General features: G+C 73.2%; 100 protein-coding genes and 1 pseudogene (1 of these 101 only partly in view). 58 read left to right on the forward strand and 43 right to left on the reverse strand.

Annotated features, from left to right (window positions below; all coding sequences use genetic code 11):
• From guaB to ABZ793_RS11260, 4 genes are all read left to right on the forward strand, one after another.
• Positions 1-290, forward strand: the end of a protein-coding gene (gene guaB, locus ABZ793_RS11245; RefSeq protein WP_357455389.1) for an IMP dehydrogenase. The gene continues 1,273 nt to the left of window position 1, outside the view; 290 of the gene's 1,563 nt are visible here — the last part of the coding sequence; the start codon falls outside the window, past its left edge; the stop codon is at positions 288-290.
• Between the two features lie 33 nt (positions 291-323).
• Positions 324-1,442: a GuaB3 family IMP dehydrogenase-related protein gene (locus ABZ793_RS11250; protein ID WP_350704039.1), complete on the forward strand. Its 1,119-nt coding sequence runs from the start codon at positions 324-326 to the stop codon at positions 1,440-1,442.
• A gap of 49 nt (positions 1,443-1,491) precedes the next feature.
• Entirely contained in the window at positions 1,492-2,916 is a 1,425-nt protein-coding gene (locus tag ABZ793_RS11255) for a M1 family metallopeptidase (protein ID WP_357455393.1), read from the forward strand.
• A 107-nt stretch (positions 2,917-3,023) separates the two neighbouring features.
• Complete coding sequence (locus ABZ793_RS11260) at positions 3,024-4,493, forward strand: M1 family metallopeptidase (protein ID WP_357455396.1); 1,470 nt, start codon at positions 3,024-3,026, stop codon at positions 4,491-4,493.
• A gap of 6 nt (positions 4,494-4,499) precedes the next feature.
• Here ABZ793_RS11260 and ABZ793_RS11265 read toward each other — a convergent pair whose 3' ends face one another.
• Positions 4,500-5,609 (reverse strand): LCP family protein, encoded by a 1,110-nt coding sequence (locus ABZ793_RS11265; RefSeq protein WP_357455399.1) that lies wholly within the window; start codon positions 5,607-5,609, stop codon positions 4,500-4,502.
• 135 nt (positions 5,610-5,744) lie between these two features.
• On the opposite strand from ABZ793_RS11265, the gene ABZ793_RS11270 reads away from it, so the two are divergent.
• Both ABZ793_RS11270 and guaA read left to right on the forward strand, forming a co-directional pair.
• The gene (locus ABZ793_RS11270) at positions 5,745-7,442 is read left to right on the forward strand and encodes a GMC family oxidoreductase (RefSeq protein WP_357455402.1); all 1,698 of its coding nucleotides are present in this window, start codon (positions 5,745-5,747) and stop codon (positions 7,440-7,442) included.
• Positions 7,443-7,586: 144 nt separating this feature from the next.
• Positions 7,587-9,140 (forward strand): glutamine-hydrolyzing GMP synthase, encoded by a 1,554-nt coding sequence (gene guaA, locus ABZ793_RS11275; RefSeq protein WP_357455405.1) that lies wholly within the window; start codon positions 7,587-7,589, stop codon positions 9,138-9,140.
• 7 nt (positions 9,141-9,147) lie between these two features.
• Here guaA and ABZ793_RS11280 read toward each other — a convergent pair whose 3' ends face one another.
• Entirely contained in the window at positions 9,148-9,465 is a 318-nt protein-coding gene (locus ABZ793_RS11280; RefSeq protein ID WP_350704027.1) for a PspC domain-containing protein, read from the reverse strand.
• A gap of 144 nt (positions 9,466-9,609) precedes the next feature.
• On the opposite strand from ABZ793_RS11280, the gene ABZ793_RS11285 reads away from it, so the two are divergent.
• The 3 genes from ABZ793_RS11285 (at position 9,610) to ABZ793_RS11295 (ending at position 12,935) form a co-directional block, all read left to right on the forward strand.
• Positions 9,610-10,557, forward strand: coding sequence for an NUDIX domain-containing protein (locus tag ABZ793_RS11285; RefSeq protein WP_357455409.1), 948 nt, complete (start codon positions 9,610-9,612; stop codon positions 10,555-10,557).
• 127 nt (positions 10,558-10,684) lie between these two features.
• Complete coding sequence (locus tag ABZ793_RS11290; RefSeq protein ID WP_357455412.1) at positions 10,685-11,593, forward strand: NUDIX domain-containing protein; 909 nt, start codon at positions 10,685-10,687, stop codon at positions 11,591-11,593.
• A gap of 424 nt (positions 11,594-12,017) precedes the next feature.
• Entirely contained in the window at positions 12,018-12,935 is a 918-nt protein-coding gene (locus tag ABZ793_RS11295) for a CDP-alcohol phosphatidyltransferase family protein (protein WP_357455415.1), read from the forward strand.
• Positions 12,936-13,004: 69 nt separating this feature from the next.
• Here the strand turns inward: ABZ793_RS11295 and ABZ793_RS11300 are convergent, their stop codons facing one another.
• From ABZ793_RS11300 to ABZ793_RS11310, 3 genes and pseudogenes are all read right to left on the reverse strand, one after another.
• Entirely contained in the window at positions 13,005-14,258 is a 1,254-nt protein-coding gene (locus tag ABZ793_RS11300; RefSeq protein ID WP_357455418.1) for a phosphatidylserine decarboxylase, read from the reverse strand.
• Positions 14,259-14,835: 577 nt separating this feature from the next.
• Positions 14,836-15,021, reverse strand: a pseudogene (locus tag ABZ793_RS11305) (hypothetical protein); the annotation flags it as partial.
• Positions 15,018-16,688 (reverse strand): PspC domain-containing protein, encoded by a 1,671-nt coding sequence (locus ABZ793_RS11310; RefSeq protein ID WP_357455421.1) that lies wholly within the window; start codon positions 16,686-16,688, stop codon positions 15,018-15,020. The gene ABZ793_RS11310 and the pseudogene ABZ793_RS11305, both read right to left, overlap by 4 nt.
• Before the next feature lie 172 nt (positions 16,689-16,860).
• Here ABZ793_RS11310 and ABZ793_RS11315 point away from each other — a divergent pair, with 172 nt between their 5' ends.
• The 3 genes from ABZ793_RS11315 (at position 16,861) to ABZ793_RS11325 (ending at position 20,158) form a co-directional block, all read left to right on the forward strand.
• Positions 16,861-18,126 (forward strand): PspC domain-containing protein, encoded by a 1,266-nt coding sequence (locus ABZ793_RS11315; protein ID WP_357455423.1) that lies wholly within the window; start codon positions 16,861-16,863, stop codon positions 18,124-18,126.
• Positions 18,126-18,812 (forward strand): response regulator transcription factor, encoded by a 687-nt coding sequence (locus tag ABZ793_RS11320; protein ID WP_350704013.1) that lies wholly within the window; start codon positions 18,126-18,128, stop codon positions 18,810-18,812. The genes ABZ793_RS11315 and ABZ793_RS11320 overlap by 1 nt, the downstream gene beginning before the upstream one ends.
• A gap of 188 nt (positions 18,813-19,000) precedes the next feature.
• The gene (locus ABZ793_RS11325; RefSeq protein ID WP_357455426.1) at positions 19,001-20,158 is read left to right on the forward strand and encodes a Cys-Gln thioester bond-forming surface protein; all 1,158 of its coding nucleotides are present in this window, start codon (positions 19,001-19,003) and stop codon (positions 20,156-20,158) included.
• A 76-nt stretch (positions 20,159-20,234) separates the two neighbouring features.
• Here the strand turns inward: ABZ793_RS11325 and ABZ793_RS11330 are convergent, their stop codons facing one another.
• Entirely contained in the window at positions 20,235-20,969 is a 735-nt protein-coding gene (locus tag ABZ793_RS11330; protein WP_357455429.1) for a PIG-L deacetylase family protein, read from the reverse strand.
• Between the two features lie 430 nt (positions 20,970-21,399).
• Here ABZ793_RS11330 and ABZ793_RS11335 point away from each other — a divergent pair, with 430 nt between their 5' ends.
• The 5 genes from ABZ793_RS11335 (at position 21,400) to ABZ793_RS11355 (ending at position 27,224) form a co-directional block, all read left to right on the forward strand.
• Positions 21,400-23,043 carry an ABC transporter substrate-binding protein gene (locus ABZ793_RS11335; RefSeq protein WP_357455432.1) on the forward strand — a complete coding sequence of 548 codons (1,644 nt, stop codon included), beginning with the start codon at positions 21,400-21,402 and terminating at the stop codon, positions 23,041-23,043.
• A 146-nt stretch (positions 23,044-23,189) separates the two neighbouring features.
• Complete coding sequence (locus ABZ793_RS11340; protein ID WP_357455435.1) at positions 23,190-24,116, forward strand: ABC transporter permease; 927 nt, start codon at positions 23,190-23,192, stop codon at positions 24,114-24,116.
• A 75-nt stretch (positions 24,117-24,191) separates the two neighbouring features.
• On the forward strand, positions 24,192-25,169 hold the full coding sequence (locus tag ABZ793_RS11345) for an ABC transporter permease (protein WP_350704004.1): 978 nt from the start codon (positions 24,192-24,194) through the stop codon (positions 25,167-25,169).
• A 26-nt stretch (positions 25,170-25,195) separates the two neighbouring features.
• Positions 25,196-26,218, forward strand: a complete 1,023-nt coding sequence (locus ABZ793_RS11350; RefSeq protein WP_350684244.1) for an ABC transporter ATP-binding protein — start codon at positions 25,196-25,198, stop codon at positions 26,216-26,218.
• Positions 26,211-27,224: a dipeptide ABC transporter ATP-binding protein gene (locus tag ABZ793_RS11355; protein ID WP_357455439.1), complete on the forward strand. Its 1,014-nt coding sequence runs from the start codon at positions 26,211-26,213 to the stop codon at positions 27,222-27,224. Before ABZ793_RS11350 ends, ABZ793_RS11355 begins: the two co-directional genes overlap by 8 nt.
• Positions 27,225-27,417: 193 nt before the next feature.
• Here the strand turns inward: ABZ793_RS11355 and ABZ793_RS11360 are convergent, their stop codons facing one another.
• Positions 27,418-27,807: a chorismate mutase gene (locus tag ABZ793_RS11360; RefSeq protein WP_350704000.1), complete on the reverse strand. Its 390-nt coding sequence runs from the start codon at positions 27,805-27,807 to the stop codon at positions 27,418-27,420.
• Positions 27,808-28,073: 266 nt separating this feature from the next.
• Positions 28,074-29,924, reverse strand: a complete 1,851-nt coding sequence (locus tag ABZ793_RS11365) for a bifunctional metallophosphatase/5'-nucleotidase (protein ID WP_357455443.1) — start codon at positions 29,922-29,924, stop codon at positions 28,074-28,076.
• 313 nt (positions 29,925-30,237) lie between these two features.
• On the opposite strand from ABZ793_RS11365, the gene pcrA reads away from it, so the two are divergent.
• Positions 30,238-32,643: a DNA helicase PcrA gene (gene pcrA, locus ABZ793_RS11370; protein WP_357455446.1), complete on the forward strand. Its 2,406-nt coding sequence runs from the start codon at positions 30,238-30,240 to the stop codon at positions 32,641-32,643.
• Positions 32,644-32,700: 57 nt separating this feature from the next.
• Here the strand turns inward: pcrA and ABZ793_RS11375 are convergent, their stop codons facing one another.
• Positions 32,701-33,462, reverse strand: a complete 762-nt coding sequence (locus tag ABZ793_RS11375; RefSeq protein ID WP_357455449.1) for a peptidoglycan DD-metalloendopeptidase family protein — start codon at positions 33,460-33,462, stop codon at positions 32,701-32,703.
• A gap of 274 nt (positions 33,463-33,736) precedes the next feature.
• Positions 33,737-34,456 carry a M23 family metallopeptidase gene (locus ABZ793_RS11380; protein ID WP_350703993.1) on the reverse strand — a complete coding sequence of 240 codons (720 nt, stop codon included), beginning with the start codon at positions 34,454-34,456 and terminating at the stop codon, positions 33,737-33,739.
• Positions 34,457-34,897: 441 nt separating this feature from the next.
• Between ABZ793_RS11380 and ABZ793_RS11385 the strand changes: the two genes are divergently transcribed.
• The 3 genes from ABZ793_RS11385 (at position 34,898) to sucD (ending at position 37,871) form a co-directional block, all read left to right on the forward strand.
• Positions 34,898-35,302, forward strand: coding sequence for a cobalamin B12-binding domain-containing protein (locus ABZ793_RS11385; protein ID WP_350684229.1), 405 nt, complete (start codon positions 34,898-34,900; stop codon positions 35,300-35,302).
• A 500-nt stretch (positions 35,303-35,802) separates the two neighbouring features.
• Complete coding sequence (gene sucC, locus ABZ793_RS11390) at positions 35,803-36,981, forward strand: ADP-forming succinate--CoA ligase subunit beta (protein ID WP_350703991.1); 1,179 nt, start codon at positions 35,803-35,805, stop codon at positions 36,979-36,981.
• A 2-nt stretch (positions 36,982-36,983) separates the two neighbouring features.
• On the forward strand, positions 36,984-37,871 hold the full coding sequence (sucD, locus tag ABZ793_RS11395) for a succinate--CoA ligase subunit alpha (protein ID WP_350684227.1): 888 nt from the start codon (positions 36,984-36,986) through the stop codon (positions 37,869-37,871).
• A 46-nt stretch (positions 37,872-37,917) separates the two neighbouring features.
• Here sucD and ABZ793_RS11400 read toward each other — a convergent pair whose 3' ends face one another.
• Positions 37,918-38,184 (reverse strand): hypothetical protein, encoded by a 267-nt coding sequence (locus ABZ793_RS11400; protein WP_357455454.1) that lies wholly within the window; start codon positions 38,182-38,184, stop codon positions 37,918-37,920.
• Between the two features lie 156 nt (positions 38,185-38,340).
• On the opposite strand from ABZ793_RS11400, the gene ABZ793_RS11405 reads away from it, so the two are divergent.
• Positions 38,341-39,645: a DUF6350 family protein gene (locus ABZ793_RS11405; RefSeq protein ID WP_357455457.1), complete on the forward strand. Its 1,305-nt coding sequence runs from the start codon at positions 38,341-38,343 to the stop codon at positions 39,643-39,645.
• 64 nt (positions 39,646-39,709) lie between these two features.
• Here ABZ793_RS11405 and ABZ793_RS11410 read toward each other — a convergent pair whose 3' ends face one another.
• Both ABZ793_RS11410 and ABZ793_RS11415 read right to left on the reverse strand, forming a co-directional pair.
• Positions 39,710-40,438, reverse strand: coding sequence for a DUF4190 domain-containing protein (locus tag ABZ793_RS11410; protein ID WP_357455460.1), 729 nt, complete (start codon positions 40,436-40,438; stop codon positions 39,710-39,712).
• A gap of 20 nt (positions 40,439-40,458) precedes the next feature.
• A complete protein-coding gene (locus ABZ793_RS11415) occupies positions 40,459-40,761 on the reverse strand; it encodes a CD225/dispanin family protein (protein ID WP_357455463.1) in 303 nt (100 codons plus the stop codon).
• A 182-nt stretch (positions 40,762-40,943) separates the two neighbouring features.
• Between ABZ793_RS11415 and purN the strand changes: the two genes are divergently transcribed.
• Together purN and purH are read left to right on the forward strand one after the other, a co-directional pair.
• Positions 40,944-41,564 (forward strand): phosphoribosylglycinamide formyltransferase, encoded by a 621-nt coding sequence (gene purN / locus ABZ793_RS11420; protein WP_357455466.1) that lies wholly within the window; start codon positions 40,944-40,946, stop codon positions 41,562-41,564.
• Positions 41,561-43,132 (forward strand): bifunctional phosphoribosylaminoimidazolecarboxamide formyltransferase/IMP cyclohydrolase, encoded by a 1,572-nt coding sequence (gene purH, locus ABZ793_RS11425; RefSeq protein ID WP_357455469.1) that lies wholly within the window; start codon positions 41,561-41,563, stop codon positions 43,130-43,132. Before purN ends, purH begins: the two co-directional genes overlap by 4 nt.
• 133 nt (positions 43,133-43,265) lie before the next feature.
• Here purH and ABZ793_RS11430 read toward each other — a convergent pair whose 3' ends face one another.
• From ABZ793_RS11430 to ABZ793_RS11450, 5 genes are all read right to left on the reverse strand, one after another.
• Positions 43,266-44,294 (reverse strand): dipeptide ABC transporter ATP-binding protein, encoded by a 1,029-nt coding sequence (locus ABZ793_RS11430; protein WP_357455472.1) that lies wholly within the window; start codon positions 44,292-44,294, stop codon positions 43,266-43,268.
• The gene (locus ABZ793_RS11435) at positions 44,278-45,315 is read right to left on the reverse strand and encodes an ABC transporter ATP-binding protein (protein WP_357455474.1); all 1,038 of its coding nucleotides are present in this window, start codon (positions 45,313-45,315) and stop codon (positions 44,278-44,280) included. The genes ABZ793_RS11430 and ABZ793_RS11435 overlap by 17 nt, the downstream gene beginning before the upstream one ends.
• A 53-nt stretch (positions 45,316-45,368) precedes the next feature.
• Positions 45,369-46,325 (reverse strand): ABC transporter permease, encoded by a 957-nt coding sequence (locus ABZ793_RS11440; protein ID WP_357455477.1) that lies wholly within the window; start codon positions 46,323-46,325, stop codon positions 45,369-45,371.
• A 63-nt stretch (positions 46,326-46,388) separates the two neighbouring features.
• Positions 46,389-47,327, reverse strand: a complete 939-nt coding sequence (locus ABZ793_RS11445; protein WP_350703973.1) for an ABC transporter permease — start codon at positions 47,325-47,327, stop codon at positions 46,389-46,391.
• 85 nt (positions 47,328-47,412) lie between these two features.
• Complete coding sequence (locus tag ABZ793_RS11450; protein WP_357455481.1) at positions 47,413-49,017, reverse strand: ABC transporter substrate-binding protein; 1,605 nt, start codon at positions 49,015-49,017, stop codon at positions 47,413-47,415.
• A 429-nt stretch (positions 49,018-49,446) separates the two neighbouring features.
• Between ABZ793_RS11450 and ABZ793_RS11455 the strand changes: the two genes are divergently transcribed.
• Complete coding sequence (locus ABZ793_RS11455; RefSeq protein WP_350703969.1) at positions 49,447-50,307, forward strand: bifunctional methylenetetrahydrofolate dehydrogenase/methenyltetrahydrofolate cyclohydrolase; 861 nt, start codon at positions 49,447-49,449, stop codon at positions 50,305-50,307.
• 182 nt (positions 50,308-50,489) lie between these two features.
• Complete coding sequence (gene mdh, locus ABZ793_RS11460) at positions 50,490-51,440, forward strand: malate dehydrogenase (RefSeq protein ID WP_350703967.1); 951 nt, start codon at positions 50,490-50,492, stop codon at positions 51,438-51,440.
• Positions 51,441-51,499: 59 nt separating this feature from the next.
• Here mdh and ABZ793_RS11465 read toward each other — a convergent pair whose 3' ends face one another.
• Positions 51,500-52,306: an MBL fold metallo-hydrolase gene (locus tag ABZ793_RS11465; protein ID WP_357455485.1), complete on the reverse strand. Its 807-nt coding sequence runs from the start codon at positions 52,304-52,306 to the stop codon at positions 51,500-51,502.
• A gap of 136 nt (positions 52,307-52,442) precedes the next feature.
• On the opposite strand from ABZ793_RS11465, the gene ABZ793_RS11470 reads away from it, so the two are divergent.
• The 3 genes from ABZ793_RS11470 (at position 52,443) to ABZ793_RS11480 (ending at position 55,502) form a co-directional block, all read left to right on the forward strand.
• Complete coding sequence (locus ABZ793_RS11470; RefSeq protein ID WP_350703963.1) at positions 52,443-53,660, forward strand: NADP-dependent isocitrate dehydrogenase; 1,218 nt, start codon at positions 52,443-52,445, stop codon at positions 53,658-53,660.
• 231 nt (positions 53,661-53,891) lie between these two features.
• Positions 53,892-54,878, forward strand: a complete 987-nt coding sequence (locus tag ABZ793_RS11475; protein ID WP_357455490.1) for a LysR family transcriptional regulator — start codon at positions 53,892-53,894, stop codon at positions 54,876-54,878.
• 81 nt (positions 54,879-54,959) lie between these two features.
• Complete coding sequence (locus ABZ793_RS11480) at positions 54,960-55,502, forward strand: DapH/DapD/GlmU-related protein (protein ID WP_357455492.1); 543 nt, start codon at positions 54,960-54,962, stop codon at positions 55,500-55,502.
• 412 nt (positions 55,503-55,914) lie between these two features.
• Here the strand turns inward: ABZ793_RS11480 and galT are convergent, their stop codons facing one another.
• The 4 genes from galT to ABZ793_RS11500 form a co-directional block, all read right to left on the reverse strand.
• The gene (gene galT, locus ABZ793_RS11485; protein WP_357455495.1) at positions 55,915-56,991 is read right to left on the reverse strand and encodes a galactose-1-phosphate uridylyltransferase; all 1,077 of its coding nucleotides are present in this window, start codon (positions 56,989-56,991) and stop codon (positions 55,915-55,917) included.
• Positions 56,988-57,809 (reverse strand): DeoR/GlpR family DNA-binding transcription regulator, encoded by an 822-nt coding sequence (locus ABZ793_RS11490; RefSeq protein WP_357455499.1) that lies wholly within the window; start codon positions 57,807-57,809, stop codon positions 56,988-56,990. The genes galT and ABZ793_RS11490 overlap by 4 nt, the downstream gene beginning before the upstream one ends.
• A gap of 107 nt (positions 57,810-57,916) precedes the next feature.
• Entirely contained in the window at positions 57,917-59,446 is a 1,530-nt protein-coding gene (cysC, locus tag ABZ793_RS11495) for an adenylyl-sulfate kinase (protein WP_357455502.1), read from the reverse strand.
• 139 nt (positions 59,447-59,585) lie between these two features.
• Positions 59,586-61,088, reverse strand: coding sequence for a glycosyltransferase family A protein (locus ABZ793_RS11500; RefSeq protein WP_357455505.1), 1,503 nt, complete (start codon positions 61,086-61,088; stop codon positions 59,586-59,588).
• A 224-nt stretch (positions 61,089-61,312) separates the two neighbouring features.
• Between ABZ793_RS11500 and ABZ793_RS11505 the strand changes: the two genes are divergently transcribed.
• From ABZ793_RS11505 to ABZ793_RS11525, 5 genes are all read left to right on the forward strand, one after another.
• A complete protein-coding gene (locus tag ABZ793_RS11505; protein WP_357455508.1) occupies positions 61,313-62,227 on the forward strand; it encodes an ABC transporter ATP-binding protein in 915 nt (304 codons plus the stop codon).
• A complete protein-coding gene (locus ABZ793_RS11510; protein WP_357455511.1) occupies positions 62,220-63,098 on the forward strand; it encodes an ABC transporter permease in 879 nt (292 codons plus the stop codon). The genes ABZ793_RS11505 and ABZ793_RS11510 overlap by 8 nt, the downstream gene beginning before the upstream one ends.
• Complete coding sequence (locus tag ABZ793_RS11515; RefSeq protein ID WP_357455514.1) at positions 63,095-64,051, forward strand: ABC transporter ATP-binding protein; 957 nt, start codon at positions 63,095-63,097, stop codon at positions 64,049-64,051. The genes ABZ793_RS11510 and ABZ793_RS11515 overlap by 4 nt, the downstream gene beginning before the upstream one ends.
• Positions 64,052-64,053: 2 nt before the next feature.
• Positions 64,054-64,764 carry an ABC transporter permease gene (locus tag ABZ793_RS11520; protein ID WP_357455517.1) on the forward strand — a complete coding sequence of 237 codons (711 nt, stop codon included), beginning with the start codon at positions 64,054-64,056 and terminating at the stop codon, positions 64,762-64,764.
• 114 nt (positions 64,765-64,878) lie between these two features.
• Positions 64,879-65,505, forward strand: coding sequence for a hypothetical protein (locus ABZ793_RS11525; protein ID WP_357455520.1), 627 nt, complete (start codon positions 64,879-64,881; stop codon positions 65,503-65,505).
• Between the two features lie 36 nt (positions 65,506-65,541).
• Here ABZ793_RS11525 and valS read toward each other — a convergent pair whose 3' ends face one another.
• Positions 65,542-68,106: a valine--tRNA ligase gene (gene valS, locus ABZ793_RS11530; protein WP_357455523.1), complete on the reverse strand. Its 2,565-nt coding sequence runs from the start codon at positions 68,104-68,106 to the stop codon at positions 65,542-65,544.
• A 65-nt stretch (positions 68,107-68,171) separates the two neighbouring features.
• Here valS and ABZ793_RS11535 point away from each other — a divergent pair, with 65 nt between their 5' ends.
• Entirely contained in the window at positions 68,172-68,822 is a 651-nt protein-coding gene (locus ABZ793_RS11535; protein ID WP_357455526.1) for a nitroreductase family protein, read from the forward strand.
• Positions 68,823-68,906: 84 nt separating this feature from the next.
• On the opposite strand, the gene ABZ793_RS11540 is transcribed toward ABZ793_RS11535, so the two are convergent.
• The 5 genes from ABZ793_RS11540 to ABZ793_RS11560 all read right to left on the reverse strand — a co-directional run bounded on the left by ABZ793_RS11540 (position 68,907) and on the right by ABZ793_RS11560 (position 76,309).
• Entirely contained in the window at positions 68,907-70,484 is a 1,578-nt protein-coding gene (locus ABZ793_RS11540) for a trypsin-like serine protease (protein WP_357455529.1), read from the reverse strand.
• Positions 70,485-70,617: 133 nt separating this feature from the next.
• Positions 70,618-72,486, reverse strand: a complete 1,869-nt coding sequence (locus ABZ793_RS11545) for an ABC transporter ATP-binding protein (RefSeq protein WP_357455533.1) — start codon at positions 72,484-72,486, stop codon at positions 70,618-70,620.
• Positions 72,483-74,303: an ABC transporter ATP-binding protein gene (locus tag ABZ793_RS11550; RefSeq protein ID WP_357455536.1), complete on the reverse strand. Its 1,821-nt coding sequence runs from the start codon at positions 74,301-74,303 to the stop codon at positions 72,483-72,485. The genes ABZ793_RS11545 and ABZ793_RS11550 overlap by 4 nt, the downstream gene beginning before the upstream one ends.
• Before the next feature lie 48 nt (positions 74,304-74,351).
• Positions 74,352-74,852 carry a methylated-DNA--[protein]-cysteine S-methyltransferase gene (locus ABZ793_RS11555; protein WP_357455540.1) on the reverse strand — a complete coding sequence of 167 codons (501 nt, stop codon included), beginning with the start codon at positions 74,850-74,852 and terminating at the stop codon, positions 74,352-74,354.
• Positions 74,849-76,309, reverse strand: a complete 1,461-nt coding sequence (locus tag ABZ793_RS11560; protein ID WP_357455543.1) for an AlkA N-terminal domain-containing protein — start codon at positions 76,307-76,309, stop codon at positions 74,849-74,851. Before ABZ793_RS11560 ends, ABZ793_RS11555 begins: the two co-directional genes overlap by 4 nt.
• Before the next feature lie 141 nt (positions 76,310-76,450).
• On the opposite strand from ABZ793_RS11560, the gene ABZ793_RS11565 reads away from it, so the two are divergent.
• Complete coding sequence (locus ABZ793_RS11565; protein ID WP_350703931.1) at positions 76,451-76,933, forward strand: hypothetical protein; 483 nt, start codon at positions 76,451-76,453, stop codon at positions 76,931-76,933.
• Between the two features lie 50 nt (positions 76,934-76,983).
• Positions 76,984-77,718 (forward strand): peptidase E, encoded by a 735-nt coding sequence (locus ABZ793_RS11570; RefSeq protein ID WP_357455547.1) that lies wholly within the window; start codon positions 76,984-76,986, stop codon positions 77,716-77,718.
• A 3-nt stretch (positions 77,719-77,721) separates the two neighbouring features.
• Here the strand turns inward: ABZ793_RS11570 and ABZ793_RS11575 are convergent, their stop codons facing one another.
• Entirely contained in the window at positions 77,722-78,282 is a 561-nt protein-coding gene (locus ABZ793_RS11575) for an exonuclease (protein ID WP_357455550.1), read from the reverse strand.
• 133 nt (positions 78,283-78,415) lie between these two features.
• Here ABZ793_RS11575 and ychF point away from each other — a divergent pair, with 133 nt between their 5' ends.
• On the forward strand, positions 78,416-79,501 hold the full coding sequence (ychF, locus tag ABZ793_RS11580; RefSeq protein ID WP_350703927.1) for a redox-regulated ATPase YchF: 1,086 nt from the start codon (positions 78,416-78,418) through the stop codon (positions 79,499-79,501).
• A gap of 316 nt (positions 79,502-79,817) precedes the next feature.
• On the opposite strand, the gene ABZ793_RS11585 is transcribed toward ychF, so the two are convergent.
• Complete coding sequence (locus ABZ793_RS11585) at positions 79,818-80,030, reverse strand: hypothetical protein (RefSeq protein ID WP_357455554.1); 213 nt, start codon at positions 80,028-80,030, stop codon at positions 79,818-79,820.
• Positions 80,031-80,236: 206 nt separating this feature from the next.
• On the opposite strand from ABZ793_RS11585, the gene ABZ793_RS11590 reads away from it, so the two are divergent.
• Genes ABZ793_RS11590 through ABZ793_RS11600 form a run of 3 tightly spaced genes read left to right on the forward strand, consistent with a single transcriptional unit; the run spans position 80,237 to position 82,246 of the window.
• Complete coding sequence (locus ABZ793_RS11590; protein WP_357455557.1) at positions 80,237-80,698, forward strand: hypothetical protein; 462 nt, start codon at positions 80,237-80,239, stop codon at positions 80,696-80,698.
• Positions 80,685-81,245 carry a DUF3995 domain-containing protein gene (locus ABZ793_RS11595; RefSeq protein WP_357455560.1) on the forward strand — a complete coding sequence of 187 codons (561 nt, stop codon included), beginning with the start codon at positions 80,685-80,687 and terminating at the stop codon, positions 81,243-81,245. The genes ABZ793_RS11590 and ABZ793_RS11595 overlap by 14 nt, the downstream gene beginning before the upstream one ends.
• Positions 81,242-82,246, forward strand: a complete 1,005-nt coding sequence (locus tag ABZ793_RS11600; RefSeq protein ID WP_357455563.1) for a hypothetical protein — start codon at positions 81,242-81,244, stop codon at positions 82,244-82,246. Before ABZ793_RS11595 ends, ABZ793_RS11600 begins: the two co-directional genes overlap by 4 nt.
• A 488-nt stretch (positions 82,247-82,734) precedes the next feature.
• Here the strand turns inward: ABZ793_RS11600 and ABZ793_RS11605 are convergent, their stop codons facing one another.
• Both ABZ793_RS11605 and ABZ793_RS11610 read right to left on the reverse strand, forming a co-directional pair.
• Entirely contained in the window at positions 82,735-83,097 is a 363-nt protein-coding gene (locus ABZ793_RS11605; RefSeq protein ID WP_350679409.1) for a PH domain-containing protein, read from the reverse strand.
• 164 nt (positions 83,098-83,261) lie between these two features.
• Positions 83,262-84,146: a LysR family transcriptional regulator gene (locus ABZ793_RS11610; RefSeq protein ID WP_357455680.1), complete on the reverse strand. Its 885-nt coding sequence runs from the start codon at positions 84,144-84,146 to the stop codon at positions 83,262-83,264.
• 86 nt (positions 84,147-84,232) lie between these two features.
• Between ABZ793_RS11610 and ABZ793_RS11615 the strand changes: the two genes are divergently transcribed.
• Together ABZ793_RS11615 and ABZ793_RS11620 are read left to right on the forward strand one after the other, a co-directional pair.
• A complete protein-coding gene (locus tag ABZ793_RS11615; RefSeq protein WP_357455566.1) occupies positions 84,233-84,595 on the forward strand; it encodes a DUF1801 domain-containing protein in 363 nt (120 codons plus the stop codon).
• Positions 84,592-84,984, forward strand: a complete 393-nt coding sequence (locus ABZ793_RS11620) for a VOC family protein (RefSeq protein ID WP_357455569.1) — start codon at positions 84,592-84,594, stop codon at positions 84,982-84,984. Before ABZ793_RS11615 ends, ABZ793_RS11620 begins: the two co-directional genes overlap by 4 nt.
• Positions 84,985-84,996: 12 nt before the next feature.
• Here ABZ793_RS11620 and ABZ793_RS11625 read toward each other — a convergent pair whose 3' ends face one another.
• Positions 84,997-85,302 carry a 4a-hydroxytetrahydrobiopterin dehydratase gene (locus ABZ793_RS11625; protein ID WP_357455572.1) on the reverse strand — a complete coding sequence of 102 codons (306 nt, stop codon included), beginning with the start codon at positions 85,300-85,302 and terminating at the stop codon, positions 84,997-84,999.
• Between the two features lie 183 nt (positions 85,303-85,485).
• Here ABZ793_RS11625 and ABZ793_RS11630 point away from each other — a divergent pair, with 183 nt between their 5' ends.
• Positions 85,486-85,926, forward strand: coding sequence for a (deoxy)nucleoside triphosphate pyrophosphohydrolase (locus ABZ793_RS11630; protein WP_357455575.1), 441 nt, complete (start codon positions 85,486-85,488; stop codon positions 85,924-85,926).
• Positions 85,927-86,002: 76 nt separating this feature from the next.
• Here ABZ793_RS11630 and ABZ793_RS11635 read toward each other — a convergent pair whose 3' ends face one another.
• From ABZ793_RS11635 to ABZ793_RS11655, 5 genes are all read right to left on the reverse strand, one after another.
• Positions 86,003-87,100: a succinate dehydrogenase/fumarate reductase iron-sulfur subunit gene (locus ABZ793_RS11635; protein WP_357455578.1), complete on the reverse strand. Its 1,098-nt coding sequence runs from the start codon at positions 87,098-87,100 to the stop codon at positions 86,003-86,005.
• A complete protein-coding gene (locus tag ABZ793_RS11640; RefSeq protein ID WP_357455581.1) occupies positions 87,100-89,049 on the reverse strand; it encodes a fumarate reductase/succinate dehydrogenase flavoprotein subunit in 1,950 nt (649 codons plus the stop codon). Before ABZ793_RS11640 ends, ABZ793_RS11635 begins: the two co-directional genes overlap by 1 nt.
• 13 nt (positions 89,050-89,062) lie before the next feature.
• The gene (locus tag ABZ793_RS11645; RefSeq protein WP_350703904.1) at positions 89,063-89,869 is read right to left on the reverse strand and encodes a hypothetical protein; all 807 of its coding nucleotides are present in this window, start codon (positions 89,867-89,869) and stop codon (positions 89,063-89,065) included.
• Between the two features lie 384 nt (positions 89,870-90,253).
• The gene (locus ABZ793_RS11650; protein ID WP_357455585.1) at positions 90,254-91,708 is read right to left on the reverse strand and encodes a metallopeptidase TldD-related protein; all 1,455 of its coding nucleotides are present in this window, start codon (positions 91,706-91,708) and stop codon (positions 90,254-90,256) included.
• Positions 91,709-91,828: 120 nt separating this feature from the next.
• Positions 91,829-93,265, reverse strand: coding sequence for a TldD/PmbA family protein (locus tag ABZ793_RS11655; protein WP_357455588.1), 1,437 nt, complete (start codon positions 93,263-93,265; stop codon positions 91,829-91,831).
• 388 nt (positions 93,266-93,653) lie between these two features.
• Between ABZ793_RS11655 and ABZ793_RS11660 the strand changes: the two genes are divergently transcribed.
• The 5 genes from ABZ793_RS11660 to ABZ793_RS11680 all read left to right on the forward strand — a co-directional run bounded on the left by ABZ793_RS11660 (position 93,654) and on the right by ABZ793_RS11680 (position 99,818).
• Positions 93,654-94,709 (forward strand): ABC transporter ATP-binding protein, encoded by a 1,056-nt coding sequence (locus ABZ793_RS11660; RefSeq protein ID WP_357455683.1) that lies wholly within the window; start codon positions 93,654-93,656, stop codon positions 94,707-94,709.
• A 112-nt stretch (positions 94,710-94,821) separates the two neighbouring features.
• A complete protein-coding gene (locus ABZ793_RS11665; protein ID WP_357455591.1) occupies positions 94,822-95,916 on the forward strand; it encodes a dipeptide ABC transporter ATP-binding protein in 1,095 nt (364 codons plus the stop codon).
• Complete coding sequence (locus ABZ793_RS11670) at positions 95,913-96,920, forward strand: ABC transporter permease (protein WP_357455594.1); 1,008 nt, start codon at positions 95,913-95,915, stop codon at positions 96,918-96,920. The genes ABZ793_RS11665 and ABZ793_RS11670 overlap by 4 nt, the downstream gene beginning before the upstream one ends.
• Positions 96,921-96,930: 10 nt before the next feature.
• Positions 96,931-97,917: an ABC transporter permease gene (locus tag ABZ793_RS11675; protein WP_357455597.1), complete on the forward strand. Its 987-nt coding sequence runs from the start codon at positions 96,931-96,933 to the stop codon at positions 97,915-97,917.
• 158 nt (positions 97,918-98,075) lie between these two features.
• On the forward strand, positions 98,076-99,818 hold the full coding sequence (locus ABZ793_RS11680) for an ABC transporter substrate-binding protein (RefSeq protein WP_357455600.1): 1,743 nt from the start codon (positions 98,076-98,078) through the stop codon (positions 99,816-99,818).
• A 136-nt stretch (positions 99,819-99,954) separates the two neighbouring features.
• On the opposite strand, the gene ABZ793_RS11685 is transcribed toward ABZ793_RS11680, so the two are convergent.
• Positions 99,955-102,096, reverse strand: coding sequence for a prolyl oligopeptidase family serine peptidase (locus ABZ793_RS11685; protein ID WP_357455603.1), 2,142 nt, complete (start codon positions 102,094-102,096; stop codon positions 99,955-99,957).
• Positions 102,097-102,182: 86 nt separating this feature from the next.
• Between ABZ793_RS11685 and mshB the strand changes: the two genes are divergently transcribed.
• From mshB to ABZ793_RS11700, 3 genes are all read left to right on the forward strand, one after another.
• A complete protein-coding gene (gene mshB / locus ABZ793_RS11690) occupies positions 102,183-103,109 on the forward strand; it encodes an N-acetyl-1-D-myo-inositol-2-amino-2-deoxy-alpha-D-glucopyranoside deacetylase (RefSeq protein WP_357455606.1) in 927 nt (308 codons plus the stop codon).
• 17 nt (positions 103,110-103,126) lie between these two features.
• The gene (locus ABZ793_RS11695; protein WP_357455686.1) at positions 103,127-103,567 is read left to right on the forward strand and encodes a hypothetical protein; all 441 of its coding nucleotides are present in this window, start codon (positions 103,127-103,129) and stop codon (positions 103,565-103,567) included.
• Positions 103,568-103,645: 78 nt separating this feature from the next.
• Positions 103,646-104,113, forward strand: coding sequence for a hypothetical protein (locus ABZ793_RS11700; RefSeq protein ID WP_350703886.1), 468 nt, complete (start codon positions 103,646-103,648; stop codon positions 104,111-104,113).
• Between the two features lie 160 nt (positions 104,114-104,273).
• Here the strand turns inward: ABZ793_RS11700 and ABZ793_RS11705 are convergent, their stop codons facing one another.
• Positions 104,274-105,224 (reverse strand): GNAT family N-acetyltransferase, encoded by a 951-nt coding sequence (locus tag ABZ793_RS11705; protein WP_357455610.1) that lies wholly within the window; start codon positions 105,222-105,224, stop codon positions 104,274-104,276.
• Between the two features lie 79 nt (positions 105,225-105,303).
• On the opposite strand from ABZ793_RS11705, the gene fdxA reads away from it, so the two are divergent.
• The 6 genes from fdxA (at position 105,304) to ABZ793_RS11735 (ending at position 110,074) form a co-directional block, all read left to right on the forward strand.
• Entirely contained in the window at positions 105,304-105,630 is a 327-nt protein-coding gene (fdxA, locus tag ABZ793_RS11710) for a ferredoxin (protein WP_089005361.1), read from the forward strand.
• Entirely contained in the window at positions 105,627-106,733 is a 1,107-nt protein-coding gene (dapC, locus tag ABZ793_RS11715) for a succinyldiaminopimelate transaminase (RefSeq protein ID WP_357455689.1), read from the forward strand. Before fdxA ends, dapC begins: the two co-directional genes overlap by 4 nt.
• Positions 106,734-107,001: 268 nt before the next feature.
• Positions 107,002-107,613, forward strand: a complete 612-nt coding sequence (locus ABZ793_RS11720) for a hypothetical protein (RefSeq protein ID WP_357455614.1) — start codon at positions 107,002-107,004, stop codon at positions 107,611-107,613.
• A complete protein-coding gene (locus ABZ793_RS11725) occupies positions 107,613-108,638 on the forward strand; it encodes a prephenate dehydrogenase/arogenate dehydrogenase family protein (protein WP_357455617.1) in 1,026 nt (341 codons plus the stop codon). Before ABZ793_RS11720 ends, ABZ793_RS11725 begins: the two co-directional genes overlap by 1 nt.
• Positions 108,639-108,779: 141 nt before the next feature.
• Positions 108,780-109,427: an SIMPL domain-containing protein gene (locus ABZ793_RS11730; protein WP_357455620.1), complete on the forward strand. Its 648-nt coding sequence runs from the start codon at positions 108,780-108,782 to the stop codon at positions 109,425-109,427.
• Positions 109,427-110,074 carry a nucleoside/nucleotide kinase family protein gene (locus ABZ793_RS11735; RefSeq protein ID WP_350703877.1) on the forward strand — a complete coding sequence of 216 codons (648 nt, stop codon included), beginning with the start codon at positions 109,427-109,429 and terminating at the stop codon, positions 110,072-110,074. Before ABZ793_RS11730 ends, ABZ793_RS11735 begins: the two co-directional genes overlap by 1 nt.
• A gap of 93 nt (positions 110,075-110,167) precedes the next feature.
• Here the strand turns inward: ABZ793_RS11735 and ABZ793_RS11740 are convergent, their stop codons facing one another.
• Both ABZ793_RS11740 and ABZ793_RS11745 read right to left on the reverse strand, forming a co-directional pair.
• On the reverse strand, positions 110,168-112,780 hold the full coding sequence (locus ABZ793_RS11740; RefSeq protein ID WP_357455628.1) for a hypothetical protein: 2,613 nt from the start codon (positions 112,778-112,780) through the stop codon (positions 110,168-110,170).
• Between the two features lie 102 nt (positions 112,781-112,882).
• Positions 112,883-113,440 (reverse strand): sugar O-acetyltransferase, encoded by a 558-nt coding sequence (locus ABZ793_RS11745; RefSeq protein ID WP_357455631.1) that lies wholly within the window; start codon positions 113,438-113,440, stop codon positions 112,883-112,885.
• Between the last annotated feature and the right edge of the window lie 37 nt (positions 113,441-113,477).

The raw sequence follows: 113,477 nt of genomic DNA on the forward strand, positions 1-113,477 counted from the left end.
AGGCCAAGTCCTACTCGAAGGACCGCTACTTCCAGCAGGACGTGCTCGCCGAGGACAAGCTGGTCCCCGAGGGCGTCGAGGGCCAGGTGCCCTACCGCGGCCCGCTGTCCGCCGTCGCCCACCAGCTCATCGGCGGGCTGCGCGCCGCGATGGGGTACGTCGGCGCGGAGAGCATCCCCGAGCTGCACCGCCGCGGTCAGCTCATCCGGATCACGGCGGCCGGGCTCAAGGAGAGCCACCCGCACGACATCCAGATGACGGTCGAGGCGCCCAACTACCACTCCCGCTGACCATCCCCCCCCCTGTGACAACTGGAGTCCCCCATGCGTGACGTGGTCGAGATCGGGCTGGGCAAGACCGCGCAGCGCGGCTACCACCTGGACGACATCGCCATCGTGCCGAGCCGCCGGACGCGGGACGTCGACGACGTCTCCACCGCCTGGCAGCTCGACGCGTACCAGTTCGGCATCCCCTGCGTCGGGCACCCCTCCGACGCGACGATGAGCCCGGCGTCCGCCGTCCGGCTCGGCCAGCTCGGCGGCCTCGGCGTGCTCAACGTCGAGGGCCTGTGGACCCGCTACGAGAACCCGACGAAGGTCCTGGAGGAGCTGTCCGCGCTCGGCGAGGACGCCCGCGCCACCAAGCGGCTCCAGGAGGTGTACGCGGAGCCGATCCGCCCCGACCTGATCGCCGAGCGGGTCCGTGAGCTGCGCGCCGGCGGCGGGACGGTGGCCGTGCGGGTCAGCCCGCAGCACACCCTGGCGCTGGCCCCGGTGATCCTCGACGCCGGCGTCGACATCCTGGTCATCCAGGGCACCATCGTCTCGGCCGAGCACGTCTCCACCACCGAGGAGCCGCTGAACCTCAAGGAGTTCATCGCCGACCTGGACCTCCCGGTCATCGTCGGCGGCTGCACCGACTACAAGACGGCGCTGCACCTGATGCGCACCGGCGCGGCCGGTGTGATCGTCGGCATCGGCGGCGACGACTGGTCGACCACGGACTCCGTGCTCGGCATCCGGGTGCCGATGGCGACCGCGATCGCCGACGCCGCCGCGGCCCGCCGCGACTACCTCGACGAGACCGGCGGCCGGTACGTGCACCTGATCGCCGACGGCGACATCCAGACCTCGGGCGACATCGCGAAGGCCCTCGGCTGCGGCGCGGACGCGGTGATGCTCGGCGAGCCGCTGTCGCTCTGCGCGGAGGCGCCGGCCGGTGGCGCCTGGTGGCACTCCGCCGCCAGCCACCCGTCCCTGCCCCGGGGCGCGTTCGAGGTGGCCGGCGAGCCGCTGGGGTCGATGGAGCAGCTGCTCTTCGGCCCGGCCGACGAGCCGGACGGCCAGCTCAACCTCTTCGGCGGGCTGCGCCGGGCGATGGCCAAGTGCGGCTACCGCGACCTCAAGGAGTTCCAGAAGGTCGGCCTGGTCCTCGACCGCTGACCGCACCAAGAAGCACCGCACGCACCGGTCGCGCCGATAGGCTCGGCCGGTGCGTCGTACTCGTGACCGGATCCGCCCGACGCTCGTCGCCGTGGCGGCGGCGCTCGCGCTGCTGGTCGCCTGCACCACCGACGCCCCCGACCGGCGGGGCGGGCGCGACGGTCTGCGCCCGGGCAACGTCGACCTCGCCGACCCGTACGTGCCGGGCGCCGGCAACGGCGGGTACGACGTCTCGCACTACCGCCTGACGGTCCGCTACGACCCGGCGACCGACCGGTTGACCGGGCGGGCGAAGGTCGTGGCGACTGCGGTGCACGGGCTGTCCCGGTTCACCCTCGACCTCGCCGGCCTCGACGTCACCGCGGTCACGACGGACGGCGCCCGCGCCGAGCACCGGCGGGACGGCGACGAGCTGGTGGTCACCCCGCGCCACGGGCTGCCGCGGGGACGGCAGTTCGCGGTCGAGGTGGACTACTCGGGCGTGCCGACCGCGAAGGCCGACGGGCAGCTCGGCAGCGGCGGGTTCCTGCACACCGCCGACGGCGCGATCGCGCTCGGGCAGCCCTGGTCGGCGGCCACCTGGTTCCCGGTCAACGACCACCCGTCGGACAAGGCCACGTACGACATCGAGGTGACCGTTCCGGATGGGCTGGCCGCGCTGAGCAACGGGGTGCCGGGGGAGAGGACGAGCGCCGACGGCTGGACCACCTGGCGGTGGGCCGAGCGGGCACCGATGGCCAGCTACCTCACCACCCTCGTGATCGGCGCCTACCGGGTGGAGACCGGCACGCACGCCGGCAAGCCGATGGTCACCGCCGTGCCGGCGCGCCTGCCGGCCACCGGCCCGGAGGCCGCCTCGCTCGCCCGCACCGGCGAGATCGCCGACTTCCTGGCCAGCCGGTTCGGGCCGTACCCGTTCGACGCCTACGGCGGGGTCGTGGTCACCGACGACCGGGTCGGCTACGCGCTCGAGACCCAGTCCCGGCCGGTCTACGGGCCCGGCTTCTTCCGCAACGGCCGCCCCAACCCCGGGGTGGTCGCACACGAGCTGGCCCACCAGTGGTTCGGCAACAGCGTGACGCTGACCCGGTGGGGCGACATCTGGCTCAACGAGGGCTTCGCCAGCTACGCGGAGTGGCTGTGGGAGGAGCACGACGGCGGTCGCACCGCGCAGCGCACCTTCGAAAGGGAGTACGCCGCCACCGACTGGTCCCGCCCGGTCGTCGACCCCGGACGGTCGGGGCTGTTCGGCACGGCCGTCTACAAGCGCGGGGCGCTCACCGTGCACGCGCTGCGCCGCACGGTCGGCGACGACGCGTTCTTCCGCATCCTGCACACCTGGACGGCCGAGCGGCGGGGCGGCAACGCCACCACCGAGGACCTGGTCGCCCTGGCCGAACGGGTCTCCGGGAAGTCCCTGCGCCAGCTCTTCGACGCCTGGCTCGTCGGCGCCTCCGCCCCCGCCCTGCCCTGACGCGGCTTTCAGGGCCGCTCGGTAGGCTGCCGCCGGACCGGCCGGGCGCGGGTCCGGCACCGGGTCGCCGGCGGGGCAGCCGGCGGCACAGGGGAAGGGACGAGGCGATGACGCTGTCGCGGCGGGTTCTGCGCGCGGGCACCGGCCTGCTGCTGACCGGGGCGCTCGGGTTGACCGGGTGCGGGTCGGCCGACGATCCGGCCCCGGCCCCGGCCCTGGCCACGGACAACGCGTCGCCGAGCGCGGCCCGCCAGTTCAAGCCCGGTGCGGCCGGCGTCGGCGACGAGTACTTTCCGACCTACGGCAACGGCGGGTACGACGTCAGCCGCTACACGGTCAAGGTCCGCTACCACCCGGAGCAGGACCGGCTCACCGGCACCACCACGCTCCAGGCGGCGGCGACGAAGGACCTGTCGGCGTTCAACCTGGACCTGGCCGGGCTGACCGTGCGGTCGGTGACGGTGGACGGCGCCCCGGCGAAGCACAGCCGCAAGGACGACGAGCTGGTGGTCACGCCGGCCAGCGGCCTGATCGCGGGCAACGGCTTCGTCGCCGAGATCACGTACGAGGGCGAGCCGGAGCCGCTGCGCAACGAGATCCTCGGCGTCGCGGGCTTCCTGCACACCGGCGACGGCGCCATCGCGCTCGGCCAGCCCGAGTCGGCGAGCACCTGGTTCCCGGTCAACGACCACCCCTCGGACAAGGCCACGTACGACTTCGAGATCACCGTTCCGAAGGGACTGACGGCGGTCAGCAACGGCGTGCCGGCGGGGAAGAGCACGGCCGGCGACTGGATTACCTGGAAGTGGGCCGAGCGCAGCCCGATGGCGAGCTACCTCAGCACCGTCGTGATCGGAAAGTTCCGGATCACGGAGGGCGAGCACAAGGGACGGCCGGTGTTCCACGCGGTCACCACCGACCTGCCGGAGGGTGCGGCGGACCGGTCGATCGCCGACACGGTTGAGGTGGCCGACTACCTGGAGAGCGTCTTCGGGCCGTACCCGTTCGGGGCGTACGGCGGCGTGGTGATCTCCGACGCCCGGATCCGGTACGCCCTGGAGACGCAGAGCCGCCCGGTCTACTCGGCGGGCTTCTTCCGCAGCGGCGAGAACACCGGGGTGGTCGCGCACGAGCTGGCCCACCAGTGGTTCGGCAACAGCGTGTCGCTGGCGAGGTGGCAGGACATCTGGCTCAACGAGGGGCTCGCCACGTACGCCGAGTGGCTCTGGGCCGAGCACGACGGCGGGCGCACCGCCCAGCAGGCGTTCGACGACCGGTACGCCGGCTCGTCCGGCCAGGTATGGCGGACGCCGCCCGGCGATCCGGGGGTGGCGAACCTGTTCAGCGAGTCGGTCTACCAGCGCGGCGGGATGACCGTGCACGCGCTGCGGGTGGCTGTCGGCGACAAGGCGTTCTTCGAGATCCTGCGGACGTGGGCGGCGCAGAAGCGGGACGCCAACGCCACCACGGCCGAGTTCGTCGCGCTGGCCGAGCGGGTCTCGGGCAAGAAGCTCGACGACCTCTTCGACGACTGGCTGCGCGGCACCGAGCGCCCCGCCCGGCCCGAGCCGCTGTGACGGCGGTCAGCCCTTGACGCGCAGCTCCGGGTGGGCGGCGAGGTACGCGTCCGCCCGGCCGGCGCGCAGCTCGGTGAGGAACGTCCGGCCGGTCGGCTCGAGCTGCTCGCCCCGGTAGGCGCTGCCCTGGCCCACCCCCTCGCCGGGCAGGCCGACCAGCACGAACCGGTCCGGCGACAGCCCGCCGAGGGCGTACGCGACGTCCACGATCCGCGGCCCGCCCACGTAGACCAGCATGTCGCCGAGCGCGTCCACCACCTGCTGGACGCGCTCCGGCTGCCGCGCCAGGTCCTCGTCGAGGATCTTGGTCACCAGCGCCTTGACCAGCTGCTGCTGGTGGCGCTGCCGGGCGTAGTCGCCGCCGGTGATGTAGCGCTGCCGGGCGTAGTCCAGCGCCTGCCAGCCGGTGAGGTGCCGCTCGCCCTTCTCGTAGACCATCTGCGGCCCGACGTAGCCGCCGCCGCCCGGGGCGGGCTCCCGGTGCCGGCCGTCGGGGCGGCGGTGCAGCGAGACCACCCGCTGGTCGACGTAGAGGTCCACCCCGCCCAGCTCGTCCACCAGCTTGTCGAAGCCGTTGAAGGTGAGCACCGCGCCGGCGTCGAAGCGCAGCCCGGTGTAGCCGCTGACCGTGCTGCGCAGCAGCTCGTAGCCCTGCTCGGTGCTCGGCTCCTTGGGCTTGCCCGGCACCCGGCTGCCGTAACTCATCGCGTGGGTGAGCTTGGTCTTCCCGCCGCCGTAGTCGGCCTTCGGAAAGGCCGGGATGTCGACCAGCAGGTCGCGGGGGAGGGAGAAGAGGTACGCCCGGTCGAGCCCCTTCGGCACGTGGACCACCAGCACGGCGTCGCCGTGCGGCTCCCAGCCGGGCACGCTGACCCGGGTGTCCACCCCGACCAGTAGAAGGTTGAGCGGGCCGGTGATGCCGGCGCCCGGCGGAGCCGTGGGGCTCGGGGTGGGATCCGCGGTCGGCGTGGCGGCGGTCGGGCCGATCCGCCGCGACCCGTCGTCGCCGACGAGGCGGGTGACCACCAGCACGCCGGCGGCCACCAGCACCGCCGCCGCGAGGGCGGCGAGCCCCAGCACCCACCTCGGGCGCTGTGCCCCTGTCCCCTGAGCCATGCGACACCCCCGTGTGAGACAACGTTCGGACTTCGGGCCCGGGTTCGGGTGGGCGTCCCCGGATCGACGGACCGGAGCATGATCGCGCGGAAACCCGTGCTGGCGCGATGGCTACCCAGCGGTAATGATGCGTTCATGCGGTACGACGTGGTCGTCATCGGGTCCGGCTTCGGCGGCAGCGTCACCGCGCTCCGGCTGGCCGAGAAAGGCTATGCGGTCGGTGTGCTGGAGGCCGGGCGCCGCTTCGCCGACGACGAGTTCCCGCAGACCTCCTGGCGGCTGCGCCGCTTCCTCTGGGCGCCCCGCCTCGGCTGCTACGGCCTCCAGCGGATCACCCTGCTGCGGGCGGCCGACCGGAAGGCCGGCGGCGGGGTGCTGGTGCTCTCCGGGGCCGGGGTGGGCGGCGGCTCGCTGGTCTACGCGAACACCCTCTACGAGCCGCTGGACGCCTTCTACGCCGACCCGCAGTGGCGGGGCATCACCGACTGGCGCGACGAGCTGGCCCGCCACTACGACCAGGCGAAGCGGATGCTCGGCGTCACCGCGTACCCCGTCGTCACTCCCGCGGACCGGGCGATGCGGGCGGTGGCCGAGCGGATGGGGGTCGGGCACACCTTCCACGCCACCCCGGTCGGCGTGCACATCGGTCGGCCCGGTCAGCGGGTCGCCGACCCCTACTTCGGCGGCGCCGGCCCGGAGCGCACCGGCTGCACGCACTGCGGCGCGTGCATGACGGGCTGCCGGTACGGCGCGAAGAACACCCTGGTCAAGAACTACCTGTGGCTGGCCGAGCGGCTCGGCGCCCGGGTGCACCCGCTGACCACGGTGACCGCCGTGCGCCCGGCCGACGGCGGCGGGTACGCGGTGCACACCGTGCGCACCGGGGCCTGGCCGCGCGCCCGGCGGCAGGTGGTCCACGCCGACCAGGTCGTCTTCGCGGCCGGCGCCCTCGGCACGCAGCGGCTGCTGCACGCGATGCGGGCCGAGGGGGCGCTGCCCGCGCTCTCGCCCCGCCTCGGCGAGCTGACCCGGACCAACTCGGAGGCGATCCTCGGCGCCTCGGTGCCCCGCCGGCGGGCCCGCGCCGACGGGCTCGACTTCACCGAGGGGGTGGCGATCACCAGCTCGTTCCACCCCGACCCGCAGACCCACATCGAGCCGGTCCGCTACGGGCGGGGCTCCAACGCGATGGGGCTGCTCCAGTCGCTGCTGGTCGACGGAGGCCCGCACCGGGTGCGCCGCTGGCTGGGCGCGCTGCTGCGCCGGCCCGGCCCGGCGGCCCGGCTGCTGTCGGTGCGCGGCTGGTCGGAGCGGACGGTGATCGCCCTGGTCATGCAGTCGGCGGACAACTCGCTGACCACCCGGTTGCGGCGCGGCCCGTGGGGGCGGCGCCTGGTCTCCGGGCCGGGGCACGGCGTGCCCAACCCGACGTGGATCCCCGCGGGCAACCGGGCGGCCCGGCTGCTCGCCGAGGAGATCGGCGGTACGCCCGGCGGGGCGCTGACCGAGCCGTTCGACATCCCGATGACCGCGCACATCCTCGGCGGGGCGGTGATCGGCGCCACCCCGGCCGACGGCGTGGTCGACCCGTGGCACCGGGTCTTCGGCCACCCGGGGCTGCACGTGGTCGACGGCGCGGCGGTCTCGGCGAACCTCGGGGTGAACCCGTCGCTGACCATCACCGCCCAGGCGGAACGCGCCATGTCCTTCTGGCCCAACAAGGGCGAGGAGGACCCCCGCCCGCCCCTGGGCTCTCCGTACGCCCGGATGGACCCGGTCCCCCCACGCCACCCGGCGGTGCCCCCGCACGCCCCCGGCGCCCTCCGCCCCTGATCTCCCGCGATCTTGCACGTTCGGCCCCCGTTGTGCGGCTTTCGGGCCGCATGTCCGGGCGAAAAGTGCAAGATCGCGCGCGGCGGGGTGACGTGTGCCGGGGTGTCGTGGGCGCGGGCGTGACGGTGGGTAGGCTTTCTGCACATGAGCACGCCTCGCCCCGTCCTCGTGGTGGACTTCGGAGCCCAGTACGCCCAGCTCATCGCGCGCCGGGTGCGCGAGGCCAACGTCTACTCCGAGATCGTGCCCCACTCGATGCCCGTCGCCGAGATGCTGGCGAAGGACCCGGCCGCGATCATCCTCTCCGGTGGTCCGTCCAGCGTCTACGCGCCGGACGCCCCGCAGATCGACGCCGGCATGTTCGACTCCGGGGTGCCGGTTTTCGGCATCTGCTACGGCTTCCAGGCGATGGCCCAGGCCCTCGGCGGCACGGTGGCCCGCACCGGCAACCGCGAGTACGGCGGCACCCCGCTGCGCGCCCGCCCGGAGGCCGGCGTGCTGCTCCGCGAGCTGCCGGACGACCTGCCGGTGTGGATGAGCCACGGCGACTGCGTCACCGAGGCCCCGGCGGGCTTCGCGGTGACCGCCGAGTCGGCAGGCGCGCCGGTCGCCGCGTTCGAGGACGTGGCCGGCCGTCGGGCCGGCGTGCAGTTCCACCCGGAGGTCGGGCACACCGCGCACGGCCAGGAGATGCTGCGCCGCTTCCTCTACGACATCGCCGGCATCGCGCCGACCTGGACGCCCGAGAACATCATCGACGAGCAGGTCGCCCGGATCCGCGAGCAGGTCGGCGACAAGGAGGTCATCTGCGGCCTGAGTGGCGGGGTCGACTCGGCCGTCGCCGCCGCGCTGGTGCACCGGGCCGTCGGTGACCAGCTCACCTGCGTCTTCGTCGACCACGGCCTGCTGCGCGCCGGCGAGGCCGAGCAGGTGGAGAAGGACTACGTCGCCGCCACCGGGATCAAGCTGAAGGTGGTCGACGCCGCCGACCGGTTCCTGGGCGCGCTGGCCGGGGTGACCGACCCGGAGCAGAAGCGCAAGATCATCGGCCGGGAGTTCATCCGGGTCTTCGAGGCCGCCGCGCGGGAGATCGCTGCCCACGGCGATGTCGAGTTCCTCGTCCAGGGCACCCTCTACCCGGACGTGGTCGAGTCCGGCGGCGGCACCGGCACCGCCAACATCAAGAGCCACCACAACGTCGGCGGCCTGCCGGAGGACCTGAAGTTCAGCCTGGTCGAGCCGCTGCGCACGCTGTTCAAGGACGAGGTCCGGGCGCTCGGTCTCCAGCTCGGCCTGCCGGAGGCGATGGTCTGGCGGCACCCGTTCCCGGGTCCCGGCCTGGCGATCCGGATCATCGGCGCGGTCGACCGGGAGCGTCTCGACCTGCTCCGCCAGGCCGACCTGATCGCCCGCGAGGAGCTGACCGCCGCCGGGCTGGACCGGGGCGTCTGGCAGTTCCCGGTGGTGCTCCTGGCCGACGTGCGCAGCGTCGGGGTGCAGGGCGACGGCCGCAGCTACGGGCATCCCGTGGTGCTGCGGCCGGTCTCCAGCGAGGACGCGATGACCGCCGACTGGTCCCGGCTGCCGTACGAGGTGATCGCCCGGATCTCCACCCGGATCACCAACGAGGTCGCCGAGGTCAACCGGGTGGTGCTCGACGTCACCAGCAAGCCGCCGGGCACCATCGAGTGGGAGTGACCCGGCCTCACGCCGCCGGCGGGTAGGTCGGCGGCGTGGGCTGCGCTACGGTCGGCTGCGCCACCGTGGGCGGCGCGGCCTGCGCCGGGTGCGGCCAGGCGGGGGCGTCGGCCGGCTCCTCGGGCATCAGGAACCACATGATCGGGTACGCGAGCAGCGCGAGCCCGCCGGTGAGCAGGCCGGTGACCGCGAAGACCACCCGGACGAGCGTGGGGTCGACGGCGAAGTAGCGGCCGAGGCCGCTGGCCACCCCGGCGACCATCCGGTCCGTGACGGGGCGGCGTAGCTGCTTGTACGGGGGCTGGGATGAGGCGGTGGAAGTCATGCCTCCACCATCCGCACCGCCGACCCGGCCGACCTCGGTGACCGCCCGGAGCCTTACCCTGACCTGCCCCTGAGGCGCGAGCCTTGAGTCAGGAATCTGACTCTTTTCGATGCAGGTAACCCGGGCGGGGGAGAATTTGGCCCCGTGACCACCATGCTGGAGCCGCTCCGCAAAATCGCGGCATACGCAGTTTGTGCTGATTCGGTCGGCCGAGTGTTGCTGGTCCGCGCATCGGAGCGCTCCGGCACTCCCGGCACGTGGTCGCTGCCCGGCGGGGCGGTCGATCACGGTGAGGACCCGAACCACACCGTCGTCCGCGAGACCGCCGCCGAGACCGGCCTCTCCGTCACCGTCGACGGCCTGCACGACGTGCTGGCCGACATGCGGGCGCTGCCGGACCGGGGCATCACCATCCACACCGACCGCCTGATCTACCACGTCTCCGTCCGGGGCGGGACCCTCACCGACCGGGTCGACCGGCCGACCGACCTGGCCCGCTGGTTCACCCCGGAGGAGGCCCGCGAGCTGCCGCTGCGGTCGTTCACGGCGCGTGCCCTCGGGGCGCCCGCCTCGTCCGCCGACATCGTCCCGGACGAGCCGCCCGAGTTCCCCTCGTTCTACGCCGTACCCGGTCCGGACGGGCTGCACCGGGCCCAGCGCTTCGCCGCGTACGCCGTGGTGACCGACCCGGCCGGGCGGGTGCTGCTCACCCGGGTCTCCGACGGCTACCCGGGCGCGGGCTGCTGGCACCTGCCCGGCGGCGGCACGGACTACGGCGAGCAGCCCGGCGCGGCCCTGATCCGGGAACTGGTCGAGGAGACCGGGCAGACCGGCCGCCTCGTCGAGCTGCTCGGCGTGGCCAGCCACCGGGACGCCGCGTCCCTGGGCCCGGAGGGTTACCCGATCGACTGGCACGGCGTCCGCGCGTTCTACCGGGTCGTGGTCGACAAGCCGGCCCCGCCCACCGTCGCCGACGTGGGCGGCTCCACCTGCGAGGCCCGCTGGTTCGCCCGCGAGGAGCTGGGCGCCCTCCCCACCGACCGACTGACCGAGGTCACCGCCGAGGCCGTCCAGGCCGCCCGCCTGGCCTGACCGGCCCCCGCGCCCCTTCTCCCACCCGTCCGTCGATCATGAGGTTGACCGGGCGGCACGCCGACTCCGGTGCCGCTAACCTCATGATCGACGGAGCGGGTCGGCGCGGGCGGGGGAGTGCGGGCGGGTGGAGGAACGGCGGCGGGTCGGGGCGTACGGGGTGTGTCGGGGCGCCGATGGTCGGGTGCTGCTGGCCCGGGGCTCGGCCTCGTGCCCGTTCCCCGGGGTGTGGCAGCTCCCCGGCGGCGGGCTGGAGCACGCGGAGGATCCCGCGCACGCCGTGGTCCGTGAGTTCGCCGAGGAGACCGGCCTCGCCGTGGAGGTGACCGGGCTCCGGGCCGTGCTCGCCGACGTGGCCACGTTCCGTGACCCCGGGGTCGCGGTGCACACCGACCGCCTCGTCTTCGACGTCGTCGTGCGTGGCGGCGAACCGCGGCCGGAGCCGGCCGGCGGCAGCGACGAGCTGGCCTGGTTCGCCCCCGACGAGGCGGCGGCGGTGCCGCTGATGCCGTTCACCGCCGACGTGCTCGGCCTCCCCGTCACGCCCCTGCCGGCGGGCCTGCCCCGGGCGCTGCCCCGCGAGGGCGCGCCGTCGGCCGACCGGCGGCAGCGCTTCGGGGCGTACGGGCTGGTGACCGACCCGGCCGGGCGGGTGCTGCTCGCCATGATCGCCGACGGCTACCCGGGGGCCGGCCGGTGGCACCTGCCCGGCGGTGGCACCGACCACGGGGAGCAGCCCGTCGCCGCCCTGCTGCGCGAGCTGGTCGAGGAGTCCGGTCAGCTCGGCCGGGTGGTCGAGCTGGTCGGCGTCGACAACCTGCACAACCCGGCCGCGCTGGGCCCGGAGGGGCGCCCGCTGGACTGGCACGGCATCCGGGTGGTCTACCGGGTGGCGGTCGACGCGCCGACCGAGCCGCAGGTGACGGAGCTGGCCGGGGGCTCGACCGCCCGGGCCGCCTGGTTCACCCCGGACCAGCTCGCCGGGCTGCGGCTCACCGAGATCGCCGCCCTGGCGCTGGGCCACCCGTCCCGCTGAGGACGGTCGCCGGCCCGCGCCCGGTGCGCCCGGCCGGCTGTGACATTGATGACGGTCCGTAATCGGACATCGGGGTAGGCGGCGGTCGCTCGCCGAGCCGGTGGCGAGGGCGTCCGGTACATTCGATGTGGGGTTGGTGGAGGAAACGGGCGATGGAGCCCGGGTTGGGAATAAGAGGCGGTTCGCGCGGTTTAAGGGAGATATAAGTACCGCCGCCAGCTATCGCCAATCCCCGTTCCCCTATGCGATGGTGTACTCCGCAAAATGGCTGCCGGGCCGGAAAGGTCCGGCACGAGACAGCCGGACACCCGCCCCCGTGGCGGTCAGTCGATCCGGTGATGGAGGAAACGTGCCGAGAGCCCCATGGCGCCGGCGTCGTACCACTGACAGTCCGCGTCCCGCTGGGCGTCGCTGGGCGGGCTCATTGCGCCGCAGCAGCACGTTCGCCCGGCAGGTGCTGCTGGTCCGGGTGGGCCGCCGCGACGGCGACCTGCGCGGCGCCACCGACCTGTCGCTGCCCGAGCACCGGTACGCCGACCGGCCGCGCCGCCGCTACGGTCTGAACCGGTTCGAGCGCGGCGAGGTCGCGTCGATCGCCCCGGTCAGCCCCGCTCTCCCGCCGGCGACCCCGGTCGACGAGCCGGCGATGGCGATCCCCCTGCTCCCCGGCGAGCGGACAATCGCCCGCCGGATGAAGTTCGCGGTGGTCAACGCCTGCACGCTCAGCAGCCTGATGCTCGGCATGCTGGCGATCTTCCTCGCCATGCAGGGCGAGGTACGGGTCGCCGCGCTGTGCCTGATCGCCTGCGTGGTGTTCGACGGCCTCGACGGCGCGCTCGCCCGCAAGTTCGGCGTGGCCAGCCCGTTCGGCGCGCAGATGGACTCGCTGGCCGACATGTGCTCGTTCGGCCTGGCCGCCCCCGTGGTGGTCTACGCCTCGCTGGCCGGGTCGGTGTCCACCGCGGCGGCGGCGGTGGCGTGCGCCCTCGTCGCGGCGTGCGCGGCCATCCGGCTCGCCCGGTTCAACGTCTCGCCGAAGGACGGCCGGTTCTTCTGCGGCGTGCCCACCACGATGGCGGCCGCCGTCCTCGCCCTCACCGTCGCCATCGGGCTGCCGGTGCCGGGCACGGTCCAGGTCGCCGGCGTGGCGCTGCTCGCCTTCGCCATGGTCTCCAGCTTCCCGTACGCGAAGCTGGCCCGCCTGGTCAAGCTGCCGCCGTGGGTGTGGCTGGCCCCGGTGATCGGCGCGCTGGTCGACATCCGGCTCACCTTCGCCCTGATCGTGGTCGGTTACCTGGTCAGCGGCCCGGTGCTCTGGCTTCGCCAGCGTCGCACCGCCTGACCCCACGTACGCCGAAAGGGGCGCCGCGATCCCGCGGCGCCCCTTTCGTGTCTGCCCGTGCCCGCCGCGTCAGCGCCAGCGGGCGATGACGGTGGAGCCGCCGACCACCTTGTCGCCGGGCCCGACGAGCGGCTCGGCGGCGTCGGCCGGCAGGTAGACGTCGGTGCGCGAGCCGAACCGGATCAGCCCGAACCGCTCGCCCCTGGCCAGCAGCGCGCCGATCGGCGCCCGCTGCACGATCCGCCGGGCGATCAGGCCGGTGCGCTGCGCCACGACCACCGTGCCGTGCGCGGTGTCCAGCACCGTGTACGCGGCGACGTTGTGCTCCGCCGCCGGCTTCATCGCGTTGGCGAAGCCGCCGTCGGCGACGAAGTAGTCGACCACCTTGCCGGCGACCGGGGCGCGGTTGACGTGCACGTCCAGCACCGAGAGGAAGACCGCGACCCGCAGCCACTCGCCCTCGCCGAAGCGCTCGTCGTGCAGCCGCTGGACCGACAGCACCTGGCCGTCGGCCGCGGCGACCACCGCCGACGGGTCCTCCGGCACGTCGCGCTCCGGGTCCCGGAAGAAGGCGGCCACCGGCGCGGCGGCCAGGGCGGGGAGCAGCCAGAGCTTCGACTTCGGCCGGGCGAGCCGGGCCAGCGCGGCCAGGCCGAGCGTGATGCCGGCGGCAGCCACCCCGTTGGAGTCGATGTGCATGCCCCGGGTCAGCGGCACGCTCGACGGGCGGTGCGCCGGGGCGAGCGACGCCGCCGAGGCGGCGTCGGCCGGGGTGAAGCGGAGCCGGTACACCCGCAGCGGCGGGTTGTTGCGCAGCACCAGGTCGGTGCCGACGCCGTACAGCGCGCCCTGCCGGTCCAGCTCCGCCGCCGCGCCCGCCGTGCGTCCCGGCGTGGCGGTCGTCGCCACGCTCAGCACCGCGCCGTCGGTGAGGTACTTCGTCAGGCCCTCGACGGCGCCGCGGGTCTCGTCGGCCGTGCCGGTGAACGGCTCCCCGGCGATGACCACCGCGGCGGGCTCGGCCTCGGTGAGCGTGTCGACCACGCGGACCCGGTCGGCGACCCAGCGACCCTGGGCGGTGACGTGCTCCCGCAGCGCACCGGGGCTGGTCGACCCGGCGGGCACCAGCGTGAGGGTGTCGCCGGGCAGCAGCGCGTCGATCGCCGCGGCCAGCACCGCGGACTCCGGCGTCGCGCCGACCAGCAGGGCGGCCTTCGGGTCGTTCATCCGGGCCAGCTCGGCGACGAGGGTACGGGCGGCTCGCTCGCCGATGCGGACCGGACCGGAGCGGCCGGCGGGGCGCACGGCGGGGGACTGCGTCATGTCGGACGGGCTCCTGACGGGGTAGAGACGGGAATCGCGGCGGGACCGCCACGGCGGCGCGGTCCGGCCGCCTCGGCGGCCACGTCGGCGCGGTCCGGCCGGCGGAGGCGAGATCTCCACCGGCCAGCATAGGCGGCTGCGGAGGCGGGCCGCACCGCTGTGGTCAGCCGCGCGGGCGCTCCTCGCCGGACGGCGCGCCGCCGACCGGGCCGGGCCGGCTGTCCTCGTCGGCGGGCCGGTCCTCGACCGCGTCGGGGCGGACGTCGGTGACCGCCTCGGTGGGCGACTCGTCGGCGTCGTCCCCGGTCCGTGGGCCGGCCGTCGGCGTGCCCGACATCGGCGCGGACACCTCCCACTCGGACGGCCCGCCCCAGTCGGACCGCTGGCCCCAGTCGGACCGCCCGGTGCCCCATGCCGCCGGCTCGTCGGCCGGGGCCGGCCGGTCGAGGTCCCACCGGGTCGGGTCGACGTCGGCGGTGTGCCGGTCCGGCTCGTCACCGGCGGTTTCGGCGGCCGGCTGGGCGGAGGTGGGCCCGACGCCGTTCGGGGTGGGGGCCGCGTCCTTGCCGGTCGCGGCGGAGCGCCCGGAGCGCAGCGCGCCCACCAGGCCCAGGAGGCCGATCACGATCAGCGCGCCGGCCAGGAACCAGCCGACGGGTGGCAGGGCGAGCCCGAGCAACTTGGCGAGCAGCCACCACGCGGCGAGCCCGACGAAGATCAGCCCGAAGGCGAACGACACGATGTCGGTGCGGTGGGCCTTCACCGGATCACCTCCAGGTTGCCGGCGTTCACGTGGACGTAGAGGCGCAGCGTGCCGCCACCGGCGCCGTCGGCGCCCAGGTCGGTGGTCTCCCGGAGCGGGCCGTCCAGCCCGCCGGAGCGCTTGCCAAAGACGACCGCGTCACCGGCGTTGACGTCGGTCACCGTGGTGACGTCGACATTCGGCGGCACCACCACGGTGCACTCGCCGAAGTTGACGGAGACCGTGATCTCGGTGTTCTTCTTGTCGAAGTCGACCGCCCGCAGGTCGAGGGTCGCGTCGCCGAAGCTGTTCTCGTACCGGACGGCGAGGTCGCGGTAGTCGGTGGGGGCCCAGGTGACGTTGCCGTCGACGCCCCGGACCCGGTCGTAGGACTCGGCCACGGTGGCCATCCCGAGGGCGGCGGCGGCAACCACGCCGAGCGCGATCAGCCACCGGGCCCGCCCGAACCAGGTGCCGACCAGCAGGCCGAGCCCGATGGTGGCCAGGGTGGCGGCGAAGTACGCCGACGCCCCGACGTCGAAGACGTCCAGCAGGTCGACGACGGCGACCACGCCGAGGGCGAGGAAGATCAGCGAGAAGGTCACCGCGCCGAGCGGGGAGCGCTCACGTGGGCGCTTCGGCGGCTTCGGCGGTCGCGGCGGCAGTGGCGGCAGCGGCGGGATGCCCGCCTGGCCGGCGTACGGGCCGTGCGGGGCGAACGGGGGCCGGTAGCCCGGCGGCAGGGGCGCGGGGCGGGCCGGTGCGCCCCCCGAGGTCGCGGCGGGCCAGCCGGACGTGGGCGCGGCCGGCGGCCAGCCGGCGCTCGGCGTACCCCCGGGGACGGGGGCCGGCGCGGGCGGGGCGGCCGGCGGCCAGGCGGGCAGCTCGGCGGTCGGCTCGGCCGGCTGGCCGGTGACCGGGACGCCATCCGCGGGCGCGGCCGGCGCCGGGGCTCCGCCGGGGGCCACGGCGACGCTCGGCGGGGCCTGGTACGCGACCGGCGCGGGATAGCTGACCGGCGGCACCGGGCCGGGCGGGGCGGCCGGTGCGGGCGGGACCGGGCCGGCCGGCGTGGCCCCGGTGCCCCGGTTGTCCCGGTTGTCCCGGTTGAGCATCAGCGCCCCGCCGATCAGGATCGTGGCGCCGAGCAGCACCGCCCGGAACGCGTCGGTGACGATGTAGCCGAAGCTGATCGCGACCAGGATGCTGAGCACGATCACGGTGACCGGGGACATGCTGGACCGGCCCCGACCGAGCATCGACTCGACGGGGGAGGCGCTGTCCCCTTCGCCCGGGATGATCAGCCAGGCGGTGACATAGACCAGGATGCCGATGCCGCCGAAGAAGCCGAGCACGGCGAGGAGCACCCGCCAGAGCACCGGGTCGGTGTTGGTCGCCCGGCCGATCGCCGCGCAGACGCCGGCCAGGTAGCGGCCGTCGCGGGGGCGGACCAGCCCGTACCGGGAGGTGAAGCCGACGCCGCCGGACGGCGGCTGCGGCCCGGCGCCCGGATCAACGCCCGGCCCGGCGCCGGGCGGCGGCGTCCACCCGGCGGCGCCCGGCGCGGCCACCGGCGGCGGCGCCCCGGAGGCGGTGGACGCGGTCCCGTCGGCGGGCGTCGCGGCGGGCGGCGGTCCACCCGGCTGTGCCGCCCCGGGACGGGGGGACTGGGCAGCTTCCTCGGTCATGCCCTCGATCCTGCTGCCCCGACCGCCCGGACGACCTCAGGACCCGACCCTGACCCCACCCTGAGATCCCGGCGGTCGGAATGTCGGGGGCGTCCCCGTGGCCGGGTGGCGGCGCAGCGTGTGACGATCGAACCGGCGCCGGCAGCGGACGGTCGCCCGCCCCGTGCCCGTCGTGACCAGGGAGCCTCCGATCGACGCCGTGACCCAGCCACCTCGCCTCTACCGCGCCCCCGAGCACCGGATGGCCGCCGGGGTGGCCGCCGGCATCGCCGACCACCTCGGCATCTCCGTGCTGCGGGTGCGGGTCGCCTTCATGGTGCTGCTCGGGCTGAGCGGTCTCGGCCTGCTGCTCTACGCGGCCTTCTGGGCGGTCGTGCCGCTGCGGCCCGGCGACACCGCCGTACCGCCCCGCCGGGACGTCGCCCAGCTGCTGCCGTTCGTGGCGATCGGCCTCGGCGTGCTGCTGGTGCAGATGATGGTCTTCGACTCGGTCGGCGCGGCCGGCACCGCCGGGTGGCTGGTCGCGATCATCGCGGTCGGCGCCGGGGTGATCTGGCACCAGTCGGCCCCGGAGCGGCGGCGGCAGTGGGGCGACTCCATGCCGGTGCCGTGGCTGGGCGCGGTGGTGGAGGAGAGCGACCGGCGGGCCTTCGTGCTCCGGTTCATCGGCGGCGGGGTGCTCGTCGCGGTCGGCATCATCGGCGTCGCCGCGGTCTACTCCCCGGCGCAGAACTTCGACGCGGTGCTCAACGGCGTGATCTTCGCCATGGTCGGGCTCGCCGGGGTCGGGGTGGTGGCCGCGCCGGTGCTGTGGCGGACGTTCAACCAGCTCCGCTCGGAGCGCGAGGGGCGCATCCGCGAGCAGGAGCGGGCCGAGCTGGCCGCGATGGTGCACGACCAGGTGCTGCACACCCTGGCCCTGATCCAGCGCAACGCGGCCGACGTGAAGACGGTCCAGCGCCTCGCCCGGGGGCAGGAACGCTCCCTGCGCAACTGGCTCTACAAGCCCACCGGGTCGCCGACCGAGCGCTTCGCCGCCGCGCTGGAGCAGGCCGCCGCCGAGGTCGAGGACACCTTCGCGATCACCGTCGAGGCGGTGGTGGTCGGCGACCGGGAGACCGACGAGCGGGTCGGCGCGCTGGTCGCGGCCGGGCGCGAGGCGCTGGTGAACGCCGCCCGGCACGCCGGGGTGCAGACGGTCTCGCTGTACGCCGAGGTCGAGCCGGACCAGGTCAGTGTCTTCGTCCGGGACCGGGGGAAGGGCTTCGACCCGGATACGGTGGAGGATCACCGGCACGGCGTCCGGGGCTCGATCATCGGGCGGATGAAGCGGCACGGCGGCCGGGCGGAGATCCGGTCCGAGCCGGGGGAGGGGACCGAGGTCCGGTTGATCCTTCCGATCTCCCGGGACTCGTCCACGGCGGAAAGGGACAAGTGATGACCGAGCAGTCGATGGAACCGGTCGAGGGAGCGGGTGCCGGCGCGGAGCGGCTGCGGGTCTTCCTCGTTGACGACCACGCCATGTTCCGCGCGGGGGTCCGCGCCGAGCTGGGTGCGCACGTCGAGGTGGTGGGGGAGGCGAGCACGGTCGGCGAGGCGGTCACCCGGATCGCCGCCACGCTGCCCGACGTGGTGCTGCTCGACGTGCACATGCCGGACGGCGGCGGTCGCGCGGTGCTGGAGGCGATGCGGCGTACCCATCCGCAGGTCAAGTTCCTGGCGTTGAGCGTCTCGGACGCGGCGGAGGACGTGATCGGGCTGATCCGGGCCGGCGCGCGGGGCTACGTCACCAAGACGATCTCCCCGGAGGAGTTGGCCGCCGCGATCCGCCGGGTGGCCGACGGCGACGCCGTGTTCAGCCCCCGGCTGGCGGGGTTCGTGCTGGACGCGTTCGCGGCCCGTCCGGACGCGCCGGTGGCCGATCCGGAGCTGGACCAGCTCACCAACCGCGAGCGCGAGGTACTGCGGCTGCTCGCCCGGGGGTACGCCTACAAGGAGATCGCCAAGGAGCTCTACATCTCGATCAAGACGGTCGAGACGCACGTGTCGAACGTGCTGCGCAAGCTCCAGATGTCCAACAGGTACGAGTTGTCCCGCTGGGCGGCCGACCGTCGGCTCGTGTGATCCACCTCTTTTCCCCACCATTTCGGGCGGAAGCGACGAACCTGGCCCTCAGGGGCTGACAAACGATCAATTCCCGCCCCATAATGCCCCGTCGCGTTCTCGCGTGCGGGTGGTGCGAACCCGCGGGAACGCGGCTTCGCTCACCCGCCGTTCGGCAAGTCACCCCTGGGGAGAGGCACGCGAATCTGATGTTCGGACAACGAGGACGGCGCTGGGCGCGGATCGCCCTGGCGACCGTCGCCGGTGGTGCGCTGGCGCTCGGCTTCGCCGCGCCGGCCGCCGCCGCCGAGACGACCGGCGTGGCCAAGTCGGCGGGCGGCAGCGTCAAGCTGCTGCTCGACGGAAAGCCGAAGAGCGCCGGCGCGCTGGCGCTGAAGATCGACGGGAAGCTCGTCCCGGCCTTCTGCATCGACTACCACACCAACGTGGCGATCGACGGCAAGTACAAGGAGGGCACCTGGGACGAGTCCCAGGTGAAGAACCTCGGCAAGGTGCAGTGGGTGCTCACCCACGGCTACCCGAACGCCGACTCGGCGACGCTGCTGGCCGCCGCCGGCGCTGCCGTCCCCGAGAAGGCCGACGCCAAGAAGCTGCTCTACTTCGGCACCCAGACCGCCATCTGGCACTTCAGTGACGGGATCACCCTCGGTGACTGGGTCAAGGACAAGGGCCTGCTCGGCAAGCAGCAGTACGACGTGGTCAAGCGGGTCCACGACTACCTCGTCGCCAACGCCACCGACCAGCCCGAGCCGAAGGCCGAGCTGAGCGTCGACCCGGCCAGCGCCAAGGCCACGGTCGGCGAGAAGGCCGGCCCGTTCACGGTCAAGGGCCCGGCCGGCGACATCGCCGTCGCGGTCAGCGGCGGCTCGGCGGTCGACGCCGAGGGCAAGCCGGTCACCACGACCACCAACGGTGGGCAGTTCTGGCTGACCGCGGACGGCGCCGGCGAGGTCGAGGCGACCGTCTCCGCCAAGGGCTCGGTCTCCTTCGGCCGGGTCTTCCTCTTCACCGGCGAGAAGGCCGCGCAGAAGCTGATCCTCGGTGGCAGCACCGGTGAGACCGTGAGCGCCAAGGCCGAGGCCACCTTCGCCGCGGCCCCGACCGAGTCGCCGTCGCCGAGCGCGCCGGCCGAGTCGCCCTCGCCGAGCGCCCCGGCGGAGTCGCCGTCGCCGAGCGCCCCGGCCGAGAGCCCCGCACCGTCGACCTCCCCCGCCAGTAACGGCGGGGACCTGCCGCTGACCGGCTCCCCGACCGCCGCCGCGATCGCGGCCGGTGTGGCGCTGCTGGCCGCGGGCGCGGTCACCGTGCTGGTGGTCCGCCGTCGCAAGCTGCGCTTCACGGCCTGACCGACGTCCGTTCCGCGGCTCCGGCCCCGGCACCCGCTCCGCGCGGTGCCGGGGCCGGAGCCGTCCGGCGGTCAGGTCATCCGGTACGCAGCACGGTGAACGCCTCGGCCAGCCGGCCGGCCGGCAGCCCGGCCGCGTCGGCCGCCGTGGTGAGCTGGTCCCGAACCCAGGTCTCCACGTCCATCCGCGCGGTCTGCGAGCGGTGCGCGCGCATCGCGGCGACCTTGCGCGCGTACTGCCCGGTGACGTCGACGCTGTGGTCCGGCGCCGGGCCGCCGGCGTACCAGATCTCCCGGACCACCCACGGCTGGAGCCCCTCGGCCAGCAGCTCGGGGTGGGCGCACGGGTTGCGCGCGTCCGGGTAGACCGCGCAGGTCGTGGCCTCGCCCACGGCGAGGTGGTCGGGGTGGCCCGGCCCGGCGAGGTGTTCCCATCGGCGCAGCGGCGAGCTGGTCAGCACCCGGTCGGGCCGGTGCCGGCGGATCGCCGCGGTGACGTCCCGGCGCAGGTCGAGCGTCGGGGCGAGGGCGCCGTCGACATACCCGTCGAGGAATTCCACCTGCCGTACGCCGACCGCGGCGGCGGCCGCCCGCTGCTCCTCCTCCCGCAGCCGGGTCACCGACCCGCGCCCGGGGCCGTCGCAGCCGCCCGCCTCGCCCCGGGTGACGATCAGGTACGCGACGTCGATACCCTCCTCCACCCAGTTGGCCATTGTGCCCGCACAGCCGAAGTCGATATCGTCCGGATGGGCAAAAACTGCCAGCGCCCGGACGACGTCCGAAAGTGCGGGAGCGGACGCGGGAAAGCTCACAAGCGTCGAGCGTACGCCCGGGGTGTTGATCCCGCAGAACCGTGTCTTTCCTGCTCAGAGCAGTACGACCGGCACCGATCATGATCTTTTTTCAAGTATCGGCAACGTGGCGACCAACTAACGGCTTGATAACGGCACCTTCACGGAACGGGCCGGTAAGTGTCACAGTGGCAGCACCTCACCCCTCGAGTGAGGCACTCCGTACGGCCTGACGACCACGGCCGCCGTCTGTGAGCGGTGTTCCGTGGTGGTCTCGCGTGCGCGGTGCCGAGCCCGGCGGGCGGGGCGGCCCGGCGGATCGGTACAACATCTTGTCCCGTTTCACTGCGGTGAAACCGGCGTCCCGCGCTGCGGGCCGGCGGACGCGTCACCCCCCTTGCGTGCGTGAAACCCACGACGGAACCAGGTTAGAAAGAGGAGGCCCCTCGGAATGAGAGTCTCGAAGCGGGCAAGCAGCGCGGTCGCGCTGGGCGCGGCGTTCGCGCTCGTCGCGTCCGGTTGCTCGAGCAGCGACAGCGACGGCGGCGACGCCGGCGCCAGCGCCGACGGCGCGATCACCATCGAGGGCACCCAGCCGGAGAACGGCCTGGTCCCGTCGAACACCACCGAGACCGGTGGCGGCAAGATCATCGACTGGATGTGGACCGGTCTGGTCGAGTACCCGAACGACGGCAGCGCTCCGCGCAACGCTCTCGCCGAGTCGATCGAGACGACCGACTCCAAGGTCTACACCATCAAGATCAAGAAGGACACGAAGTTCCACGACGGCACCGTCGTCAAGGCCAAGAACTTCGTGGACGCCTGGAACTGGGGCGCCTACTCGCCGAACGGCGCGCAGAACGGCAGCTTCTTCGCCGACATCCAGGGCTTCGGGGACGTCAACACCGAGGACCCGGACGGCGCCGAGGGCCCGCAGAAGGCCCCCGAGCCCAAGGCCAAGGAGATGTCCGGCCTGAAGGTCGTCGACGACTGGACCTTCGAGGTCACCCTCGCCGCGCCGACCGCCGTGTTCCCGACCAAGCTCGGCTACAGCACCTTCATGCCGCTGCCGGACGCGTTCTTCACCCAGGGCGCCGAGGCGTTCGGCAAGAAGCCGATCGGTAACGGCCCGGTCAAGTTCGTGTCGTGGGAAGACGACGTCCAGATCAAGCTGACGCGCTTCGACGACTACACGCTGCGCGACAAGATGAAGATCAAGGACGTCACCCTCAAGATCTACCAGGATGACACGGCGGCCTACAACGACCTGCTCGCCGGCAACATCGACTTCATGCAGCAGGTCCCGGTCTCCTCGCTCGCGGGCGACAAGTGGAAGCAGGACCTGACCGACCGGGCGATCTCCTCGACCACCCCGTCGACCGGCATCATCGCCTTCCCGATCTACGACAAGCGCTTCCAGAACGCCAAGCTGCGCAAGGCGATCTCGATGTCGATCAACCGCCAGGAGATCAGCGACAAGATCTTCTTCGGCAACCGGAAGCCGGCCGACAGCTGGGCCAACCCGCTGACCCCGGGCGCCAAGCCGGGTAACTGCACCGCCTGCCAGTTCAACGTCGACGAGGCCAAGAAGCTCCTGGCCGAGGCCGGCGGCTTCACCGGCGAGCTGGTCATGTACTACAACGCCGACGCCAGCCACAAGGAGTGGATGGAGGCCGTCGCGCAGCAGGTCAAGACCAACCTGGGCATCAACGCCCGCGCCGAGGGCATGCCGACCTTCGCGGTGTTCCGTCAGAACATCAACGCCCACAAGATGAAGGGCATGTACCGCGCCGGCTGGCAGCAGGACTACCCGGACGTCGAGAACTGGGTCAACCCGCTCTACGTCAAGGGTGGCTCCTCGAACGACGGTCTGTACAGCAACCCGCAGGTCGACGCCCTGGCCAAGGAGGCCAGCTCCGCGCCGAGCCTGGAGGCCGCGCACGAGAAGTTCGCTCAGGCGGTCGCCCTCATCGACCAGGACGTTCCCACGGTTCCGATCTACTTCGGCGGCCAGCAGTCCGGCCACTCGGAGAAGGTCAAGAAGCTCGAGCTGACCAACGTCGGCGAGCTGGACCTCACCTCGGTCGAGCTCTGATCCGAACGGTCTGACCCCGGGTCGGGCTCACCTACCGGTGGGCCCGACCCGGGCCGTTCCGTGAGGGAGTGTTACAACAGTCCCTCGCCACGTCCGTCATCCCCGTGTCGGCCGTCCGACGCGCCCCCTGTCTGGAGGACCACCCCATGGGCCGTTATCTGTTGAGACGGCTGCTCCAACTCATCCCGGTCTTCATCGGAACGACGTTCCTGATCTACTGGCTGGTCTGGTCGGTGCCCGGCGACCCGTTCGCCGGCAAGTGCGGCGAACGCGCCTGCCCGGACGCCTACGTCAACATGATGACCGAGAAGTTCAAGCTGGATCAGTCCATCTGGGTGCAGTACGGCAACTACATGCAGAACCTGTTCCGGGGCGACTTCGGGCAGACGTTCGGCGGCCGGGAGATCGGCGACATCATCGCCACGTCGTACCCGAACACTTTGAAGCTGGCCCTGGTGGCTCTCGTCATCGAGGCGGTCATCGGCCTCACCGCGGGTGTGCTGACCGGCCTGCGCCGTAACGGCTTCCTGGACAACCTGGTCCTGGTCTCCAGCCTCTTCCTGATCGCGCTGCCGATCTTCGTCATCGGTTTCGTGCTCCAGTGGGTGCTCGGCGTGCAGTGGGGCGTCATCAAGCCCACCGTCTCCAGCGAGATGCGCATCTCGGAGCTGATCGTGCCCGGCTTCGTGCTGGGTAGCGCCTCGATGGCGTACATCGCCCGGGTCGCCCGGACGAGCATCGCGGAGAACCGGCGCGCCGACTACGTCCGCACCGCGATCGCCAAGGGCCTGCCGATGCGGCGGGTGGTCGGGGTGCACCTGCTGCGCAACTCCCTCATCCCGGTGGTCACCCTGCTCGGCACCGACCTCGGTGCCCTGATGGGCGGCGCGATCGTGACCGAGGGCATCTTCCAGATCAACGGGATCGGCCGCCAGGTCTTCCGCGCGATCGTCACCAAGGAGAGCGCTACGGTTGTCTCCATCGTGGTGGTCCTGGTGCTGGTCTACCTGGTCATGAACCTCGTGGTGGACCTGCTCTACGCCGCCCTGGACCCGAGGATCCGCTATGAGTGAGCGCAGCGAACGAAACTTGGTCATTGCAGCGTGCCCGGGCACCCACGCCCGGGTCGAGCGGAGCGAGGTGCCGGCATGAGCGACCCCAGTGCCGCGTCGATCGTCAGTACGCCCCCGGCCACCGCGCCGACCGAGCTGGGCGCGCCCACCAACGCGGGCCAGCCGGAGAACGCCCGCAAGGAGAAGCCGCGCGGCCTGCTCGGCGACGCCTGGCTCATCCTGCGTCGCAAGCCGCTGTTCTGGATCTCCGCGACGTTCATTGTCATCTTCCTGGTGATGACCGCCTTCCCGTCGCTGTTCAGCTCCGGCGACCCGGCGAACGGCGACCTGAAGAACAGCCTCGTCGGCCCGTCGTCGGAAGCCTGGTTCGGCTACGACTTCCAGGGGCGCGACGTCTACGCCCGGGTGATCTACGGCGCCCGCGCCTCCATCGTGGTCTCCGTGCTCTCGGTGCTCGGCGTGCTGCTGATCGGCGGCGCGATGGGCATCATGGCCGGCTACCGGGGCGGCTGGGTGGACGCACTGCTCTCCCGCGTCGCCGACGTCTTCTTCGGCCTGCCCTTCGTGCTGGGCGCCATCGTCATCCTGACCACCTTCAACGGGTCGGGCACGAGCAACAGCAAGGCCGAGATCATGGCCCTGGTGAGCATGTCCCTGGTCGTGCTGGGCTGGCCGGTCGTGATGCGGCTGATGCGCTCCTCGGTGCTGGCCACCAAGGAGGCCGACTACATCGTCGCCGCCCGGGCGCTGGGTGCCGGCACCGGCCGGATCATCCTCAAGCACCTGCTGCCGAACAGTCTCGCGCCGCTGCTGGTCTACGGGACGATCCTGGTCGGCTCGTTCATCGGCGCCGAGGCGACGCTGTCCTTCCTGGGCGTCGGCCTGAAGAGCCCGGTGGTCTCCTGGGGCATCATGATCAACGAGGCCCAGTCCCTCATCCGGGTCGCGCCGTACCTGCTCTTCTTCCCGGCCGCCTTCCTCGTCACCGCCGTGCTGAGCTTCGTGGTGCTCGGTGAGACGGTCCGCGAGGCCCTCGATCCGAAACTCCGCTAGGGGCGATTCAGTTGTCCGACATTCTCGTGTCCGAGCAGTCCGCGGCGGGTACCTCCGGTCGCCCCTCCGGCCGTCTGCTCGAGGTCGACGACCTCCGCGTGGAGTTCCGCACCCGGGACGGCGTCGCGAAGGTCATCAACGGGGTCACGTACCACGTCGACGCGGGGGAGACCCTCGCCGTGCTCGGCGAGTCCGGCTCCGGCAAGAGCGTCACCGCGCAGACCATCATGGGCATCCTGGACACGCCGCCCGGTTTCGTCACCGGCGGTCAGGTCCGCTTCCACGGCAAGGACATGCTGAAGATGTCCTTCGAGGAGCGTCGCCGCATCCGCGGTGAGGGGATCGCCATGATCTTCCAGGACGCGCTCTCCGCGCTCAACCCGGTTTTCACCGTCGGCTTCCAGATCGCCGAGCAGTTCCGGGTGCGGCGCGGCATGAGCCGTGCCGACGCCAAGAAGCGCGCGATCGAGATGCTCGACCAGGTCAAGATCCCGAACGCCAAGGGCCGGTTCAGCAACTACCCGCACCAGTTCTCGGGTGGTATGCGGCAGCGCGCCATGATCGCGATGTCGCTGGCACTGGACCCGGAGGTGCTGATCGCGGACGAGCCGACCACCGCGCTGGACGTGACGGTGCAGGCCCAGATCATGGACCTGCTCGCCGAGCTCCAGCGGGAGCGGCAGATGGGCATGATCCTGATCACCCACGACCTCGGCGTGGTCGCCGACGTCGCGGACCGGATCGCGGTCATGTACGCGGGTCGCATCGTCGAGGAAGCCAACGTGTACGACCTGTACGCCAAGCCGGCGCACCCGTACACGATCGGTCTGATCAACTCGATTCCCCGGCTGGACGAGAAGGGGCAGCAGCTCCGGACCATCAAGGGCCTTCCGCCGAACCTGATGAACATCCCGCCGGGCTGCCCGTTCAACCCGCGCTGCCCCATGGCGCAGCCGGTCTGCCGGGAGAAGGTCCCGCCGCTGCTGCAGGTGGGTGCCGGCCGGGCCAGCGCCTGCCACTTCGCCGAGGAGCTGGTGAACCGTGACTGAGAACATCCTCGAGGTCCGTGACCTGGTCAAGCACTACCCGGTGACCCGGGGTGTGGTTTTCAAGAAGACCATCGGCCAGGTCAAGGCGGTGGACGGGGTCTCCTTCGACCTCAAGGCCGGCGAGACCCTGGGTGTGGTCGGCGAGTCCGGCTGCGGCAAGTCGACCCTGGCCCGGGTCCTGATGAACCTGGAGCGGCCGACCTCCGGCAGCGTGCTCTACAAGGGCCAGGACATCTCCAAGCTCTCCGGCGGGGCGCTGCGGCGGCTGCGCCGGCAGATCCAGCTGGTGATGCAGGACCCGTACACCTCGCTGAACCCCCGGATGACGGTCGGCGACCTGATCGGCGAGCCGTTCGAGATCCACCCGGAGGTGGCGCCGAAGGGCAGCCGCCGGGGCAAGGTGAAGGAACTGCTCGACCTGGTGGGTCTGAACCCGGAGCACATCAACCGGTACCCGCACCAGTTCTCCGGCGGTCAGCGGCAGCGCATCGGCATCGCCCGGGCGCTCGCCCTGCGGCCCGAGATCATCGTCTGCGACGAGCCGGTGTCGGCCCTGGACGTATCCATCCAGGCGCAGGTGATGAACCTGCTGGAGCAGCTCCAGGGCGAGTTCGGGCTGTCCTACGTGTTCATCGCGCACGACCTGTCGGTGGTCCGGCACCTGTCGGACCGGGTCGCGGTGATGTACCTCGGCAAGATCGCGGAGATCGGCACCGAGGACGAGATCTACGAGCGGCCGACCCACCCGTACACGCAGGCACTGCTGTCGGCGGTGCCGGTGCCGGACCCGACCGTCCGCGAGAACAAGGCGATCATCCGCCTCACCGGTGACGTGCCGTCGCCGGTCAGCCCGCCCTCGGGCTGCCGGTTCCGGACCCGCTGCTGGAAGGCGCAGGACGTCTGCGCCGAGCAGGTCCCGCTGCTGGAGATCCGGCCGGGCTCGGACCACCCGAGCGCCTGCCACTTCGCCGAGAAGCGGGAGATCGTGCAGACGCACGAGGTGTGACACCCACGGAGCCGCCTGCCGACGTCACCGCGACGACGGCAGGCGGTTCCGTCGTTTCCGGGCAGGCGCGGCGGCCGGCGGCCGGGACGCGACCACCGCGCCGCACGGCCCGCAGCGGCGGCGAGAACCGGGGCCGGTAGTCGGACAAGCCCCCCGGCCGCGCCGCCCGCCCGTCGCGCCGTCCCGGTACGCCTCATAGGGGGCCGCGGCCGGCGCGGAGCAGCAGCAGCGCGAGCTGCGTGCCGTCGGCGCCGAGGGCGACCCGGAAACGCTCCAGGATCTCCCGCTCCCGGGAGAGCACGAGCCGGGTGCCGCCGGAGGCCATCCGGGTCGCCCCAACCTCCTGGGAGAGGCGGGCCCGCTCCTGCCACAGCTCGATGAGCGCCCGGTCGATCTCGTCGATCCGTTCCCGGATCTCCACGATCCGGGCGGCCGCGCCCGGCTCCGCGGTGCCGGTGCGCGCCTCCGGCTTCGCGTCGTCGGCGCCGCCAGGCGCGTCGACCTGGCCGGATGCCCCCGGGTCGGGCCGGCCCGCGCCGGGCCGCGTCAGGCTGCCGTTGGACTCCACCACGTCTGTCATCATCGGGTACCCCTCGCCGTCAGGTGCCCGGTGCCCGGATCCCGGGACGGAGAAAGCCCCGGGCTCCAGGAGCCCGGGGCTTCTCGTAGGTCTGTTGATCAGGCGCGACCCACGGCTGCCGGACTCCCGGTGCCGTAGTAAAAGTAGAAGCGCTGACCGAACACGCCGTCGAGTATGCCGACCCAGGGGCGGCGCGCGCAAGGATTCGGCCGGACACGTGGCCGGCGGCACGGTCCCGGCGCCGTCGGCGACGCCGGGACCGTGCCCGGTCAGCCGAGGCGGGTGATGCGGTCGGCCGGCCCGGGGGCGACCGGCTCGCCGGCGCCCAGGTACGCGATCAGCGCGTCGACGTCGAAGCCGGGGGCCGTGCTGCGGCCGGTGCCGGCGCGCAGCTCGGTGAAGCCGTCCCCGCCGTTGGCCAGGAAGTCGTTCGTGGTGACCCGGTAGCTGGCCGCCGGGTCGACCGGCACGCCGTCGAGCGCCAGGGTGCTCACCCGCGAGCCCGCCGGGGCGGTGGTGTCGTAGGAGTAGGTCAGCCCGACGGAGACCTGGAGGATGCGCTGGGTGGTCTGCCCGTTGAAGCCGACGAACTGCTGCTCCAGCACGTTGCGTAGCTGGGCGCCGGTGAGGGTCTGGGTGACCACCAGGTTGTTGAACGGCTGGACGGTGAACGCCTCGCCGTACGTGATCTCGCCCGGCGCCTCGCCGCCGGCGGAGGCGGCGTACGGCAGCGACGCCCGGATGCCGCCCGGGTTCATCAGCGCGATCTGCGCCCCGGCCGACCGGGTGTACGCGAGCTGCGCGTCGGCGATCACGTCACCGAGCGGGCTCTCGCCGTTGGGGCGGGCGTCGCGGACGATGTCGGCCGACACCCGGCCCACCACCCGGTTGGCGATGGGCGCCACGGCTGCCCGGTACTTGTCGGCCAGCGCCTTGGCGGCCGGGTCCACCAGGTCGGGGTTGCGCACGTACGTGCCGGGCGCGCTCTGCTGCCAGGTGCCGTCCGGGTTGCGGACGCCGTTCTCGACGACCACGTTGCGGGCGGAGATGCCGGTGAACCGGCCGGTGCGCCGGTCCAGTGAGTAGTCCACGTCGGTGATCAGCTGGCCGTTGTTGCCGGCGCTGGTGACGACGCTCTGCGCGCCGGAGGAGTTCGGCAGGGAGCAGGAGTAGAAGCGGTGCGTGTGGCCGGAGACGACCAGCCCGAACTCCGGCCGCAGGCCGCGGACGATGTCCACGATCGGGCCGGAGAAGTTCGCGCAGTCCGAGACGCCCGGGGTGGCCGGCGGCGGCGACTGCGCGCCGCCCTCGTGCACCAGCAGCACCATCGCCTTCACGCCGAAGAGCTTGAGCAGCCCGCCCCACTTGTTGGCGGTCGCCACCTCGTCGGTGAACCGCACCGAGGCGATGCCGGCCGGGTTGACGATGTCCGGGGTGCCTTCCAGGGTCACGCCGACGAAGCCGACCGGCACGCCGCCGACGAACTTCACGTCGACCGGGGGCAGGATCGGCAGCCCGGTCTTCCTGCTGACGGTGTTGGCGGCGAGGTACGTGAACTTCGCGCCGGCGAAGCCGTCCCCGTCCTGGCAGCCGTCGACCGGGTGGCAGCCGCCCTTGTTGATGCGGATCAGCTCGTCGACGCCCTCGTCGAACTCGTGGTTGCCGACCGAGCTGATCTCCAGCCCGATCTCGTCCATCAGCTCGATGGTCGGCTCGTCGTGGAAGGCGGCGCTGACCAGCGGGGTGGCGCCGATCAGGTCACCGGCCCCGACGGTGGTGGTGACCCGCCCCTCGGCGGCGGCCTCGGCGCGCAGCCGCTTCAGCCAGGTGGCGAGGTACTCCACCCCGCCGGCCGGGGTGCCGTTGACCACCGCGCCGCTGCCGCCGGGCGGGTCGATGGCGCCGTGGAAGTCGTTGTAGCTGAGGAAGTTGCCCTTGACCTCCCCGCCCGTGGGGGTGGCGTAGGAGACCGAGACGGGGGCGAGGGCGGCCCACGGGTCGTCGGCGGGGGCCGGGGCGGGCCGGGACGCGGTGGGCAGCGTGGCGACGACGGCCAACGCGAGGGCGGGCGCGGCGAGGTGACGCAGCGCCGCCCGACCGCGCGAACGCGGCTGAGTCATGGTCGTTCTCCCAGTCGTGTACGGGGGAAGGAGCCGGATTTTCACCGTCATCGTTCTTTACCCGGGCCGGCGGCACCAGACGGGACAGGGTGACATCTTCGTCTCAACCTGGCACGCCCTGCCGGGCCCGCCCGGCACGCCGCGCCGGATCGGCCCGCGCCCGGGCACCCGTCCGGTCGCTCCGGCGGTCGCTCCGGCGGTCGCTCGGGCAGGTCCGGGCCCTCGGCTCGGCCGGTCCACCGATGACGGCCCGGTCGCGCCGGGGTCCACGCGGCGGGGAAGTGTCCGCCCGGCGGCATAGACTCGCCGTGCGATGCATCCTCTCTTCGACATCCCCGTGTCCCCGCCCGCGCCGGCGCCTGCCCCGACCCCGCCGCACCGGCCGGGGTCCGCCGCCGTCCGCCTCGACCCGCAGGCCCTGGTCGAGGGCCTCAACGGGCCGCAGCGCGACGCCGTCACCCACGCCGGCTCGCCGCTGCTGATCGTGGCCGGTGCCGGTTCGGGCAAGACCCGGGTGCTCACCCACCGGATCGCCTACCTGTTGGCCGCCCGGGACGTGCACCCCGGCGAGATCATCGCGATCACCTTCACCAACAAGGCCGCCGGCGAGATGAAGGAGCGCGTCGCGCACCTCGTCGGCCCGCGTGCCCGGCTGATGTGGGTGTCGACGTTCCACTCCGCGTGCGTGCGCATCCTGCGCGCCGAGCACGAGCACGCCGGGCTGAAGTCGACCTTCTCGATCTACGACGCGGACGACTCCCGCCGGCTGATGCAGATGGTCGCCCGGGAGCTCGACCTCGACCCGAAGCGCTACCCGGCGCGCGGGCTCGCCGCCCAGGTCTCCAACCTGAAGAACGAGCTGGTCGACCCGGAGGAGTTCGCGGGTCGCGCCAAGGGCCCCAACGAGCGGGCGCTGGCGGAGGCCTACACGCTCTACCAGCGGCGGCTGCGCGAGGCGCACGCGCTCGACTTCGACGACCTGATCATGACGACGGTGCACCTGCTCCAGTCCCACCCGCACGTCGCGGAGAGCTACCGCCGGCGGTTCCGGCACGTGCTGGTCGACGAATACCAGGACACCAACCACGCCCAGTACGTGCTGATCAAGGAGCTGGTCTCGGGCACGGAGGGGGTCGAGCCGGCGGAGCTGTGCGTGGTCGGCGACGCCGACCAGTCCATCTACGCGTTCCGCGGCGCGACGATCCGCAACATCCTGGAGTTCGAGCGCGACTTCAGCGACGCCCGCACGATCCTGCTGGAGCAGAACTACCGCTCGACCCAGACGATTCTCAACGCCGCCAACGCGGTGATCGACCGCAACACCTCGCGCAAGCCGAAGCGGCTGTGGAGCGAGGCGGGCGCCGGCGAGCGGATCGTCGGCTACGTGGCGGACACCGAGCACGCCGAGGCCGACTGGGTGGCCCGGGAGATCGACCGGCTGGTCGACGCCGACGAGGCCCGCCCCGGTGACGTGGCCGTCTTCTACCGCACCAACGCCCAGTCCCGGGTCTTCGAGGAGGTGTTCATCCGGGTCGGCCTGCCCTACAAGGTGGTCGGCGGGGTGCGCTTCTACGAGCGCAAGGAGGTCCGCGACGCGTTGGCCTACCTGCGCGCGGTGGTCAACGACGACGACACGGTCAGCCTGCGCCGGATCCTCAACACCCCCCGACGGGGCATCGGCGACCGCGCCGAGGCGTGCGTGGAGGCCCTGTCCAGCCGGGACCGGATCTCCTTCGGCGCGGCGCTGCGGCGGGCGAAGGACGCGCCGGGCATCTCCACCCGGGCGGCCAACGGCATCGCGGATTTCGTCGACCTGCTCGACGGCGCCCGCGAGCTGGCCGAGACCGGCACGCCGGAGGAGGTGCTGGAGGCGCTGCTGACCCGCTCGGGATACCTCACCGAGCTGGAGGAGAGCCTCGACCCGCAGGACGCCGGTCGGGTCGACAACCTCCAGGAGCTGGTCAGCGTCGCCCGGGAGTACACGGAGCGGATCGAGGCGACCGGCGAGGAGGGGGAGCGGGCCACCGTGGCGGGCTTCCTGGAGCAGGTCGCGCTGGTCGCCGACGCCGACCAGGTGCCGACCGACGACCCGGACCACCAGGGCGTGGTCACCCTGATGACGCTGCACACCGCCAAGGGGCTGGAGTTCCCGGTCGTCTTCCTGACCGGCCTGGAGGACGGCGTCTTCCCGCACCTGCGCTCGCTCGGCGACACCCGGGAGCTGGAGGAGGAGCGCCGGCTGGCGTACGTGGGCATCACCCGGGCCCGCCAGCGCCTCTACCTCTCCCGGGCGGTGACCCGCTCGGCGTGGGGGCAGCCGTCCTACAACCCGCCGTCCCGGTTCCTGGAGGAGCTGCCGCCGGAGCTGGTCCGCTGGGAGCGCACCGAGGGGTCGTACACCTCGTGGGCCGGCGGGGGTGGCGGCGTCGGGGGCCGCGCGGACCGTGTGCCCGGCGGGCGCGGCGGCTTCAACGGCGGCACCCCCAAGGCCGCCCAGTTGGCGAAGCGGCTCGGCGTCGACGCCAGCCGGCTGACCACGGCGAGCGAGCTGCCGCAGGGGCCGAAGGTGTCCGCCGGCGACCGGGTCAACCACCAGCGCTACGGCCTGGGGCGGGTGCTCGCGGTGGAGGGGCACGGCCCGGGCGCCCGGGCACAGATCGACTTCGGTGACCAGACGATGTGGCTGGTGCTGCGGCACGCGCCGATCGACAAGCTCTGAGACGGCCACGGCCCGGCCCGGCGGTACGCCGGACCGGGCCGTCCCGGTCGGTACGGGTCAGCAGGCCACGTCGATGCCCCGGGCGCGCAGGAACGGCGCGGGGTCGATCTGGTTCCACATCTGGCCCTGGTGGACCTCGAAGTGCAGGTGCGGCCCGGTGGAGTCACCGGTGGAGCCCTCCAGGCCGATGGTCTCGCCGGCGCCCACCTTGTCGCCCACGCCCACCTTGGCGGTGCTGAGGTGGGCGTAGTGGGTCAGGTAGCCGTTGCCGTGGTCGACGACGACGGAGATGCCGTACCCGTCGCCGACGTCGCCCGCCTTGGTGACCGTGCCGCCGAAGGCGGCGCGGACCGGGGTGCCGGCGGGCAGCGCGAAGTCGATGCCGGCGTGCAGGGTGCCCCAGCGCGGGCCGTAGCAGGAGGTAATCGCGGCGCCCTTCATCGGGACGACCCAGCTCGGCTTCGGCTTGCTGGTCTTCTTCGGCGTCGGCTTGGCGGTGGTCGCCTTCGGGCTGGGCTTCGCCGACGGGCTGGCCGTCATGGGGCTCGGCGTCGGGCTGGCCGAGGGGGTGGCCGGGACGGCCGACTCGCGGGCGGACCGGTCGGCGCGGTCGGCGGCCTCGGCGCGGGCCTGCGCGTCGAGGGAGACGGCGGCCGGGACGGAGGGCTCGTCGTTGCCGGTGGCCGCGAAGGCGGCGCCGCCGAGACCGAGGCCGACCAGGGCGACCGCGGCGACGATCACTCGGGTGCGGCCGCCGGCCCGCCTCCGGTGCCGGGCGGGGGCGTCGGGGGTGTTCTCGTTCTGAATGTCTTCCTGCACGGCGGACCTTCACTGATCGAGGGGGCACTTGACCTCGAAATACTGGTGTCGGCGGCGTCGGCAGCGGGCAGGGGGATCGGGTCGGGACGGAGCGACGGTGGCCGGTTCCGTCCGTTAACTCCCTAGTTGGGGCTTTGGTAGCGATAAGTGATCATGGGTGGCCGTGGCACCGGTCACACTCGCGGCTGTGACCCAGCAGACTTTTGCCTGCCGCCGGCCGACGAAAAACCGCCCGGATCGACAGATCCGGGCGGTCAACGGTCGGTACGCAGCGTCAGGACGCGGCTGCGTCGTTGTAATATGCCTCGGTTTGTAGCTTGATGTCCACTCCGCGCTCCTGGAGCCACGGCACCGGGTCGCGCGGCTCGCCCTTGACATGGACCTCCAGGTGGAGGTGGGAGCCGTAGGAGTGGCCGGTGTTGCCGACGAGCCCGAGCTGGTCGCCCGCCTTGACCTGCTGCCCCTGCTGCACGCTCAGCGCGGAGGAGTGGCCGTAGATCGCCTCGCTGCCGTCGGCGTGCTGGACGATCACCGTGTAGCCGTAACCGCCGAACCAGCCGGCCTTGGTGACGGTGCCGGCGTGGATGGCGACGTAGGGCGTGCCCTCGGGGGCGACCAGGTCGACGCCGGTGTGCAGCTTGCCCCAGCGCATGCCGTAGGGCGTGTTGAACTCGAAGCTCTCCAGGGGGAGCCGCCAGACCTCGCGCTCGGCGGCGTCCTCGGCTCCGGCGGCGCGGGTGCTGTCGCGGGAGGCGCGGTCGGCGGCGTCGGCGCGGGCCGCGGCGTCCTGACTCAGGGTCGAGGCGGCCTTCAGCTCGTCGAGGACCGACGGGTCGACGCTCTTCGCGTCCGGCATGGCGCTCGCGCCGAGCGCGACGACACCGGCCCCGACGAGGGCGGTGGTGACGACGGCGGCGTAGCGGCTACGCGGGGGGGTGGGTACGCGGCGGCGGCCGCGATATCGATCGGGCTCAGACGACAGGCGCTGGCGCACGCACACCCTCCGTTGTCGGGGATCCGATGCGGCTTCCTCGACGTCGTGAAGCTCCGATGAACGTCGGCTGGCCGCGTCGTCACCCGTCCGTGGACCTGATGACAACCGTGGACACGGTAGCCAACCACCAGGCCCGTCACAAGCCGAAGCGCCGAATTGCTCCTGCGTTCTGTCCCTTTGCGTCCATGATTGCCCTGCCTCGTTCCCGTCGAACGGCGCCCCCGTAACTGCCCGTTCGTCGCGCAGCGTGACCGAACGGCGGAGTCGTCCGGCTTGACGGCGGTGATCATCTACGGCATGCGTACCGTCTACGGCGGCAACCTCCCCCGGGTGTCGCCGGCCGGTGTGCCGTGCGCTTCGCCGCCCGGATTTCCCGGGCCGGGCCGGGCGGGTTACCGTTCGTTCAGGTGAAGCCGCGGAGCCGGTGAAAGGGATGCGCAGATGAGCTCTCGTGTTCGGGTCGTCGTCGCCAAGCCGGGCCTGGACGGCCACGACCGTGGCGCCAAGGTCGTCGCGCGTGCCCTCCGGGACGCCGGTATGGAGGTCATCTACACCGGCCTGCACCAGACCCCGGAGCAGATCGTGGAGACCGCGATCCAGGAGGACGCCGACGCGGTCGGGCTCTCCGTGCTGTCCGGGGCGCACATGACGCTCTTCCGGCGCGTGGTGGAGCTGCTCGGTGAGCGGGACGCCCGCGACATCGTCGTCTTCGGCGGCGGCATCATCCCCGACGCGGACATCCCCGAGTTGCAGAAGCTGGGCGTCGCCAAGATCTTCACGCCGGGCGCCACCACCGCCTCGATCGTGGAGTGGGTCCGGGAGAACGTCGCGCAGCCGGTCGCCTGACCGTCGGTCAGCATCCCGGCCGAGGGCGAGGACGTGCTGTTCGCGGACCAGGGAGGTCGACGGGTCGCAGGCGACTCAGGCCGGTCGACGGGCTGACGTCGGACAGGGGGAGGGGCCGGACGCACCCCTCACACGTCCGGCCCCTCTATGCACGATGCCCCGCCGCCACCCCTCGACCGACAGGGCATCGGCCGTCTCCCGTCGCCGCGCTGCATCAGCGCTCCGACACCTGACTCAACGACGCCCCTGCGGAGGGGTTACGCAGCTCGGACAACATCGTCCGGACGGCTGACGTCGGGGCCGGAAGTCGCGGAAAGGCCGCGCGACGCCGCTGGTTGTGCATTACCGCACACCGCGCACCCGCTCGGTTGCGGCCGGTGTCCACCTCGCTAGGCTGCGCCCAATGGCCTGTTTCAACTGATGACAGGCGTCAAACTGTTTTCCATAACGCTGGTGGCGGCGCGACGGCGCGCCGCGGAGACGGGACGGGACGCGCAAACGTGGACCTGTACGAGTACCAGGGGCGGGACCTGTTCGAGCGGCACGGCTTGCCCGTGCTCGCCGGCGGCGTCGCCACGACCCCGGAGGAGGCCCGCGCGATCGCCGAACGCCTCGGCGGTCGGGTGGTCGTCAAGGCGCAGGTGAAGGTCGGCGGCCGGGGCAAGGCCGGCGGCGTGAAGCTGGCCGAGGGCGCGGATGAGACGGTGGCCCGGGCCACCGACATCCTCGGCATGGACATCAAGGGTCACACGGTCCACAAGGTCATGATCACCGTGACCGCGGACGTGGCCGAGGAGTACTACTTCTCCTACCTGCTCGACCGGGCGAACCGCACCTTCCTCTGCATCGCCAGCGTCGCGGGCGGCATGGACATCGAGCAGGTCGCCGCCGACACCCCGGAGAAGGTCGTCAAGGCCCCGATCGACGCCAACACCGGCGTCGACGAGGCGAAGGCGCGCGAGATCGTCGCCGCCGCCGGCTTCCCGGCCGAGGTCGCCGACCAGGTCGTCGAGGTCGCCGTGGGCCTGTGGAAGGCCTTCGTCGCCGAGGACGCCACGCTGGTCGAGGTGAACCCGCTGGCCAAGACCGGCGAGGGCAAGCTGCTGCTGCTCGACGCCAAGGTCACCCTGGACGAGAACGCCGGTTTCCGGCACCCGGACCACGAGGCGCTCGTCGACCAGGCCGCGGTGGACCCGCTGGAGCAGGCCGCCAAGGAGAAGGACCTCAACTACGTCAAGCTCGACGGCGAGGTCGGCATCATCGGCAACGGCGCGGGCCTGGTCATGTCGACCCTCGACGTGGTCGCGTACGCCGGCGAGCGGCACGGCGGCGTCAAGCCGGCCAACTTCCTCGACATCGGCGGCGGCGCGAGCGCCGCGGTGATGGCGAACGGGCTGGAGATCGTCCTGTCCGACCCGTCGGTGAAGAGCGTCTTCGTCAACGTCTTCGGCGGCATCACCGCCTGTGACGAGGTCGCCAACGGCATCGTGCAGGCGCTGGCCCTGCTCGAGCAGCGCGGCGAGAAGGTCACCAAGCCGCTGGTCGTCCGCCTTGACGGCAACAACGCCGAGGCCGGCCGGGCGATCCTCGACGGCGCGAACAACCCGCTGGTCCAGCGGGTGGACACGATGGATGGCGCGGCCGAGCGGGCCGCCGAGCTGGCGGCTGCGGGGGTCTGACAATGGCTATCTGGCTGACCAAGGACTCGAAGGTCATCGTCCAGGGGATGACCGGTTCCGAGGGTTCCAAGCACACCCGGCGGATGCTCGCCGCGGGCACCAACGTCGTTGGCGGCGTCAACCCGCGCAAGGCGGGCCAGACCGTCGACTTCGACGGCACCGAGCTGCCGGTCTTCGCCAGCGTCGCGGACGCGATGGCGCAGACCGGTGCCGACGTGACCGTGATCTTCGTGCCGCCGCAGTTCACCAAGGGCGCGGTCGTCGAGGCGATCGACGCCGGGATCGACCTGGCCGTGGTGATCACCGAGGGCGTGCCGGTGCACGACACCGCCGCGTTCTGGGCGTACAACGTGGCCAAGGGCGAGCGGACCCGGATCATCGGGCCGAACTGCCCGGGCATCGCCTCGCCGGGCGCCTCCAACGCCGGGATCATCCCGGCCGACATCACCGGCACCGGCCGCATCGGCCTGGTCAGCAAGAGCGGCACGCTGACCTACCAGATGATGTACGAGCTGCGCGACATCGGCTTCTCGACCTGCGTCGGCATCGGCGGTGACCCGATCATCGGCACCACCCACATCGACGCGCTGGCCGCGTTCGAGGCCGACCCGGACACCGACGCGATCGTCATGATCGGTGAGATCGGCGGCGACGCCGAGGAGCGGGCCGCCGAGTTCATCAAGGCGAACGTGACCAAGCCGGTGGTCGGCTACATCGCCGGCTTCACCGCGCCTCCCGGCAAGACCATGGGGCACGCCGGCGCGATCATCTCCGGCTCCGCCGGCACGGCCGAGGCCAAGAAGAGCGCGCTGGAGGCCGTCGGCGTCAAGGTCGGCAAGACGCCGACCGAGACCGCCAAGCTGATGCGGGAGATCATGTCCGCCGGCTGATCCAGGCTGGTGTACGACCAGGGGGCCGACCGTTCGCGGTCGGCCCTCAGTCGTTGTAGAGCGGGTAGTTGCCGCCGGCCCAGAGGATGCCGCTGCCGATGATGTTGAGCACGCCGAACGCGATCGCCAACCAGCCGAGCACCGGCGACTGGCCGAAGCGCTTGGCGTCCCGGATCGACAGGTAGCCGAGGACGATCCCCAGGATGCCGCAGCAGAGCAGGCCGAGGATGATGCCGAGCACGCCCCAGAGCGTGGTGCGGTCCTGGCCGGCCGCGGGCGGTGGCGGCGGGGGCGGCGGGTACGGAGCGTTCACGGCTTCCCTCCGGACGTCGGTGCCGCGACTTCGGTCGCGTCCCTGGGCCGAGGCTAGACCGGATCGGGGGCGGGAGACGGTGGATCACGGAACTCGCCGCCGCTCGGGGGCGGTATCGGACTGCCACCGCGCGCGCGGCATGCCAGAGTAGACCCGATGTCCTCCGTCACCCCTGATCAGCCGAGCCGCCCCGGCGTCGAGGCCGGCACCGACGCCCGGCCGGCCACGCCCGGCGGGCGCGGCCGGCGGGTGCCCGCGCCGCGGAGCGGCGAGCCCCCTCGTAACCGCGCCCCGCTGGCCGTCGCCGCGGCGGTCGCCGCCGGATGGGCGGCGCTCACCTCGTGGCTGCCGGTGGTGGTCGTGCTCTGGTTGTTCCAGCTCAGTGAGGACGCCGCCTCCGTGCCGGACGCGCTCCGCGCCGGGCTGGCCGGCTGGCTGCTCGGGCACGGCGTCCCGCTCGACACCGGCGCCGGCCCGCTCGGGCTGGCCCCGCTGGCGCTGACCGCGTTGGTGGTCTGGCGACTGACCCGGGCCGGCGTGCACGCCAGCCGGGCGATCGGCGCGCGCGGTGGGGGGTCGCCCCGGCAGGCGCTCGTCGCGGCCGGCGCGGTCGGCATCGCGTACGCGCTGATCGGCGTGCTCGCGGCGGTGCTGGCCGGCGCGGGCGGCCCTGAGGCGTCACCGGTCCGCGCCGGGGCCACCCTCGCGGTGCTGGGCACGCTCGCCGCCCTGGTCGGCTCGGCCCGGACGACCCGCGTCGCCGGCCTGCTGGCCGCGCGGTCCCCGGAGCCGCTGCGGGACGGGATCCGCACGGGGCTGGTCGCCGGGCTGCTGCTGCTCGCCGCGGGCGGCGGGGCGGCGGGGCTCGCCGTGGCCACCGGGGGCGGTGACGCCGCCGACCTCATCGGGGCCTATCGCACCGGGGTCGCCGGGCAGGCCGGGATCACCCTGGTCAGCCTCGCCTACGCGCCCAACGCCACCATCTGGTCGGTCAGCTACCTGCTCGGACCGGGTTTCGCCGTCGGCACGGACACGGCGGTCCGCACCAGCGAGGTGTCCCTCGGCGCGCTGCCGGCCGTCCCGCTGCTGGCGGGGCTGCCGCGCGGCCCGGTCGACGGCATCGGGGCGGCCCTGCTCGCGGTGCCGGTCCTCGCCGGGATGGCGGCGGGCTGGCTGCTGGCCCGCCGGCTGCTCCGGCTCGCCGCCGACGACCGGACGCCGCTGCGCTGGGGCCCGCTGCTCGGGCCGGCGGCGCTCGCCGGGCCGGTGGCCGGTGTGCTGCTGGGCGCCGCCGCGGCGGCCTCCGCCGGATCGCTGGGCGGCGGCCGGCTGGCCGAGGTGGGACCCGTCGCCTGGCACGTGGCCGGCGTGGCGACCGCGGTCATCGCGGTGGGCGCGCTGCTGGGCGCCGCCGCGACCCGGGCGCTCTCCCGCCCCGCCGACCCGCCCCGCGCCCGCTGAGACCCGCCGGTACGCCGAAGGGGCGCCCCGGACGAGCCAGGACGCCCCTTTCGTGCCGTGCCGGTCAGGGCTGGTAGGCGTCCATGCTGAATCCGACGAACAGCAGGAAGACCTGGAGCAGGCCCAGCACGGCGCCGATGGCGCCGCAGATCAGGCCGGCGAGGGCCTGACCCTGGTTGTCGGCCAGGCCCTGGGCGGCCTTCTGCTTGCCCATCCAGCCGGTCACCACGGCGGCGATGCCCAGCGGGATGCCGAGGTAGCAGCAGACCAGCGGGATCGACGCGATGCCGAGGATCATCGACACCAGGCCGAGGGTGTTCTGCTGCTGCCCCGGCCCCTTGCCGGCGAACCCGGCGTTCGGGTACATGGGCGGCGGCGGGTACGCCTGCTGGGCGTACGGATCCTGGTACGGCTGCTGCCCGTACGGCTGGCCCGAGGTCGGCGGCTGGCCATACGGCTGGCCGGAGGTCGGCGGCTGGGCGTACGGATCCTGGTACGGCGGCTGCCCGTACGGCTGGCCGGAGGTCGGCGGCTGCCCGTAGGGCTGGCCCGAGGTCGGCGGCTGGCCGTACGGCTGGCCGGAGGTCGGTGGCTGGCCGTAGGGCTGACCGGAGGTCGGCGGCTGGCCGTAGGGGTTCTGCGGTGCGGCGTACGGGTCGTTCGGCTGCCCGGAAGTGGGCTGCTGACCGTACGGCGCCGCCGGCGGCGGGGCGTACGGGTCGTGGTGCGGCGCGGTCGGGTCCTGGTGCGGCTGCTGACCGTAGGGATCCTGACCGGGGTAACCGGGCTGCATGCGAACTCCTCGCAGTTCTGTCAGTAGGTGCTGGCCGAGCTGCTGCCGCCAGCCAGTCCGGCGAGGCCACCGAGCAGGCAGCACACCAGAACGATCACGTACCAGCTGATGCCGACGATCAGCGCCCACTTGGACCACTTCTTCGACTCGGCGGCCGCGGCCTGGGCCCCGGCGTAGTCGCCCTGCTGCAGCAGGGTGTTCACCTTCGAGGCGTTGATGATGGCCGGGATGGCCAGCGGCCAGAAGAGGAAGATGGCGACGATCGACATCGCCATGTTGTTGTTGACCGGCGGTTGCTGCTGCGGCTGGTATCCGGGCTGCATTTCGGCGTACTCCTCATTCCACTCGACACCTCTGGGGTGCCGGATCACTGACGGGTGCGGGCCGGACGCGTGCGCCGGTCCCGAGCGACCGGCAGCGTACCCGGTTCTGCCCAACCACGTCGTCGGTGAATGTCGCGCTGCCCAGCGGATGGAACCGTCGGCCTGCCCGATAGGCTGGTCAGGTGACCGAGCCCGCGTCCGCCGCCCGCATCGTCGTCCTCGTCTCCGGCTCCGGATCCAACCTGCAGGCACTGCTCGACGCCTGTGCCGATCCGGCGTACGGAGCCCGGGTGGTCGCCGTCGGGGCCGACCGCGACGGCATCGCCGGGCTGGACCGGGCCGCCGCCGCGGGTGTGCCGACGTTCGTCGAGCGGGTCGCCGACCACCCCACCCGCGAGGACTGGGACGCCGCGTTGACCGCCCGCGTCGCCGAGCACCGGCCCGACCTGGTCATCTCCGCCGGTTTCCTCAAGCTGGTCGGCCCGCGCTTCCTGGCCGCCTTCGGCGACCGCTACCTGAACACGCACAACACGCTGCTGCCGGCGTTCCCCGGCATCCACGGTCCGCGCGACGCCCTCGCCTACGGCGTGAAGGTCACCGGGGCGACGTTGTTCTTCGTCGACGCCGGCATGGACACCGGCCCGATCGTCGCGCAGGTCGCCGTGCCGGTGCGCGACGACGACGACGTGGAGACGCTCACCGAGCGCATCAAGGACGCCGAGCGGCACCAGCTCGTCGAGCAGGTGGGCCGCCTGGTCCGCGAAGGTTGGACGATCACCGGAAGAAAGGTCACGGTTCCGTGAGTTCCACTCAGGACGAACGCCGCCCGATCAGGCGGGCGCTGGTCAGCGTCTACGACAAGACCGGCCTGGTCGAGCTGGCCCGGGCGCTGCACGCGGCCGGGGTGGAGATCGTCTCGACCGGCAGCACGGCCTCGACCATCGCCGAAGCGGGAGTGCCGGTGACCCCGGTGGAGGCGGTGACCGGCTTCCCGGAGATCCTCGACGGCCGGGTCAAGACGCTGCACCCGAAGGTGCACGGCGGGCTCCTCGCCGACCTGCGCAAGGACTCGCACGCCGCCCAGCTCGACGAGCACGGCATCGCGGGGATCGACCTGCTGGTCTCCAACCTCTACCCGTTCCAGGCCACGGTCGCCTCCGGCGCGGGCGTCGAGGAGTGCGTCGAGCAGATCGACATCGGCGGGCCGGCGATGGTCCGGGCGGCCGCCAAGAACCACGCCTCGGTCGCCGTGGTGACCGATCCGGCCGCGTACCCGGCCCTGCTCGCCGCGCTCGACGAGGGCGGCTTCACCCTGGCCCAGCGCCGCGTGCTGGCCGCCCAGGCGTTCGCGGTCATCGCCGAGTACGACGTGGCGGTGGCCGAGTGGTGCGCCGCCGTGCTGGCGCCCGAACAGGACGGCTGGCCGGGCTTCGCCGGGCTGGCGCTGCGCCGCTCGGCGGTGCTGCGCTACGGCGAGAACCCGCACCAGGCGGCGGCCCTCTACGTCGACCCGTCCAGCCCCGCCGGGCTCGCCCAGGCGGAGCAGCTGCACGGCAAGGAGATGTCGTACAACAACTACGTCGACGCGGACGCCGCGTGGCGGGCGGCCAACGACTTCGCCGACCAGCCGGCGGTGGCGATCATCAAGCACGCCAACCCGTGCGGCATCGCCGTCGGCGCCGACGTGGCCGACGCGCACCGCAAGGCGCACGCCTGCGACCCGGTGTCCGCGTACGGCGGGGTGATCGCGGTCAACCGGCCGGTCTCGGTCGAGCTGGCCCGGCAGGTCTCGGAGATCTTCACCGAGGTGCTGGTGGCGCCCGGTTTCGACGAGGGCGCCGTGGAGGTGCTCCAGGGCAAGAAGAACATCCGGCTGCTGCGCGCGCCGGCCTTCGACCCGCTGCCGGCCGAGTGGCGGCAGGTCACCGGGGGCGTGCTGGTGCAGATGGCGGACCGGATCGACGCCGACGGTGACGACCCGGCCAACTGGCGGCTGGCCGCGGGCGAGGCGGCCGACGAGGCGACCCTGCGTGACCTGGCCTTCGCCTGGCGGGCGGTGCGCGCGGTGAAGAGCAACGCGATCCTGCTGGCGAAGGACGGGGCGACCGTCGGCGTCGGGATGGGCCAGGTCAACCGGGTCGACTCGGCGCAGCTCGCGGTCAGCCGGGCCGGGGCGGAACGCGCCCGCGGCGCGGTCTGCGCCTCCGACGCGTTCTTCCCGTTCGCCGACGGTCCGAAGATCCTCATCGACGCGGGCGTCCGCGCGATCGTCCAGCCGGGCGGCTCGATCCGCGACGAGGAGGTGATCGCCGCCGCCAAGCAGGCCGGCGTCACCATGTACTTCACCGCCACCCGCCACTTCTTCCACTGACCCGCCAAGCCCCCGCCCCTCGCTTCCCGGCGATCTTGCACTTTGTGCCCCGGCATACGGGACGAAGCACCCGATTCGCGGGCACAAAGTGCAAGATCGCGGGTCCGAGGGCGAGGGCGAGGGTGCGGGTGGGTCAGGGGGTGGGGCGGAGTTCGGCGAAGTGGCACGCCGAGGGGTGCGGGTCTGCCGCGCGGAGCACCGTGTGCGGCTCCTCGCGGGCGCAGACCTCCTGGGCCTTCCAGCAGCGGGTGCGGAAGTGGCAGCCGCTCGGCGGGTCGGCCGGGCTCGGCACGTCCCCGGTGAGCCGGATCATGGTGCGCTGGTCGCGGGCGTCCGGGTCCGGCACCGGCACCGCCGACAGCAGCGCCTGGGTGTACGGGTGGGTGGCCCGCTCGTAGATCTCGTCCTCCGTGCCGATCTCCACGATCTTTCCGAGGTACATCACCGCGACCCGGTCGGAGATGTGCCGGACCACCGACAGGTCGTGGGCGATGAAGATGTACGACAGGCCGAACTCGTCCTGAAGCTGCTCCAGCAGGTTGATCACCTGCGCCTGGATCGACACGTCGAGCGCGGAGACGGGCTCGTCGCAGACGATGATCTCGGGCCGCAGGGCGAGCGCCCGGGCGATGCCGATGCGCTGCCGCTGACCGCCGGAGAACTGGTGCGGGTACCGGTTGATGTGCTCCGGGTTGAGGCCGACCACGTCGAGCAGTTCCTGCACCCGCTGTCGCCGGCTGCCCTTCGGCGCCGCGTCCGGGTGGATCTCGAACGGCTCGCCGATGATGTCGCCGACCGTCATCCGCGGATTCAGCGAGGTGTACGGGTCCTGCATGACCATCTGCATGTTGCGTCGCAGCCGGCGCAGCTCGGCGCCGGAGGCCCTGAACAGGTCCCGGCCCTCCAGGGTGGCCCGGCCCGCGGTCGGCGTCTCCAACCGCATCAGCAGCCGGGCCAGGGTGGACTTGCCGCAGCCGGACTCGCCGACCACCCCGAGGGTCTCGCCGCGGCGCAGCTCGAAGCTGACCCCGTCGACGGCCTTGACCGCGCCGACCTGCTTCTGGAACAACACGCCCTGACGGATCGGGAAGTGCTTGACGAGATTGTCGACGGCGAGGATCGTCTCGCCCCGGACCTTGGTCGGGCTAGCGGGCGCTGTCATCACGGACCTCCTGCGCGAAGTGGCACGCGCTGGTCCGGCCGTCGCCGAGGACCAGGTCGTGCGGCACCACGTCCACGCAGACCTGCTGCACGTACGGGCACCGGGGGTGGAAGGGGCAGCCGGACGGGATCCGCATCAGGTTGGGCGGCAGCCCCTTGATGGTGGAGAGCTGCTGGCCCCGCACGTCCATCCGCGGAATCGACTCCAGCAGCCCCTTCGTGTACGGGTGGGCCGGCGCCCGGTACAGCGAGCGGACGTTGGCGTGCTCGACGATCCGGCCGGCGTACATGACGGCGATCCGGTCCGCGACGCCGGCGACCACGCCGAGGTCGTGGGTGATCAGGATCATCGCCATGTCGAGATCGCGGCGCAGGTCGGCCAGCAGGTCCATGATCTGGGCCTGCACGGTGACGTCCAGCGCCGTGGTCGGCTCGTCGGCGATCAGCACCTTCGGGTTCATGGCCAGCGCCATCGCGATCATGACGCGCTGGCGCATGCCGCCGGAGAACTGGTGCGGGTAGTCCCCGAGCCGGTTGGCGGCGGCCGGGATCTTCACCAGATCCATCAGCTCGACGGCCCGCCGGCGGGCGTCCGCCTTGGACATGCCCTCGCGCTGGCGCAGCGTCTCGCCGATCTGCCAGCCCACCGGGAAAACGGGGTTCAGCGCGGAGAGGGCGTCCTGGAAGATCATCGCGATCTCCTTGCCCCGCACCTGCCGGCGCTGCTCCTCCGACAGCTTCAGCAGGTCCCGACCCTGGTAGAGGATCTGACCGGAGCGGATCAGCGCCGGGGGAGTGTCGAGGATGCCCATGATCGCCTGCGCGGTGACCGACTTGCCGGAGCCGGACTCGCCGAGCACGGCGAGCGTCTCGCCGGGGTCGAGGTGGTACGAGACCCCGTTGATCACCTTGGCCACGCCCTCGCCGGTGCGGAACTCGACGTGCAGGTCCCGTACGTCCAACAGGTGCCCGCCCTCGGGCGTCGGGGAGGCCGGCGTCGGCCGGACGGCGGACTGGTTCACGGTTCCTGCCTTTCGCCCGCGACTGCGGGGCTCGCTGCGCTCGTTCGCATCCGTCACCGCAGCTTCGGGTCGAACGCGTCGCGGATCGCGTCGCCGAGCATGATGAACGCCAGCACGGTCAGCGCGAGGAACGTCGAGGGGACGACCAGCGGGGTGGCCGACTCGCGCATGTGCACCCGGCCGGCGTCGATGTCGATGCCCCACGAGATCGTCGGCGCCTTCAGGCCGATGCCGAGGAAGGAGAGCGTCGCCTCGGCGGCGATGAACGAGCCGAGCGCGATGGTCAGCACCACGATCGCCGGGGCGAGCGCGTTCGGCAGGATGTGCCGCAGCATGATCCTGCCGTCGCCGGCGCCGAGCATCCGGGCCGCCGCCACGTAGTCCTGCTCCTTCGCGGTGATCACCGAGGAGCGGACGACGCGGGCGGCAGTCGTCCAGCCGAGGATCGCCAGCACGAAGATCACCGCGCCGATCCGGACCGCGGAGCTGTCGCTGTTCACCCGCTTCAGCAGCACGATCGCGGCGAGCAGCAGCGGGATGCCGAGCACGATGTCGATCACCCGGGAGAGCACCGCGTCGACCCAGCGGCCGAAGTAGCCGGCGACCATCCCGACGACGAGCGCGATCAGGCCGGTGAGCAGCGCGGAGAGGGCGCCGACCAGCAGCGACGCGCGGGCGCCGTACACCGCCCGGGAGTACGTGTCGCAGCCCTGGAAGTCGTACCCGAAGATCGCCCCGCCGGACGGGCCGGCGTGCTGGCGGGCCAACACGCAGTCGCGGGGGTCGTTCGTGGTGAACAGGCCGGGGACGGCGGCCATGGCGGCGACCAGCACCACCAGGGCGAGGCTGACCCAGAAGATCGGGTTGCGGCGCAGGTCGCGCCAGGCGTCGCCGGCCAGGCTGCGCGGCTTCTGCGGTACGCCCGCCTGACCCGGCGCGCCCGGCTCGCCCGACGGCCCCCGCCGCGCGGCCTGGTTCTCCGAAGCGGCGACAGTCTCGAAGTCACTCATGCCAGCACCTCGCTGCGCTCGGCGCCGGCACGGAACGCCGCGTTGATGATTCGTTCGCTGCGCTCACTCATAGCGGATCCTCGGGTCGAGTACGGCGTACAGGACGTCCACCACCAGGTTGGAGACGAGGTAGACCACGACAAGCACGCTGACGATGCCCACCACCAGTGGGCCGTCCTCGGTGCGGATGCCGCGGAAGAGGTTGAAGCCGACACCGGGGATGTTGAACACGCCCTCGGTGATGATCGCGCCGCTCATCAGGTTGCCCAGTTCGACGCCGAGGAAGGTGACCACCGGGATGAGCGAGTTGCGCAGCACGTGGACGCTGACGATGCGCCGCTTGGCCAGTCCCTTGGAGCGGGCGGTCCGGACGTAGTCGGCGCGCAGGTTCTCCGCCACCGAGGTCCGGGTCAGCCGCAGCGCGGTGGCCAGCGAGAGGGAGCCGAGCACGATGCCGGGCAGCAGCAGCGCGTACAGGTCGGGGTCGGCGCCGGCGGTGGGCGGGAAGAGCTGCCACTTGACGCCGAGGAGGTACTGGGCGAGGGGGGCGAGCACGATCGTGGGGATGCCGAGCACCAGCAGGGTCAGCAGCAGCGTCGAGTTGTCGAAGATGCTGGCCCGCCGGATGCCGGCGAGGACGCCCGCGGTGACCCCGAAGACGATGGTGACGGCCATGGCGATCAGCGCCAGCTTGACCGTGACGGGCCAGGCGGCGGCGAGGATGTCGCCGATCGAGCGCCCGGTCAGCGACTGCCCGAGGTCGCCCTGGAGGAGGTTCTTGATGTAGTCGAAGTAGCGGTAGAAGAAGCCGCCGACCCCGGTCTGGTCGAGGTGGAACTTCTCCGTCAGGTATGCCCGCTGCGCGGCCGTGACCGGGCGCTCCCCGGCTAGCGCCTGGATGGGGTCGCCCTGGCCGGCGAACATCAGCGCGTAGACGATCAGCGTGGTTCCGAAGAACGCGAGGACCATCTGGAGCAGACGCCTCAGGATGAAGCGGAACATACTTGGCAGTCTCTCTGAAAAGGGGTGAAGAGGATGGCGGGTCGGGCCACCGTCCGCCGGTGACCCGACCCGTCGTGCCGCGCTGTTACTTGACGGCCTCGATCTTCAGCAGGTCGATCCGGTCAAAGAGGTCCATCTCCACGTTCTTGACCTTGGTCGAGTGGCCGAAGTTGTTCTGGCCGTACCGCAGCGGGATGACCGGCAGGTCCTTGGCCAGCAGGTCCTCCGCCGCCTGGTACTTCTTGACCGCCTCGTCCTCGTTCGCGGCGCTGGCGCCCTCGGCGAGCAGCTTGTCGAACGCCGGGTTGCTGTAGCCGTAGTAGTTCGACGAGCCGTTGCTGCTGTACAGCGGGCCCAGGTAGTTCTCCATGGACGGGTAGTCCATGACCCAGCCCATCCGGAACAGGCCGACCGGCTGCTTGGCCTTGAGCTTGGTCAGCAGGTCCGCGAACTTCGGCTCGGCGTTGCCCACACAGTCCACGCCCAGGTTGGCCTTGAGCTGGTTGCAGGTCGCGTCGATCCAGTCCTTGTGGCCGCCGTCGCCGTTGTAGGACAGCTCGATCTTCGCCGGGCCGCCCGCGGCCTGGTACAGCGCCTTGGCCTTGGCCGGGTCGAACTCGCCAGCCTCACCGATGGTGTTGTCGCGGTAGCCCGCGACAACCGGCGAGACGAACGAGCGGGCGGGCTGCTGCGAGTCCTTGAAGATCGACTTGGTGATCTCGTCCCGGTCGATCGCCATCGAGATGGCCTTGCGCACGTCCGGGTTGCTGAATTCCTTCTGGAACGTCGGGAACGCCAGCACCTGGAGCGACGAGGCCGGGCTCTGCTTGAACCGGTCACCGAGGTCGGTGCCGGCCGTCGACAGGTTCTCGGTTGGGATGGTCTTGATGACGTCCAGGTTGTCCGACAGCACGTCCGCGTACGCGGCGGTCGGCTGCTGGTAGATCCGGAACTCGACGCCGGCCACCTTCGGCTTCTCGCCGGGGAAGGCTTCGTACTTCTCGACCTCGACCTTGGCGTCGTGCTGCCAGGTCCCCTTCATCTTGAACGGGCCCTGGCCCACCGGCGCCTGCTCGTACCCCTCGGCCAGCACGCCGGGCGCGGAGAACGCGGCCTTCGGCATCGGGTAGAAGGCGGTGTAGCCGAGCATGGTCTTGAACTCGCTGTACGGCTCGGAGAGCGTGACGGTGAAGGTCAGGTCGTCGACCTTCTTCAGGCCGGTCAGCGTCTTGGCCTTCGGCGTCTCGCCCTGCAGGTCCTCGTAGCCGGCGATCTTCTCGAAGAAGTAGCTCGAGTTCTGCCCGTTCGGCGCGTAGGCGCCGTAGTTCCAGGCGTCGAGGTAGTTGTCGGCGGTGACCTTCTCGCCGTTGTGGAAGGTGTAGCCGTCCTTGAGCTTGACCGTCCAGGTCGTGTTGTCCTCGGACGTCACCGACTCGGCCGCCACCTCGTACGGCTTGTTGGCCTCGTCGTAGTCGACCAGCGGGCTGAACAGGGCGCTGAGCACCTGCGAGCCGCTCGTCTCGTTGGTGTTGGTCGGCACCAGGTGCTGCGGCTCGGCGATCTCGATCCGCACGGCCGCGTCGGGGTTGCTCTCGCCGGATCCGCCGTCGCCGCCCGAGCCGCAGGCCACCAGGCCCAGGGTCACCGCGAGCGGGAGGGCGGTCCAGGTAGCGAGCCTGCGCACGCGCATGTAGCCTCCTCGTCTCCTCACGCTGCGCAGTCAGACCCGGCGCTGGGTTTACGCTGCGCAACGTTGGGCAACGGTAGGTCGCGGGTTGGCGTTCGGCAACGAGCGCGTTGCGAAGCGATAACGTGGCCGGCCCGAGGGTCTTGCGGCGGCCGAGCTCTCCTGCTATAGCCGTCGGGTCGACAAATGCCGCCCCACCTGCGGGCCGTCGTGAGGGGCGTGGCCGTCGCCGCCGCCTCTCGACCCTCCCGCGCCGTCCCGTCCCTGCCGTCCGACACCGTCCCCGCTGCGGGCGCGTCGTCCGGATCCGGCTGTGACCGAACCCATACGTGTTAACTCACAGTGATGAAATGCACGTCACTCTTCGTGATCGGACGGCTGGCTGACGCAGGTCGTCGGATCACCGGGCGTCGACCGTGAGACGATCTGGGCGTGACGGCGACGCTTCTGGACGGCAAGGCGACCGCGGCCGAGATCAAGGACGAGCTGCGGACGCGGGTCAAGGCACTGGCGGAACGCGGCATCACCCCCGGGCTGGGCACCGTCCTGGTCGGCGCCGACCCCGGGTCCCAGGCGTACGTCAACGGCAAGCACCGCGACTGCGCCGAGGTGGGCATCGCCTCGATCCGCCGGGAGCTGCCGGCCGACGCCACCCAGGAGCAGGTCGACGCGGTGCTCGCCGAGCTCAACGCCGACCCGGCCTGCCACGGCTACATCGTCCAGCTGCCGCTGCCGGGTCACCTCGACACCCAGCGGGTGCTGGAGCTGATCGACCCCGACAAGGACGCCGACGGCCTGCACCCGGTCAACCTCGGCCGGCTCGTCCTCGGCTACGAGGGCCCGCTGCCCTGCACCCCGCGCGGCATCGTCGAGCTGCTCCGCCGGCACGACGTGGCGCTGCGCGGGGCGAAGGTCGCCGTGGTCGGTCGGGGCAACACGGTCGGCCGCCCGCTCGGCCTGCTGCTGACCCGGCGCAGCGAGAACGCCACCGTGACGCTGTGCCACACCGGCACCCTCGACCTCGCCGCGCACACCCGCGCCGCCGACATCGTCATCGTGGCCGCCGGGGTGCCGGGCCTGCTCACCGCCGACATGGTCACGCCGGGCGCGGTGGTGGTCGACGTGGGCATCACCCGGGTGATCGGCCCGGACGGCAAGGGCCGCTACACCGGCGACGTCGCCCCGGAGACGGCCGAGGTGGCCGGCAAGCTGGTGCCGATGCCGGGCGGCGTCGGCCCGATGACCCGCGCGATGCTGCTGACCAACGTCGTCGAGCGCGCCGAACGCGACTGAGGTGCGGGGCAGGGCACCCTCCCGACGTCTCGGTGGAGGAAGGCCCTTCCGGACACCTCGGGGTGTGCCGTGGCCCGCTTGCATCGCCCATCGCGGTCATAACCGTCCGCCCCTGACCGGATCGGTGCCAGGATGACTGATACGGTCCGGAAAACCGACTGGTAGCAGGGAGTGGGACGACCATGGGTAAGAAGGTCACTGTCGTCGGGGCCGGCTTCTACGGCTCCACCACCGCGCAGCGCCTGGCCGAGTACGACGTCTTCGACACCGTCGTGATCACCGACATCGTGGAGGGCAAGCCCGCGGGTCTCGCCCTGGACCTCAACCAGTCGCGCGCGGTCGAGGGCTTCGAGACCAAGGTCGTCGGCGTGACCACGGGCCCGAACGGCGAGGGCTACGAGGCGATCGAGGGCTCGGACGTCGTGGTGATCACCGCCGGCCTGCCGCGCAAGCCGGGCATGAGCCGGATGGACCTGCTGGAGACGAACGCGAAGATCGTCCGCCAGGTCTCCGAGAACGTCGCCAAGTACGCCCCGAACGCCGTCGTCATCGTCGTGTCCAACCCGCTGGACGAGATGACCGCGCTGGCCCAGCTCGCCACCCAGTTCCCGAAGAACCGGGTGCTCGGCCAGGCCGGCATGCTGGACACCGCCCGGTTCACCAACTTCGTCGCCGAGGCGCTGAGCGTACCGGTGAAGTCGGTGAAGACCCTGACCCTCGGCTCGCACGGCGACACGATGGTGCCGGTGCCGTCGAAGAGCACGGTGAACGGCAAGCCGCTGCGCGACGCGATGCCGGCCGAGCAGATCGAGGAGCTGGTCGTCAAGACCCGCAACGGCGGCGCCGAGGTGGTCGCGCTGCTCAAGACCGGCTCGGCGTACTACGCCCCGTCCGCCGCCGCCGCCCGGATGGCCAAGGCCGTCGCGGAGGACTCCGGCGAGGTCATGCCGGTCTGCGCCTGGGTCGACGGCGAGTACGGCATCTCCGGCGTCTACCTGGGCGTCGAGGCGGAGATCGGGGCCGAGGGCGTCAAGCGGGTTGTTGAGACCGACCTGGACGCCGACGAGCTGGCCAGCCTGAAGGAGGCCGCCGAGGCCGTCCGCGCCAAGCAGGCCGACGTCGCCAACATGTGATCTGTCACCCGACGAGGGGGCACGCCGGTCCGCCGGCGTGCCCCCTCGTCGTCGCGCCCCTACAACGCCACGAACGCCTCGCCGAGGTGCGGGGTGGCGAGCACCGCGGGGCCGCGCGCGGCCAGGTCGCGCAGCAGCGCCATCCGCGACGCGCGGGCCGCCGCGGCGTCCTCCTCGTGGGCGTACGCCAGCTCCGGGGCGACCAGTTGCACGGCGTGCACCAGCAGGTCGCCGGTGACCAGCAGCCGCTCGTCGCCGACCTCCAGCAGCACCGACTGATGCCCGGGCGTGTGCCCCGGCGTCGGCAGCAGTCGTACCGTCGGATCGAGCCGCACCTCGCCGTCGACCACCCTGAGCTGGCCGGCGGCGCGCAACGGCGCGACCAGCCCGGCCGGCAGCCCGGGGTTGATGCTCTCCACGGCGGCCAGCTCGGCCCGTTGGAGCACGTAGTCGGCGTTCGGGAAGTACGGCGTGCCCGGCGTGCCCGTGACCGCCCAGCCGACGTGGTCGGTGTGCAGGTGGGTGAGCACCACCGTGCGCACGTCGGACGGGTCGATGCCGGCGGCGGCGAGCTCGGCCGGCAGCCGCCCGGGCACCGGCGCCCAACTCGACGCGGGGGCGCCGGCCGGGCCGATCCCGGCGTCGACCAGGGTCACCGGGCCGTCCCCGGCGCGGATCGCGAAGCTGCGGAACGGCAGCCACCACCGCCCGTCGGCGGTCACCGTGGCCGGGTCCCGCCGGTCGGCCGCGCGCCAGTGTTCCGGCGTGGCGTCCGGGAACGCCTCGGCGCGGGGCTGGAAGAACGGGCCCTCGCCGTCGGTGAGCGCGGTGACCGTGATAGACCCGAGGGTGCGGCGCGGTGGCATCGGGCGATGGTGCCAGCGCGGTCCCGTGCCGTGCTACCCCGTTTGCCGGCCGACCGAGGCCGGCTGGGGACTGCCGGCCAGTTTCCAGTACGCTCGTACTGCTTGAGCACGAGTCCCCCGAGAGGAGCGCCGGCCGATGGCGAAGATCAAGGTAAACAACCCGGTCGTGGAGCTCGACGGCGACGAGATGACCCGGATCATCTGGAAGCAGATCCGGGAGCAGCTGATCCTGCCCTACCTCGACGTCGACCTGCACTACTACGACCTGTCGATTCAGTACCGCGACGAGACCGACGACCAGGTCACCGTGGACGCCGCCAACGCCATCAAGCAGCACGGCGTCGGCGTCAAGTGCGCGACCATCACCCCCGACGAGGCCCGGGTCGAGGAGTTCGGCCTGAAGAAGATGTGGCGGTCGCCGAACGGCACCATCCGCAACATCCTCGGCGGCGTCGTCTTCCGCGAGCCGATCATCATGTCCAACGTGCCGCGGCTGGTCCCCGGCTGGACCAAGCCGATCATCATCGGCCGGCACGCCCACGGCGACCAGTACAAGGCCACCGACTTCGTCGTCCCCGGCCCGGGCACGGTGACCATCACCTACACCCCGACCGACGGCTCCGCGCCCGTGGAGATGGAGGTCGCCAACTTCCCCGGCGGCGGCGTCGCCATGGGCATGTACAACTTCGACGAGTCGATCCGCGACTTCGCCCGCGCCTCGATGCGCTACGGCCTGGACCGCGGTTACCCGGTCTACCTGTCGACGAAGAACACCATCCTCAAGGCGTACGACGGCCGGTTCAAGGACATCTTCGCCGAGGTGTTCGAGAACGAGTTCAAGGCCGAGTTCGAGGCCGCCGGCATCAGCTACGAGCACCGGCTGATCGACGACATGGTCGCCGCCGCGCTGAAGTGGGAGGGCGGCTTCGTCTGGGCCTGCAAGAACTACGACGGTGACGTGCAGTCCGACACCGTCGCGCAGGGCTTCGGCTCGCTGGGCCTGATGACGTCGGTGCTGATGACCCCGGACGGCCGTACGGTCGAGGCCGAGGCCGCGCACGGCACCGTCACCCGGCACTACCGGCAGTACCAGAAGGGCGAGAAGACCTCGACCAACCCGATCGCCTCCATCTACGCCTGGACCCGGGGCCTGGCCCACCGGGGCAAGCTGGACGGCACCCCGGCGGTCACCGAGTTCGCCAACACCCTGGAGCAGGTCATCATCGACACCGTCGAGGGCGGCCAGATGACCAAGGACCTCGCGCTGCTCATCTCGCGGGACGCCCCGTGGCTGACCACCGACGAGTTCATGAACGCCCTGGACGAGAACCTGGCGCGCAAGCTCTCCGCCTGATCCGCCAGGCGCCCCCTTGGCGGCACCGTTTGGTGCTGCCGTCGTGTCACACAGGAGCCCGTCGGCACCCGCCGGCGGGCTCCTGCCCTTCCTCCCGCGCCCGCTCCGCCGGTCGCTTCCCCGCCTCCCCGACCCTCGCCTCTCGTCGTGGGCCAGTCACGCCGGAGCCTGGTCGAACAACCGGCCCACGGCGAGCCACAACGATCAGTTGTGCGCGCCTAGGGTGGACCGGTGGACACCGAGGCGTTGCGATCGTTCGTCCGGGCGGCCGAGCTCGGACAGTTGCAGCGTGCGGCCGAGGAACTGGGCGTGACGCAGCAGGCAGTCTCCAAGCGGATCGCCGCCCTGGAGCGCGAGCTGGAAGTCCGGCTGTTGACACGTACCGCCCGAGGGGTCGAGCTGACGCTCGACGGTCGGGCGTTTCTCCCCCACGCGCGGAGCGTCGTCGCGGGTGTCGAGCGCGCCATCACCGCGGTCAGGCCGGGCTTCCGGGCCCTCCGGATCGACGTACTCGGCCTGCGGAGCGCGCAGGCCGTCGTTCTGCACGACTACTGGCGGTCGCATCCCGAGATCAACCTCGACGTGGTGACCCTCCGGGTCGACGACCCCCGCGTGGCGGTCGCCGCCGTCGAAGCGGGCGATGTCGACGCCTCGTTCCGTTCTGTCACCGCCCCGGACGCACTGCCGCCCGACGTGCAGATGATCCACGCGTTCGACTCTCCGCTGGAACTTCTCGTCGGCCCGGGACATCCGCTCGCCTCCGCGCGAAGACTGACGCCGCCGCAGTTGCGTAAGCACCGGATATGGGTGCCGGGTATCGCGCCCCGAAGCGAATGGGCGGATTTCTACGACCAGCTCACCACCGAATTCGACCTACGCATCGACGCGGCAGGCCCGCACTTCGGCGACGAAGTGCTCCTGGACACCCTCGCGGCCTCCGCGGACGTGGCCACTCTCGTGGGGGCACGCGACCGGTACGTCTGGCCGACGAACTACGACCTACGCCGCATCCCTGTCGTGGATCCGACCCCCGCGTACCCGCTCTCTCTCATCCTCCCCAGGACGAATCCGCATCCAGGGCTCCGGGGAGTCATCACCCACCTCCGAGCCCTGCCCGCGCTCCCTGGGACGGTCTGGCGCCCGTCCTGGGCGGCGACGCCACGCAGCGGCGACAGCGGCAGCGCAGATGCTCGCCGGTCCCGGCCCCGACAGAGGTGACCCGATCGGCTGCTGGCAGCCGCCGCCACCAGCGCCCGGTGAGTCCCGTCCGGTCACCGGTACACCAGAAAGGACCCTGGCATGTCCAGCGACCGTCTCATGCGCATCCACGGCGCCGAGTTCCAGGCCATGGCCGAGAGGGTCCTGCGGGTCACCGAACTCACCTCCCGCCTGAACGTCCTGCCCTTCGACGACGAAGCGGGCAGGGCGGCACTGTTCGAACAGATCCTCGGCAGGCCGCTGCCGAGGAGAGTCACGATCTATCCGCCCTTCTACACGGACCACGGCCTCCACCTGGACCTCGCGGAGCGCGTGTTCATCAACCAGAACTGCACGTTCCTGGACTACGCCGGCATCCGGCTCGGCGAGCGCGTGATGGTCGGACCAAGGGCCACGTTCATCACCGTCGGTCATCCGGTCGACCCTGAGGAGCGACGGGGGTGGCTGAGCGGCGGGCCCATCGATGTGGCGGAGAACGTGTGGATCGGCGCCGGTGCCACGATCCTCCCCGGCGTCAGCATCGGCCGTGACGCCGTGGTCGCCGCCGGCGCGGTCGTGGCCGACGACGTCCCGGCGGCGAGCCTGGTGACCGGCCGGAAGGCAACCGTACGACGACGGTGGTGACGGCCTGTCCGGGGCCACACCGAGCCCCGCTCGCCGCCGAGTTTCCGCTGCGAACGACGTCGTGGCCAGCGACATCCAGGGCCCTGAGCATTCGGGGCGGCGTGTCGGGGGGTGACACGCCGCCGGCGTCACCTACTTCGGCGCGCCTCGTTGACCAGGGTGGACGAGATGCCAGTCGCGTCCAGGAAGGTTGACCGCGGTCGCCTCGCGGCAAGCGTGCCGATCAGCCAGCCTTCCCGGCTGTCGCGCACAGCCAGCCGTCCCTTCCCTGCGGGGGGCCCTGTCCCGGGCCCCCCGCGCCCTGTCTGCCACCTCCGCCGGCCGGCCTCCGGGTGCCGCCCCTGATGGTGCCCGCCGGAGGTGGTGAAGGGCCCCTTCCTCCAGCGTGGGCGTCAACCGAGGTGCCGTTGCCTCACCCGGCGCGGAGGAGTTCGGCGGCGCGTTCCGGGGCGATGTCGTTGATGAAGACGCCCATGCCGGACTCCGAGCCGGCCAGGTACTTCAGCTTGTCCCGGGCCCGCCGGATGCTGAACAGCTGCAGGTGCAGGTGGCCCAGCTCGCGGTCGGCGCGTACCGGGGCCTGGTGCCAGGCGGCGATGTAGGGCATCGGCAGGTCGAACAGCCCGTCGAAGCGGCGCAGCACGTCCAGGTAGAGCGGGCCGAAGGCGTCCCGCTCGGCGTCGTCGAGCGCCGGGATGTCCGGCACCGGCCGGTGCGGGGCCACGTGCACCTCGAACGGCCAGCGCGCGGCCGCCGGGACGTACGCCGTCCAGTGTGCGTTGGCGGCGACCACCCGGTCGCCCGCGGCCCGTTCGGCGGCGAGCACGTCGGCGTAGAGGTTGCGCCCGCCGGTGCGGTCGGCGTGCCGGCGGGCGGCGGCCAGCATCGCCCGGGTGCGCGGCGTCACGAAGGGGTACGCGTAGACCTGGCCGTGCGGGTGGTGCAGCGTCACCCCGATCTCCACGCCCCGGTTCTCGAACGGGAAGACCTGCTCCACGCCGGGCAGCTCGCTCAGCGCGGCGGTCCGGTCGGCGAGCGCGTCCAGGACGGTACGCACCCGGCGCGGCGGCAGGCCGGCGAAGGAGGCGTTGTGGTCGTCGGTGAAGCAGACCACCTCGCAACGGCCGCGGCCGGGCCGGACCGGGGTGTACGGCGTGATCTCGGCCGGCTCGTCGGCCACCCGGCCGCTCATCGAGGGGAACCGGTTCTCGAAGACGGCGACGTCGTAGTCGGGGGCGGGGATCTCGCTGAGCCGGTCGGCGGTGGTGGGGCAGAGCGGGCACTGGTCGGCCGGCGGGAGGAAGGTGCGGGTCTGCCGGTGCACGGCGACCGCCACCCACTCGTCGGTCAGCGGGTCGTGGCGCAGCTGCGACGCGGGCGGCGGCGGGGGCAGCTCGCGCCGGTCCGGCTGGTGGCGGACGGCGTCGTCCCGCTCGTCGAAGTAGATCAGTTCGCGGCCGTCGGCCAGCTCGATCGCGGTGCGCTTCATCGCGTCACCCCCGTCGCCGCCGGCGTGGCCGCCCGCGCCCCGTCCGCCGCCGGCACGACCACCAGTTCGCCCACCCGCTCGTCGAGCGACCGCCGCGCCTCGGGAGGCAACCGGTCGTCGGTGACCAGCACGTGGGCGGCGGAGAGCTCGACGATGGCGGAGATGCCGACCGTGCCCCACTTGGTGTGGTCGGCGAGCACCACCAGCCGGTCGGCGGCGGCTACCAGCGCCCGGTCGGTCTCCGCCTCCATCAGGTTGGGCGTGGTGAACCCGGCCCGCTCGCTGATCCCGTGCACGCCGAGGAAGAGCAGGTCCAGGTGCAGCGACCGGATCGCGCCGACGGCCAGCGGCCCGACCAGGGCGTCGGACGGCGTACGCACCCCGCCGGTGAGCACCACGGTCTGGTCCGGGCGGCCCCCGACGTGCAGGATCTCGGCCACCGGCAGCGAGTTGGTGACCACGGTCAGGCCCGGCACGTCGACCAGCCGGCGGGCCAGCTCGGCGGTGGTGGTGCCGGCGGACAGGGCGATCGCCGCGCCCGGCCGGACCAGTTCCGCGGCCCGCCCCGCGATGGCCGCCTTCTCCGCCAACTGCCGCACCGACTTGGCCCGGAACCCCGGCTCGTCGGTCGAGCCGGGGCCGGCGACCGTGGCGCCGCCGTGCACCTTGGCCAGCAGGCCACGCTCGTGCAGCGCCTCCAGGTCGCGCCGGATGGTCATGTCGGAGACGCCGAACTCGGCGGCCAGGTCGGTGACCCGCACCCCGCCCGTGGCGCGTACCCGGTCCAGGATGGCCGCCTGGCGCTGCTGAGCCAGCATCCGTCGCACCTCCGTGCTCCCCGCGCGCCCTCACGCGGTCAAACGTGTTCGAACAAAGACGAACATTAGCGCGGAGGGGCGACCCACGGAAGGGAACGGGGGCCGGATCAGATGGACTGGAGCCGGGGTTCCACCCAGCCCGTCTCGGTCAGGTGGTGCAGGACGGCCTGGACCGCCTCGTCGACCGTCAGGTCGCTGGTGTCGACGACCAGGTCCGCGTCGGTCGGCTCCTCGTAGGGGTCGTCGATGCCGGTCATCCCGGTGAGCAGGCCCGCCCGGGCCCGGGCGTACAGGCCCTTGCGGTCGCGCTGCTCGCAGACCTCCAGCGGGGTCGCGACGTGCACCAGCAGGAAACCGGCCCCGGCGGCCAGGGCCATCTCCCGGGCGGTCGCGCGCGCCTGGGCGTACGGGGCGATCGGGCAGCAGATGCCGACGCCGCGGTGCCGGGCGATCTCGGCGGCCACCCAGCCAATCCGCCGCACGTTGAGGTCGCGGTCGGCCTTGCCGAAGCCCAGGCCGGCGGAGAGCTCCCGGCGCACCACGTCGCCGTCGAGCAGCGTGATCGTCCGGTCGCCCTGCTCGCGCAGCGCGTCGGCGAGGCCGCGCGCGATCGTCGACTTGCCGGAGCCGGAGAGCCCCGTCAGGAAGACCACCAGGCCCCGGTGCCGCCGGGGCGGACGGGCTCGGGCCAGCTCCCTCGCCACCGCCGGCGGGGTGTGCCACTCGGGCAGCGGGAAGCCCCGGTCCAGCAGGTCGTCGATCTCCGCCTGCGTCAGGGCCAGGCGCCGGTTGCGCGGCGGGATGTCCTCCCGCCAGCGCCACTGCCCGTCGCGGTTGTCGTAGGCCAGCTCGCGCGGCACCAGCACCCGCAGGCCCGCGCCGGAGAGCATCTCACCGGTGGAGAGCAGGTGCGTCACCCCGTACGCCGCCGACACCCGGGCCCGCAGCAGGGCGTCGCTGATCTCGTCGCGGCGGCGGCTGAGCGGCACTGCGACCAGCGTGGCCGGCGGCATCCGGTCCCGGGCGGCGAAGATGCCGCGCACCAGCGCCTCCGGGGGCAGCCCACCGACGCCGTCCTCGCCGACGGGGATCATCACCAGCAGGTGGGCGCCGAGAGTGCGGGCGGCGTGGGCGATCTGGGCGAGCTGCGGCCGGTGCAGCGGGCGGTCGGCGACCACCCCGAGCACCCGGCCGGGCGGCAGCAGCGCGCGTACCTCCTCGGGGGTGCGGCGCAGCCGCTGGAACGGGCCGTGACCGCCGTCGCCGAGCCGGCGGACCGTGCCCCCGACGCCCGCCACCCCGTCGCGGACCTGCCAGGCGTCGGCGACCTCCAGCGCCGCGACCGGCGCGCCCTCGCCGTCGGTCAGCACCAGGGTGCGGCGCGCCTCGTCGCGCGGGTCCAGGCCCTGGGCGAGCGCCGCCGGCACCTGGAGCGTCACCGGCACCGGCCACGGGGCGCCGTCGGCGAGCCGGCCCCGGCGGCTCACCGAGACCAGGTCGGCGCGGGTCATGAAGCCGGTCAGCGGGGCGTACGCCCCGGTCAGCAGCAGCTCCAGGTCGGCGAGCTCGCCGGGGCGCGGCGTGTACGCCGGCGCGTCCCGGAGCACCTCGTCGGGCACCACCCAGCCGTTGCTCATCCATCCCCCAACCCGCTGACCGGCACACAGTTTCTCAGCCTGTCGGCGATCGGTCGAGAGCGCCACTCCACGCCGCGCCGCGCCCGGCGGCCCGGCCGGCGGCTCTCGGTGGTGGGCGGGTCACCGCCGGCGTTCCGGGTCAGCGCCGTCCGATCCGGCGCCGGACGGCCCGGCGCAACCGGGTCCAGAGCGCCCGCTCGTCCTCCACGGCCGGGGCGGCGCCGTCGCCGGCCGGGCGCAGCACCAGCGGCAGGCGGGTGTCCTCGGTCCACCCGGCGCAGGTGACCCGGGCCTTCAGCGACCAGGTGCCCACGTCGAGGGCGGCGCCGTCGACCGTGGCGACGGCATGGTGCACGAGGTGCCGCTCGCCGGCGGGGCCGGGCACCCAGCGGGTGTCGGAGGTGACCGGCAGGAGGACCTCCTCGCTCGTCTCCCGGCGCCGGGCGACGACGTCCAGCCTGCTCCGGCCCAGCGCGGCCGTCATGTCCCGCAGCACCGGGTCGAGGCCGTCGACGGGCAGCACCAGCAGGTCCCGGTCGCCGTCCGCGGCGAAGGTGACGGGGCGGCCGGCGGATTCCAGCCGGGCGGAGACGGTGACCGTCAGCGCCGTACCGGCCACCTCGTGGCGGTCGACGGTGCCGGCGGCGCGGACGCCCGTCTCCCACTCGGCCAGCCGGCGCAGGTCCGCGACCCGGCCCTGCTCGGCGAGGTGCGCCAGCACCCGTTGCAGCGGGGGCAGGCCGGCGGCGACCCCGGGCGCGAAGCGCTCCCGGATCACCCCCTGGATCTCCCGGACGACCTGCGCGAGCCACTCCTCGGGGGCGTCGAGCATCCGCCGGCCGCGTACCCGGTTGAGCATCTCGTTGCGCAGCCATCGCCGGTGCAGCCGGTCGCGCAGCGGCCCCGGCTCGGTGTGCGCGTCGACGATGTCGAGCGCCTCCCGCAGGCTGGCGTAGTACTCCGCCGGATCCAGTCGGGTGGCCGTGACGTTCCCGGCGTCGCCGCGGCGGGCGTGGTGGTAGCAGGTGTAGTCCGACAGCACGCACGTCCGCCTCGACAGGAAGTACGACCGGACCACCATCCGGTGGTCCTCCAGGCGCCGCAGCGGCCCCTCCGGGAACCGCAGCCCGTGCTCGTCGAGGAAGGCGCGGCGGAACATCTTGTGGCAGGTGAGGCTGTCGATCAGCGGCGAGTTGGCCAGCGTGGCGTCGAACCGGTTCCGCCGGAACAGCTCGCGCGGCACACTGCGCCCGTGCCCGGCCATCCGGCCGACCACCACGTCGGCGTCGTGCGTCCGCGCGCAGTCGTGCAGCCGTTCGAGCGCCTCGTCGCCGAGCCAGTCGTCGTCGTCGGCGAACAGCACGTACTCGCCCCGGGCATGCGCCACACCGAGGTTGCGCGGCCGGGACGGCCAGCCCGAGTTCTCGATCCGCAACACCCGGAAGTGCGGGTGCGCGGCGGCGAGTTCCGCCAGCCGGGCGGGGGTGCCGTCGGTCGAGCCGTCGTCGACGAAGACCGCCTCGAACTCCGCCGCAGGCAGTGACTGGCGCAGCAGCGAGGCCACCAGCTTCTCGATGTGCGGCCCGCTGTCGTGCGTGGGCACCACCACGCTCACCTTGGGGGACCTCGTACCGCCGATCATGCTCTCTCCCGTGTGTCGGTCGGCCCCGGCGGATCTGGTCCACCCCGGGCAGCGTGCACCGCTCTAGAGTGGACGCTTTTCCCGCCGTCCCGGTTGCGCGGAGATTTCCGCGCAGGTTCCCCGGCGCGGGGCGCGGACCCTAGGGGGCGCGGGCGGCAAGGATCAGGGGAGCGCCGGGGGCGTGCCGCTCCCGGCAGCGGCCTCGGCCTCCTACGCTGGACGTCGTGACACTGATCGCGACCGAGTCGCTGACCAAGACGTACGGGGGTGGGGTCACCGCGCTGGCTGACCTGACCGTCGCGGTCGAGCCGGGGATCATCGGACTGGTCGGCGCGAACGGCGCCGGCAAGTCCACGCTGATCAAGATCCTGCTCGGCCTCCTCGCCCCGACCAGCGGGCGGGTCCGGGTGCTCGGGATCGACCCGACCACCGACTCCGCCGGGGTCCGCGCCCGGGTCGGCTACATGCCCGAGCACGACGCCCTGCCGCCGGACCTCTCGGCCGCCGAGCTGGTCACCCACCTCGGCCGGATCAGCGGGCTGCCGCGTACGGTCGCCCGCGAGCGGGCCTCCGAGGCGCTGCGGCACGTCGGGCTCTACGAGGAGCGCTACCGCCCGGTCGGCGGCTACTCCACGGGCATGAAGCAGCGGGTGAAGCTCGCCCAGGCCCTGGTGCACGACCCCGACCTGCTGCTGCTCGACGAGCCGACCAACGGCCTCGACCCGGCCGGCCGGGACGCCATGCTGGCCCTGGTGCACCGGATCGGCACCGAGTTCGGCATCTCCGTGCTGGTCTGCTCGCACCTGCTCGGTGAGGTGGAGCGGATCTGCGACACGCTGGTCGCCATCGACGGCGGGCGGCTGCTGCGGGCCGACCACATCTCCGCCATGACGTCGGCCACCGACGTGCTCGCCGTCGAGGTCAGCGAGGGCACCGAGGAGCTGGCCGCCCGGCTCGCCGCTCTGCGCCTGCCGGTACGCCGGGACGGGCGGCTGCTGCTCGTCGAACTCGCCGACGACGCCACCTACGACCTCATCCTCGGCGCGGTCGCCGAGCTGGACCTGCCGCTGCACCGGCTGGACCAGCGCCGGCACCGGGTCGCCGAGCTCTTCGCCACGAGGGAGCCCAGCCATGCCTGAGCCCACCGGTGTCATCCACGACATCGGATACCAGCGCTACACCGGCCCCCGCCTGGGGCGTCGGCAGGTCTTCGGCGCGCTCTACCTGCACGGGCTGCGTACGGCGTTCGGGTTCGGGCGCAGCGCCAAGGCCAAGATCTTCCCCTGGCTGGTGGTCGGCATCGTCACCGTGGTGGCCGCGGGCCTCACCGCGGTGCGCAGCCAGATCGGCGAGGCGGTGATGACGTACGCCCAGTTCGCCGACAACATGAGCTGGCTGGTCATCTTCTTCGTCGCGGTGGTCGCCCCCGAGCTGGTCTCCCGGGACCTGCGCAGCGGGGTGCTGCCGCTCTACTTCTCCCGGCCGCTGCCCCGGTCGGACTACCCGCTGGCCAAGCTGCTGGCGCTGGTGACCGCGCTCTGGCTGCTGCTCGGCGGCCCGCAGCTGGTGATGTTCCTGGGCGCCGCCTTCACCACCGACGACGGCATGCGCGGAGTCTGGAACGAGCTGCTCGACCTGCTGCCGGGCCTGCTCTACGCCGGGCTCTGGGCGGTGGTCTTCGCCTCGGTCGGCCTGCTGGTCGCGTCGATGACCGGCAAGCGGGCGTTCGCGGCCGGCGGGATCGTGGCGGTGTTCCTGATGACCACCCCGGTCGTCGGCACCCTGTCGATCATGCCGTCCCGGACGGTCAACGAGCTGGCCTTCCTCGCCTCGCCGTCCACGCTGGTGCGGGGCGTCGGCGACTGGGCCCTCGGCGACCTGCTCCCCAAGGGACAGGAGGGGCTCATGATCGGCGACTTCGGCCCGGTCTACGCGGCCGCCGCCGTGCTGCTCGTGGCCGGCTGCGTCGCCCTGCTGCTGCTGCGATACCGGAAGGTGGCCGCCCGATGACCACGACGAGCGCCGAGCCCGCGGCGGGGGCCGCGACCGCCGCCAGCACCCTGGACCTCGCCGGCGTCTCCCGCTGGTACGGCAACGTGGTGGCGGTCAACGACGTCAGCATGACCCTCGGCCCCGGCGTCACCGGGCTGCTCGGCCCGAACGGCGCGGGCAAGACCACGCTGCTGCACATGATGGCCGGCTTCCTGGCCCCGTCGCGCGGCGCGGTGACCCTGGACGGCCGGCCCACCTGGCGCAACCCGGAGGTCTACCGACGGCTGGGCCTGGTGAGCGAGCGGGAGGCGGTGCACACGTTCCTCACCGCGTACGAGTTCGTGCTGGCCAGCGCGAAGCTGCACCGGCTGCCGGACCCGGCGGCGGCGGCCCGCCGGGCGATCACCCTGGTGGAGATGGAGGGGGCGCAGGACCGCCGGATCGGCACGTACTCCAAGGGCATGCGGCAGCGCGCCCGGGTCGCCGCCGCGCTCGTGCACGAGCCGCAGGTGCTGCTGCTGGACGAGCCGTTCAACGGGATGGACCCGCGTCAGCGGCTGCACATGATGGAGCTGCTGCACCGCCTCGGCGACGCCGGCCGGACGATCCTGTTCAGCTCGCACATCCTGGAGGAGGTCGAGCAGGTCTCCGGCACCGTCCAGGTGATGGTCGCCGGCCGGCTCGCCGCCTCCGGCGACTTCCGCACCATCCGCCGGCTGATGACCAACCGGCCGCACGTCTTCGCCGTCCACTCCACCGACGATCGGGCGCTCGCCGTGGCGCTGATGGCGGAGGCGTCGGTGACCGGGGTGGAGCTGGGCCGCGCGGGGCTGACCGTGCGGGCCGGCGACTACGGCGCGTTCACCCGCGCGCTGCCGAAGATCGCCCTGGCCCAGGGCATCCGGGTGCGGCAACTGGTGCCCGAGGACGAGTCCCTGGAGAGCGTCTTCTCCTACCTGGTGGAGGCCTGAGCATGTCTACCGTTTCCTGGATCACCGCGCGGGGGCTGTTCGGGCGTCGCCGGTTCCTCCTGCTGGTGCCGCTCCCGGCGGTGCTGGTGGTGCTCGCCGTGCTCTCCCGCTCGCTCGGGGTGGACCCGGGCGAGTGGGGCCCGCCGGTGCTGGTCGGCCTCGGCCTGGCCGTGGTGCTGCCGGTGGTCGCGCTGATCGTCGGCACGGGCGTGCTGGGGGCCGAGATCGACGACGGCACGGTCGTGCACATCCTGACCAAGCCGCTGCCGCGCTGGCAGATCGTGCTGCCGAAGCTGGCGGTGGCGACCGGCGTCACGGCGGTCACGGTCGCGGTGCCGCTCTACGTCGCGGGCGTGCTCGCCCACTCCGTACGCCTCGGCCTGGCGCTCGCCGCCGCGGCGGCGGTCGGTGCGCTGGCGTACTCGGCGCTGTTCCTGGCGCTGAGCCTGCTCACCCGGCGGCCCGTGCTGCTCGGCCTGGTCTACGTGCTCATCTGGGAGGGGCTGCTCGGCAACGTCGTCACCGGCACCCAGGTGCTCTCCATCCAGCAGTACGTGATCGCCCTCGCCGACCGGCTGGCCCCCACCGGGCTGCTGGAGGCCAGCGTCTCGGTGCCCGTGGCGGCGGTGATGACCGCGCTGATCAGCGTGGGCTTCACCGTGCTGGCGATCGACCGGCTCCGCTCGTTCAGCGTGGCCGGCGAGACGAGCTGACCCTCGCGTGACGGCCGTCCGGGCGGCCCGACCCACGATGGTAGGGCTGGCCGGATGGACCGGGCCGCGCCGCCAGGCGAGGCTGTGGAAGTGAGTGCGGAAGCGGGTCTGGTCATGTCGCGCGATTCCTACCCCGGTACCGGCCGGCACCGGCTGGTCAGCCTGGCGGTCGCCGGGCTCGCGGCGGCGGCGACCACCACGGCCGCCCAGGCCAGCGGGCACTTCCACTGGTGGGCGGGGTTCGTGCTGATCCCCGGGGCACTGATCGCCGCCGCCGGCGGGCCGCTGCTGGCCCGGGGCGGCGGGCGCGCCTTCGCCGGCTACGTGGCCGCCTGCCTCGGCGCGCTGGTGTTCGCGGTCGGGGCGCTGCTGATGTTCGGCGCGTTCGGCAGGGGCTGGCCGCTGATGGTCGTCCTGCCGTGCCTGGCGGTCGCCGGCACCTACCACTGGCGGCCGGTCCACCCGCTGGCCCGGGGGCTGCACCGGGCGGTCGCCCTGCTGGCGCTGGCCGGCGCCCTGCTGCTCGGCGGGACGCTGCAACTGACCCGCATCGGCCTGGTCGACGTGGGGATCGCCCCGATGTGGGGCGCGTTCCTGATGCTGGCCGGGGTGATCGTGCTGGGCAACGCGGTGGAGCTGACCCGGCACCGGATGCCGTACCGGCTCCAGGCGATCACCCTGCTGGTCGGCCCCGCCGTCGTCGCCTTCCTCCTCGGCCTGCGCCTGCTGCGCGGCTGGTGACCCCGCCGCGCCCCGTCGGGCGCGGCGGGGCCGCGCTCAGAAGGCGCAGGCGATCACCAGTTCCGGGGTGCGGTCGGGGAGCAGGTCCAGCTTCGTGATCCGGCCGGCGGCGCGGAGGTCGTCGGCGATCACGGTGAGCTGGTCCAGCAGGGCCGCCGGGCCGAGCGCCTCGGCCAGCGGCACCTCCGCCCGCATCGACAGCTTTCGCTCCGACTTGGCCCGGCGGACCTGGCTGAGCGCGTCCCCGGCCAGCCGCAGCAGCTCCGGCTCGCCGGTGCCCTCGATCGCCCGGCCCACCTCGTACGTGGTCGGCCAGGGCGCGCGGTGCACCGAGCCGTAGCGCCACCAGGACCAGACCTCCTCGGTCGCGTACGGCAGCACCGGGGCGAACAGCCGCAACTGCACCGAGAGCGCGGTGGCCAGCGCCGCCCGGGCCGAGTCCGCCCCCGGCCCGGAGCCGTAGGCGCGCTCCTTCACCAACTCGATGTAGTCGTCGCAGAACCGCCAGAAGAACGACTCGGCCACCTGCAACGCCGCCGTGTGGTCGTACGCCTCCAGCGCGGCGGTCGCGGCGGCGACCACCCCGGACAGTTCGGCGAGCATGGCGCGGTCCAGCGGCTCGGTCGCCGGGGCGCGCAACGCGTCGGCGGCGCCCAGCCCGAGGGCGAACCTCGACGCGTTGAGCAGCTTGGTGGCCAGCCGCCGGCCGACCTTGATCTGGGCCGGGTCGAAGGCGAGGTCCATGCCCGGCTTGCCGTTCGCCGCCCAGTACCGCACCGCGTCGGAGCCGTGCTGCTCCAGCAACGCCATCGGGGTGACCACGTTCCCCTTGGACTTGGACATCTTCTTGCGGTCCGGGTCCAGGATCCAGCCGGAGAGCACCGCGTCCCGCCAGGGCAGCACCCCGTGCTCCAGGTGCGAGCGGACCACGGTGGAGAAGAGCCAGGTTCGGATGATCTCCTGCCCCTGCGGGCGCAGGTCCATCGGGAAGACCCGCGCGAACAGGTCCGGGTCGGTCTCCCAGCCGCCCACGATCTGCGGGGTCAGCGACGAGGTGGCCCAGGTGTCGAGCACGTCCGGGTCGCCGACGAAGCCACCCGGCCGGCCGCGCCGGGACTCCTCGAACCCGGGCGGGGCGTCGCTGGACGGGTCGACCGGCAGCGCGGACTCGTCCGGCGTGAGAGGGTGGGTGTAGTCCGGCTCGCCAGCGTCGTCGAGCCGGTACCACACCGGCACCGGCACGCCGAAGAAGCGCTGCCGGCTGACCAGCCAGTCACCGGTCAGGCCGCCCACCCAGTGCTCGTAGCGGTGCCGCATGTGCTCCGGCACCCAGCGCAGCTCCCCGCCCCGGGCCAGCAGTTCCTCGCGCAGGGCGACGTCCCGGCCGCCGTTGCGCAGATACCACTGCCGGGTCGAGACGATCTCCAGCGGCCGGTCGCCGCGCTCGTAGAACTTCACCGGGTGGGTGATCGGGCGCGGCTCGCCGACCAGGTCGCCGGCGTCGGCGAGCAGCTGCACCAGCGTCCGCCGGGCACCGTTGACGGTCTGCCCGGCCAGCGCCGCGTAGGGCTGCGTCGGCACCCCGGCGGGCGCCTCCGGCAGCAGCCGGCCGTCCCGGCCGATCACCACCCGGGTGTCCAGTCGCAGCTCCCGCCACCAGGTCACGTCGGTCAGGTCGCCGAACGTGCAGACCATCGCGATGCCGGTGCCCTTGGCCGGGTCCGCCAGCGGGTGCGCCCGCACCGGCACCTCGACCCCGAACACCGGCGTACGCGCGGTGCCGCCGACCAGGTCCGCGTACCGCTCGTCGTCGGGGTGGCAGACCAGCGCCACGCAGGCCGGCAGCAGCTCCGGCCGGGTGGTGTCGATCAGCACCTCGCGCCCGGCCGGCCCGGCGAACCGCAGCCGGTGGTACGCCCCGGGCCGCTCCCGGTCCTCCAGCTCCGCCTGGGCGACGGCGGTGGCGAACCCGACGTCCCACAGTGTCGGGGCCTCCGCCTGGTACGCCTCGCCCCGGGCCAGGTTGCGCAGGAACGCCCGCTGCGAGGTCGCCCGGGCCACCCGCCCGATCGTCGTGTACGTCAGCGTCCAGTCCACGGACAGCCCGAGCCGCCGCCACAGCGCCTCGAAGACCTGCTCGTCGGCGACCGTCAGCCGCTCGCACAGCTCGATGAAGTTGCGCCGGGAGACCGGCGTCGGGTCCCGGCGGGCGGCGTCGTCGACGGGGGCGGCCGGCGGCATCCACGACGGGTCGTACGGCAGCGTCGGGTCGCAGCGCACGCCGTGGACGTTCTGCACCCGGCGCTCGGTCGGCAGGCCGTTGTCGTCCCAGCCCATCGGGTAGAACACCGCCCGCCCGCGCATCCGCTGGAACCGGGCCACGATGTCGGTGTGCGTGTACGAGAAGACGTGGCCCATGTGCAGCTCGCCGGATACGGTCGGCGGCGGGGTGTCGATCGCGTACACGTCCGTCCGCTCCTTCGAGCGGTCGAACGCGTACGTGCCCTCCTCCTGCCAGCGGCGCGCCCAGGTCTCCTCGAGCCCGTCCAGGGTCGGACGCTCGGGGACGCCGGCGCGGGCCGTCCTCGCCGTATCAGTCATCCGTCGATCGTAGGCACCGGCCAACGGCCGGACCACGGGTTAACCGGCGTGCCACGATGGATGTCGTGCCGACACTCCCGCTGAGCCCCGACGAGCTGCTCACCACCACCCGCTCGGTCCGCAGGCGGCTGGACCTCACCCGACCCGTGCCGATGGAGCTGGTCCGCGAGTGTCTGGAGATCGCCCTCCAGGCGCCGTCCGGGTCGAACCGGCAGGGCTGGCAGTGGATCGTGGTGACCGACCCGGCGAAGCGGGACCTGATCGGCCGGATCTACCAGCGCGCGGCGCACGGCTACCTCGCCTCGGAGCGCTCGGCCGCCCGGCTCTTCGCCGACGACCCGGAGCGGGCCGAGGTGCAGCGCCGGGTGGGGGAGAGCGTGGCCTGGCTCGCCGACCGGATGGGGCAGGTGCCGGTGCTGCTCGTCCCGTGCGTCGAGGTGGACTCCGGCGAGCTGCCGGCCGGCAACCAGGCGGGGCTCTGGGGGTCGGTGCTGCCGGCCGCGTGGAGCTACATGCTCGCCGCCCGGGCGCGCGGCCTCGGCACCGCCTGGACCACGCTGCACCTGGCGTACGAGGCGGAGGTCGCCGAGCTGCTCGGGCTGCCCGCGACCGTGCGCCAGGCCGCGCTGATCCCCACCGCGTTCCACACCGGGGAGGGCTTCCGGCCGGCGCGGCGGCAGCCCCTGGACGAGGTCCTGCACGTCGACCGCTGGTGAGCCGCCGGCGCGACGGTCGACCGGCCCCGGTGCCGGCGACCCGGTCAACGGGCCGCCGGCCGGGTCAGCGGGGGGCCGGGCCGCTCAGCGGGGGGCCGGGCCGCTCAGCGGGCCCTTGGTGGCCAGCCGGATCCGCAGGCCCCCGTAGGTGCGGGCGTTCGCCCGGTCGAGGATCGTGGAGACCGGGGCGTACGAGTTGCGCTCGTTCGGGTTGGTGCACGCGCCCTGCCCCGGGTCGCCGTGCGACAGGATGCCCAGCGCCTTGCCGTCGGCCTCGGTGAAGAGCGGGCCGCCGCTGTCGCCCGGGCGGGCGCAGATGCGCACGTCGATGCCGCCGCTGGTCTTGCCGATGATCTCCCCGCAGCGGGTGCCGGGCACGTAGCCGGCCCCGGCGCCCGAGTCGACGTACTGCTCGCCGGCCTTCGGCGTGTACGCCGCCCCGGTGGCGCAGACCACCCAGCCGGGCTGGATGGCGCTCCACGGCACGTGCCCGGTGATCGCCACGTCGCGGCTGCCCCGGGTGGCGCACCCGGTGCTGTCCGGCACGCACCAGTAGTTGACCAGGCTGGGCACCTGCGTGGCCCCCGCCGGGTACGCCCACCGCCCGATCGCGCCCGGCTGGTACGGCATGATCGCGTAGTCGTACGGGTAGGCGTTCTCGGCCAGCCCCGACCTCGACGACTCGACGGTCATCGGCACCTTCGGGCCGAGGAACTGGTGCCAGGTGCGGTCCACCAGTTGGTGCCGCCCCCCGACGACACAGTGCCCCGCCGTCAGCACGTACGGGTCGCGCAGCCCGACGAGCACGTTGAAGCCCGTCGTGCAGCCGCCCACGGTGCCGTCGTCGCGCGGCACGTCCAGCCGGATGCCGCCGCGCATCGGCGCCTGCGCGCAGTCACGCGGGTCGCAGGCCTTCTGCACCACGGTGTCGGCGACCCGGGCCTGCGCGCGGGCCGGCACCCCGGCGGCGCGCAGCGCGTCGGCCAGCCGGGGATCGTCGGCGGCGATCCGGTCGCCGGTCAGCACGACGACCTCGTTGGCCCGCTCGTCCACCACCACGTCGGCGCCGGCCGTGGCGTCGAGCGCGGTGGCCAGCCGGGTCGCCGCCTCGGTGAGCTGCCGCAGCGGGTGGCGCACCGGCACCACCCGGACGTGCGCCGCGTCCGGCATGCCGGTCAGCGCCGCCCGGATCGGTTCGACGCCGGTGGCGGCGACGGTCAGCACGCCGCCGGCGGCCTGGTCCAGCCACATCCCGCCGTACGCGGCGGGGAACTCCGTGGCGAGCCGGGCGGCCAGCGGCGCGGACAGCTCTTGGAGGGCGAGCCGCCGGGCCGCCTCGCCGGCGTCGACCCGGTAGCGGTCGCGCAGGTAGGAGACCGAGGCGGGGCTGTCGGCGGCGACCTCGGCGGCCGGTCGGGCCCGGAGGGTCGCCGCCGCGCCCGGCGTGGCGCCGCCTCCGGGGCGGTTGCCGAGTCCGCTGTCGGCGCGGGCCGGCGCGCCCGTCGGGGCGGCGTCGTCGCCCGGCGGCGCCGGGGATTCCTGCGCGGTGGGCGTGGCCGGCGTCCGGCCGGCGTCGCCGAACGGCATCCCGGCGACCGCCGCCGCCCCCAGCGCGCAGGCGACGACCACCCCGGCCACCATCACCCGTCGTCCGAACCGCACTCGCAACCTCCCCCGTCGCCGCCGTCGGGACGACCACCCGGTGGACGATCCGCTCGGCGCGGTGAGTCTAGTGGCACCGGTGATCTTCGTGGGGCCCGCCGACCGTGGGCGGCGGGGCGCCACGGACCGTGGCTCACACCAGCGAGTCGCGCCACTGCCGGTGCAGGGCGGCGTAACGGCCGCCGGCGGCGGCGAGCCGGCCGGGCGGGCCGTCCTCGACGATCCGGCCGCCGTCGAGCACCAGCACCCGGTCGGCCGTCTCCACAGTGGAGAGCCGGTGCGCGATCACCAGGGCGGTGCGGTCGCGCAGGACGGTGCCGAGGGCGCGCTGCACCAGCCGCTCGGTCGGCACGTCCAGCGAGGAGGTCGCCTCGTCCAGGACCAGCACCGCCGGGTCGGCCAGGAACGCCCGGGCGAACGCGACGAGCTGCCGCTGCCCGGCGGAGAGCCGGCCGCCGCGCCGGTGCACCTGCGTGGCGTACCCCTCGGGGAGGGCCGCGATGAAGTCGTGCGCGCCGATCGCCCGGGCGGCGGCCTCCACGGCGGCGTCGTCGGCGCCGGGACGGCCGAACCGGATGTTCTCCGCGACCGTCCCGCCGAAGAGGTGGGTCTCCTGGGTCACCAGCACCACCGCGCGGCGCAGCTCGGCGTCGGCGACCTCGCGCAGGTCGACGCCGTCCAGGCTGACCGTGCCGGCGAGCGGGTCGTGGAACCGGGCGAGCAGCTTGGCGACGGTCGACTTGCCGGCGCCGGTCGGCCCGATCAACGCCACGGTCTGCCCGGCCGGGACGGCGAGGTCGAGCCCGGCGAGGATGGGCGCGTCCGGGCGGTAGCCGAAGGTGACCGCGCGGAAGGCGACCGCCCCGCGCCCCGGCCCGGTGGGCAGCGGCACGGGCCGGGCCGGCTCGGCCACCGAGGGCCGCTCGTCGAGCACCCCGGCCAGTTTCTCCAGGGCCGCCGTGGCCGACTGCAACGAGTTGTAGAACTGGCTCAGCTCCTGCATCGGCTCGAAGAACCGCCGCAGGTAGAGCAGGAACGCGGCCAGCACCCCGATCTCGGTCGCCCCGCCGAGCACCCGCCAACCGCCGTAGCAGAGCACCACCGCCACGGTCACGTTGCCGATCACCTTGATCCCCGGCGAGTACGTCGCCATCAGCCGGAACGCGTGCCGGCTCGCCACCCGGTAGTCGTCGTTGACCGCCGCGAAGATCCGCTGGTTGCGCGGCTCCCGGCGGAACGCCTGCACCGCCCGGATGCCCCGCATCGACTCGACGAAGTGGACGATGACCAGCGCCACGGTCTCCCGGGTGCGCCGCCACGCGTCCGCCGACGCCCGCGCGAACCAGCGGGACAGCCAGAACAGGAACGGGAACGCGAGCAGGGTCACCGCGGCCAGCGGCGGGTCCAGCCAGAGCAGGATGCCGGCCACCGACAGGATCGACAGCACCGCCAGCACCAGGCCGTCGATGCCGCCGCCGACCAGTTCCCCGATCGAGTCCAGGTCGCTGGTGAGCCGGGAGACCATCCGGCCGGAGGTGTACCGCTCGTGGAACGCCACCGACAGGCGCAGGAAGTGGCCGTACACCCGCTGGCGGAGGTCGAGCAGGATGGCCTGGCCGATCCGCGCGGAGAGGGTGAGGAACCCCCGGCGGGCGGCGTACTCGACGACGGTGGCGGCGGCGAACGCGGCGGCGACGGCCAGCAGCGGGCCGGGCTCGCCGGCCCGCAGCGGCGCGATGGCCCGGTCGATGCCGAGCATGACGAGGTACGGCCCGGCCATCGCGGCGGCGTTCTGGCCGAGCAGCAGCGCGACGGCCAGCCCGAGCCGGCGCCGGTGCGGGCGCAGCAGGTCGCGCAGCAGCACCCGGCTGCGGGCCCGGAGCCGGGCCACCGCCTCCGGCGTGGTGTCCTCGGCGTGGCTGCGGTCGGCGTCGGGGTCGGTGGCGACGCCGCGCCACCGGGCGAGGTCCGCCCCGCCCGGGTGGGCGGCCCCGCCGGTCACGACCGCACCAGGCCGCGACCGTCGGGCGGCGCCGGGGCCGGCTCGGCGGAGAGCACCGCGCGGTACGCCGGCACGTCGGCGAGCAGTTCGGAGTGCCGCCCGACGGCGGTGATCCGGCCCCCCTCCAGCAGCGCCACCCGGTCGGCGAGGGCGATCGTGGAGGGCCGGTGGACCACCAGCAGCGCGGTCGTGCTGCGCAGCACCCGCTTCAACGCGGCCTCCACCAGCGCCTCGGTGTGCACGTCGAGCGCGGAGAGCGGGTCGTCCAGCACGAGCAGCGCCGGCCGGCCGAGCACCGCCCGGGCCAGGGCCAGCCGCTGGCGTTGCCCGCCGGAGAGCGACAGCCCCTGCTCGCCCACCCGGGTGGCCAGCCCCCACGGCAGCTCGTACGCGAAGTCCGCCTGGGCCAGCGTGAGGGCGGCCCGGACCTCGTCCTCCCCGGCCTCCGGCCGGCCCAGGGTGAGGTTCTCCCACACCGACATGGAGAACAGCGTCGGCTCCTCGAAGGCCACCCCGACCAGCCGGCGCAGCGAGGACAGCCGCAGGTCGCGCAGGTCGTGCCCGTCCAGGGTGATCCGGCCACCGGTCACGTCGTGCAGCCGGGGCACCAGGGAGAGCAGTGTGCTCTTGCCGCAGCCGGTCGCCCCGACCAGCGCCACGGTCTCGCCCGGCTCGACGGTCAGGTCGACCTCCCGCAGCACCGGCGTCGCGGTGCCCGGGTAGCGGAACGAGACCCGCTCGAAGCGCAGCCGGCCGCGCACCTCGCCGCGGCCCAGGGCGACCGCGCCCGGGGCGTCCACGATGGCGGGTGGGCTGTCCAGCACCTCCAGCACCCGGTCGGCGGCGGTCGCCGCCTCCTGGCCGTTGGCGACGATCCAGCCCAGCGACTGCACCGGCCAGATCAGCATCAGCTGGAGGCTGACGAACGCGACCAGCTCGCCGATGGTCAGCACGCCCCCGGCGGTGGCCGCCGCGCCGGCCACCAGCACCACGCCCAGGGTCAGGTTCGGCACCAGGTCGAGCAGGGCGGAGGTGCGGGCCAGCAGCCGGCCCTTGCCGACCCCGGTGTCGTGCAGCGCCCAGGCGTCGGCCGCGAACCGGGCGGCCAGTTCCCGCCCCCGCCCGTACGCCTTCATCGTGCGCAGCCCCTGCGCGGTCTCCTCGACCAGCGTGGCCACGTCGCCCTGCTGGTCCTGCATCCGGCGGGAGGCGGCGTGGTAGCGCCGGGCGAAGCGCCGGGTGATCAGGAACAGCGGCACCGCGCTCGCCGCCACCAGCAGCCCCAGCGCGGGGTGCAGCCGGATCAGCAGCGCCACCACGGCCAGGTAGGTCACCAGGTTGAGGACCAGGAAGAACATGCCGAAGGAGAGGAACCGGCGCAGCACCGAGAGGTCGCTGGTGATCCGGGACAGGAGCTGGCCGGACTGCCACCGGTCGTGGAAGCTGGCCGGCAGCCGCTGCAGGTGGGCGTAGACGTCGGCGCGGATCGCCGCCTCGATCCGCATCGAGGACGACGACTGCACCCAGCGCCGGATGAAGATCAGCAGCGCCTCGACCAGGCCGAGCAGCAGCGCCAGCCCGGCCAGCCGGAACAGCCCGGCCGGGTCCTGCCGGGCGACCGGGCCGTCCACCACCCGCTGCGTCACCAGCGGTACGGCGATGCCCGCCCCGGTGGCGGCGAGCCCGGCCAGCAGCAGCCAGCCGAACTCGGCCGCGTGGGGGCGCAGGTAGTGGCGCAGCCGCCAGAGGTTGCGCAGCGGATGCGGGCCGGCCTCGACCCCCCGGGGAGCCGGGTTGCCGTCGCCGTCCGCAGGCACTACCCGACGGTAGCGGCAAACGGGTGCGGCGCCGCTGTCAGCTTCCCGTCACGGCCGCTCGTGCCCGAGAAGCCACTTCTTCACGTCCAGCCCCCAGCGGTAGCCGCCGAGCGTCCCGTCGGTGCGCAGCACCCGGTGACAGGGGACGAACAGGGCGACCGCGTTGCGGGCGCAGGCCGCCGCGGCGGCCCGTACGGCCGCGGGGCGGCCGGCCAGCCCGGCGAACCCGGTGTAGGTCACCGGATCACCCGGCTTCACCTCGCGCAGCACCTGCCAGGCGTGCGCCATGAAGACGCCGCCGGTGTGCTGCTCCACCGGCACGGTGTCGATCGCGGTCAGCTCGCCGTCCAGGTAGGCCGCGACGGCGGCGGTCACCGGGCCGAGGTCGACCCGGCGTCGCAGCGGGGCCCGCAGCGTCGGGTGCACCAGGGGGAGCAGGTGCTCGGGTTCGCCGGTGAAGCCCGCCGCCCGGACCGCCCCGTTTGGGCCGGCCACGATGCTGAGCGGTCCGGCGGGGGTGTCGACGACGGTGCTGTCGTTCATGCTCATGCTGCTCTCCAGAGTCGGATCACCGCGTACGAGCGCCAGGGGCGCCAGCGGTCGGCGTACGCGTCGAGGGTCTTCGGGTCGTCGGGCAGGCCGAGGGCGGCGGCGCCCCGGCGTACCGCGAGGTCGGTGGGGAGGAGGACGTCCGGGTCGCCGAGGGCGCGCATCGCGACGTAGCCGGCGGTCCAGGGGCCGATCCCGGGCAGCGCCAGCAGCCGCCGGACGCTCTCCTCCCGGTTCCCGCCGGGCGCCAGGTCCAGCGACCCGTCGGCGACGGCCCCGGCCAGGGCCCGGATCGTCGCCCGCCGCCCCGCCGGCATCCCGAACACCTCGTCCGGCGCCCCGAGCACCTCCTCGGCGGTGGGGAAGCCGGCCAGCCACGGCCCGGGCCCCTCCCCGGTGTCGGAAGGGTCGGGGCCGGGCGGACGGAGGTGGTCCAGCAGGCGGGTGAGGGTGGTGCGGGCCGAGCGGACGGAGACCTGCTGGCCGACGATCGCGCGCAGGGCCATCTCGAAGCCGTCGACCGAGCGGGGGAGGCGGATGCCCGGCTCGGCGGCGACCGCCCCGGCGAGGGCCGGGTCGGCGGCGAGGGTGCCGTCGACGGCGACCGGGTCGGCGTCGAGGTCGAGCAGGCGGCGGCAGCGGGCCACCGCGGGGGCCAGGTCGCGCATGTCGGTGAGCCGCAGCGTGGCGCTCACGTGCCCGTCCGCCGGGGTCAGGGTCGCCTCGCCCGGGCCGTGCGGCAGCCGCAGGCCCCGGCGGTACGTCCCGTCGCGCACCTCCTCGACGCCGGGCAGCGCGCGCAGCGCGAGGAAGTCCAGCAGCGCCCCCGCGTGCAGCGGCGGGCGGTACGCGAGCCGCAGCGTGATGGTGCCCGCCCCGCCCGGCGCGGCGCACCGGCCGCGGGCGGTACGCAGCTCGGACGGGGCCGTCCCGTACACCTCGCGGACCGTGTCGTTGAACTGCCGGACGCTGCCGAACCCGGCGGCGAACGCGATCTCCGCCATGCCCAGGCCGGTGGTCTCGATCAGGGTGCGGGCGGTCTGCGCGCGCTGCGCCCGGGCCAGGGCGAGGGGGCCGGCGCCCATCTCCGCCCGCAGCATCCGGTGCAGGTGCCGCTCGGTGTAGCCGAGCCGGGCGGCCAGCCCCGGGATACCGTCCCGGTCGACGACCCCGTCGGCGATGAGCCGCATCGCCCGGCCGACCACGTCCGCCCGGACGTCCCAGTGCGGGGAGCCGGGGGCGGCGTCCGGCCGGCACCGCCGGCAGGCGCGCAGCCCGGCGCCCTGGGCCGCCGCGGCGGAGGGGAAGAACCGGACGTTCTGCCGCTTCGGCGTCATCGCGGGGCAGGACGGCCGGCAGTAGATCCCGGTCGAGGTCACGCCGGTGTAGAACCAGCCGTCGAACCGCTGGTCGCGGCTGTCGACGGCCCGGTAGCACCGCTCGAAGTCCAATTCCACGTCACCGATGATGCCCCTGCTCGGCGCCCTCGGCTCGCGGAAATCGGACGCGGCCGTGCGGGTGGGAACGGGACGTCCGGCGCGGAAAGTGTCGGTTGTGGCCGGTACCGTCCGGTCACCAACTCAAGAAGGGGTGCGGCAATGGCGAGCGTGGCGGGTCGGGAAGCGGCGTCGACACGGGACGGGCACCCCCCGCTGGACGACGCGGTGGTGCAGGGCTTCTACGACCGGATGCGCGCGGTAGCCCCGTCCGCCGTCGGCGCGATCGAGCGGGACCGGGCCGGTGACCCGGGTCGGGCGTTCGGCGACACCGCCTGCGGTCGGCTGGTGCGTTCGCTGGACGCCGACGGGCTCCGCGCGCTGGGCATGTGGGTGCACCACTGGTGCATGCGCTTCTACGACGACGACACCCGGGTGGCGCTGCGCCTGGTCCGGGAGATCGCCGGCCGTCCCGGGCTGGGCTGGACGGCCGACGAGGTGCGCTGGATGCTCCGCGAGTCGTACGCGGCGGGTCCCGCCGCCGAGGCCCGCTTCACGTTGCCGCTCGCCGCCGCCGGGGCACTGGCACCGGGCGCCCTGCGGATCGAGCCGGTCGTCCCGCGCCAGCCCGGCCCCCGCGACTGACCGACGGCGCGGCAGGATGGGCGGCGCCGACAACCGACGGAAGGACGACCGTGCCCGCCAGCGAACCGACCATCCTCGCCACCAGCATGGGCATCTACGCTCCCCGCCACGACGGCGGGGCCCGGCGGGTCAACCCCGTCTTCGACCTCGCCGCCGAGTTGGCCGGGGCCGGGCCCGAGCCGAGGCTCTGCTTCCTCAACCAGGCCGAGGGCGACCAGCCGACCACGCTGGCCCGGGTCTACGAGGCGTTCGCCGGCAGCCGGTTCCGGATGACGCACCTGGCGCTCTTCCCGATGCCGAACGTCGACGACATCCGCGCCCACCTGCTCGCCCAGGACGTCGTGTGGGTGGGCGGTGGCAGCGTCGCGAACCTCTGCGCGGTGTGGCGGGTGCACGGCCTCGGCGAGATCCTGCGGGAGTGCTGGGAGGCCGGCGTCGTGCTGGGCGGCGTCTCCGCCGGCTCGATCTGCTGGCACGCCGGCGGCGCCACCGACAGCTTCGGCACCACGCTGCGCGGCTTCACCGACGGGCTGGGCTGGCTGCCCTACGGCAACGGCGTGCACTACGACAGCGAGGAGCAGCGCCGGCCGCTGATGCACCGGCTGGTCGGCGACGGCACGCTGCCGACCGCGCACTGCACCGACGACGGCACCGGCCTGCTCTACCGGGGCGAGCGGCTGGTCGAGGCGGTCGCGGACCGTCCGGGCGTCTGCGCGTACGAGGTCAGCCGTGGCCCGGACGGCAGCGTGCGGGAGACCCCGATCGGGCCGCGCCTGCTCGGCTGACTCCTACCGCTCCCGGCTGCGGCGACGCAGGGCCGCGTCGAAGACCTGGGCCAGCTCGGCGGCGTCCTCCCCGGCGTGGTGGGTGTGCGGCACGTCGGTCAGGCCCAGCTCGTGCTTGATCGTGCCCTTGCGGGTCCGCACCCACTCGCAGCCGGTCAGCCCCATCCAGTAGCTGCGCAGGTCGACACCGGAACCGGTGGCGCCGAACGGGCTGTGCCCGGCGAACCGGGTGAAGTACCAGTGCACGAACATGCCGTCCCAGACGGCCGGGGCGGCGAGGAACACCGGGCGGCCGATCTCGCGCAGCCCGTTGACCCATCTCGCGGCGGCGCCCATCGCCTCCTCGGCCGGGGGCGCCTCCCGGAGCAGCCGGTCCCGGTCCAGGCCGGAGACGGCGAGCGCGGCCGGCACGAACTCGTCGGAGATCGGCTTCAGCTCGGTGTAGAAGGTCAGCTCGGGGTGGCCGGCGACGGCCATGCCGAGCGAGATCATGCTGTACGGCCCGGGGATCGGCCCGTCCGCCTCCACGTCGACCGCGACGTACAGCTCCGGCAGCCGGCTCATCCCGCCTCCTTGGGGTCGCTCGCGCGGAACCGTGGCACCGTAACAACGGTCGGGCGCTCTCCGGCGGCTGTTTTCCGCCGGTGCGGAACCTGCCTGTCCAAGGGCGGCGGCGAACGGCGTAAGCTGGCTCGTCGTGAGTCTCACCATCGGCATCGTCGGCCTGCCCAACGTCGGCAAGAGCACCCTGTTCAACGCGCTGACCAAGAACGACGTGCTCGCGGCGAACTACCCGTTCGCCACCATCGAGCCCAACGTCGGCGTTGTCGGGCTGCCGGACGAGCGGCTGCACAAGCTCGCCGAGATCTTCAGCTCGCAGAAGGTGCTGCCCGCCCCCGTGTCGTTCGTCGACATCGCCGGCCTGGTGCGTGGCGCCTCCAAGGGGCAGGGCCGGGGCAACGCGTTCCTGGCGAACATCCGCGACGCCTCGGCGATCTGCCAGGTGGTGCGGGCCTTCTCCGACCCGAACGTGGTGCACGTCGACGGCAAGGTCTCCCCGGCCGACGACATCGAGACGATCAACACCGAGCTGATCCTCGCCGACCTCCAGACCCTGGAGAAGGCGGTGCCGCGGCTGGAGAAGGAGGCCAAGCTCCGCAAGGACCGGGCCGCCGCGGTGACCGCCGCCAAGAAGGCCGTCGAGCTGCTCGACACCGGCGTCACCCTCTACGCGGGTGCCAAGGACGCGGGCATCGAGCTGGAGCACCTGCGCGAGCTGCACCTGCTCACCACGAAGCCCTTCCTGTACGTCTTCAACGTCGACGAGGCCGAGCTGGGCAACGCCGAGTTCCTCGACGAACTGCGCGCCCTGGTCGCCCCGGCCGAGGCCGTCTTCATGGACGCCAAGATCGAGTCCGAGCTGGTGGACCTGCCCGAGGAGGAGGCCCGCGAGCTGCTGGAGTCGATCGGTCAGCAGGAGCCGGGCCTGGACCAGCTCGTCCGGGTCGGCTTCCGCACGCTCGGGCTCCAGACGTACCTCACCGCCGGCCCCAAGGAGGCGCGGGCCTGGACCGTCCCGGTCGGCGCGACCGCGCCGGAGGCCGCGGGGGTCATCCACTCCGACTTCCAGCGCGGCTTCATCAAGGCCGAGGTGGTCTCCTACGCCGACCTGGTCGCCGCCGGGTCGATGGCGGCGGCCAAGGCGGCGGGCAAGGTCCGCATCGAGGGCAAGGAGTACGTGATGCAGGACGGCGACGTCGTGGAGTTCCGCTTCAACGTCTGAGCCCGGCCGGTTCCCACAGGTCAGAAGGTGTGCCCTCGTTCTGGGGCACACAACCCCACACCTCATCGACCGCGGCGGGTGCGCTCCTCCGAGTCCGGCATCAGGTGCCCGTACGTCGACAGGAGCAGGTTCGCGTTTTCGTGCCCCAGCCGCTCGGCGACCACGGGGTGGCCGCCGGTGGCCAGCTCCGACCCCGGGATCCGGGTCCGTGCCGGGCGAGGTTGGGTGGCGGACCGTGCGGCGGCCCGCTCCCCAAGAGGGCGAGTCGGCGGCAGACAGATGGCCAGGTAGGGCTTTCTGCTCGCGCGAGGCTCGCTCAGGTGCTCGGCGGGTTTTGGCCGCGCCGCCATACCTCACCTTGGACGGCATGACGCTCTGCCGCGTACCGCTCTTGCGTAGACCGGGCATCGCGGGCCGAAGCCGAGTCCTCGGGCGAGGAGAAACGCTTCCGGTCACGCCAGCCAACGAAGACGAACGCCGCGATCAGTAACGCGGCGAACGTTATGAGGGACACCACCACCGGCTTCATGCCATCGACGCTACGGCATACGCGCCAGAAACGCCCTCCGCCTCAGTCCGGCCGACCGGTCGGGTGACCAACTGGGTGACGACCGACGCGGCCAACGCTGGACGCTCATGGACGCGGGCGGTATTCCCACTGCTCCCACCCGCGGGGGAGAAGGTTCCCTCATCGACGGGAGGAGGCGGGGGGCCACCGCCAATACCGTCGTATCCATGGTCAATAACGTTCACCCCCGGCGATGGCCGGCGTACGCCCTGGCGGTCCTGTTCCTCGGGTACGCCGCGGGGAAGGCCGTCTTCGCCGCCCAGTCCCGGCTCGGGTTCCCGGGTGGCCCGGTCGTGTCCGCCGCCGAGCACGAGAGCTACGCCCGCGACGTCATGGGCGTGGCCACCGCGCAGTGGTCGGCGACCGCTACCGGGTTGTTGGCCGCGTGCCTCGCCGTCGCCACGGTGACGACGCTGGGGCGCCGGGTGCCGAGGATGGTGATGCTGCTGGCGCTGGCCGGCATGCTGCTGGCCGTCGGGGCCGGTGCCATGATCATGGTCGTGGACGGCTTCGTCGGCATCGGTGTGGGCTGGCAGTGGTACCACGCGATCCTCGGGCTCGTCGTGATCGGGCTGCTCCTGGAGACGATCCGGTCCTACGCGACGGCGACGAAGCGTGTCGCGGCCTGATCGCGCGCGCTGGGGCGCGTACGGGGCGGCGGCCTGCGCCGTGGCGTACGGCTCGATGAAGCTCGCGCAGGCGCTGGGGGCCAACGCGCTCGCCGACAAGGACCCGCTGCCCCCGGAGATGCGGGAACGGCTGCTCGCGCGAGACCCGCTGTTCGTAGCGAGCCACTGGGCGTTGGCCACCGCCGCCGTGGTCGGCGTCGTGGTCGCGCTGGCGACGCTGCGGCCCGGGCGGGCGGCCCTCCCGCGTCGCCTGCTGCTCGCGATCGCCTGGACGCTGGGGGTCTTCATGATCGCCCGGTCGATCGGGGTGCTGGGGTTCGGCTTCGTCGGCGACACGCTGCTGCTGGCCGGAGTCCGCCCGCCCCCGGCCGGGCACGCCGCGCTGGCCCGCGAACTGGCACGGTGGGACCTGCTGCTGTGGTCGCCGTTCTTCCTGCTCTGGGGGATGTGCTGGACGGCGGCGGGATGGCGGCTGCACCGAAGGTCCACTGTGGCCGGTGGTCCGGCGTCGGCCGTGGATGCGGCGAGCCCTACCATCTCGCCATGATTACTCCGCCGTTGGCACTCGACGTGCTCGCCCGCTACCCCGGGCTGGAGAAGCTCGGCCGCACGGCCACCCGGCTGCACCCCCGTCGCGGGGCGGTCACGGCCACGGAGAGCCACGTCGGAGGGCCGCTGCTGTGGCCGGCCGACGAGCCCTGGCCCACCTGCGCCACGCCGTGCATGGTGCAGGAGGAGGTGCCGATCCCGGCCGAACTGTTGGCCCGGATGCGGGAGGCGGAGAGCCGCCGTACGGTGGCGCACGTGCTGGCCGACGGCGAGATCGAGCTGCACGAGGAGCTCGCCCGGCTGGTCGGCCCGGGTTTCAGCGGTTGGGGCTCGGTGAACGGCGGCCCGACGGTGGGCTACCGGTACGGGCCGCGACCCCACCCCCGGCCGAACCCGATGGTGGCGCTGGCGCAACTGCGCGCGGCGGACGTCCCCGACCTGCCCCGGCCCGGCGGGGCGGACCTGTTGCAGGTGCTGTGGTGCCCGTTCGAGCACGACACGCCGCCGTGGGGGCCGATCGTGGAGCTGCGGTGGCGGCGGGAGGCGGACGTCACCGCCACGCTGACGGAGCCGCCGCGCGGCGAGACCGGGACGGAAGGGTACGTGCCCCAGCCGTGCCGGCTGCACCCGGAGCAGATCGTCGAGTATCCGTACGTCGAGGAGTTGCCGGCGGAACTGCGGGCGCTCGCCGAAGCGGACGAGGAGTACCTCGACACCTTCATGGCGCCCGGATGGAAGGTCGGCGGGTACGCCCGGTGGAGCCTCACGGACCTGCTCCCGACGCCGTGCCCCCGCTGCGCCGGTCCCACGACGCTGGCCCTCGTCATCGACTCCTCGGAGCACGGGGCCGACCGGTGGCGCCCGACCCGGGCGGACGGCGCCCCGGACGACGACGACCCGTACGAGCCGACCGGCGTGGTCGTCGGCCGCTATGGCGCGCTGCGCATCTTCGTGTGCCTGACCTGCCCGGACGTGCCGTTCCTGCTCGACCAGCAGTGAGGCCTGCGGTGTCGACGGCTGTCCGGGCCGACCCCGACCGGGCGGCTGCCGCGCGAACGCCTGGCCGAGCGCATCCGCACCCTGCTCTCGTCGCAGAACATGTGCGCGCTTGCCACCGCCGGGCCGGACGGACGGTCCCTGGTCGGGAACGGCGCGGACCGTGTGGTGCCGCCGTCCCCCTGGGGCGACGAGGAGGTGCGACGGGCGAAACCGCGACGCCCCGGTGGCGCCGCTGGCTGCCATCCGTCGTCAAGGCGGGACGAGTGGAACACCATGGGTGTCAAACAGGTGCGTTGGCGGCCATGGTGTTCCACTCGCCGGAGTAGCGGGACATGCCCCGTTGTCGCCTGCGGTCAGCCGCTGGCGGAGCGGTCCGCTCGACCTGATCGGCGGCCAGCACAGGCAGGGCGATCGTGACCTGGCCGCCACGCTGTTCTGCCGGGCTGCCGAGGCGGAGTGTCGCGCCCTGCTCGACCGCGCCGACCAACTCAGCTGATGTGGTGGAGGATCACGTTGTGCACGTGGTGGCTCTTCTGGGCGCCGCGGAACTCCACCTCGTAGGTGTGCGTGCCGACGTGGATCGCGATCGCGCCGGTGGAGAAGAACGAGCCGCCCCAGGACTTGTTGCTGACCACGCTGACGCTCGTGATCTTCGAGTACGGGATGCTGGTGATGGCGTACCGTTTGCCGACGAAGGAGCGGTCCTGGATGATCACGCGCCGGTCGGTCAGGCCGATGAAGCCCGTGCCCGTGCCGACGGCGTCGTAGACGGCGATGATCTGTTCCCCGTGGAGCAGGCCGCTCTGGATCTGCTGGAACTGCTCCTTGCGGTCGTACGTCGCGTTGGCCATGACCTCACGGTAGGCCGGGCGTGCCAGCCCAAGATCACTCTCGGCGCGCCAGGACGAGGAACTCGCCGTCGCCCCGGCCCGCCGGCTCTCCGCCCCAGCCGCCGTGAATCCGCTCGACTGCGAGCCCGGCGGCCCGCAACGACCCGCGCCGAACGTGGCGCGGGTCAGCGTGCGTTCGCGTCGGTCGCGGCCCGGACGAACTCGCGGACCCGGGCCGTGGTGTTGCTCTCCCGCCAGACCAGGCCGCGCCGGATCGGGGGCGCGTCGCGGATCGGCACGTACGCCACGTCGGGGCGGGGGTAGTAGCGCCGGGTGTGCTCGCCCACGGGCAGCACGCCCCGCCCCATCGCGACCAACGTCAGCATCTCCGAGAAGGTGTTGCCGGCCGGCCCCTTCGGCACCGGCCGCCCCGACGGGGTGTGCTCGGGCGTGCGGTCGCGCTTGAACTCCGCCGAGGTCACCGCCGGGTACTGCACCACCGGGTGGTCGCCGAGCACCTCCAGGGAGACGGACTCCTGCCGGGTCAGCGGGTGCCCCGCCGGCACCGCGAGCACCCGCTCCTCCTCCAGCAGCGCCGGCCCGCAGGCCATCCCGTCGAATGGGTACGCGGCCATCAGGATGTCGATCGAGCCGTCGACCAGGCTCGGCCGCGAGTTGAAGAGTTGGACCTCGTGCACCTCGACCTGGCAGTCCGGGTGGCGCTGCGCGAACAGGGCGACGGCCTTGAGCAGCACCGGGGCGGTCCACTCGCCGAGGAAGGCGACCCGCAGCCGCCCGGTGACGCCCCGCCCCGCCTCGACGGCCCGGCGTACCGCCTCGTCCATGCCGACGACCAGCGGCGCCAGGTCGTCGGCGAGCTGCCGGCCGATGGGGGTGAGCTGCACGACCCGGCTGGTGCGGGCGAACAGCGGGGCGCCGATGCGACGTTCCAGCTTCTTGACCACGTGGCTGATCCGCCCGGTCGTCACCCGCAGGCGTTCGGCCGTCCGGCCGAAGTGCAACTCCTCGGCGAGCGTCAGGAAGGTCTCCAGCTCGTGGCGTTCCAGCACGTCGGTGTCCCGTCGTTGAATCCGGCTCAACGATCGTAGTGTGATCGCGTCTTGGTCGGCCGGGCCGGTCGGCGCATCGTGGGGGCATGGAAACGACGACAGTGACCGACTACCTGGCGGGTCTCGACGCCCCGCTGCGGGAGATCGGCGAGAAGCTCCTCCCCGTCATCGAGGCGGCGCTGCCGGGCGCGACGGGGGCGGTATGGCACGGCCACCCGGTCTGGGGCCTCGGCGACCGGCCGGGCCGGCGACCCGTCTGCCTGGTGAAGGCGTACGCCGCGTACGTCACCTTCGGGCTGTGGCGCGGGCGGGAGATCATCGACCCGTCGGGGCGGCTCGTCCCGGGCGCCCGGCAGATGGCCGCGGTGAAGCTGCGGACCCTCGCCGACGTCGACCCGGCCCTGTTCACCGACTGGCTGCGCCAGGCCCACGACCTGGAGGCGAAGTGAGCGCGGTGCGGGTCACGGGCTTCGACCACCTGGTGCTCAACGTCTCCGACGTCGAGCGGGCGCTGGGCTTCTACTGCGACGTGCTGGGCCTGGCCCCGGTGCGGGTCGACGAGTGGCGGGCCGGCAAGGTCCCGTTCCCGTCGGTACGCGTCAGCCCGGAGACCATCATCGACCTCGTCCGTCGGGACCGGGGCGAATCCAACGTGGACCACTTCTGCCTGGTGGTGGAGCCGCTGGACTGGCAGCGCGTCGTCGAGGTGGGGGTGTTCACGGTTCTGGAGGGACCGGTGGGCCGGTTCGGCGCGCGCGGCAGCGCCACCTCCCTCTACGTGCGGGACCCGGACGGCAACTCCGTCGAGTTGCGCTGGTACCCCCAGGACGCCGATTAGCCGGCGCGTAGGTCAGGGCTGGGTGACCGCGCGGTACGCGTCCTCGATGCGCGCGGCCAGCAGCACCTCGCGCTCGGTCAGCGGGGCGTTGCCGTGCCCGACCCTGATGTGCGTGTGGTCGGCGCGGCGGCTGATCTCGGGCCGTAGGTGCAGCGCGTCGGCGACCACCTTCACCCGCTCGGTGAGGGCCGCGTGCTGCGTGTCGTCGATCACGAGGGTCCGTCGGATCTGCTCACCCTCCCGGATCCAACCGGTGAGCAGGGTGAGGGCGTCGCTGAGGTAGTCGTGCTTCGCCCGGCCGTTGAACAGCACGCGCATCACCGCACCTCCCAGGCGCCGTTGCCGGCTTGTGGCCAAATCGTCGCCGTCCCGTGTCTTGTCGGTGCCCTCTAGTCTGTCGTCGCACGGTGGGTGTGTCCACGCCCACACTTCCGTGTTCTCCTGCCCTGACGGTCGGCCACGCTACCCAAACCGCCGATTGATCTGGCACGCTGGACGCCCGTGCGGACCGAACGGGCTAACGGCGGCGGGCAGGCCGAACGACGGGATCTGAGGGTCGTCGTCGGGGCGGCGATCATCAGGAACGGCAGGGTGCTCGCCTGCGCCCGGGCCGCCCCGCCCGAGGTGGCGGGCATGTGGGAGTTCCCCGGCGGCAAGGTGGAGCCGGGCGAGAGCGAGACCGCCGCGCTCGTCCGCGAGTGCGCCGAGGAACTCGCCGTACGCGTGGAGATCGGCGACCGGGTCGGCCGCAACGTCCGGATGGCGCACGGCCGCTCCGTGCTCAAGGTGTACGCGGCCCGCCTGCTGCACGGCGACCAGCCGCAGGCGCTGGAGCACTCGGCACTGCGCTGGCTCTCCGCCGACGAGTTGGACAGCGTCACCTGGCTGCCGGCCGACGCCCCCATCGTCGCCGCCCTCCGCCCGATCCTCGCGCCCGGCTGAGCCGAAGCGGACACCCGGGCGGAAACGGGACGGGGGCCGGCGGCAACAGCCGCGGCCCCCGTCATCGTCGACGCCCTCAGTGCTTGTCCTGCTCCGGGTGGGCGAAGTTCAGGTGCTCCGGCGGCAGCGGGAAGGTCACGTCCTCACCGAACGGCGACGGCGCCGCCGCCCGGTCGAAGGTGAGCTCCGTCAGCGGAAGCCTGCCGTGGGTGTCCACGGCCGGCGCCGTCGGCTTCGGCACCTCGCGGTGCCAGTTGACGCCGCGCTGCGCCTGCACCTCGGACTGCGGGTCGTGCGAGCCGCCCGCGTGCGAGTGCACGCCCCCGTGGGCCGCGCTGCCGTGCACCGCACCGCTGGCGTGCCCGCTGGTCACGATGGTCTGAGGCACCTGACCCCTCCGGAAGATCTTGCTACCAAGCCACACGAGGGGATCGTACCTGCGGTCGACGACCCGCTCCTTCATGGGGATGATCCCGTTGTCCGTGATCTTGATGTGCTCCGGGCAGACCTCGGTGCAGCACTTGGTGATGTTGCAGAATCCGAGGCCCTGTTCGGCCTGCGCGTACTCCTTGCGGTCGGTCCTCGCGTCGAGCGGGTGCATGTCCAACTCCGCGGCCCGGATAAAGAACCGCGGCCCGGAGAACGCCTGCTTGTTCTCCTCGTGGTCCCGGATCACGTGGCAGACGTTCTGGCACAGGAAGCACTCGATGCACTTGCGGAACTCCTGCGAGCGCTCCACGTCGACCTGCTGCATCCGGTACTCGCCCGGGGCCAGGTCGGCCGGCGGCGCGAACGCCGGGGTCTCCCGCGCCTTCTCGTAGTTGAACGAGACGTCGGTGACCAGGTCCCGGATGACCGGGAAGGTGCGCAGGGGAGTGACCGTGACCGTCTCGTCCTCCGTGAAGGTGGACATCCGGGTCATGCAGCTCAGCCGCGGCTTGCCGTTGATCTCCATCGAGCAGGAGCCGCACTTGCCGGCCTTGCAGTTCCACCGGCAGGCCAGATCCGGGGCGTCGGTGGCCTGGAGCCGGTGGATGACGTCGAGGACCACCTCGCCCTCGTTCACCTCGACCATGTAGTCCTGCAGGTCGCCGCCGTTCTCGTCGCCGCGCCAGATGCGGAACTGGCGCTTGGCGCCGGGCTTGCCGGCCCCGGGGGACTTCTGCTCCGCCATTACTTGCCCGCCTCCTCGGCCTCGGCGTCGGCGACGAGGGCGTCGAACTCGGCGAGCTCCTCGTCCGTGAGGTACTTGGCCAGCTCCGCGCGGTCGAAGAGGCCGATCAGCTCCGCGCGCATCTTCGGCAGCGGCTTGCGCTCCAGGCGCACGGTGTCGCCGTCCAGCGAGCAGACCAGGTTGACCCGGCGCCACATCGGGTCCATCGCCGGGTAGTCCTCCCGGGTGTGGCCGCCGCGCGACTCCTGCCGCTCCAGCGCCGCCTTCGCGGTGCACTCCGAGACCACCAGCATGTTGCGCAGGTCCAGCGCCAGGTGCCAGCCAGGGTTGTAGCGGCGACCGCCGCTCGCGCTGACCTTGGCCACCCGCTCGCGCAGCTCCGCCAGCCGGCTCAGCGCGTCGGCCAGCTCCCCCTCGCGCCGGATGATCCCGACGAGGTCACCCATCACCGCCTGGAGGTCCTGCTGGAGGGTGTACGGGCTCTCGCCGGTGTCCCGCTGCAACGGTGCCAGCGCGGTCTCCACCGCGGCCTCCACCGCCGCGACGTGGACCTTCGGGCGGGCCGGCAGGCTGTCGGCGTACGTGGCGGCGTGGCCGCCCGCGCGCTTGCCGAAGACCAGCAGGTCGGACAGCGAGTTGCCGCCGAGCCGGTTGGAGCCGTGCATGCCGCCGGAGACCTCACCCGCGGCGAAGAGCCCCCGCACGGTGCCGTACGCGGCGCCCGAGTCCGGGTCCACCTCCACGCCGCCCATCACGTAGTGGCAGGTCGGGCCGACCTCCATCGGCTCCTTGGTGATGTCGACGTCGGCCAGCTCCTTGAACTGGTGGTACATCGACGGCAGGCGGCGGCGGATCTCCTCGGCCGGCAGCCGGGAGGCGATGTCCAGGTAGACGCCGCCGGCGGGGGTGCCCCGGCCGGCCTTGACCTCGCTGTTGATCGCCCGGGCCACCTCGTCGCGGGGCAGCAGCTCCGGCGGGCGCCGGTTGTTGTCCGGATCCTTGTACCAGCGATCCGCCTCGGCCTCGTTGTCCGCGTACTGCTTGCGGAAGACGTCGGGGACGTAGTCGAACATGAACCGCTTGCCGTCGGAGTTCTTCAGCACGCCGCCGTCGCCGCGCACCGACTCGGTGACCAGGATCCCCTTCACCGACACCGGCCAGACCATGCCGGTCGGGTGGAACTGGAGGAACTCCATGTTGATCAGGGTCGCGCCGGCGCGCAGGGCCAGCGCGTGCCCGTCCCCCGTGTACTCCCAGGAGTTCGAGGTGACCTTGTAGGAGCGGCCGACGCCGCCGGTCGCCAGCACCACGGCCGGCGCCTCGAAGAGGACGAACTCGCCGGACTCCCGGTAGTAGCCGAACGCCCCGGCGACCCGGTCGCCGTCGAGCAGCAACTCGGTGATGGTGGTCTCGGCGAAGACCTTGATCCGGGCGTCGTACGAGCCGTGCTCCCGCTTGTCCTCCTGCTGGAGGGAGACGATCTTCTGCTGGAGGGTGCGGATCAGCTCCAGGCCGGTCCGGTCACCGACGTGCGCCAGGCGCGGGTACTCGTGGCCGCCGAAGTTGCGCTGCGAGATCTTCCCGTCCTTGGTGCGGTCGAAGAGCGCGCCGTACGTCTCCAGCTCCCAGATCCGCTGCGGCGACTCCTTCGCGTGCAGCTCGGCCATCCGGAAGTTGTTGAGGAACTTGCCGCCGCGCATGGTGTCGCGGAAGTGCACCTGCCAGTTGTCCCGGCTGTTCACGTTGCCCATCGCGGCGGCGGCGCCGCCCTCGGCCATCACCGTGTGCGCCTTGCCGAAGAGCGACTTCGAGATGATCGCGGTCTTCTTGCCGGCGAGCCGGGCCTCGATCGCCGCGCGCAGGCCGGCGCCGCCGGCCCCGATCACGACGACGTCGTAGTGGTGTCGTTCGATTCGCGTGGTAGACGTGTGGTGGTGAGGATTGGTCATGTCAGGGGGCCCTCTAGTTGATGAACCGCAGGTCGTTGAACCAGCCCGCCGCGACCGCCATGACGTAGAAGTCCGTCAGGGCCAGGGTGCCGAGGGTGATCCAGGCGAGCTGCATGTGCCGGACGTTCAGGGCGGAGATGAAGGTCCAGGCCCGGTAGCGCACCGGGTGCTTGGAGAAGTGCTTGAGCCGCCCGCCGATGATGTGCCGGCAGGAGTGGCAGGAGATCGTGTACGCCCACAGCATGACCACGTTGCCGAGCAGGATGATGTTGCCCAGACCGAACCCGAAGCCCTTCGGCGAGTGGAAGGCCAGGATCGCGTCCCAGGTGTTGATCAGCGAGATGACGGCGGCGGCGTAGAAGAAGTAGCGGTGCAGGTTCTGGCCGAGCAGCGGGAACCGGGTCTCGCCGCCGTAGGACTGGTGCCCGTCCGGCACCGCGCACGCGGGCGGCGACAGCCAGAACGACCGGTAGTACGCCTTGCGGTAGTAGTAGCAGGTGAGGCGGAACAGCAGCAGGAACGGCAGGGTCAGCGCGGCGTCCGGGATGATCCACCAGCCGGGCAGGAAGCTGCCGAAGTGCGAGGAACCCTCGACGCACCGTTCGGTGACGCACGGGGAGTAGAACGGGGTCAGGTAGTGGTACGCGTCGACCCAGTAGTAGTCGTGCATGAAGACCCGGACCGTCGCGTACGCGACCCACGCGCCGAGCCCGATCACGGTGAGCAGCGGGGCGAGCCACCAGCGATCGGTACGCAACGTCTTCGCCGCGATGGCGGCGCGTGCCCGCGCTCCCCGCGGCCTCGTTGCCGTTGATGTCATTCGAGTCGTCTCCCTGACGGGGCCCGCACGCGCGGGCGATCAGCTTCCGGTCGGCACGCGGACCGGCGAACCCGCACCCGCTTGCCACGTCATGCGCACACCAACGACCGCGCCGGCGATACGGCGCAGCTAAGTGACACACGTTACGCCGATCTTTGCGGGCCGTCCGCGCAAGGCAGTGTCCCGTGTGTCCCGGCCGGTGGAAAGCCCCGAACGATGATCGATGTCCGGATGTTAAGAACCTCACCGGTCGCCTGTCCGGCGTACGCGCGCGACTCACCCGGAGGCGTCGCCGGCCCGGAGTCCGTCGTGGAGCGGGCCGCCGGGCTCCGTCGTGGAGCGGGCCCGCCGGGCCGGGCTCCGATCCGTGCAGCGGGCCGCGGGTCAGCCGGAGGCGCCGCCCGTGAAGTTCCAGGAGGCCAGTCGCAGCGGCGGGGCCTCCCACCAGACGCCGTCCGTCCGGTCCGGCTGGCGTACCGCCCGGCTGCCGACGCCGAGCACCGCGCCGGGACCGAGGGCGCGGGGGTAGGACTCGGTGAAGCGCAGGTCGCGGACCGCCCGGGTCACCACGCCGTCCTCCACCAGCCAGACGCCGTTGCGGGTCAGGCCCGTGACGACCAGGCTCTTCGGATCGAGCACCCGGGTGTACCAGAGGTCGCTGACCAGCAGCCCCCGCCGCACCCGACCGACCAGCCCGGCGGTGTCCCCGTCGACCACCGCACCCGGCACGCCGCCGCCCGCGCCCGCCGTGCCCGGCCCGGCGGAGCCCGCCGTGTCGGCGCCCGACGTCGCTGCCGGCCCGCCGCCCGTGGCTCCGGCACCCGTCGCCCCGGCCGCGTGCAGGCGCAGGTTGCGGGGCATCGGGCCCCACGTCGCGGCACCGGCCAGCGCGTGCCCGGTCGAGGCCGCGCCGGCCTCGGCGGCGGTGCGCCGGTCGTGCGCCACCGCCCGGGTGGTGCCCGCCTCGACCAGGGTCACGGCGCGCCGGGGCGTGCCCTCGACGTCGAACGGCAGCCCGGAGCCGCCGAGCGGGTCGTCGACCAGGGTGACCGCCGGGTCGAACTGGGCCGCCCCCGGCTCGGCGAAGGACTGCCGCTCGGCGTACCGCTTGCCGTTGAAGCCGAACCAGGAGAGATTCTGGAGCAGGTCGGCGACGGCGGCCGGCTCCAGCACCACCTCGTAGCGGCCGGGCGGCAACTCGACCGGGTCGGCCGCGGCGCGCGCCTTGGCCGCGGCCCGGGCGCCGAGCGCGGCACCGTCGATCTCGGCCAGCCGGTCGGCGCAGAACCGGGCCACGCCGTCGGAGCCGCCGGTGCGGGCGATGCCGTCCATCGCCGCCTCGGCGGCGCGGCCCGACGCCGAGTGGCCGGCCGAGTTGGCGAACGCGGAGGAGCGGTGCGCCGTGCGGCAGTAGCCGGCCGCCTCCAGCCCGCCGGCCGCCGCCACGAACGCGCGCACCACCTCGGCCCGCTCGTCCGGCTCGGCGTACGCGGTGGCCTCGTCGAAGATCGCGGCGGTCGGCGCCGGCGCCGACGGGGCGAGGCCCGGCCAGGCCGGGTCGGGCGGGCAGAGCCGTGCCGCGGCGAGGGTGCGCTCGACCAGCGCGCGCAGCCCGTCGGCGGTGACCACGCTGCCGCTGCCGGCGGCCGTGCGCCCGCCGACGTGCAGCCGCAGTCGGACCTCGACGCCGGACTCGGCCACGTTCTGGTGGATGAACGAGTTGGCGAACCGGGTCAGCGCCAGGTCGGCCCGGGTGACCACCACCTCGGCCTGCGCGTCGGGCCCGCCGAGCCGGCGGACCAGCTCCACCACCTGACCGGCGATCTCCAGCTCACTCATGCGGCACCCCCTTCGTTCGCGACTGCGGGACTCGCTCGCTGCGCTCGTTCGTCGCGCTCGCCGTGTCGCCTTCGTTCGCGGCTGCGGGACTCGCTCGCTGCGCTCGCTCATTCCTCGCGCTCACGCACGAACTCCTACCCGGACGTTGCGGAAGCGGGCCGGCGCGGCCGGGTGGCCGGTGTGGCCGACCTGGCCGGGCTGGCCCTTGCCGCAGTTGGGCGTGCCCCAGGCGACGGTCTCCGAGGAGAGCATGTCCATCGAGCGCCAGAAGAGGGGACCGATGCCGGTGTAGGTGGGGTTGCGCAGCATCCGCCCGCGCCGGCCCTTCTTCACCTCCCAGCCGATCTCGCAGCCGAACTGGAAGTTGAGCCGCTTGTCGTCGATCGACCAGGAGCGGTTGACGTCCATCAGCACCCCGTCGTCGGTGGCGGCGACGATCTCCTCCAGGGTGTGCGGGCCGGGCTCCAGGCCCACGTTGGTCATCCGCACCATCGGCAGCCGGGCCCAGCCGTCGGCGCGTACGCTGCCGCCGTGGTCCAGGCCGGCGACGGCGGCCGAGTCCCGGCCGGCGAGCACGCCCACCCAGCGCCCCTCGCGCACCGCGTCGCGCCTGACGGCCGGGGAGCCCTCGTCGTCGAAGCCGAAGCTGCCGAGCGCGCCGGGGATGGTGGGGTCGATGGTGACGTTCATGAGCTCGGAGCCGTAGCGCAGCGAGCCGAGCTGGGCCAGGTCCAACCAGGAGGTGCCGGCGAAGGCGGCCTCCCAGCCGAGGATCCGGTCCAGCTCGATGGCGTGCCCGACCGACTCGTGGATCTGCAGGGCGAGTTGCTCGCCGCCGAGGATGAGGTCGGTCTCGCCGGCGGGGCAGGGCGGCGCGGTGAGCAGCGCCCGGGCCTCCTCGGCGATCCGCGCGGCGTGCGCGGCCAGGTCGAGCGAGGTGACCAGCTCCCAGCCGGTGGTGCCGTATTGACCTCGGTAGCTCGGGTAGGAGCGGCGCTGGGTCTCCCCGTCACCGACGGCGGTGGCGGAGATGCCGCCGCCGCACTCGCGGATCCGCTGGTCGATCCGGTGCCCCTCGCTGGAGACGAACCACTTGGCCGTGTCCCAGACCTGGTAGAGGCCCTCGGCCACGTCGGCGCCGTGCTCCGCCATCGTCCGCGTGGCACCGACCAGCAGGTCGCCCTTGTCGGAGAGCGGTACGCCGAGCGGATCCACCACGCAGGGGGACGCCCAGCTCGCGGTCACCGCCGCGGCCGGCACCAGGTCGATCGGCGGCCCCGGGACCCGCGCGCTCGCCGCGGCGATCCGCGCGGCGCGCCGGCCGGCCTCGCGGGCGGCGGCGTCCGACAGGTCCGGTACGGCGTGGAAGCCCCAGCTCGACCCGACCAGCGCGCGGACGCCCAGCCCGATGCTCTCGTCCTGGGTCAGCTCCTCGATGTCGCCGTTGCGGGCCGACATGGATTCGTAGCGGCGGTGCATCACCCGGGCGTCGGCGTATCGGGCTCCCGCGTCGAGCGCGGCCTGCACCGCGGCGGCCGCCGCGTCGAACTCGGTCACGACGTCACGTCGCCGCGCTCTGTGCCGTCATGAGGCACCACCGGGCTGCGTTGATGATTCGCTCGCTGGAGCTCGCTCATGCGCCCGACCCTAGGCGAGTCCACCGACATCCGTCAGGCGAGCAGGTCCTCCGGCCGGATCGTGGCCCGTACGGGCTCGGTCAGCTCCGACTCGTCGCCGGCTCTGGTCACCGACCGCTCGACGTGGATGCGCTGGTGGGGGTGTCGGAGCCCGTTGCAGAGTCGTTACGCTGTGGCCCGCTGACAGCCCCCGGATATGTAGCTTATTTTCACCCTCAGTGATTTCCTGTAGGTTCTCTTCGTCACTGAGGGAGGCGGTCGTGGGCAGTCCGGAGTCGGCGTCGTCCGGGGAACCGGGCCGCCCCAGCGTGCCGGAGCAGCGCTCCGGCCAGGACCCGTACCTGCGGGTGAGCGACCTGCGGGTCCGCTTCGACACCGAGGACGGCGTGGTGCGCGCGGTCGACGGGGTGTCGTTCGCGGTGGAGCGGGGGCGCACGCTCGGCATCGTCGGTGAGTCGGGCTCGGGCAAGAGCGTCACCTCGCTGGCCGTCCTCGGCCTGCACAACGCCAAGCGGACCACCATCACCGGGGAGATCTCCGTCGGCGGGCGCCAACTGGTCGGCCTGCCGGAGGAGGAGGTACGCCGGCTGCGCGGCCGGGACATGGCGATGATCTTCCAGGATCCGCTGTCCGCGCTGCACCCGTACTTCACGGTGGGCAGGCAGATCGCCGAGGCGTACCGGGTGCACCACCCGAAGGCCGGCAAGCGCGAGGCCCGCCAGCGCGCGGTGGACATGCTGGGCCGGGTCGGCATCCCGCAGCCGGCCCGCCGCTTCGACCAGTACCCGCACGAGTTCTCCGGCGGCATGCGGCAGCGGGCGATGATCGCCATGGCGCTGGTCAACGACCCGGACCTGCTGATCGCCGACGAGCCGACCACCGCCCTGGACGTGACCGTGCAGGCGCAGATCCTCGATCTGCTGGCCGACCTCCAGGCCGAGTTCCACTCCGCGATCATCATGATCACGCACGACCTGGGCGTGGTCAGCCAGGTCGCCGACGAGGTGCTGGTCATGTACGGCGGGCGGGCCGTCGAGCACGGCAGCGTCGAGCAGGTGCTCCGGCGGCCGCAGCACCCGTACACCTGGGGCCTGCTCTCCAGCGTGCCCTCCCTGCACGGCGACGCGGACGCGGACCTGGTGCCGATCAAGGGCAACCCGCCCAGCCTGATCAACCTGCCGCCCGGCTGCGCCTTCCACCCGCGCTGCCGGTACGCCGGCCGCAACGGCGACCGCTCGCGCACCGAGGTCCCGGAGCTGCGCCCGGCGGGCGCGCCCGGCCACCTGGTGGCCTGTCACCTCTCCGCCGACGACCGGACCCGGTTGTACGCGGAGGACATCGCCCACGTGGGAGTTGCTCGGTGAGCGCGAGGAATGCAGCGGAGCGGAGTCCCGCAGTCGCGAACAAGGGTTGCTCGGTGAGCGCGAGGAATGCAGCGGAGCGGAGTCCCGCAGTCGCGAACGAAGGTGGGACCCGATGAGTGTGGAGACGGTCGAGTCGCTGCTGCGGGTGCGCGGGCTGGCCAAGCACTTCCCGGTGCGCAGCGGGCTGCGCAGCACGGGCCTGGTGCGGGCCGTGGACGGGCTGGACTTCGACGTGCGCCCGGGCGAGACGCTCGGTCTGGTGGGGGAGTCCGGCTGCGGCAAGACGACGACCGGCCGGATGCTGGTCCGCCTGCTGGAGCCCAGCGCGGGGAGCATCGAGTTCGCCGGGCGGGACATCACCCACGCCGGCCGGCGTGAGCTGCGCCCGCTGCGGCAGGACCTTCAGATCATCTTCCAGGACCCGTACGCCTCGCTGAACCCCCGGCACACCGTCGGCCGGATCGTCGCGATGCCGTTGCAGGTCAACGGGATCGACCCGCCGGGCGGGATCAAGGCCCGGGTGCAGGAGCTGCTGGAGCTGGTCGGGCTGAACCCGGAGCACTACAACCGGTACCCGCACGAGTTCTCCGGCGGCCAGCGTCAGCGCATCGGCATCGCCCGCGCCCTGGCGCTGCGGCCGAAGCTGATCGTCGCCGACGAGCCGGTCTCCGCCCTGGACGTGTCGATCCAGGCGCAGGTGGTCAACCTGCTCCGCGACCTGCAGCGCGACCTGGGCCTGGCGTTCGTCTTCATCGCGCACGACCTGGCCGTGGTGCGGCACTTCTGCCAGCGGGTCGCCGTCATGTATCTCGGCAAGATCGTCGAGATCGGCGACCGGGACGACATCTACGAGCGCCCGCAGCACCCGTACACCCGGGCGCTGCTCTCGGCGATCCCGGACGTCACCAAGCTCGGCCCGGCCGGCCGGATCCGGCTGGCCGGCGACGTGCCCACCCCGCTCAACCCGCCGTCGGGCTGCCGGTTCCGCACCCGTTGCTGGAAGGCGCAGGACATCTGCGCCACCGAGGAGCCGGCGCTGGTGCCCCGCGACGGCGGAGGCCAGGCCGCGGCCTGCCACTTCCCGGAGCGGGGGCCCGTCGAGGCCGCCCCGGCGGGGCAGCCGGCGACGTCGGCCGCCGAGCCGGCGGACGGCGCGGGCGGCGAGCCGGCGGACACGGGTGCGGGCGTCGAGGAGGTGTCGAGATGAGCATGTCCCCGGCGGAGGGCGTGGCGCTGGCCGAGATCGACTCGGGTGGCGGCGCCGACGCGCCGAAGGAGAAGGGCTTCGTCGGCCGGTCGCCCGGCCAACTCGCCATGCTCCGGCTGCGCCGCGACCGGACGGCGATGGTCAGCGGGGCGATGCTGGTCTTCTTCGTGGTGGTGGCGCTCGCCGCGCCGCTGATCGAGGCGTTCTACGGGATCAGCCCGCGCGACCAGTTCCAGGCCAAGCTGGACGGCTTCGGCATGCCGCTGGGCTACGCCGGTGGCGTGTCGGGCGAGCACTTCTTCGGGCTGGAGCCCAACCTCGGTCGGGACATCTTCATCCGGCTGGTGTACGGCCTGCGTACCTCACTGCTGATCGCCTTCGCGGCGGCGGTGATCACGGCGGCGATCGGCATCGCGCTCGGCGCGCTCGCCGGCTACCTCGGCGGCTGGCTCGACGCGGTGATCAACTGGATCACCGACCTGACCCTGGCCATGCCGTTCCTGATCATCGCGCTGGCCCTGACCCCGACCCTGACGCTGCGCTTCTACGGCGAGCGGGACGCGGTCTCGCCCGCCTTCGGGGTCGGGGTGCTGATCGCCGTCTTCGCGATCTTCGGCTGGACCGGCACCGCCCGGCTGGTCCGCGGCCAGGTGATCGCGCTGCGCGAGCGGGAGTTCGTGGAGGCCGCCAAGGCCAGCGGCGCCGGGCTGGCGCACATGCTCTTCCGGCAACTGCTGCCGAACATCTGGGCACCGATCCTGGTGTCGTTCTCGTTGGCGGTGCCGCAGTTCATCACCAGCGAGGCCGCACTGTCGTTCATCGGCGTCGGGCTGACCGAGGAGACGCCGAGCTTCGGTCGGATGATCTACCAGAGCCTGGACTACCTCCAGACCGACCCGGCGTTCGTCTTCTTCCCCGGCATCACGATCTTCGCGCTCGTGTTCGCGTTCAACCTCTTCGGCGACGCGCTGCGCGACGCGCTCGACCCGAAGTCGTCCCGGTAGGGGGCATCCGATGACGCGCTTTCTGATCAAGCGGATCTTCTCCGCGGTGCTCACCCTGTTCGCGGTGAGCGTGCTGACCTTCCTGATGTTCTTCGCGCTGCCCCGCGACCCGGTCAGCGGCATGTGCCCGAAGAACTGCAACCCCGAGCGGCTGGAGCGGGTCCGCGAGGAGTTGGGCCTGCGTGACCCGCTGATCACCCAGTACGCCGGCTACATGAAGGGCATCTTCACCGGGCGGGACCTGGGCAGCGCCCAGGGCGGCCGGTGCGACGCGCCCTGCCTGGGCTGGTCGTACGTCAACAACGAGGCGGTGCTGGACACCATCGCCCGGGTGCTGCCGGTGACGCTGAGCATCGTGATCCCGGCGGCGATCCTCTGGCTGCTGCTCGGCGTCGGCCTCGGCATGGTCTCGGCGCTGCGCCGGGGCACCTGGCTCGACCGGGCCGCGATCGGCTTCTCGCTGACCGGCGCCTCGCTCCAGCTCTACTTCGTCGGCGCGGTGCTGCTGCTGGTCTTCGTCTACAACCTGCGCCTGCTGCCCGTGCCGAGCTACACGTCGATCTTCGACAATCCCCTGAAGTGGGCCAGCGGCCTGGTGCTCTCCTGGGTCGCGCTGGCCTTCCTCTTCTCCGCCATCTATGCCCGGCTGTCGAGGGCACAGATGCTGGAGACGCTCTCCGAGGACTTCGTGCGCACCGCGCGGGCGAAGGGCCTGGCGAAACCGAAGGTGTACGGGCGGCACGCGCTGCGCGCCGCGATCACTCCGGTGGTCACCATCGCCGGCCTGGACGTCGGGGCGGCGCTGGGCGGCACGGTGATCACCGAGACCACCTTCGGCATCCAGGGGCTGGGGCGGACCGCCGTCGAGGCGGTGCGCGCCGGCGACCTGCCCACCATCATGGCGACCGTGCTCATCTCGGCGGTCTTCGTGGTGATCGCCAACGTGCTGGTCGACCTGCTCTACGCCGCCATCGACCCCCGCGTACGGCTCGGGTGACCCGCCCGTCCCGGCCGGCGCGCCCGCCCCGGGCGTCCGCCGGTCGGACGGCGGTGAAATTTATCGACAACTGTTACACAACTCGTAGGTTTTCTTCTTTACGATCCTCGGGACGTCGGCGTTCACGCCCGGCGGCACCTGGGTGGAGGAGGTAGGAGATGCGACCACGCGTGGCGGCCGCCGCAGGCGGCGCGATCGCACTGGTTGTGGCATTGGGTGCGTGCTCGGAGAACACGGGCGAAGGCACCACGGTGGACACCAACCGGCAGCAGACCGGGGTCATCGCGACCGACCCGAAGGACTCCATGGGTCCGGCGGCCGAGGTGCCGGGCGCCCAGAAGGGCGGCACCTTCACCATCATCCGGGAGACCCCCATCTCCCACCTGGACCCGCAGCGGACGTACTCGTTCGCCGGCCTGATGACGTCGCCGCTGTTCTCCCGTTACCTGACCACGTGGAAGGACGACGGCAAGGGCGGCCTGGTCCTCGTCGGCGACCTGGCCGAGACGCCGGGCACCAACGTCAACAACGACTGCAAGGTCTGGGAATTCAAGATCAAGGATGGGGTCAAGTTCGAGGACGGCCGCCCGATCACCTCCAAGGAGATCGCGTACGGCATCGCCCGCTCCTTCGACCCGGACCTGTCGGGCGGCCCCACCTACATCCAGGAGTGGCTGGCCGACAGCCCGCAGTTCGACACCAAGTGGGACTTCAAGAAGAACAAGACCTCGCTGCCCCCGGGCCTGAGCACCCCGGACGCGAAGACCCTGCGCTTCGAGTTCGCCAAGCCCCGCTGTGACCTGCCGTTCGCGGTCTCGCTGCCGACCACCGCGCCGCTGCCGGCCGACAAGGACACCGGCGTCAACCTGGACCACCAGCCGTTCTCGTCCGGTCCCTACAAGATCGCCAAGAACCAGGTCGGCGTGCAGATCACCCTGGACCGCAACCCGCACTGGGACCCGAACACCGACCCGGTGCGGCACCAGTACCCGGACCAGTTCGTCTGGAGCTTCGGCGCGACGGCCGACGCCGCGAACAACCGGGTGATCGCCGACAACGGCGCCGACCAGAGCGCCGTCGCCTTCAACTACGTGCCCGCCTCGCTGGTCGCCAAGGTCGCCAACGACCCGGCGCTCAAGGAGCGGACCATCCTCTCCCCGACGCCGAGCTCCAACCAGCTCGTCATCAACAACCAGCGGGTGAAGGACCTGAAGGTCCGCCAGGCGCTGAACTACGCCATCGACCGCGAGGGCCTGATCAAGTCGGTCGGCGGGCAGACCGTCGCCGCGCCGATGACCACGCTGATGCCGCCGTCCACGATCGGCTTCAAGGCGTACGACGCCTACCCGGCCGGCGCCAACGGCAACGTCGACAAGGCCAAGGAGCTGCTCGGCGGCCAGACGCCGGAGCTGGTCCTCGGCGTCGCGGACAACACGAGCGAGCAGCAGATCGCCACCCAGCTCAAGGGCAACCTGGAGCGGGCCGGCTTCAAGATCACCGTCCGGAACATCCCGGACGACTCGAAGCTCGACGAGGTCAAGAAGAAGGACAACCCCTGGGACCTGTACATCGGTAACTGGGCGGCGGACTGGCCGAGCGGCGCCTCGATCCTGCCGGTGCTCTACGACGGCCGCACCATCAAGCCCGAAGGCAACAGCAACAGCGCGTTCTTCAACGACCCGGCGATCAACGCCGAGTTCGACCGGATCCTGGCCCTGCCGCCGGCCGAGCAGGGCCCCGAGTGGGCCAAGCTCGACGAGCGGATCATGAAGGAGCACGCCCCGGTCGTGCCGCTCTACGTCGACGTGGCCTACCTCGTGCACGGCTCCAAGGCCGGTGGGGTCTTCGTCTCCAGCGTCTTCGGCTACCCGTCCTTCGTGAACGCGTACGTCAAGCAGTAACCCTCAGGCACCAACCCCACGGACGGGCCCCGGTCGACAGCGTCGTCGACCGGGGCCTCCGCGCGTCCGGCGCCGCCTGCCACGCCGCTGGCCCGCCGGCACCGGTCCGGCCGTCCCGGCCCGTGCCCGGCGGCCGTCAGAGGTGCCGGCGGACGAAGTCCAGCTCCAGCCTGAGCAGGCGTTCCGCGGTGCCGCCGGCGGCCATGTGGGTGGCCCCGGTCAGCGGGAGCACCGAGTGCGGCCGGCCGGTCGCCAGCAGCGCCGCCGACAGGCGCAGGGTGTGCGCGGCCACCACGTTGTCGTCGACCAGGCCGTGCACCAGCAGCAGCGGCCGGGCCGACTCCGGATCGGCCACCGGCTCGCCGGCCAGCTCCACCAGCGAGTGGTGCGCGTAGATGTCCGTGCCGTCCTCCGGCAGGCCCAGGTAGCGCTCCGTGTACGCGGTGTCGTACAGCGCCCAGTCGGTGACCGGCGCCCCGACGATGCCGCACCGGAACAGCTCCGGGTGCCGCAGCACCGCCAGCCCCGCCAGCCAGCCGCCGAACGACCAGCCGCGCACGGCCACCCGGCCGAGATCGAGGTCGGGGTGCTTGCCGGCCAACGCGGTGAGCGCGTCCACCTGGTCGAGCAGCACGACGTCGGCCACCCGCCGGTGGATCGCCTTCTCGAAGGAGGGGGCCACGCCCGGGGTGCCGCGGTTGTCGACGGTGACCACCGCGAAGCCGGCGTCGGCCCACCACTGGCGCTCCAGCCAGGCCGAGCGGGCGGCGAGCACCTCCTGGTGCCCCGGGCCGCCGTAGACGTCCAGCAGCACCGGCAGCCGCCGCCCGGTGACGTAGTTGTCCGGGTAGAGCACCGCCGTCGGCAGCCGCCGGTCGGTGACCCGCTCCAGCAGCGGCAGCGGCGAGTACGGCGGGGTCGCGGCGAGCGAACGCAGCACGGCCACCTCGCGCTCGCCCTGCCACACCGTCCACCGGGTGCCCGGGTGGTCGAGCGAGGCGCTGCCCACCACCAGCACGTCCCCGCCGACGGCGGCGGTGTGCCAGCCCGGGTCGGTGGTGATCCGGCGGGCGTCGACGCCGCCGCCGATCGTGGTGCGCACCCGGAACAGGTGCCGCTCGCTCGGCTCCCCGTCGCTCGCCTCCACCAGCAGGTCGGCCGGGCCGGTGCCGCCGGGCAGCCGCCCCACCACCCGTCGCACGTAGAGCGACGGCGGGGTGAGCAGGGTCCCGTCGGCGAAGAGGCAGCGGGCGTCGTACCCGTCGTGGGCCAGTTCCCCGCCGACCAGCACCCGGCCGTCCGGCAGGTGCGCCGGGGTGCCGGGGATCGGCTCCACCCAGCGCGGGTCGGCCAGTTCGGCGTGCACCTGCGTCTCGCCGGTACGCGGGTCGACCGCGAGCACCAGGCCGTGCTGCTGGGAACGGCGCAGCACGGTGATCAGCGGCCCGCCGTCGGCCCAGTGCACCGCGGTCAGGTACGGGTAGGTCTCCCGGTCCCAGTGCACGTCGACCCAGCCGTCGTCGAGGTCGAGCAGGTGCAGGCTGACCTCGGCGTTCGGGCCGCCCGCCCGGGGGTACGCGACCGTGGTCGGCGGGCTCGCCGGGTCGGCCGGGTCGTGCAGGTGCCAGCGGTCCAGCCGGGACTCGTCCACCCGGGCGGCCAGCACGGAGCGCCCGTCGGGCGCCCACCAGTAGCCGCGGAACCGGTCGAACTCCTCGGCCGCGATGTGCTCGGCCAACCCCCAGGTCACCCCGGAGTCCTCGCCGGCCAGCAGGGTGTCCGTGCCGTCGTGTTCGACCACCCGCAGCTGACCCCGGCGGACCCCCTCGGCGGCGTCGGTCACGTACGCCAGGCGCTGCCCGGTCGGGTCGGGCCGCGGGTCGAGCACCGGGCCGACGGTGGCCACCTCGACCACGTCGCCGTGCACCAGGTCGGCCCGGAACAGCCGCCCGGCCAGCGCGAAGACCGCCACCCGGCCGGCGGCGTCCAGCGCGTACGAGCCGATGCCGGAGGCGCTCAGCCGCAGCCGCTCGCGCAGCGCGCGCTCGCCGGGGCTGAGCGCGTCGGCGTCGGCGTCCGCTCCGAGCAGCGCCGCCGGGTCGGCGACCAGCCGCTCCTCGCCGGTCGCCACGTCCAGCAGCCAGAGCGCGTCGGCCGGGTCCTCCGGGCCGGCCGAGCGCAGGAAGACCACCCGGGAGCCGTCGTCGGCCACGGCGACCGCGCGCGGCGCTCCGCGGCTGAACCGGCGGGTGCGGGCGGCCAGCTCCGGAAAGTCCACAGGCCAGATCGTAGAGCGGCGCCGGGGGTGATGTGGCCGACCTGCCTGGACGCGTCACGGCCGGCGGAGGAGAACCGCCGGATAGAGTGACCACCGTGACGACGCTGCCCGACCGCCGCCTCCTGCTGGTCCACGCGCACCCCGACGACGAGTCCATCGGCACCGGCTCGACGATGGCGCACTACGCCGCCGCCGGTGCCCACGTCACCCTGGTGACCTGCACGCTCGGCGAGGAGGGCGAGATCCACGTGCCGGCGCTGGCCCAGCTCGCCGCCGCCGAGGCGGACCAGCTCGGCGGGTGGCGGATCGCCGAGCTGAACGCCGCGTGCGCCGCGCTCGGCGTCACCGACCACCGCTTCCTCGGCGGCGCCGGCCGCTACCGCGACTCCGGCATGATGGGGCTCGCCACCAACGAGCACCCCCGGGCCTTCTGGCAGGCCGACCTCGACGAGGCCGCCGGCCACCTGGTGGAGATCATGCGGGAGGTACGCCCGCAGGTCGTGGTCACCTACGATGACAACGGCTTCTACGGGCACCCCGACCACATCCAGGCGCACCGGGTGACGATGCGCGCCGTCGAGCTGGCCCGCGCCGAGGGCATCGCCCCGGCGAAGGTCTACTGGACGGCCATGCCGCAGAGCGTCCTGGAAGCCGGGATGGAGCACTTCGGCGGCTCGTCGGACAACCCCTTCGCCGGCATCGACCAGGCCACCGAGCTGCCGTTCTGCACGCCGGACGCGCAGATCGCGGCGCGGATCGACGCCACCGACCAGCACGCCGCCAAGGAGGCGGCGATGCGCGCGCACGCCACCCAGATCCCCGACACCTCCTGGCTCTACTCGATCGCCGGCAACTTCGGCAGCGAGTTCATGGGCGTGGAGTACTACACCCTCGCGATGGGCGAGAAGGGCCCGGGCAGCGGGCCGTACGGCTGGGAGGACGACCTCTTCGCCGGGCTCGACGTCGCCGACGGCCCGGACCGGTCCCCGGTCGGGGCGGCCGGCCTCCGGTGACGCTGCCCGCCGCGCCGATGTCGGTCGTCCCCGAGGAGAGCGCCCCGCCACCGCCGCCCGGCCGGTCCCGGCTGTTGCTCGACCTGGCCCTGCGGGTGGCCGGTGGGCTGGTCGCCGTCCTCGGCGGGGTGCTGACCGCGGTGCTGGAGCTGCTGCTCGCCACGCTCCGGGTCGGCGGGCAGCTGATCGGCGTCTCGGTGGTCCTCGCCGTCGCCGCCAACATCGCGCTGAGCTGGTTCGCCCACGAGGCGGTCGGCCGTCGCTGGGCGGTGGCGCTGCCCGCGCTGCCCTGGTTCGTCCTGATGGCGGTCGCGGCGGTCCGCACCACCGAGGGGGACCTGCTCGTCGCGGGCGACAACTGGGTCGGCCTGGCGATGATCGTGGCCGGCGCGATGACCTTCGCGGTGATGGGCTTCCGGCAGGTCCTGGCGCAGCCGCCCGTCCGTCCGGGGGACTGACGACACCCAGGTTCCGGTGGTAGACATTCCTGCCAGGAAGCCCGCCGCGGAGGCGGGCGGTACGGCGGGAGGCGTGCGATGAGGGAGCGGTGGCGCGCGATCGGGATACTCGCGGTCGCGCTGTTCGGGGTCAACGTGGTCGCCCGGCTGGTCATCCGGTTCGGCTTCGACGGCGACGACACCACCGCCGCCGACCGGGTGTCGCTCGGGATGTTCGCGGTGATCGGGCTGGTGCTGGCCGTGGTCGCCTTCCTCTGGGGCAAACGTCGGCCGGTCGCCGCCTGGGGGTCCGACATGGCCGCCGCGGTCGGCGTCGCGCTGCTGCTGACGGTTCTGGTCGGGCCGCTGCTGGTCGGGGAGAACCCGTTCGGCGGGGGCGCGGGCACGTTCTTCGCCCAGATCTGGCTCTACCTCGCGGCCACCGGCGTCGGGGTGCTGCTCGGCTACCTGCTGCTCACGGCGCTCGGCCTCGACCACCGCTCGCAGTCCCTCAAGCGGTACGCCGAGCTGAAGGCCACCAAGCCCCGCAAGGTCGTCCGCCGCTGACCCGCGCGCCGCGCCGGTCCACCGGCGCGCGCCGGGCGGCCGGGGCGCTCGGGGCGGCACCATGCCCCTTGTTCGGCCCTGTCGAGCTGCCCTCACAGCTGGGGCACGGCCCCGCCCGGAGGGCGGGTGCGCCTCCCGTACGCGGCGGAGGGCGGTGCGGTCAGCGCGGGGCGGTGCGGGTGAGGTAGGTGTGGTGGGTGGTGAAGCCCAAGGTCCGGTAGAGGGCCACCGCCGGGGTGTTGCGCTGCTCGACCTGGAGGAAGGCGCGCGAGGCGCCGGTCGCGGCGCCCCAGTCGGCGAGCGCGCGGATGACCCGGCCCGCCAGGCCCTGCCGCCTCGCCTCGGGTCGCACCTCGATCACGCTGAGCCCGAGCCAGCGCCCCGAGCCGGTGACCGCGCCGCGGCCGACGGCGACCAGCGCGCCGTCGGCGTACACGTGGGCGAAGCGGACCTGCCCCACGGCGGTGAGCACGTGCCGGGCGGCGTCCGGCAGGCCGCCCTTGCTGCCCGCGACGACGGCGAGCCAGTCGTCCGACGGCGCGGCGGCCAGCTCGACCGGCGGTGACCCGGCGGCCGCCGGCGGCAGCCCCGCCAGCGGCACGGTCTGCACCAGCACGGGCGGGCCGCTGCCCCAGCCCCGCGCGTCCAACTCGGCGCCGACCGGGGCGGCGAGCGGCAGCGGGGTGTTGACCAGCGCCGGTTGGCCGAGGTCGGCGTACCAGCGCTCCACCGCGTCGAGCGCGGCGGGCAGCGGACGGTCCGGGTCGCCCACCGGCAGCGCCGAGTTGGCCCGGCCGGTCCAGCCGTCGGCGGCGCGCAGCAGCCAGTCCCCGAGCCGACCCCGGACGGCGGCGGGCCACGCCTCGTCGGCGGCCAGCTCCAACTCGGTCACGGCCGCGGCGGTGGGCCGGCGGGTCGGCGGCACCCGCTTGGCCCGGTGCACCTCGGCCACCGGGACCCGGAGCCGGCCCTGCGTGGTGGCGAGAGTGAGATGGGTCTCGCTCAGCTCGACCAGCTCGCCGAGGGCGTCCGAGAAGAGGGGTCGGCCTTCGCGAATCCCCACAATCCGGCGAACCACGATCCGGTGTCCCACATCCTGCTGTCGGAGCACGATCGACCCCCTCCCCGGCGAGATACTAGGCTCTTACCGTCGCGGGTGATCGCGGCGTGTCTTGCGGAGGAGAAGACCGGTGACCTACATCATCGCCGAGCCGTGCGTGGATGTGCTCGACAAGGCATGCATCGAGGAGTGCCCGGTCGACTGCATTTACGAGGGCAACCGGATGCTCTACATCCACCCCGACGAGTGCGTCGACTGTGGTGCCTGTGAGCCCGTCTGCCCGGTCGAGGCGATCTTCTACGAGGACGACGTCCCGGAGCAGTGGAAGGACTACACCGGCGCCAACTACGAGTTCTTCGAGGACCTGGGCTCGCCCGGTGGCGCCTCGAAGATCGGCAAGGTGGAGAAGGACGCGTCCTTCGTCGCCGCGCAGCCGCCGCGCGGCGAGGGCCACTGAACCGCCCCGCGCCGGTCTCGTCGCGGCTGCCCGAGTTCACCTGGGACACCCTGGACGCCGCGGCCGCACTGGCCGCGGCGCACCCGGAGGGCCTGATCAACCTCTCCATGGGCACGCCGGTCGACCCGGTGCCCGAGGTGATCCGGCGGGCGCTCGCCGAGGCGTCCGACGCCCCGGGCTACCCGCTGACCGCCGGCACGCCGGCGCTGCGCGAGGCGATCGCCGCCTGGGTAGCGCGGGCCTGCGGAGCGGGCGTCGACGGCCTCGGCGTGCTGCCGACGATCGGCTCCAAGGAACTCGTCGCCTGGCTGCCCACCCTGCTCGGGGTGGGCCCCGGTGACGTCGTCGTGGTGCCGTCGGTCGCCTACCCGACGTACGAGGACGGGGCCCGGCTCGCCGGCGCCACCGTCGTGCGCGCCGACTCGCTGACCGCGGTCGGCCCGACCCCCCGGGTGCGCCTGGTCTGGGTCAACTCGCCGGGCAACCCGACCGGGCGGGTGCTGCCGGCGGCCCATCTGCGCAAGGTGGTCGACTGGGCCCGGGAGCGCGGCGCGGTGGTCGCCAGCGACGAGTGCTACCTGCCCCTGGGCTGGTCCGCCGAGCCGGTCTCGGTGCTCTCGCCCGAGGTCTGCGGCGGGTCGTACGACGGCGTGCTGGCGGTGCACTCGCTCTCCAAGCGGTCCAACCTGGCCGGCTACCGGGCCGGGTTCGTCGCCGGCGACCCGGCGCTCGTGGCGGAGCTGCTCAAGGTCCGCAAGCACGCCGGCATGATCGTGCCCGCGCCCGTGCAGGCCGCGATGGTGGCCGCGCTGGGCGACGAGCGGCACGCCGACGAGCAGCGGGAGCGCTACCGTGCCCGGCGGGAGATCCTGCACGCCGCGTTCACCGGGGCCGGCTTCACGGTCGAGCACTCCGAGGCGGGCCTCTACCTCTGGCTGACCCGGGGCGAGGACTGCTGGGAGACCGTCGACTGGCTGGCCCGCCGGGGCATCCTGGCCGCCGCCGGCGCCCTCTACGGCCCGGGCGGCCGGCAGCACGTCCGGGTGGCGTTGACCGAGTCCGACGCGCACGTGGCGGCGGTCGCCGGCCGGCTGCGCGGCTGACCCCGCGCGACTGTGGCGCCTCCTGCGGCGGCCTGCCGCACGACCGCGGCGCCGGCCGGGAGCGGTGGGCTCGACGGGGTCGCCCAGGGCGCCGCCCGAGCGGTAGTCTGCCGCGGGCCTCGCATGTGATCTTGCGTCACGTCGCGGTCGTGCGCGCGCCCGGACAGGTCGAGGTCGGGGGGCGTGGCGATGGACGGTGGTGTGCGGGTGGCCGGTCGACCGGCCAGCGAGGCCGGGGCGTCCCGGTCCGGCGCGAGGGCGGGCTGAGGTGCGCTACCTGCACCCGCTGCTGCGGGACCGGAACATCGACGGCGTGCGGCAGGCGTCCCTGGCGACGGCCGCCGTGATCTTCGGCGTGCTGAACGTCGCCGTGCTCCGGCAGGCCGAGCTGCGCGACAGCGGGGCCAAGGTGCTGGCCGTGCTGGTGTCCGCGCTCAGCCTGGCCCTCATCGGTGGCGTGGTGCAGCGGCTGTTCCTGCTGATCTGGGCCCACCCGGTGCTGGGCCGGTGGGTCTACGAGTCGTCGTCGGGCACCTGGGGGGTGGCCCACATCGGCCTGCGTGGCGGTGAGCTGACCTACTCCGTCCAGCTCTACCGGACCGAGCAGGACGCCCTGGCGGCGGTCCGCCGCGAGCCCGGGTTCGTCGCCCGCTGCTTCGCCACCGTCTCGTCCGTCGGCGTCACGTACGACAAGGGCCAGCTCGAACTCATCTACAAGATCGGTGACGCGCACGAGGACTACGCCCCGCGCAGCGGCATGCTGACCCTCACACCGCTCGGCGAGCGGGAGATGAAGGGGTACTGGAAAAGCGATATCCTCGGCGCCGAAGCGAGTCGGGGCGTTCTCGACATGTACCGACCGAAACGCCGAGGTGCCTGATGCGTGAGAGACCCGGCGGGTCGTTGCGGGCCGCCGTGGTGGGCACCGGCCTCATCGGCGGGTCGATCCTGGTGCGGCTGCACGAGGCGGGCGTGGACGTCGCCGGCTGGGATCCCGACGAGGCCACCCGGGCGGAGGGCCGCCGGCGGGGGATCGCCTTCCCCGACGAACTGGTCGAGGCGGTGCGCGACCGTGACCTGGTGTTCCTCTGCGGGCCGCTGCCGACCCTGCCGGACGCCCTGGTCACCGTCGTCGCCCACACGCCCGAGAGCTGCGTGGTCACCGACGTGGGCAGCACGAAGGGCGGGTTGGCGGCCTTCGCCGTCGAGCGCGGCCTGACCGGCCGGTTCGTCCCCGGGCACCCGATGGCCGGCACGGAGCGGTTCGGGCTGACCGCCGCCGTGCCGGCGCTGTTCGAGGGGGCGGCCTGGGTGCTCTGCCCGGCGCCGGAGGGCATCGACGCGTTCCGGCTCCTGGCCGGCCTCGTCGTGGACGTCTTCGCGGCCCGGGTGGTGCCGATGTCCCCGTCCGTGCACGACGCGGTGGTGGCCCTGTCGTCCCACGTCCCCCACCTGCTGGCCGGCAGCCTCGCCGGGGCGGTGGCCCGGTCGGACGTCCGGGACGCCGTGCTCGGGCTCGCCGCGGGCAGTTTCCGGGACGGCACCCGGATCGCCGGTACGCCCGCGAGGCGGACCGCGGACATGTTGTTCCACAACCGCGAGCAGGTGGTCCGGCAGCTCGACCGGGTGCGCGCCTTCCTGGACGAGTTGTCGGCGGCATTGGTCCGCGACGACCTGGACGCGCTCGTCGAGGGCTACCGGCAGGCCCGCGACCTGCGGACGGCCCTGCTCGACCGGGATCTGCACGCGTCCCGGCGGGAGTTCCCGACGAGCGGGGACCACGCCGACGAGCTCGCGTACCTGGTGGCGCTGGGCGAGGCGGGCGGGCACCTCACCGGCTGCCGCGTCGGCCCCGGCACCGTCGCCTACACGGGCCACCTCCCGGAATCCGCCGACCCCGCCTGACCGGGCGGCCCGCAGGGTCTCCTGCGCCTGCGAACCGGTGCCGAGGACGGTCGGCGCGCCGCGGCACGTCGGTCGGTCGTCGCCCGCGTCGCTTCCCGCGCGGGGCGGGCGGGCGGACGGGAGCGCGGTTAGGGTGAGGGCATGGTGGACGGGCCGGTGGTGGCGGTGCGCGGCGAGGCGTACCGGGAGGTCCCTCCCGAGATCGCCCGGTTCACGGTGACCGCCACGGCCCGCGACCGGGACCGGGAGGCCACCCTGACCCGGCTGGCCGAGCGGGCCGCCGCCGTCCGGGTGCTGCTCGACGGCTACGGCCCCGCGATCGACCGGCGGGAGACCGGCGAGCTGCGGGTCCGGCCGGAGACCCGGCGCTCCGGCGAGCGCGTGGTCGCGTATCACGGCAGCGTGGCGACCACCGTGACGGTCAGCGACTTCACCGCGCTCGGCGACCTGATGCTGCGCCTGGCCGACCAGGACCAGGTCGAGGTGGCCGGGCCGTGGTGGTCGTTGCGGCCGGACAGCCCGGCCCACCGGGAGGCCCGGCACGCCGCGATCGCCGACGCGCTGTTGCGCGCCCGGGAGTACGCGGAGGCGCTCGGCGCCCGGGTGACCGCCCTGATCGAGCTGGCCGACGCGGGCGCGGCGGAGCGGCCCATGATGAGCCGGATGGCGTACGGGACGGGCGGCGGCGCCGAGGGCGGGCCGCCGGAGCTGGAGCTCGACCCGCAGCCGCAGACCGTGCAGGCGGCGGTGCAGGCGCGGTTCGCGATCAGCGAGCCGGTTCTCGGCTGATGACGACCGCCCGGGTCGTCGGGGTCGACGAGTTGGTCGCGCGGGCGCGCGCCCTCGCCGACGCCGGCCCGCGTCAGCTGCTCGGCATCGTCGGGGCGCCCGGCGCGGGCAAGTCCACGCTGGCGGAGCGGATCGTCGAGGCGGTCGGCCCCGCCGCTCGGCTGGTGCCGATGGACGGCTTCCACCTGGCCCAGGCCGAGCTGCACCGGTTGGGCCGGGCCGAGCGCAAGGGCGCCGTGGACACGTTCGACGCCAACGGCTACGTCTCGATGCTGCGGCGGCTGCGCCGGCTGGAGCCGACCGCCGTCTACGCGCCGGCGTTCCGGCGGGACCTGGAGGAGCCGGTGGCCGGGGCGATCGAGGTGCCGCCGTCGGTGCGGCTGGTGGTCACCGAGGGCAACTACCTGCTGCTGGGTGCGCCGCCCTGGGACGAGGTGCGGTCGTTGCTGCACGAGGCGTGGTTCCTCGACCTGGACGCCGAGCTGCGGCTGCGCCGGCTGACCGCCCGGCACCAGGCGTACGGGCGGTCGGCGGAGCAGGCCCGGGCGTGGGCGACGGGCAGCGACGAGGCCAACGCCGCCCTGGTGGCGGGCACCGCGCACGCCGCCGACCTGGTCGTCCGGCTCGACGAGCCGCCGCCGGCCTGAGCCGCGCCCCGCCCCACCGCCGACGGCCTGGCCCTGGGTGTCCCGCCCCGCCGCCGGCCTGACCCGCGCCCCGGCCACCGCCGCCGGTCGGGGTCAGCCGGCGCCGCGCCGGGGCGCCGGCACGCCCCGCCGCAGCAGCCGGGCCACCCGCGAGCGTTCCCGCTGGAACTCCGCCGCCTCCGGATAGCCGCTGTGGTTGCGGATCGGCGGGTCGGCCACCTCCCCGTCGCTCGGGTGCAGCGCCTCCGGGTCGCGTACGGCGACGTCGCGTTCCCCCGCCGTCACCTGCCAGCCGAGGGGGTCGGTGGCCCGCCAGAAGTTGGTCCAGCGGGTGCGCCCGCCGGGCGGCGTCAGCGCGTCGGCCAGCACCGGCAGCCGGTCGGGCCCGAAGTACGCCGGGAAGACCCGCCCGTAGAGCCGGGTGAGCTGGCAGCCGTAGGAGAAGTACCAGATCCGCCGGCGCGACCGGGCGGGAAGCTGGAGGATCACCGCGGCGCAGATCACCGTGCCCTGGCTGTGCCCGGAGAGGATGATCCCGTCCACGGCCCGGGGGTCGTGCTCGTCGAGCGCCAGCAGCCCGGCCGTGCGGGTCTGCAACTCGGGCACGGCCCGCTCGGCGTAGCTGGGCGGGGCGAGCGGGTGCGCGGCCCGGGGCCAGAAGGTGCCGACGTCCCAGAGCACGCCGACCGAGCGGCGGACGAGGTCGTTCCGGTAGACCAGCAGACCCACGGCGCCGACGAGCACAGGCAGCCAGCCGAGCATCCGGTCGCCCACGCCGGAGATCCACTCGACCACGGCGGCGCCGCCGGTCGCCACCGTGGGGTGGGGCCGGCCGCCGGAGAGCGCCGCGGCGTAGCCGAGGGTGACCAGCACCCCGGCTGCGGCGGCGTAGCGACCGACCAGCCGCACCGCGTGCTCGCCGACCAGCCGGTGCAGCGCCCGCCAGGCGCTCACCTGCCGGCAGCGCCGCAGGTCGTGGCCGGAGAGCCGGTGGCCGGCGGGCACCAGCTCCGCGTACTCGTGGCGGCGCAGGCGGAGGAAGAGCAGGCCGGCCCGGGCGGCCGTGGCGACGAGCGTGAGCAGGGCGACGGCGAACGCGAGCCCGGCCCAGGTCACCGGGACCGGGGGCGCCACGGGGGAGACCGCGTCGGCCGTCGCGCCGCCGCCGAGCCGGCCGGTGACCCAGTAGAGCAGCCCGGCGCAGTAGGAGACGCAGAGCACCCAGCCGAAGCCGGCGATGAGCGCCGGGGCCCGGCCGCCCCAGGCCAGGTCGGTGTGGGGCTCCGGCGGCTGCCGCTCGGCCGGCGTCGGTGCGCGCGGCAGCAGCAGGCCCGTCGCGGCGAGCGCGACGACCCCGACGGCGAGCATCCAGACCTCCAACGGCGGGGGCGCGGGCGGGATCCCGGGCAGCCGGCCCGCGATCCAGGCGACGCCGAGGCCGAGCAGCAGGGCGGCCGCCGCCGGCGCGGCGAGCGCCCGCCGCCCCGACCGGCTCACCGACCCGATCGCGATCAGCAGCAGCAGTTGCCCGGTGCCGAACCAGGCGACGACCCGGTCGACGCCGGGCAGCGACCGGTCTGCCGGGCACGGCGGCGCGGCGGGCTGCCGGCCGCAGCCGGGCACCTGGCGCAGGTCGGCCAGCGGGGTGCCCGCGGGCCCGTCGGGCAGCAGCAGGATCAGCAGGGTGCCCGCCAGCCCGGCGCCGGTGAGCACGACGACCGCCACGCTCCAGCGGCCGAGCGGGGTCCGGCCGGCGCGCCGGGTCAGCCAGGGCCGCGCGAGCGCCACGACCACGATCAGCACGGCGGCGGCGAGCGCGGCCACGGTGGGCCAGGCGACGGCGGCCCGGGCGCCGCGGGGCGGGTCCATCGCGAGGACCGCACCGAGTGGTACGGCGGCGGCCACGACGGCGCCGGTGCACAGGTGCAGCACGGCCGCGCGGCGCAACTGCCCCTCCCCGTTCCAGAAGGTGGGGTGCTGGAGCGGATTGCCCAGCGGGCCGGGTGGCGGCTCCGGCACGGGCTGCCCGGGCTCACCCGTCGGGGTCCCCCCGGGCGGCCGGGGGCCGGCGAGGGGGACCGGCTCGGCCGGCATCTGCGCCTCGTACTGGTAGGTCCGCCAGCTCACCAGGCCGAGCAGGGCCAGCACGCCGAGCGGTGCGAGCAGGCCGACGGCGAGGGGCCGCGCGCCCTCGCTCCACCAGCCCTGCCCGAGGAACTCCCACGGGCCGGGGATCCGGCGCAGGCAGTCCTCGTCGACGCACTGCCAGCCCACGAGGTCGACCCCGACACCGGTGAAGGTGAGCGCGAGCGTGCCGGTGAGGCTCAGGCAGAACAGCCGGATCAACCAGGCGGTGACCCCCGACCTGCCGGCCGGGCGTTCGTCGTCCGGGTCCGCCGGGATGCCCGGCCGGGCGTGCAGCGCGACGTTGGCCAGGGTGAAGGGCAGCAGCAGCGTCCACAGCGCCCGCTCCACGTCACGCGCGGTCCGCCCGCCGGAGGTCAACTGCCCCCAGCTGTACGCCTCGACGACGACCGGGTCGTCCGGCCCGGCGGCGGGGGAGCGGTAAAAGCCGGTGACCGGGTCGCCCGCGACGCGCCACGGCGGGGGCGGGTCGACCCCCGGCGCGGGCCGCAGGCCGAGGATCTGGCCCGGGGGCGTGTTGGAGACCCCGTGCACGCGCAGTTCGAGCACCCGACCGTTCATCCCCGCCTCCTGGTGACGACGTCACCACCCACAGTGCCGTGGGCGGGGCTGTCGGCGCCAGTCGCGGATGGACGTTTGTGCAGGTGGTGGGCTTGATCGGGGTCAGTCGAGCTGGCGTACGACGCGAGCCGGATTACCCAGCGCGACGACGTTGGCCGGCAGGTCCCTCGTCACGACGGCACCCGCGCCGACGACGGTGTTCTCCCCGACGGTGACGCCGGCGAGCACGATCGCGCCGCCGCCGAGCCAGACGTTGTCGCCGATGGTGATCGGCTTGGCCGCCTCCCACTTGTCGCGGCGCGGCCCGGACTCGACGGGGTGGGTGGGGGTGAGCAGTTGCACGTTCGGTCCGATCTGGACGTCGGCGCCGATGGTGATCGGGGCGACGTCGAGGAAGACCGCGTTGAAGTTGACGAAGCTGCGCGGCCCGATCCGGATCTGCCAGCCGTAGTCGCAGTAGAAGGGTGGCCGCACCGAGGTCTCCTCGCCCACCTCGCCGAGCAGTTCGCGCAGGGCCGCGAGCCGGCCCTCGGGGTCGGCCGCGGGACTGGTGTTGAAGCGTTCCATCAGCCGCGCGGCGCGGTCCAGATCGGCGATGATCTCCGGCTCGTTGGCGATGTACGGCTCGCCGGCCAGCATGCGTTCCTTCATGGAGGTCACCGGTCGATCATCCCGAAGGGCGGGCGCGTCCGTTGGC

Source organism: Micromonospora sp. NPDC047465 (assembly GCF_040643125.1).
Taxonomy (GTDB): Bacteria; Actinomycetota; Actinomycetes; order Mycobacteriales; family Micromonosporaceae; genus Micromonospora.

What these genes read in the sequence shown, in the direction of transcription:
- ABZ793_RS11250 (WP_350704039.1), top strand. Translation starts at nt 324, where the DNA reads ATGCGTGACGTGGTCGAGATCGGGCTGGGCAAGACCGCGCAGCGCGGC.
- ABZ793_RS11260 (WP_357455396.1), top strand. Translation starts at nt 3,024, where the DNA reads ATGACGCTGTCGCGGCGGGTTCTGCGCGCGGGCACCGGCCTGCTGCTG.
- ABZ793_RS11265 (WP_357455399.1), bottom strand. Translation starts at nt 5,609, where the DNA reads ATGGCTCAGGGGACAGGGGCACAGCGCCCGAGGTGGGTGCTGGGGCTC.
- ABZ793_RS11270 (WP_357455402.1), top strand. Translation starts at nt 5,745, where the DNA reads ATGCGGTACGACGTGGTCGTCATCGGGTCCGGCTTCGGCGGCAGCGTC.
- guaA (WP_357455405.1), top strand. Translation starts at nt 7,587, where the DNA reads ATGAGCACGCCTCGCCCCGTCCTCGTGGTGGACTTCGGAGCCCAGTAC.
- ABZ793_RS11280 (WP_350704027.1), bottom strand. Translation starts at nt 9,465, where the DNA reads ATGACTTCCACCGCCTCATCCCAGCCCCCGTACAAGCAGCTACGCCGC.
- ABZ793_RS11300 (WP_357455418.1), bottom strand. Translation starts at nt 14,258, where the DNA reads ATGACGCAGTCCCCCGCCGTGCGCCCCGCCGGCCGCTCCGGTCCGGTC.
- ABZ793_RS11310 (WP_357455421.1), bottom strand. Translation starts at nt 16,688, where the DNA reads ATGACCGAGGAAGCTGCCCAGTCCCCCCGTCCCGGGGCGGCACAGCCG.
- ABZ793_RS11320 (WP_350704013.1), top strand. Translation starts at nt 18,126, where the DNA reads ATGACCGAGCAGTCGATGGAACCGGTCGAGGGAGCGGGTGCCGGCGCG.
- ABZ793_RS11325 (WP_357455426.1), top strand. Translation starts at nt 19,001, where the DNA reads ATGTTCGGACAACGAGGACGGCGCTGGGCGCGGATCGCCCTGGCGACC.
- ABZ793_RS11335 (WP_357455432.1), top strand. Translation starts at nt 21,400, where the DNA reads ATGAGAGTCTCGAAGCGGGCAAGCAGCGCGGTCGCGCTGGGCGCGGCG.
- ABZ793_RS11340 (WP_357455435.1), top strand. Translation starts at nt 23,190, where the DNA reads ATGGGCCGTTATCTGTTGAGACGGCTGCTCCAACTCATCCCGGTCTTC.
- ABZ793_RS11345 (WP_350704004.1), top strand. Translation starts at nt 24,192, where the DNA reads ATGAGCGACCCCAGTGCCGCGTCGATCGTCAGTACGCCCCCGGCCACC.
- ABZ793_RS11360 (WP_350704000.1), bottom strand. Translation starts at nt 27,807, where the DNA reads ATGATGACAGACGTGGTGGAGTCCAACGGCAGCCTGACGCGGCCCGGC.
- ABZ793_RS11365 (WP_357455443.1), bottom strand. Translation starts at nt 29,924, where the DNA reads ATGACTCAGCCGCGTTCGCGCGGTCGGGCGGCGCTGCGTCACCTCGCC.
- pcrA (WP_357455446.1), top strand. Translation starts at nt 30,238, where the DNA reads ATGCATCCTCTCTTCGACATCCCCGTGTCCCCGCCCGCGCCGGCGCCT.
- ABZ793_RS11385 (WP_350684229.1), top strand. Translation starts at nt 34,898, where the DNA reads ATGAGCTCTCGTGTTCGGGTCGTCGTCGCCAAGCCGGGCCTGGACGGC.
- sucD (WP_350684227.1), top strand. Translation starts at nt 36,984, where the DNA reads ATGGCTATCTGGCTGACCAAGGACTCGAAGGTCATCGTCCAGGGGATG.
- ABZ793_RS11405 (WP_357455457.1), top strand. Translation starts at nt 38,341, where the DNA reads ATGTCCTCCGTCACCCCTGATCAGCCGAGCCGCCCCGGCGTCGAGGCC.
- ABZ793_RS11410 (WP_357455460.1), bottom strand. Translation starts at nt 40,438, where the DNA reads ATGCAGCCCGGTTACCCCGGTCAGGATCCCTACGGTCAGCAGCCGCAC.
- ABZ793_RS11415 (WP_357455463.1), bottom strand. Translation starts at nt 40,761, where the DNA reads ATGCAGCCCGGATACCAGCCGCAGCAGCAACCGCCGGTCAACAACAAC.
- ABZ793_RS11430 (WP_357455472.1), bottom strand. Translation starts at nt 44,294, where the DNA reads ATGACAGCGCCCGCTAGCCCGACCAAGGTCCGGGGCGAGACGATCCTC.
- ABZ793_RS11440 (WP_357455477.1), bottom strand. Translation starts at nt 46,325, where the DNA reads ATGAGTGACTTCGAGACTGTCGCCGCTTCGGAGAACCAGGCCGCGCGG.
- ABZ793_RS11445 (WP_350703973.1), bottom strand. Translation starts at nt 47,327, where the DNA reads ATGTTCCGCTTCATCCTGAGGCGTCTGCTCCAGATGGTCCTCGCGTTC.
- ABZ793_RS11450 (WP_357455481.1), bottom strand. Translation starts at nt 49,017, where the DNA reads ATGCGCGTGCGCAGGCTCGCTACCTGGACCGCCCTCCCGCTCGCGGTG.
- mdh (WP_350703967.1), top strand. Translation starts at nt 50,490, where the DNA reads ATGGGTAAGAAGGTCACTGTCGTCGGGGCCGGCTTCTACGGCTCCACC.
- ABZ793_RS11465 (WP_357455485.1), bottom strand. Translation starts at nt 52,306, where the DNA reads ATGCCACCGCGCCGCACCCTCGGGTCTATCACGGTCACCGCGCTCACC.
- ABZ793_RS11470 (WP_350703963.1), top strand. Translation starts at nt 52,443, where the DNA reads ATGGCGAAGATCAAGGTAAACAACCCGGTCGTGGAGCTCGACGGCGAC.
- ABZ793_RS11480 (WP_357455492.1), top strand. Translation starts at nt 54,960, where the DNA reads ATGTCCAGCGACCGTCTCATGCGCATCCACGGCGCCGAGTTCCAGGCC.
- galT (WP_357455495.1), bottom strand. Translation starts at nt 56,991, where the DNA reads ATGAAGCGCACCGCGATCGAGCTGGCCGACGGCCGCGAACTGATCTAC.
- ABZ793_RS11490 (WP_357455499.1), bottom strand. Translation starts at nt 57,809, where the DNA reads ATGCTGGCTCAGCAGCGCCAGGCGGCCATCCTGGACCGGGTACGCGCC.
- cysC (WP_357455502.1), bottom strand. Translation starts at nt 59,446, where the DNA reads ATGAGCAACGGCTGGGTGGTGCCCGACGAGGTGCTCCGGGACGCGCCG.
- ABZ793_RS11500 (WP_357455505.1), bottom strand. Translation starts at nt 61,088, where the DNA reads ATGATCGGCGGTACGAGGTCCCCCAAGGTGAGCGTGGTGGTGCCCACG.
- ABZ793_RS11510 (WP_357455511.1), top strand. Translation starts at nt 62,220, where the DNA reads ATGCCTGAGCCCACCGGTGTCATCCACGACATCGGATACCAGCGCTAC.
- ABZ793_RS11515 (WP_357455514.1), top strand. Translation starts at nt 63,095, where the DNA reads ATGACCACGACGAGCGCCGAGCCCGCGGCGGGGGCCGCGACCGCCGCC.
- ABZ793_RS11520 (WP_357455517.1), top strand. Translation starts at nt 64,054, where the DNA reads ATGTCTACCGTTTCCTGGATCACCGCGCGGGGGCTGTTCGGGCGTCGC.
- ABZ793_RS11525 (WP_357455520.1), top strand. Translation starts at nt 64,879, where the DNA reads ATGTCGCGCGATTCCTACCCCGGTACCGGCCGGCACCGGCTGGTCAGC.
- valS (WP_357455523.1), bottom strand. Translation starts at nt 68,106, where the DNA reads ATGACTGATACGGCGAGGACGGCCCGCGCCGGCGTCCCCGAGCGTCCG.
- ABZ793_RS11555 (WP_357455540.1), bottom strand. Translation starts at nt 74,852, where the DNA reads ATGAGCATGAACGACAGCACCGTCGTCGACACCCCCGCCGGACCGCTC.
- ABZ793_RS11565 (WP_350703931.1), top strand. Translation starts at nt 76,451, where the DNA reads ATGGCGAGCGTGGCGGGTCGGGAAGCGGCGTCGACACGGGACGGGCAC.
- ABZ793_RS11575 (WP_357455550.1), bottom strand. Translation starts at nt 78,282, where the DNA reads ATGAGCCGGCTGCCGGAGCTGTACGTCGCGGTCGACGTGGAGGCGGAC.
- ABZ793_RS11585 (WP_357455554.1), bottom strand. Translation starts at nt 80,030, where the DNA reads ATGAAGCCGGTGGTGGTGTCCCTCATAACGTTCGCCGCGTTACTGATC.
- ABZ793_RS11590 (WP_357455557.1), top strand. Translation starts at nt 80,237, where the DNA reads ATGGTCAATAACGTTCACCCCCGGCGATGGCCGGCGTACGCCCTGGCG.
- ABZ793_RS11600 (WP_357455563.1), top strand. Translation starts at nt 81,242, where the DNA reads ATGATTACTCCGCCGTTGGCACTCGACGTGCTCGCCCGCTACCCCGGG.
- ABZ793_RS11605 (WP_350679409.1), bottom strand. Translation starts at nt 83,097, where the DNA reads ATGGCCAACGCGACGTACGACCGCAAGGAGCAGTTCCAGCAGATCCAG.
- ABZ793_RS11615 (WP_357455566.1), top strand. Translation starts at nt 84,233, where the DNA reads ATGGAAACGACGACAGTGACCGACTACCTGGCGGGTCTCGACGCCCCG.
- ABZ793_RS11625 (WP_357455572.1), bottom strand. Translation starts at nt 85,302, where the DNA reads ATGCGCGTGCTGTTCAACGGCCGGGCGAAGCACGACTACCTCAGCGAC.
- ABZ793_RS11635 (WP_357455578.1), bottom strand. Translation starts at nt 87,100, where the DNA reads ATGGCGGAGCAGAAGTCCCCCGGGGCCGGCAAGCCCGGCGCCAAGCGC.
- ABZ793_RS11640 (WP_357455581.1), bottom strand. Translation starts at nt 89,049, where the DNA reads ATGACCAATCCTCACCACCACACGTCTACCACGCGAATCGAACGACAC.
- ABZ793_RS11645 (WP_350703904.1), bottom strand. Translation starts at nt 89,869, where the DNA reads ATGACATCAACGGCAACGAGGCCGCGGGGAGCGCGGGCACGCGCCGCC.
- ABZ793_RS11650 (WP_357455585.1), bottom strand. Translation starts at nt 91,708, where the DNA reads ATGAGTGAGCTGGAGATCGCCGGTCAGGTGGTGGAGCTGGTCCGCCGG.
- ABZ793_RS11665 (WP_357455591.1), top strand. Translation starts at nt 94,822, where the DNA reads ATGAGTGTGGAGACGGTCGAGTCGCTGCTGCGGGTGCGCGGGCTGGCC.
- ABZ793_RS11670 (WP_357455594.1), top strand. Translation starts at nt 95,913, where the DNA reads ATGAGCATGTCCCCGGCGGAGGGCGTGGCGCTGGCCGAGATCGACTCG.
- ABZ793_RS11675 (WP_357455597.1), top strand. Translation starts at nt 96,931, where the DNA reads ATGACGCGCTTTCTGATCAAGCGGATCTTCTCCGCGGTGCTCACCCTG.
- ABZ793_RS11680 (WP_357455600.1), top strand. Translation starts at nt 98,076, where the DNA reads ATGCGACCACGCGTGGCGGCCGCCGCAGGCGGCGCGATCGCACTGGTT.
- ABZ793_RS11695 (WP_357455686.1), top strand. Translation starts at nt 103,127, where the DNA reads ATGTCGGTCGTCCCCGAGGAGAGCGCCCCGCCACCGCCGCCCGGCCGG.
- ABZ793_RS11700 (WP_350703886.1), top strand. Translation starts at nt 103,646, where the DNA reads ATGAGGGAGCGGTGGCGCGCGATCGGGATACTCGCGGTCGCGCTGTTC.
- ABZ793_RS11725 (WP_357455617.1), top strand. Translation starts at nt 107,613, where the DNA reads ATGCGTGAGAGACCCGGCGGGTCGTTGCGGGCCGCCGTGGTGGGCACC.
- ABZ793_RS11730 (WP_357455620.1), top strand. Translation starts at nt 108,780, where the DNA reads ATGGTGGACGGGCCGGTGGTGGCGGTGCGCGGCGAGGCGTACCGGGAG.
- ABZ793_RS11735 (WP_350703877.1), top strand. Translation starts at nt 109,427, where the DNA reads ATGACGACCGCCCGGGTCGTCGGGGTCGACGAGTTGGTCGCGCGGGCG.
- ABZ793_RS11740 (WP_357455628.1), bottom strand. Translation starts at nt 112,780, where the DNA reads ATGAACGGTCGGGTGCTCGAACTGCGCGTGCACGGGGTCTCCAACACG.